We start from the raw sequence: 115,343 nt of genomic DNA on the forward strand, positions 1-115,343 counted from the left end.
TGTAATGACGGTCGGTTCCAGCCGATCAGGAAGGTTATTTAATATTTTCTCAGGCGTTAAAGGGAAGGCGGCCGATGGAAACATATAAAATAATTCATCTTCATTTTGTGGAAAAGAACAGATCGTCGGAAGATCGGGCGATTGCAAGGGTCGGTGCGTATACATATTAAATTCTCCATTTCAAAAATATTTAAATAGGCTTCAATTGTTATGTATGCTCTTTGTAAAAGGCCAGATGAAATGACATTTTTGATAAGCTTTTTAATTATATATGCTTTCGGACTGTCGGTTCAATGAAAAAGCAGTATCCTTTCATGACCGATTTTCGTAAATCGCGGAATGAATTTTAAAAGTTGGGAATAGTAAGGCTTGTGGCAAAACAAAATCAAAAATAAACAAGGACGGTGTCTACTGCATGAAATGGGACTGGAGCATTTCCTCTCGCAGGAATTTGGGAAAAACGATTGGGGCATTGCTTCTGGCTGTTGCCCTGATGATGAGCATGCCGAGCACAAGCATGGCTTTTGGAAAAGGTGATCATGGGCCGGATGTGTACGTCGTTCAAGGGATGCTAAAATCAATGGGTAGCTATGCTGGCCCAATTAACGGGAAATTCGACAGTTTAACGGTAAAGGGAGTTAAGTATTTTCAGAAAATGCATGGGCTTCCGGTTACTGGTGCAGTCGACAGCCGGACATTCCAGTCCATTACTTATGCATACAGCCAAGTAAAGTATCCTTCGGGTGCGAAGGCAAAGAGCCGAGCGAAAGGCAACTTCCGCATTAAGGGTCAAGGCGGAGGCCAAGGGATCGGCGGCGGAGCCGGTCAAGGCGGAGGCCAAGGAATCGGCGGCGGAGCCGGTCAAGGCGGAGGTAAAGGGATCGGCGGCGGAGCCGGTCAAGGCGGAGGTAAAGGAATTGGCGGAGGAGCCGGTCAAGGCGGAGGCCAAGGGATCGGCGGAGGAGCCGGTCAAGGCGGAGGCCAAGGAATTGGCGGAGGAGCCGGTCAAGGCGGAGGCCAAGGAAACGGCGGAGGAGCCGGTCAAGGCGGAGGCCAAGGAATTGGCGGAGGAGCCGGTCAAGGCGGAGGCCAAGGGATTGGCGGAGGAGCCGGTCAAGGCGGAGGCCAAGGAATTGGCGGAGGAGCCGGTCAAGGCGGAGGCCAAGGGATTGGCGGAGGAGCCGGTCAAGGCGGAGGTAAAGGGATCGGCGGCGGGGCCGGTCAAGGCGAGGAGCAAGGAAACGGCGGCGGACAAGCTCCTACTACGAAGCCGGCTCCAATTGTTACGCCAGCGCCAACTATTGCTCCAGCGCCGGCAACACCAGCGCCAACGACAGTTCCAGCGCCAGCAACGCCAGCGCCAACTGTAGCACCAAAACCAAAATCATATTACTAAAGAAAGTGGAATGAGCGTATCATCCCGATACAAAAAAACGAGCCATAGAAGTGATTCTATGGGCTCGTTTTTTGTATGATTATTTTTGCAAGCTGATCATGAAAGGCAACTATTTTGCTTTCAAAAACTTATCAATAAATTGAATCGCTTTATCTGTGTTCTCGCTATTTACACGGACGCCAACGATATAGTTTTTTGGCGTAATCACGGAAAGATTTTTCACCAGTGGGCTGTTGCTGATATCGATGCCGTATACATGCTCGACTGGTTCATCCTCCGTCGTTTTTTTGACGAGCTCACTCTCGGTAACCGAGGATTTCAGCACGCCGCTTACTGCATCATCAATGTTTTGAAGGACGCCCTGCGGACTGATCCAGTTGAAGGTGGCCGAGTCAAGAATATAAATATCCGGCTTCTCCGTTGCCAGAACAACCATCGCTTTTTGCTGGGAGGCCATATCGACTGCATCTTTAGCATCAAGCGGCACATAGGTCAAATTCACTTTAAACCGTTTCCACTCGGGGAACTTGTCCAGCAGCGATTGCTCGAGAACAGCCATGTCCTGCTTATTGTCCTCTGTAAAAAATTCGCCAAAATACATGACGGACAAATCCACCGGCGGCAGGCTGGCAAGGTAGCGCTGTTCCTCGCGATGGTCCATATAAGCGATAACGCCGTAGATAATAAGAGCAATCGCCACAATTCCACCGAAAACATGGAATTTATAGTAGCGCCAAAAATGGTCGGTTTTCTCGGCGGCAGACGCCATATTTTTAAACTTCCCATACTCTTTCTCATTGAACGCTTGCTTAAACTTCTGATCCTCTGCTTCAAGTATCCGTTTGTAAGCGGCAGTCACTTGGCTGAATTCCTCTTCCGCCGTCTCCCCATTGCTTGTAGTCTGCGTCCGTGAGCGGGATTGGCGAAGCAAGAGGCTATAGCGTTTCTCAACCTCTTCTTTTGAAGCGTTTTCGGGAAGGCCCAGCTTCGCGTAGGCTTGTTTTACATCTTCCATGGGGTCACCTCGACTATTATTTAAAAATATCTGTATAAATCCTACCCTCTAGTATACGGATTTAAGCGGACAAATGCCAATTTTCGCGCTTGTCCGCAGACGGGAGAGCGAATGCTAGCCGAAAAGGCGCGGGCATTGAACAGACTGCGAATTCAGTGATCATATGGTATGATAGGAAAAAGCTAGCTTCAAAACTAGCGTCTTGGGTGCGGCCAAACGCCGTCATGCTTGAAGGAAATAAGCTGCTGCCTTGCGCTTGGAAGCAAATGTCCAAGGAATGGGCTTGCACAAATCAGTCAATACCATAGATTAAGAGCATTGTTGTAATGGGGGATGGGCCATGCTTACAAATAAAACAATCATACTAGGAATCACGGGTGGTATCGCAGCCTATAAAGCGGCTACGCTTTGCAGCCGGCTGGTGCAGGCAGGAGCTAAGGTGCACGTTATTATGACCGAATCAGCAGCTCGTTTCATTACGCCGCTGACGCTCCAGACGCTTTCGCGCAACCCGGTGCATATCGACACCTTTGACGAGAGGGACCCGGCGGTCGTATCCCATATTCATTTGGCCGATCATGCCGATCTTATTGTTGTTGCTCCAGCCACTGCCAATGTAATTGGCAAAATGGCAAATGGGCTTGCCGATGATATGCTCAGCACGACCCTTCTGGCGGCAACGAGCCCCGTGCTTGTCGCTCCAGCTATGAACGTGCATATGTATGAGCATCCGGCGGTGGCGCAAAATTTACAGACATTAGCAGATCGCGGCGTCATGTTCGTCGACCCGGGCGAGGGGCAGCTTGCCTGTGGTTATGTGGCGAAAGGGAGGCTGGCCGAGCCGGAGGAAATTGTCCATGCGGTGGAAGAGTGGTTCAGTCGCAGCCGCAAGCTTGCTGGCAAGCATGTTCTTGTTACTGCAGGCGGAACGGTGGAGCGGCTTGATCCCGTGCGGTATTTGACCAATGATTCCTCGGGCAAAATGGGCTTTGCCATAGCGGAGGCTGCGCTGCTGATGGGCGCGGAGGTGACCGTTGTCGCTGGACGGACGACTGTAGAGCCGCCTGGGGGGGCAAAGCTGGTGCGCGTTGAATCCGCTCAGCAAATGCTGGATGCGGTCACCGCGCATTTTGAAACGGCTGACATTGTTGTTAAAGCGGCGGCTGTTGCCGATTATCGCCCAGCCCAGCAGCAGGAGCAGAAGCTGAAAAAGACGGGCGAGAAGCTCACGCTTGAGCTTGCGCGCACGACGGATATTTTGCAGCTGCTTGGCGAGCGCAAGACGCATCAATTGCTCGTTGGTTTCGCTGCCGAAACCCAGCAGATCGCGCACTATGCGATGGATAAGCTGGCGCGCAAACACTGCGATCTCATCGTAGCCAATGATGTGAGCGCGGAAGGGGCAGGCTTCAACGGCGATACGAATGTTGTACAGCTATTTGGCAAGGAAGGGCTGATAGAGGCGCTTCCTTTATTGACCAAGCGCGAGACGGCAAAGCGAATTTTGGAAGTCGCGGTGCAGCGGCTTTCACAGCTCCCTATCAAAAGGAGCCTTGGCGAATGATTGCCAGAGTGATAGTGGACGTGCCGAGCCGTCAGACGGATCGGCCATTCGATTATGAGGTGCCTGCGGAAATGTCCAGCTGGATTGGTGTTGGAAGCCGGGTTGGCGTACCCTTCGGCGGCCGCGTGCTGCAAGGCTTCGTTGTGGAGCTGGCGGAAGAGGCGGAAGTGGACAGTCGGCGCCTAAAGGCGGTTGCCGAGCTGCTTGATCCGCTGCCGCCGCTGCTTCCCGACTTGATTGGGCTAGCTAAATGGATGAGCGACAAATATTGCTGCTCCTGGACAGCTGCGCTGCAAGCGATGATTCCCGCTGCGCTTAAAGGCAAGGCCGAGCGTTATGTGTCGTTGAACGATTCGCTCGGTGAGGAGCTGGAGCAGCTGGCAAGGCGCTTGCCGCAGGAGCTGCTGGATATGGTTTCGAGGCAGCGGCAGACGAAGCTTGAAGCACTGAAGGAGCGGTTTCCGCAATACGCGCCGGATATTAAGACGGCGCTTGAAGAAGGCGTACTGCTTGAGCAGACAGCGATTCGTGACCGTCTGGCCATTCGCAAGGTGCTGACGGTGTTTCCGCCAGCGGATAAGGCAGCGGCGGTGAAGGCGCTGGCTTTGTGGCCGGCAAAGGCGGGCAAGCAGCGGGACTTGCTTGCCTTCATGCTGGAGCGGGATGAGCCAATTGCGCTGCAAGCGCTGCTCGCGGAAGCGGGCGGATCGCCAGCAAGCGTGCGAGCGGTCGCAGACAAAGGCTTGCTGGAGCTGAGGGAAGTTGAGCAGCAGCGCGACCCTTATGCAAGCCGCGAGTTTGAGCGGACGGTTCCGCTGCCGCTCACCGAGGGGCAGCAAAGCGTATACACCCGCATAGCTGATGCGGTTACGCGCGGCGAGCCGCAGGTGCTGCTGCTGCATGGCGTAACGGGCAGCGGCAAAACCGAGGTCTATTTGCAGGCGATTCAGCATTGTCTAAAGCAAGGAAAGCAGGCGATTGTGCTTGTCCCGGAAATTGCGCTTACCCCGCAAATGGTCGAGCGGTTTAAAGGGCGCTTCGGCGATGCGGTAGCGGTGCTGCACAGCCGCTTGTCTAATGGGGAGCGCTATGATGAATGGCGCAAAATTAGAAGCCGCAAAGTACAGGTAGCCATCGGCGCTCGGTCGGCGATTTTTGCCCCTTTTGAACGCATCGGACTCGTCATTATTGATGAGGAGCATGAATCCTCCTACAAGCAGGAGGAAAGCCCGAAATACCATGCCAGAGATGTATCTGTACAGCGCGCAAGGCAGCATGGCGCGGCTGTCGTACTAGGCTCAGCGACGCCATCGCTTGAATCATATGCGGCGGCGAGCAGGCGACCGGCAGAAGGGCGCGAATCGTCGCTGCTGCCGATGCCAGACCGCGTAGGGGGCAGGCCGCTGCCGCCCGTGACGGTTATTGATATGCGCGCGGAGCTTGCGGCCGGCAATCGCTCGATGTTCAGCCGCAAGCTGCATGAAGGGCTCGTGCAGCGGCTGGAGCGCGGCGAGCAGACGGTGCTGCTGCTTAATCGACGCGGCTATTCTACCTTCGTCATGTGCCGCTCCTGCGGCTACACGGCGCTTTGTCCGCACTGCGATATTTCGCTGACGCATCATCAGAAGTCGCGGCTGCTGCGCTGCCATTATTGCGGACATGCGGAGCCAGCGCCGCAAACCTGTCCGTCCTGCGAAAGCGAGCATATCCGCTTTTTTGGTACGGGGACCCAGCGTGTAGAAGAGGAGCTTGCGAAGCTGTTTCCCGGCATTCGGGTCATTCGAATGGATGTGGACACGACGACGGAGAAAAACGCGCATGAGAAGCTGCTGAAGCGCTTCGGCGACCGTGAGGCGGATGTGCTGCTGGGCACGCAGATGGTAGCGAAGGGGCTTGATTTTCCATACGTTACGCTAGTTGGCGTTATTGCAGCGGATACGTCGCTTAATTTGCCGGATTTTCGCTCAGCGGAACGGACGTTTCAGCTGCTTACGCAGGTGGCAGGCCGTGCTGGCCGCCATCAGCTGCCAGGGGAGGTCGTTGTTCAGACGTATGCACCCGAGCATTATGCGATTACAACCGCGCAAAAGCATGACTACATCCGGTTTGTCGAAGAGGAGCTCAAGCATCGCGGCGTTATGGGCTATCCGCCTTATTGCCGATTGGTGCTGGTCACGATGTCGCATGAGCAGCTTGCGCTGCTGTCCTCAGTGTCAGAGCAGTTTGTGGAGCGGCTGCGCGAGCTGGCGGCCGATGAAGGCGTATTAGGGCCGCTTGGAGCGGGTTTGCCGCGTGCGCTAGAGGTGCTTGGTCCAGTCGCATCACCCATATCGAGAATGAAAGATCGCTACCGTTTTCAATGTGTGATAAAATATCGGGGGAACATTGATGTGCCTGCGCTTCTGCGCGGTGCGCTTGCGCCATTCATTGCAGGCTCCCCTCAGAAGCTTGTGCAGTTTAGCATTGATGTAGATCCGCAAGTCATATTATAGATTTCGTTGTAAAGGAAGGGAACGGCAATGGCCATTCGTATTATTGTAAAAGATCCTGATCCCGTTTTGAGGGAGCCAGCTATGGAAGTTACTAAATTTAATTCCAACTTGAAACGGCTGCTTAAAGATATGGCGGAAACGATGTACGACGCTGATGGCGTCGGTCTAGCGGCTCCGCAGGTCGGCATTTCCAAGCGTGTTATCGTGGTGGATATTGGAGATGAAAATGGACTGATCGAAATGGTCAACCCGGTCATCGTGGAAGAAGAAGGAGAGCAGCTTGGACCTGAGGGCTGCCTGAGTATTCCGAATCTAAACGGAGATGTGATGCGTTCAGACCGCATCGTCGTAAAAGGTCAAAATTCCGATGGCGAGACGTTTACGGTTGAAGCGCAGGGCTTCCTTTCGCGGGCGTTCCAGCACGAGGTTGATCATTTGAACGGCATTTTGTTCACGGATCTCGCCGAGAGCGTGTACGATATTTCCGAAAGACAGAAAAAAGGCGGCGAATAAGGCCATGCGTATTGTATTTATGGGGACGCCGGAGTTCGCCGTCCCTTCTTTGCAGTTGTTAATTAATAACGGCTATGAGGTCGTGGCGGTTGTCACGCAGCCGGATCGTCCAAAGGGGCGTAAGCGGACGCTTACGCCTCCGCCTGTGAAAGAAGCGGCGCTGGCTTTAGGCTTGCCGGTTTTGCAGCCTGAGCGCATGCGCAGCAGCGAAGCGGTAGAGGCGCTGGCGCAGTATCGCCCTGATTTAATTGTGACCGCAGCTTATGGGCAAATATTGCCGAAGGCTGTACTGGAGCTGCCGCGTCTAGGCTGTATCAACGTTCATGGCTCGCTGCTGCCTCGCTATCGCGGGGGGGCGCCGATTCAACGTGCGATCATCAATGGCGAGACGGTAACAGGCGTAACGATTATGTATATGGCTGAAGGACTGGACACAGGCGACATGATCAGCAAGGTGGAGGTCGCCATTACGGATGAGGATACATCGGGCTCGCTGTTTGAGAAGCTGAGCGCCGCTGGAGCGGAGCTGCTGGAGCAGACGCTCCCAGCCATTATTTCAGGCGCTGCGGCAAGGGTGGAGCAGCAGCATGAGCTGGCAACTTACGCGCCGAATTTGTCGCGTGAGGATGAACGGATTGATTGGGCGAAATCTGCCCGCCAAATCTATAATCAAGTGCGCGGCCTGTCGCCGATGGCCGGTGCGTTCACCTATTTGAACGGCGAGCTGTTCAAGGTATGGGCTTGCGCCAAGCCAGCAGAACCGTCCAGCACGGATCGTGCTGCCGCAGCTTTGCCGGGAACGGTGCGCGAAGCAAGTGGAGCGGGCATCGCCGTACAGACAGGTGCTGGCGTAATCGTGCTTACGCAAATTCAGCCAGCAGGCAAAAAAGCGATGTCAGCGGCTGATTGGCTGAAAGGCTCACGACTGGCTGAAGGCACTGTCTTCGGCGAAGCAAACGAGATAAGCGGTGAAGACCAATGAGTGAGCAAAAGCAAGTTAAGCCTGCGCAGCCAGCAGTAAAGTCTGAACGGTCACAGCAGAAAAATGCATCGGCGCCTTCATCGAAGGCTTTCGCGCAAGGACGTCGTCCGCAGGCTGGCGGCCAATCAGGCCCTAAATCACGCTCTGCTGGAGCTGCTGGAGGACAAGCCGCTGGCGGAAGCAAGCGAGCAGCGGGTGCGGGGCAGTCGGGAGCGCGCCAGGGCGGTTCCACGCGTGCGCCGCGCACGCCAAGGGAGCTGGCGCTGGATATTTTGGTAAGCGTTGCTGGGGCCGGTGCCTACAGCAATCTCAAGCTCAACCAGTCGCTTCAGGATGCTAATCTTTCTCGTGCGGATGCTGGTCTCGCTACAGAGCTGGTATACGGGACGATTCAGCATCAGCGCATACTCGATTATTGGCTTGCGAGATTCGTGGCGAAGGGCTTTAATAAGCTGCAGCCGTGGGTGCATCAACTGCTGCGTATGAGTGCTTACCAGCTGCTGTATTTGGATCGGATTCCGGTTCATGCCGCAGTTAACGAAGCGGTTTCCATTGCGAAGAAGCGGGGCCATCAAGGCATTTCCGGCATGGTCAATGGGGTGCTGCGCAGTATGGATCGCAGCCGCGCAGAGCTTGTGCCATCTGCTATTAAAGCAGGTTCAACGGCGGAAAAGCTCGCGATTTTGCATTCCTATCCCGACTGGCTCGTTAAGCGCTGGCTGCTTGCTTACGGCGAGCAAACGACGGAAGCTATTTGTGCGGCTGGCAATGATTCCCCGCATGGAAGCGTACGGGTCAATGCTGTCCGCGGAACAAGGGCTGAAGCGCTTGAGCAGCTTGCCGAGCTTGGGCTTGATGCTGAAGCATCGCCGCTTGCTTCTGCAGGCATTACAACCCGCCGCGGCGGCAGCTTGGTGGATACGGATGGCTTCCGCGAGGGGCTATGGACGATGCAGGATGAAAGCTCTATGCTCGTAGCCGAGGTCGTTGCACCAGCAGCCGGCATGCAGGTGCTGGATTGCTGCGCTGCTCCGGGCGGCAAAACGACGCATCTGGCTGAGCTTATGGGCAATAAAGGTAAAGTGTGGGCTAATGATTTGCACCCGCATAAGCGTCAGCTTATTATTGATCAGTCTTCACGGCTCGGTTTGACGAACGTGGAAGCCATAACAAGCGATGCCGCGCAGCTGTCCGAGCGATTTGCCAGCGGTTCGATGGATGCTGTGCTGCTGGATGCGCCTTGCTCAGGCTTTGGCGTCATTCGGCGCAAGCCTGAGATCAAATGGACGAAGACGGCTGCTGATGTAGCCGCTATAGCGGACATTCAGCGCGAGCTGCTTGAAGCGGTGAGCGGTCTCGTTAAGCCGGGCGGTGTGCTCGTCTACAGCACATGCACCATTGAACGATCCGAAAATGAGGAGCAGGTGGAGCATTTTCTACAGGCGCATCCTGAATTTGAGCTTGACGGCAATTGGCCGGAATCGGTTATCCATGCTTTGCAGGAGGCAGGGGCGATTGACGAGGGGTTTAAAGGCTATGCGCAGCTTCTGCCGCAGCACTATGGCAGCGACGGTTTCTTCATTGCTCGCATGCTGAGGCGCGCCTAATCGTTGCTTGTGGTTCATGATGGACGTTTGTGGTAAAATAAATCATCAGCGGCGCAGGTAGAGAGCTTTTGCCGCGCTATTATACAGTCAGGTGTGATAAATTAATGAAACCTTTTATTTACGACTATACGCTCGAACAGCTGCAAGATTGGATGAAGGAGAATGGCGAGCCGGCATTTCGCGCAGGCCAGCTGTACGATTGGCTGTACGTTAAGCGTGTTACCAGCTTTGAAGAGATGAGCAACTTGTCCAAGTCGCTCAGAACGAAGCTGTTTGACCAATTTCAATTTGTGACGCTTACTGAAATAACGAAGTTCGAGTCCAAGGACGGCACCGTCAAGTTTTTGTTTGGACTGCATGACAATCATGCAATCGAAACCGTCATTATGCGCCATAATTATGGCAACAGCATTTGCGTGACCACGCAGGTGGGCTGCCGGATCGGGTGTACCTTCTGTGCATCGACGCTGGGCGGCTTGAAGCGGAATTTGACCGCAGGTGAAATTATTGCTCAAGTCGTAGTAGCACAGCAAATGCTGGACGTTACGAATGAGCGCGTATCAAGCATCGTTATTATGGGCTCTGGAGAGCCGTTCGAGAACTATGACGCGACGATGATGTTTTTGCGCACGATGATTCACGAGAAAGGTCTGAACATCGGCCAGCGCCACATTACGGTTTCGACCAGTGGAATTGTGCCAAGCATGTACAAGTTTGCCGATGAGAATACGCAGATCAATCTGGCGCTTTCCATTCATGCGCCGAATGATGCGCTGCGCTCTAAGCTAATGCCGGTTAACCGCCGCTTCCCATTCGAGGAAGTAATGGAGGCTTGCCGCTATTATTTAGCGAAGACAGGCCGCCGTATTACATTTGAGTATGCGTTGATCGGCGGGGTTAATGACCGTCCCGAGCACGCGCAGGAGCTGGCGGATGTGCTCCAAGGACTGCTGTGCCATGTCAATTTGATTCCGGTCAACCATGTGCCGGAGCGAAATTATGTGCGTACGCCACGGGAGGATATATTTGAGTTCCAGCGTATACTGGAGAAAAACAAAATAAATGCAACGATTCGCAGGGAGCAAGGGCATGACATTGCCGCCGCTTGCGGTCAGCTTCGTGCGAAGCACATGGAGTCTACGACGAGGTGATAACGGTTGATTACGGCAAACCTGAGCGATATCGGAAAAGTTCGTCAAGTCAATGAAGATCATTCATGGGTAGGACAGCTAGATAATGGCATCACGTTTGCTATAGTCGCTGACGGGATGGGCGGCCATCAGGCGGGCGATGTAGCGAGCCGGCTGGCAGTGAATACATTCCGTGAAATGCTGGAGCCCATTGCGGCGAGAGCTGACTTTTCCATTGAGGAAGGCAAGGCATTTTTGCGCAAAGCCATTGTAGATGCGAATGATGTCGTTTATGACATGGCATCGCGCAATGAGCAATATTATAATATGGGAACTACGATAGTTGCTGCCATGTTTCAAGGGCGGGAAGCCGTCATCGGGCATATTGGCGACAGTCGCGCTTATGTCATGTCCAAAAGCTGCATCGTGCAGTTGACGGAGGATCATACGCTTGTCAATGAGCTGCTGAAATCAGGGCAGATCAGCGAGAAGGAGGCGGCTGTCCATCCACGGCGGAATGTGCTTACCCGGGCGGTTGGCACTGATGCGTCTGTTGAGGTTGATATACAGACGATTTCCTACTCGGCCGATGATTACATTCTGCTTTGCAGCGATGGGCTGACGAACATGGTCAGCGATGATCAAATTATGTATACCGTAACGAAGGGTGGAGCGAGCCTGAAAGATAAAGCGGAGCATCTCATCCATTTGGCGCTGCGCGCTGGCGGGGACGATAATGTGACCGTCGTGCTGCTGCAAGTAAATACCAGCGCAGATCGAGAGGAGTGTGCAACTGATGATAGGGCATAATTTAGGCGGTCGCTATGAAATTCTGACTCGCATCGGCGGAGGCGGCATGGCGCTTGTCTATAAAGCCCATGACGTCCTGTTGAACCGCAATGTAGCGGTTAAAGTGCTGCGCCAGCAGTTTGTGCATGATGAAGAGTTTATTCGCAGATTTCGCCGTGAGGCGCAATCGGCAGCTGCGTTATCCCATCCCAATGTCGTTAGCATCTATGATGTAGGACAAGAGGAAGATACGCATTATATCGTTATGGAGTATATCGAAGGCAGCAATCTTAATGAGATTATCGTGGAGCGTGCCCCGCTGCAGGCGGATGAATCGGTTCGCATTGCCATTCAAATTTGCGATGCGCTTGGTCATGCCCATCAGAATCATATTATTCATCGCGATATTAAACCACATAATATTTTGATCGGTAAAAACGGCAGGGTCAAGGTAACTGATTTCGGTATTGCCCGTGCGGTTACTTCTTCTACCATTACCCAGACAGGCTCGGTGCTGGGCTCTGTTCATTATTTTTCTCCTGAGCATGCGAAAGGGGTAAGTACAGGCGAGAAATCCGACCTTTATTCGCTAGGCATTGTACTCTATCAGATGCTTACCGGCAATTTGCCTTTTTTGGGAGAAAGCCCGATTAGCGTCGCTTTGAAGCATTTGCAGGAAACGTTTGAGGAGCCGCGCGCCCTAAACCCTCATATACCGCAAAGTGTGGAAAATGTTATTTTACGGGCGATGCGCAAAAATCCGGGGGAACGTTACCATTCGGCTCAGGAAATGCTGAACGATTTGGAAACGTGCCTGTCGCCAAATCGGAGGAATGAGGAGAAGGTTTCATTTGCGCATGTGAATGATCTGGATGAGACACGCGTTATGCCAGCCATTCGCGGCAGTGATCTCCGTCCCATTCGCCAGAGCGAGTCAAGCTATGAGAAGGCGGAGGTTTCTTCGGATCAGGCGAGCCGGCAAGGAGAGAGAGAAGTACTGAATAAGAAAGCAAAAGGCTGGAAGCGACCGACGATAATTGTGGCAAGCACGCTGGTTGTTCTGGCATTCATAATATGGGGTTTCGTAACTTTGCTTGATCGGCTGGATGTAGAGGAAGTGAATGTGCCGTACGTTGTCGGTCTCGACTTGGAGCAGGCGACGGCAAAGCTTGAAGAGTTTGGGCTGAAGGTGCAGGAGCCGACGATACGGGAATTCCGCGATGATATACCGTTTAATCAGGTATTTGAGCAGACGAAGAAAAATATGCGTGTCAAGCAGGGCTCGTTTATACAGCTATCTGTAAGTGATGGACCGATGCTAAAGCAGCTTGGCGATTACCGGGGCAAGACGCTGCAGGCGGTTAAGGATGAGCTTTCTGCGCTTGGCATTAATCCGGATACGCAAATTGATGTTGAAGAAGTATTCAGCGAGCAGGAAGTGGATACGGTCGTTACACAACAGCCGGAGCCGGGAACCGATTTTGATCCGAATACGGTGAAATTCCAGTTTATGGTCAGCAAAGGCATGGAAACGATTAAAATGCCGAATTTGATTGGCAAAACAGTAGCTGAGGCTAAGGATATAGTGAAAGCGAATGGGCTAACGCTTTCCGATGATGATATTTTGTATGAGCCAAGCTATGTACAGGCTAAGGGTCTTGTGCTGAATCAAGCCCAATACAAGCCGAATGACCCTGTTCCGAAAGGCGCCAGCATTTCCATTAGAGTCAGCTCAGGTCCTTCTGCGGAAGCGAAGGAGCATCAGTTCAATGTTGTCATTTCGCCAGCGAAGGCTGGGAAAACGAGCGAAATTCGCATCGTTTACACCGACGCTAGAGGGCAGAATATTGAATGGGGCAGAAACCAAATTCAAGATACCCAGACATTCCCCGTAACCGTCGTCTTGGCACCGAACACCGAGGCCATGATTACGATTTATAGGGATAGTCAGTTTGTTGATACGAAATCCGTCACTTATGATCAACTGGCGCAAAGCAGCAGTTCATCTACTGTCACGGTGCCTGGGGAGGATGAGCAGGTGACAGCGCCTGCTACAGAAGAGCCGGCTGTATCGGAATCGCCGACTCCTGAACCGACATTGGAGCCGGATCAATCGGAGGTTGACCACAGCGATGACCAAGGAAGCGAGCAGGGAGAAGCAAAAGGAAAAGGAAAAGATAAGGAAAGAGTTGCAAGTGAAGAGCAACAGCCGTAATCAAGCCTCTCTTGAGCTTCAAGGACGCATTGTGAAGGCGCTAAGTGGCTATTATTATGTACTGCCGAATGAGTCTGAATCGCAGGATGCAACGGTACAATGCCGCGGGCGCGGCGTTTTGAAAAATAAAGGAATTACTCCCTTAGTCGGCGACGAGGTTGTATATAGTCTTACAGATAATGGCGAGGGCACGGTGGAGCGGGTTTTGCCGCGCTCCTCCGAGCTCATTCGCCCGCCGGTAGCCAATATTGATGTAGCGATGCTGGTTTTTTCCGTAACGGAGCCAACGCTCAATTTGACGCTGCTGGATAAGTTTCTTGTGCATATCGAGCATGCGGAGATCGAAGCGGTGCTGTGCCTTAGCAAGCAGGATTTGGAGCATGATGGCGAGGAGACAGAAGCCGCTGCTGAGGCCGCAGCTTCTGTCAATCGTATTTACTCTGCTATTGGCTACGAGATTTATGGGACAAGCTCCCGACAGGGGAAAGGCATCGAGGAGCTTCAGCAGCGGCTGCAAGGGCATTTGGCTGTTTTTGCTGGTCAATCGGGCGTAGGTAAATCTTCGCTTCTTAATGCGATTGTGCCTGGATTGAAGCTTGAGACGAATGCGATCAGCAATCGTCTTGGACGGGGCAAGCACACGACGAGACATGTGGAGCTGATTGATATTGGCGGAGGAGGTTATGTCGCCGATACACCTGGCTTTAGCCAGCTCGATTTCACAGAGCTTGGCATTGAAGATTTAGGCTACTGTTTTCGAGAAATCCGGGCATTGTCTCCGGACTGCAAATTCCGTGGCTGCACGCATGTCCAGGAGCCGGGCTGCGCGGTTCTTTCTGCTTTGGAAGAAGGCAAAATAGCGCCAAGCCGTTATGAAAATTACTTGCAGTTTTTAAATGAAATGAAAGATAAAAAACGGAGGTACTAACCAACCCATGACTATAATTGCACCCTCTATTTTATCGGCTGACTTCAGCCGGCTCGGAGAAGAAATTTCAGGTATTGAGCAGGCAGGAGCGGACTGGATTCATGTAGATGTTATGGATGGGCAGTTCGTACCGAACTTAACCTTTGGTCCTCCTGTCATCGCGGCTGTAAGGCCAGCAACAAAGCTGCCTTTCGATGTGCATCTGATGATTGAGCGTCCGGAGTTGTCAATCGCGAGTTACGCAGCTGCTGGTGCTGATCGAATTACGGTACATGCAGAAGCCTGCGTGCATTTGCACCGTACGCTTTATCAAATTAAGGAGCTAGGACTTCCAGCGGGCGTAGCCATTAACCCAGGAACTCCGGTGTCTGTGCTGGAATCCGTGCTAGCCGATGTGGACCTCATATTGGTTATGACGGTAAATCCGGGCTTTGGCGGGCAGAAGTTTATCCCTTATTCGCTGAACAAGCTGCGTCAAATCCGCAGCATGCTAGCGGAGCGCGAGCTGCAGCATGTTCATGTGCAGGTGGATGGCGGCATTAATGAAGAGACGGCTAAGCTTGTGACGGAGGCAGGCGCGAATGTGCTCGTAGCTGGCAATGCGGTATTTGCCCAGGCAGATCGCGCGGCGGCTATATCGGTTTTACGCTAGGCTGCATATCTTAAATTGTTAAATTAAGTTTGCACTTGGGAGGCTGCAATGGAAGAATACGAGACATCTCGCGGGAAGACATGGCTGTGGGTGATCCTATTTGCGCTCGGCATAGGCCTGCTGCTGGCGGCTTTCTCCATTTTAACTGGAATGATCAAATATGTGTTTTCTTTGCTTGCTTTGTATTTGATTTTTCAGTTTTTCAAAAGGGTTGAGAGACTATGGGCACGAATAACGGTAATTGTACTGGGCCTGGTATTTTATTTCTTGGCCGTATTGGTTTATACGGCAATCCAGTTCATCAATGAGAATCCGCCACCATTGGCGTGAGCATTATGCTTGAGAGGTTTTCCGTACTCGCTCAAATGGAATAGGACAAAGGCTTAGCGCATAGGATGGTTACATGAACGCAGGTTCGTGTAGCCATTTTTTTGAAATATAGGGAAGTATATCGCAGCACGATCCTTTCTCTATATTTCTCGGAATGAAACGCGCCGCGCCGCCAGAGGATGGCTTATGGCCGTTTCACCTTGAAATATAGGAACGTATATGATGTTTCTATCCGTTCTCTATATTTCTCAGAATGAAACGCGCCACGCCGCCAGAGGATGGCTTATGGCCGTTTCACCTTGAAATATAGGAACGTATATGATGTTTCTATCCGTTCTCTATATTTCTCGGAATGAAACGCGCCGCGCCGCCAGAAGATGGCGACAGCCGTTTCACCTTGCGTGAAACATAGCATGTGTATGCGGGAAGAAAAAGCATGTAAGTCACCATTTCGATGAGCGTGTCTGAGGAGGGATGGGCATGAAATTTTACACGATCAAGCTGCCGAAATTTTTGGGCGGGTTCGTAAAGGCGATTTTGAATACCTTCCAAAAAAGTTAGTTCCTTTGCAGCCGCCTTCGAATGATCGTGGTTTATGTGAACAATAAAAAGCACCTGAGCCCAGGTGCTTTTTGTCTACCATACAGCATAAAGCTGCAGGAGATGAATTATACGCGAGTTACTTTGCCGGATTTCAGAGCGCGCGCGCTGACATAAACGCGTTTCGGTTTACCGTCAACTAGAATGCGAACTTTCTGAACGTTTACTCCCCAAGAACGACGGTTTTTGTTGTTAGCGTGGGAAACGTTATTGCCTGTACCAGGGCTTTTGCCTGTTAGAAAACATTTGCGGGACATGAGTACACCTCCTTCAAGTAGTGCTGAGCTAAAAGCGCATTGTTAGCATAAGCTGTCAGTTATTGCATAAGCAAAACCGCATCGTAGCCATAAGCTCCCAGTTCTGCGTGAGCAAAACCGCTTCATTGGCTTGAAAAAGCGTTGAAGAAGCCTGCACATAAACATACTTTGATATCGTATCATAGTTGCGAAGTCTGAGCAACTAAAACTGATGTTTTTTATGGCGATTTGCCTGAGGTTGGCACCGTCTGCCCTTCTATAACGTAACAGTTTATAGTACAATAATAATGAGTTAAAGATTTTTGTTGAAGCTTCAGCAGCAATTGACAAAAGAAGCAATCTAGACAATAAAGGAGTGAATTTCCATGCCACTTACGCTCAGCACTGAGCTTGGCCGAATTTTCATAACAGAGGAATGCATTGCCGTTATGGCAGGCTCCGCCGCAATGGATTGTTATGGCCTTGTCGGGATGGCTTCTCGCAAACAATTAAAGGATGGCATTGCCGAGCTCCTGGGCAGAGAGAATTTGGCGCGCGGCGTTGAAATTCGCAGAGAACAAGATAAACTTTATATTGATTTGTATATTATTGTGAGCTACGGTACGAAAATTTCAGAGGTAGCGCATAATATTCAGACGAAGGTGAAATATGTGATGAGCGATGTTATTGGTCTCAATGTGGACCAGGTCCATATATTTGTGCAGGATGTAAGGGTATCTACATAGCAGGAAGGGGAATTTTCATTGAGTAAGGGCTTCATTAACGGTTCCGATTTTACCGCCATGGCCGTGCTGGGCGCAGATTTGTTAAATCAAAATGTCGATAAGGTAAATGCGTTGAATGTTTTCCCTGTGCCTGATGGCGATACGGGAACGAATATGAATTTGACGATTGCCTCAGGCATTCGTGAGCTGCGCAGCAAGCCGTCCGATCATTTAGGCAAAACGACGGAAGTGCTGTCTAAAGGACTTCTGATGGGGGCTAGAGGCAACTCAGGCGTTATTTTGTCACAGCTGTTTCGTGGTTTTTCGAAGGGACTTGCAAACGTTGAGCAAGCTGGCCCTCAGCAGATTGCAGCGGCGTTGCAGCACGGTGTAGATCTTGCTTATAAGGCTGTTGTGAAGCCGGTGGAAGGAACGATTTTGACGGTAGCCAAGGAAGCAGCGAAGCATGCGGTTGCTTATGCACGCCGTACGAATGATGTTACGGAGCTTATGAAAGAGGTTTACGATAAAGCGAATGAAACACTTCAGCGTACACCGGATATGCTTCCTGTGCTTAAGCAGGTTGGCGTTGTAGATTCTGGCGGACAAGGGCTGGTGCTTATTTATGAAGGGTTTGTTCGTTATTTAGTTGAGGGTGAAGGTGCATATGAAAGCTATTCCCTATTATCTGAAGCAGCGCCGCCCGAAGAAGTAAGTGTTCCGACGGCACAGCCAGCTTCAGCTCCACGCAAGGCAACGAATTTTGCTGCACAATCCCATCTGGAGACAGCAGATATTGAGTTTTTCTATGACATGGAGTTTTTTATTAATCGCAAGCCTGAGGGCAAAGCTGCTCCGTTTTTTGATGAATACGCTTTCAAGAGGGCGCTTGGCAAAGATGGGGACTCGATACTCGTCATTGCTGAGGACGATATCATTAAAGTTCATGTGCATTCCCGCAGGCCGGGGGATGTGCTGAATTTGGCACTCCCTTACGGTGAGCTGACGAACCTGCATATTCTGAATATGCGTGATCAGCATCGTGAGCTTCTGGAGGAAGAAGCAGCGATTCCGTCCTACGCGGTGCTGCCTGATTATGCGCTGTCGGGAAGCATTTCCTCGCCAGAGCTGCTGGCGGGAACTTCGGGAGCGGCTGTACCGCCTGGACAAGTTCATGAGCTGGCGCCCTTTGGCATCATTGCTGTAGCTCTCGGCGAAGGCATTTCGAATATTTTTCTGGATAATGAAGTGGATATTGTGCTGTCCGGCGGGCAAACGATGAATCCGAGCACCGAAGATTTCGTTAAGGCTATTGAATCGCTTGTGGCGGAGCATATTTACTTGCTGCCGAATAACGGCAATATTATTCTTGCTGCTGAGCAGGCTGCTGAGCTTAGTGAACGCAACGTTACCGTTATTCCGACGAAGACGATTCCACAAGGGCTTGCGGCAGTGCTGGCTTTCAAAGAGGATGAGAGCGCTTCGCGCAATACGGATTGGATGAAAAATGCGGCGGAGCAGGTTGTATCCGGCCAAGTAACGCATGCGGTTCGCGACACGACAATTGATGGTGTAAGCATTCGCGAGGGCGATTTTATCGGTATTAAAGAGAAGGCCATCGTCGCAGCGCATGAGGATCTGGCAGAGACTTGCCGCCTCCTTATTACTGAGCTTATGAGCGGCGGCGGCGAGCTGATTACGATGCTTACTGGAGCAGAGGCGAAGGCGGAGGATACGGAAGCGCTGGAAGCATGGGTGGCAGAGGCTTATCCCGATGCGGAGCTGGAAATTCAAGAGGGCGGACAGCCGCTTTATCCTTATTTATTCGCTGTGGAGTAATGACAGGTCAATAATCATTCAACAGCTGTTGATTCGGTACGAAAGGGGGCGCGAACATGAGGAACATTCATATTATAACCGACAGCACTTCGGATGTACCGGCCGAAAGATGTGCAGAGCTGGGCATTCAGGTTATACCGCTGAAGGTGCTGTTTGGTGAAGAAACCTATTTGGATGGCGTGACGATTGGGAAGGAGCAGTTTTATGAAAAGCTGATTGCCTCGCCTGTTCTTCCGACAACCTCGCAGCCGTCTCCAGCGGAGTTTCTTGAAGTATATGAACGGATTTTACAGGAGGATCCGGAAGCTATTATTATATCGATTCATTTGGCGTCCGTACTCAGTGGCACTTATCAGTCGGGTGTCATTGCGAAATCTATGCTTGATGAGCAGGCGGATGTGACGGTCATTGATTCCAAGTCGGCTTCGTATGGCTTTGGGGTTCAGGTAGTGACAGCAGCCCGAATGGCGCGCGAGGGGGCCTCTAAAGAGGCGATTTTGGCAGAGGTGGCTCGCCTTCAAAAGGAGCTAAGCCTTTATTTCCTCGTTGGCTCGCTGGAGTTTCTCCAGAAGGGCGGCCGAATCGGCAAGGCGGCAGCGCTGTTCGGATCGATTTTGAACATTAAGCCGATACTTTCCCTTGATTCGGAAGGTACGGTTCAGTCTGTGGACAAGGTGCGCGGTATGAAAAAAGCGATGCTGCGCATGATGGAATTGCTCGACAAGGATTTTGGCAATGAACGCGTTGGGATAGCGATTGGCTGGACGCATGGCGAGGAGACGGCGCAGGAGCTTGCGGCGCTGCTCAAAAACAAGCCGAATGTCGCGTTTATTGAATTTATAACGATTGGTGCTACGATTGGCACTCATGTGGGGCCTAATACATCGGCTGTATTTATGTATAAAGTGTGAGGAATGATTAAGATGACGCTGGAGCAATATTCCGTCCGGCAAATTAAAGGCGTGAGCGCTCCGAAGGAGCAAGAGCTTCACGCCTTTGGCGTTCATACCGTTGCTGATTTGCTGGACTATTTTCCATTTCGTTATGAGGATTACCGCGTTCGCGCGCTAGCAGATGTCAAGGACGGAGACAAAGCTACCGTGCAAGGGGTTGTGCGGGGCATGCCAGTGCTGCAGCGTTACGGGAAAAATAAATCGCGGCTCACTTGTAAAATTGAGATCGACTTTTTGCTCGTTACGGCGGTATGGTTTAACCGCCATTTTCTAAGGGATCAGCTGACGCCTGGGCGCACCATTATTTTGACAGGCAAGTGGGAGCAGCATCGTCAGCAGATGACCGTCTCGGAATCTGAGTTTCCGGAAGGGGCCGGCTCTGCCAAATCGGGGACGCTGCAGCCGGTGTATTCCGTAGGTGGGGCCATTACGCAGCCATGGATGCGCAAAACAATCAAGCAGGCTTTGCAGCAATATGGCCCGATGATCGAGGAGGTGCTGCCATTTGAGCTTATGGAGCGGCACCGGCTCATTGCTCGCCGTGATGCGGTGCTGCATATTCACGAGCCGGGAGATATAAGGGACGGCCTGGAAGCGCGGCGGCGGATGGTGTATGAGGAGCTGTTCCTGTTTCAGCTGAAATTGCAGGCTTACCGAATGCTTAGCCGAAAGCGGGGTGACGGTATCGCCCATATCATTGAGGCGGAGACGATTCGTCAGTTCGCGTCTACGCTGCCGTTCGAGCTGACGGATGGGCAGAAGAAGGTCGTAAATGAACTATTAGTTGACATGCGCCAGCCTGCAAGCATGAATCGGCTGCTGCAAGGCGATGTCGGCTCGGGTAAAACGGTCGTTGCCGCCATTGCGCTCTATGGTACCGTAAAATCCGGGCATCAAGGCGCATTAATGGTTCCGACGGAAATACTGGCAGAGCAGCATATGCGTTCCTTGACGAAGCTGTTCGAGGGCATGGACATTGAGGTTGGACTGCTGACGGGGAGCATGACGGAGCGCCGTCGCCGCGATGTATTTGCGGGGCTTCAGATGGGGCTGATTGACATTGTCGTTGGGACACATGCGCTCATTCAGGACACGGTCTTTTTCCGCAGCCTTGGCCTCGTAGTAGTGGACGAGCAGCATCGCTTTGGCGTTAATCAGCGCAGCGTTTTGCGGCGCAAAGGAATGAATCCCGATGTGCTGACGATGACGGCGACGCCGATTCCGCGCACGCTGGCCATTACCGCTTTTGGGGATATGGATGTATCGACAATTCGTGAGCGTCCGCATGGGCGCAAGCCGATCAAAACGTATTGGGTCAAGCATAGCATGATGGACCGGGTGCTTGGCTTTATTCGCCGCGAGGTAGGAGAGGGCAGACAGGCTTATATGATATGCCCGCTCATCGAGGAATCGGAGAAGCTGGATGTGCAAAATGCCATAGACCAGTATATACAGGTGCAGCAAGCCTTTCCCGATCTGAAGATCGGTCTGCTGCATGGGCGCCTGAGCGCGGCAGAGAAAGAGCAGGTTATGAGCTCCTTCGGTGCAGGCGAGCTGCATGTACTCGTAGCTACGACCGTTGTTGAGGTAGGCGTCGATGTTCCGAATGCGACGCTGATGATCGTTATGGATGCGGAGCGGTTCGGCTTGTCACAGCTGCATCAGCTGCGGGGGCGGGTTGGACGCGGCTCCTATCAATCCTATTGCGTGCTAGTCGCTGATCCCAAATCGGAGACAGGGCGCGAGCGCATGAAGGTTATGACGGAAACAGATGACGGCTTTGAGGTGGCGCGCCGTGACCTCGAAATTCGGGGGCCGGGCGATTTTTTTGGTACGAAGCAGAGCGGTCTGCCAGAATTTCGTGTCGCGGACATGGCAGCGGACTTCGAAGTGCTGGAAATGGCGCGGGACGACGCGGCTGAGCTGTGTGCCCGCGACGATTTTTGGGACAATCCGGCTTATGCAAAAATACAGGCAAAGCTGAATCGTGATCAACTTTTTCAAGGAGAACAGCTCGATTAGGAAATATCCGGGAACCTTTGGCATATAGTTAAACGTGAAAACGGTATGCCAACATGGAGGTGTCTGGAACATTGAGCTACCAAAAGTACGGTATTCGCCCGCAACTGGTCGAACGTATTAAAGGCAAGCTGAAAAATCCGCTCATGAAGGATCGCGTGCGCTTGCTGCTCGCTAACGTAACTAAATTCGACCTGCAGGATCGCGTCAAAGTCAGAAAGCTGGTGAAATCGACCGCCAGTATTTTGCAGGAGCCGCTAACGGATACGCAGGAGGAGCAGATCGTCGCTTTCGTTCTCGCCCAGAAGATTGACCCGAACAATACGTTTCACTTGCTCAAGCTTTGGGGCATGTTTCGCTGACCGTTTACGGTCAGCTTTTTTTATGTATTATATTTCCCATATTTCTGTTTTTTGAATAGGCTAGTTCTATCAGCGGCGAGCGGCTATAGGACATACGCCAATCACATTGCAATAGTAATCAGCAGCTCACATTTGGGATAATTTAGAAGTTTGGATGATTATCGTTTGTTAGTCTGGATAATCACTAGATTGGCTCTTTAGCGTTTTGCGGTGACAGTCGTTGAGTTGAATTAGCCTTCGCCCCTAGAATGGAATCATGTACATAAATTGCAAGAGAAAGGGGCTATCAGATGGTTAATAGATTGTGGAACGTATGCAGGAAATGGACAGCGCTGACACTTGCGGGTGTTATGCTGCTCGCAGCTGTACCGTTTTCGGCGGCGGCTATTGATAGGAAGGAATGGGAGGAAGCAGTCTCTCTTGGAGCGTTGTCGGAGCCACAGAGTTCCAGCGTCAGCGAAGAGGGAGAGATTAAGAGCTGGGCGCAAAAGGATTTCTCGTTGCAGATTGGCAATGTCATTGTAAAGGTTACGGGTGCGCTTTCGGCCGAATCCGCTTCATCTCTTACCATTCCAACGGGCCTCGTTCATTACGCCAAAAGTGAAAGCGCTTCAATAAGTCTGGATCTGAGCGGCAACGAGCTAGATGACTCAGACGTGACCAATCTGAGTACAGCTGTTGTATCCAAGCTTGCCATCGTGCCGGGCACGAACGAGCTTGTTGCCACATTTGTAGATCAGACCACTTATCCGGCTGAATACCGTGTCCATGTGGAGGATCAGAGCGTGCTTGAAACACCGTCTAGCTCGAGCGACTACCTGGTTGGTAGCGACTATGCCAGAGCGCTGGGCAGCCCGCCTGATGTGAAAGTGCAGCCGGACATGCCCGCTGAAATCGACCCGGACAATACGTTGACGGTTGTGCCTCAAGGACAGCGGCTTATTGTCGGGCATACGAACGGCAATGCGAATATCGGCTCCTTGAGCGGCATCAGCTATTACGTCTTCGACGCTAGAGAGGATGCAGCTACAATTGAAGCGGATATTCAGATTAAGTCAGTCGGCAATTCAAGCAATAAAGGCGTATTCTTCGGTATGTTCGATAGCGGGAATAGCATCTCGCGAATCGCAACGATTGGAGTGAGGGGAAACAAAACCCTCCGTAATGTGTACAGCAAGAGCGGAAGCCCTAATACACCAAGCGCGGGAAGCATGGACCTTGCTTATCAAATTGGCGATACGATTCGCATGGTCAATCAGAAGCGGGCTGGCGGCTGGTATTCGGAGGCTACTCTTAACAAGCAAACATACAGCGCTTTAATTGAGTATAGGAATATTGCGCTGGATGGCGGAGCAGCAGCAAATCTGAAATACGGCTTCGCCTTCTCCAATGTCGAGGTGGTTATTCGAAATCTTATGTTTAAGGATGAGCAAGGGAATGTGCTGTATGACCAGAACGATGCTTATGCAGCCATCGGTGAAGCACCGACGGCAACGGGGATTGCACAGCCCGTGCTGTCTGAGGATAGAACAAAAATTTCCTTATCCTGGAATGGCGATACGCCAAGTGCGGATGATGATGCAGCCTACGTCGTCGAAATGTCAACCGACGGCGGAGCAACCTATAAGATGATTGCTGACCAGTTGAAGGACAAGTTCTACACAGCAGTTGTAGAGGGTAGCGGGCACTATCAGTTCAAAGTGTACGGCATAGCAGGCGCTATCCGAACAGAACCGGTCATATCCGCTACAATTGCCATAGTCGAGCCGCTGGAGGCTCCCGTTGCTGCAATCGAGAGCGGAGATGGAAAGCTTATGCTTCATTGGAACACCGTGCATGAGGCCACCACATACGCCATCTACCGCAGATCGTCCGATCAGAGCGAATATGTTTTGCTGGCTAAGGATTTAATGGAAACCATCTATACAGATACAGATGTCGTTAATGAAACACCCTATTATTACTACGTTGTGGCGAGCTCGGCGAGCAATTCCAGCAATGGTTCGGTACCGGTATTATCCGTACCTTCTGCCGGACATAAGGGGGAATATGTGTATGAAGACGCAGCAGCTGAACTATTCATCACGAAAAAATCGTACGACACCGTATTTGCAAACAAAGCAACGCTAGAGGGTGTCGTCGACCGCAGCGGAACACTGCGGCTGCTTGTCAATGGCGCCGAGCAGGAGCAGGTTCATCTGAAACCGCAGGAAGCGTTCGGCTTTCGCGCTCTGCTGAATGAGGGACGTAACGATGTTTCCCTTCTCTTCACGGATCAGAGCGGGAATACGACCAGATCGTCCTTCAACTTTGTGTATTTGACTCATTACGATGCGATTGTCGATGCCGCCCATCAGGGCCCGCAAGGTGCGCTGTCGGGGAGCCAGCCTGGTGTCAAGCTCTACAGCACGGTGCAAGCAGCCGTTGATGCTGTGCCTGCCGGTAATACGGAACGCATCGTCATTCTAATTAAGGAAGGCAGCTACGACGAGCACCTTAGAATTGCTGCGCCGAACATCAGCCTGATCGGCGAGGATCGGGATCAGGTCAATATCAACTTTTATGATTCCGTTCTGTCGCCGGAAGGTGGCAGCACGGCAGAGCGAAATGCGGTATATGTACTGGAAAGCGCTGCGAACTTCTCCGCAGAAAATTTGACCTTTGAGAATACGTACCCCTACTTGGGAGATGGCTCCAAGTCCAACGAATCAGCCGATGCGCTGCGGGTAGATGCGGATCAGAGCACCTTTGTCCATGTGAAGCTGCTCGGCTATCAGGATACGCTATATGCCAGCAAAAATCGTCAATATTATTACAAGAGCTACATTCTTGGCAATGTAGACTTTATTTATGGAGATGCGCAGGCGTTGTTCAATGATTCGGATATTGTGTTCCGTTACCATGCCGCGAAGAACAGCGGCTACGTAACCGCTCCTAGAACGGCTGCTGACAAGTCCTACGGTTATATTTTCAACAATAGCCGGATCATGGCTGAGGAAGGAGCGTCCGGCACGAAATATTTGCTCGCGCGGCCTTGGGGACCGGATGGAGCCGCGACGTTCATTAATATGTATATGAGCGGGATCGTGAACAAGCAAGCACCCTATACCGATATGAGCGGCAACTTGGCGGTGAAGGCCCGCTTTAATGAATACTACACCTATGGGGATGGCTTCGCGATTCATAGCGGACGGCCACAAATTTCAAAGACTCAGGCAGAAAATATGCTCACGCCATCCTTTCTTGGGTGGAACCCTTATGAGACCGTTACTGCAAGAGCACAAGGCGACTACATTGGGAATATGACAACCGTTACAGAGGAGAAGTTCACCGAATCTACCTATGTGTTTGACAAAGCTAATCCTAACTCCACCAACGACACCGGACTTGGCCGCTATGCTCTGGAGGGCTATGCGGCGTCAAGACAGGTAACGGGCGGCGGATTGCTGCTGGAGACATCAGAGAACTATCATAAGGCTGCAACAGCCGAGCAATTGCTAAGTGCGCTTGCCAAAGCGAAGAACACAGGCAAGGCAACCGTTATTGAACTGCTCGGTGATATTGCGCTTGGCTCCGAGGAAATCGGGGATGAGATTGCGAAATACGGCCGACTTATTCAGCCGGCCCAGCATCAGCCGCTGATGCATCCTACACTGATAAAGTCTGGAATTTCTACGCTCCGGCTTGAGGGCATGAGCGGTCTCACGATTTTTTCTCAGAACGGAGCAAAGCTGACACACGTAAAGATAGAAATCAACGGCTCAAGCAATATCATTATTCGGAATCTCGTGTTCGACGAGCTGTGGGAGTGGGACGAACAGACGGGCGGCGATTATGACCGCAATGATTGGGATTACATTACCATTCAGGAGGGCAGTACAGGCATCTGGATTGATCACAGCACCTTCTATAAAGCATATGACGGCATTGTTGACATAAAAAAAGCCGTAGACACCGACACATCCGATGTGACGATTTCGTGGAGCCGGTTTCTACCCGAAAGCGAAGGCTCGTTCTTTAATGATATGATGGCACTGCTGGAGGCGAGTCCAGAGCAATATCCTTATTATAACAAGCTGCTGACCGAGTACGACATGACCAAGGCGCAAGCGCGGTCTTTTGCAGCGGCACAGAAGAAAACTCACCTAATCGGCGCCTCAGATACAGAAGCCAATCAGAGGAATTTAAGAATTACGCTGGCCAACAACTATTATTTGAACTCCATGGATCGGATGCCGCGGCTCCGTGCAGGCTCCGGTCATGTATACAACACAATTATGGATGCTTCCGCGCTGCTGACGCTTCGACAGTCACTTACGAACGAACTAGCACAACCAAAGGTCGTCAGCAATGGTGCAATCTCGACTGTAGGCGCTTCTGTTCTCATTGAGAATTCCGATATTCGCGGCATTGTCAAAGCGCTGCTAAGCGGCAACGGCTCGAGCCCCGCCGGTCATATAGGCGCTCTCAACACGCTATATACCATGAATGGGGTTCCAGCAAGCTTGACGATAACCGATGAGTCCCAGGCTGGACTTACGCTGGATGCGACTGCATTCAAGAGTAAGCTTCCTTATCGCTATCAGCTGTATGACGCAGGAAAACTGAACGGACTGGTGCTCCCGTATGCAGGCGCTGGCAGGCTGAAGATGCTGCCGTTGCAATGGGCGAAAACCTCCTACAATGATTCCTCTGATCCTACCCAGCCGACTGCGCCATCTGGCGGCGGCCAAAACGGGAACAACCCAGGAAGCGGCAGCGGTGGTACATCCGGCGGCACGAGCACTAGTGCGAGCAGCAGCGGCGTGCAAGCGTCCATCGCTCAAATTAAAGCCTCTTTCGAGAAGCTGAGTGACGAAGAACAGCAGAAGGTAGTCACCTCTGTAGAGGAGTTTCTGCCGTATACCTGGTCCTCCGAGCAAGGCTTGACGGTTGCGCTGCTTGCCTTGTTAACGAATCAGGTGTTCACGAACGAGGAGCTGGCCGTCATTGCCGCGAATCCAGTGGAAGCGCTGAAGGCGCTAGGCATCCAAATTGAAGGCCGTTATCGCGTGCTCGAGCTCCCAACCGCATCGAGCGCCAGCTTTAAAGACGTTAATGATCGACATTGGGCGCTCGACTCCATCCGTGAGGCGACTAGGCTTGGCTTGGCAAGCGGCATGCCAAATGGCACGTTTGCTCCGAATCAGTCGCTCCGAACAGCGGATGCTTTCACCTTCCTGGACCGCGTGCTTATGAGAAGCGGTCTGGTCGCTAGCTCGCTGCCAAGAAGTACGGTTGAGCGGTACGTAACCGACAAATCGCACTGGTCCTTCTACGCTAAGGCCTCAATCGGCGCAAAGCTCAGCGAGCAGACGCTGAGGGCTGTCAGCAGTCTGGGGGAGGAGCCGATCACCAGAGAGCTGCTTGCGCAGGTGCTCTACGAAGCGACCGGAGGCCGTCTTGATCCTGTCAGAGATGCGCAGACATTTGCCGACATTGCTAGCTCGCCATATCGGGAGGGCATTGAATATTCCGTGAGGGCGGGACTGCTTAACGGCGTCTCTGCATCGACAATGGAGCCTGACCGGGCGCTGACAAGGGCTGAGATGATTGCGATTATAGTCAGACTAAGCGAGCGGCTGTCATAACCCTTAAGTAGGGATATACCCTTCACGTTAATTTCAAAGGTACAGCCACTCAATAAAATGTACCCTATAAGATGGACACTTTTAAAAAGGTCATCTTGTAGGGTCTTTTTTTGTGCAAAATCAAAATACACATAATGATCGGGTAAAAATAATACAATGCTTACCAGCCGACACGGCTGCATCGGTGGAGTCGCTCGCGGATACTGCTGTTCTTTTCCGGAAATACTTTCTTTTTAGCATAATTGCAGCTCTTGGAATAGGAAGTTAGTGGTTAAGGATGGAGGAGTGCTCATGGGAGGTGCAGAAGGAAAGCTTGGGAGCAGGTTTAGAGCGTGGCTTCTGCGCTGCATCCAGCTGCCAGCAGATGCTTGGCAGTATGCGGTTGGCAAGTGGCATAGCTTTGGCGAGTCGCAAAAAATGGCTGCAAAAGCGCGCCCGCTTATTATGCAGCCTGCAATCGTCTCTAAACTTGCAGCCTCATGGACGCAGCTGGAACTGGAGCTTGAGCAGAAGCAGGAGGGTGGCAGCTCCAATGCTAATGCAAATGGCCATTTTGACGACACCGAGAGCGCTGCTGCGGCTGCGGACGCAGCCGATCATATGCTGCTTGCCGCGATTCGGGCAGATGCTGTTCGTCTGAACCGCAACAATGTGACGAGAACGGAAGCATATTTGGCGATGTATAAACGTTGCCCGGAGTTGCACTGGGCGCTGCTTGCCCATTTGGTTTCACGCAATGGCGGTTGGAATATGACCGATTTGCAGGGGGAGTGGCTGCCGTACTTACTTGGCCGATCAGCGCGTGAGGCTGTATTCCGCTTTTTGGAGCGGGCGAATGCGCTCATCTTTCAGGACGCTTATCCGCAGCTGCTGCTGTACGAGGCAAGCTGCAAAGCGGGGCGTCCGTTGTTTCATTTGCTGCCGCAGCTAGGTGTGTCCCGCTTTATGGTCCCGGTTTGGCAAATGTTTTGGGAGAGCGGCGACTCTGCCGTTTTGACGGTTGCCCTTATTGTAAATGAGCAAAATTACATTGAAAAGCGAATTGTGCAGCATCCTTTTTTCCGCAAGGAGGTGCTGGATACATTTTTTTTCGGCTTGCAGTCATTATTGCAGCTTAATGCGGTTCTGTTTTGCTATCGGCCCGGTGGTGAGGAGATGAAGCTTGCGGGGCTAATTTTGGAAAGCTTCGACAATCTGAAGGAACGAATCGAGTTTGGCAAACGGCTGTATACGCTGCTTTTTGCTGTGCCGGAGGTGCATAGCGGCGCCTTTGCTTTCGCGCAGGCTACCCGTCACACGGGTTCACGTGCGGATTATGCCTCTCATTTGTTTGCGGCAATCAGGCGTGACCCGCCAAAGAGGCCTTACAAGGAGCGGCTAGCGGGGAGACGGCTTGCACCTGATGCAGCGCCTTTATTCAGCCCGGAGCTAAGCAGCGTCTGGCCCGATCGGGCGGTTGAGGCGCCGGAGCCTGGCGATTGGTTCCGGCAGGCAGCACAGGTGCTTCCCTATTTTCAAAAGCTGCCGCTGCCGCATTCTTTTGAAATGACCAATGAATACAGCCTGCTGCTGAACAAAATTGAACTAGCTGTGCTGGCTTCTCAGCAGTGGAAGCCTTAGCGGGGCTTAATTTGCCTTTCCAGCGCCTGCCATAGCTGCTACAAGACCGTCCACATAACGTACGATTCGGAGGCTTATCTCGGCGCGCATATAGTCCCGGGTGATGATGAAATGATCTTCATATTCCCGGCAAATATAGCGGTAACGGGCCTCTTGATGGTTTTTCTCCTCTTCAAAAACGCGGATATTTTTCTCCGTCAATGCTCTCTTTAATTGGGTTAGGTCATGCTCGACATTTCTAGCCAGCAATTGGGCAGCTTTAGCATAGAGCAGTCTTAGCGTTTCGAAGGATTGCTCTGCCTCATGAGCTTTTTTGACGATGATTGCGTGCATGATCGGCAGCAATACATAATCCTTCATCATATGAATTTCTTCTGATGTTGGACGAGCAGGCGGAATAGCCGTATTTCGAAATCTGTTCTGAAAAGCCTCCTTATGCTGTGGGAGCATCATTCGGCTAGATTCCCAGAGTCCGTTTTTCTCCAATTTTTTGCTCATTTGTAATGCCCTCCGATTTTTAAGGATCTATCCGCTGCTTGCCCGGCGGCAGTTAGGGATGAAGCTCTGACAATGGCAGTGCTCCCATAGCGATTTTTGATGCTGTCTGTCACTTTCTCCAGCGCTCTAAGCTTGATCTGATCATCAAAGAGGGTGAGCTGATAGCTTTGATCGTCCATGAGCTGGCTGATGGTCACACCGACCCGGCGCACAGGCATACCATCCCAAAATTTATAAAAGAGCTGCTTCACCGCTTCAAAAACCGTTTTTGTATGGTTTGTGGGATCGAGCAGCTTCATTTGGCGCGAAAATCCGGTGGGCGCTTCGTAGGGACTGCACATGCAGTTGACCGTGACGACATGGCCCATATATTTTTTGCGACGGCAATCGCGGCAAACCTCCTCCGTCAGCTCTAATAAAACGGTATCTACCTCCCAAGGCTCGATATAATCTCTGGGCAGCGTCATCATATGGCCAACCGATTTTGGCGGGGTATTGAAGGTTTCCGGTGTTACCGGGCTATCGTCGATGCCGTTGGCCGTTCGCCACAGCACCTCGGCCTGAATATCGGATTGCTTGCCAAAGCGAAAGCGCAGCCGATCCCTCAGACGCGGAAGCGGCGTTCTGGCAATATCGCCTATTGTATGCATGCCAAGACGAGTGAAATGGGTGGTCATGCGTGAGCCGACTCCAAACATTTTATGAACCGGCTGCGGCCACAGCAAAGCTTCGACTTCTGTTTTAGGGAGGGTGAAGATGCCGTCCTTATTCTTTTTTGCCCAGATGTCCGTCGCCATTTTAGCGAGCATTTTATTGGAGCTTATGCCGATTCTTATCCACACCCCTGTCTGCTGGAGAACCTTCTGCTGAAGAGCTTTAGCTATCGTAACAGGGTCTCCGAAAAGCGGGAGGCTTGCCGTAATGTCCAGAAACTGCTCATCTATGCTGAAAACTTCAACGAGATTCGTAAACTCCTCATAAATGCCCGTAATCATCATAGAGGCGTCGATATAATGCTGCATGCGGGGGCGCAGGACGACGAGCTCCGGACATTTATTTAAAGCGATTCCGAGCCGTTCGGCTGTCGTTATGCCGTATTGCTTGGCGATGGGGCAAGCCGCTAAAATAATGCCTGAGCGGCGCTCAACAGAGCCAGCCACAACAACGGGTTTATTTTTACACTCCGGATGGCTGGCTTTCTCAATACTTGCGTAAAAACTTTGACAATCCGCGAGCAATATAACCCTTTCAGCTGCTTCCTTCATTCCAATCGCCTCCGCATATTCATCAGCATGGTCATTAGCTCAGCCTTCACTAAGCTTCTCAGCATGGTGAAATGATGGGTATAACCGCGAACCTTATATTCAACATGGACCCCGCGCGCATTCATTTCGGTATTCAGCGCTTTAATATTTCGCTCTCTCATTTTTTTCTTAATGCTTTGCAATTCAAGATAGATGCTTTGTTCGATTTCATTGAGATAAAAAAGGATATGATTGTAAATCATTTTGTTCCGATACATTTTTAATTCGTTGATGTCTCTAGCTAGCATTTCGAGAAGGATTGGCAGCAGGGTATGCTTTTTAATGATGATTAAATCCTCTTCCGTTTCGATAATTGAATGGACACTCATAGCTACACCACCATGACGCGAACGTGTATTCGTATTACGTATTATATACCGAATGTACGTTCTCTATGCAAGGTTTTGCAGACAGGTAATTTCGACCAGCTTGAATTTCTGCGGGAAGGGAGAGGGGCTAACGTTCTGAGGGGTGGTTATAATAATGAGGCTTGTCCAATAAGTCAGAAGATGCGATGATAAATAAATCATATGCTTACATAAGGGGTTAGAGCAAAATGAAACAGGCATCTTTGCTGCAAGACAAAAAACAACGCAAATTGCTGTTCAGCGCCGGGCTCAGTTGGATGTTCGATGCCATGGACGTCGGCATGCTGTCCTTTATCGTGGCTGCGCTAAGCGTAGAGTGGGGGCTTGGCACCGAGCAAATCGGACAGCTGACTGCGATTAATTCCATCGGCATGGCGGTGGGAGCGGCAGCGGCGGGGGCGCTGGCGGACCGCTACGGTCGCCGGACCATTTTGCTGTGGACGCTGCTCATCTTCTCGGCGGCGAGCGGCTTGTCGGCGTTGGCGGGCACCTTTACTGTGCTATGTATTTTGCGGTTCGCAGGCGGCTTCGGACTTGGCGGCGAGCTGCCCGTCGCTTCGACACTCGTATCCGAGTCGGTTCCCGTTAAGGATCGAGGGAGAGCGATTGTGCTTCTGGAAAGCTTCTGGGCAGGCGGCTGGATTGTCGCCGCGCTCGTCTCGTATTTTGTTATTCCGGCTTATGGCTGGCGAGCAGCATTTATTATTGGAGCGGTTCCGGCGCTGTACGCGCTGTATTTGCGAAGAGCGATTGAGGATTCACCGCGCTATGTGGCGCAAAAGGGGAAGGTTTTGCCGCTGCGCCAGCGGCTGGCGGCGATATGGTCACCGAAGCATCGCCGCTCGACGATTATGCTGTGGCTGCTGTGGCTGACGGTCGTCTTCTCGTATTACGGCATGTTTCTGTGGCTGCCGACCGTGATGGTGCTGAAGGGCTTCGGGCTGGTCAAAAGCTTTCAATATGTGCTGCTCATTACACTGGCGCAGCTTCCGGGCTATTTTACAGCAGCCTATTTCATCGAGAAGCTGGGGCGTAAATTTGTGCTGGTCACCTATTTGCTGCTGACGGCGGCAAGCGCCATCTGGTTTGGCAGCGCGACGACACAAGGCATGCTGCTGGCTGCCGGAGCTTGTCTTTCCTTCTTCAACCTTGGTGCGTGGGGAGCCATGTACGCTTACACGCCGGAGCAATATCCGACGGCGGTGCGGGCAACGGGAGCAGGCTTTGCCGCTTCCTTCGGCCGGATCGGGGGCATCATCGGCCCTTATATGGTGGGGATGCTTGTGGCAGGAGGAACGTCGATACAAACGGTGTTCATCATTTTCTTTGCAGCGATCGTATGCGGTGCGCTGGCCGTTGCCTTTCTAGGTAAAGAAACCAAAGGAATTGATCCTGACCTTTGAGCAGGAGAGCTTGCCAGAATAGGATGAACGAGGCGAGAAAGAGCAGGAAGCACGTCGCTTTCTAAATGAAAAAAAGCCCCTCTCCCGAGGAATAGCAGCTTCGGCAAGCCGAACGCTGCTTGATCAAGGAAGGGGGTTCTTTTTTTTGAATAAATCCTGCAAAATACAGATTTTAGCACAAGTAGCTGCAAATGCTACCTAAGCGGCGCAAAATGCTTCACTTGCTCCAATATAGCTTCGATTTCCTGCACAACATCTGCCGAAAGCTCCAACTCCACAGCTTTGACGTTTTCGACGATTTGCTGCGGACGGCTCGCGCCAATTAGCGCGGAGCTGATGCCGGGCAAGCGCAGTACCCAGGCCAGCGCCAGCTGGGAAATCGAGACGCCAAGCTGGCTAGCCAATCCATCGAGCTGGTCTACGCAGTCAAGGACATCGTCCCGCAAATAGCTTTTCAGCACATGGTTGATCGAATCATTGGCAGCACGGCTATCTGTAGGCAATTGCTGGCCTTTTCTGTACTTTCCGGTCAGAATGCCTTGCGCCAGCGGGGAAAAGACGATCTGGCCAATGCCTTCCCGCTCGCTGACAGGGATGACTTCCTGCTCGATATATCGCTCAAACATATTGTAGATCGGCTGGTTGGAAATGAGCGGACGCAGGTTTAGCCGCTTTGCAATGCCGGTCGCATCGGCGATTTGAGCGGCGCTCCATTCGCTGACAGCGGAATACAAAATTTTGCCCTGTGCGGTCAAATCGTCCAGCGCCCGCAGCGTCTCTTCCAGCGGGGCATTCTGATCATAGCGATGGCAAAAATAAATATCAATATAGTCCGTGCCGAGACGCTTCAAGCTGGCGTCACATTGCTCCATAATATGCTTGCGCGATAAGCCGCCGTCATTGGGGCCGTCACCCATATTGAAAAAGACCTTCGTCGAAAGCACGTAGCTTGAGCGCTCGAAAGGCCGCAGGGCAGCGCCTAGTGCCCGCTCACCCTCGCCGCGGTTATAGGCATTGGAAGTATCGAAGAAATTGATGCCGCTTTCAAAGGCTTGCTGAATGCAAGCGTCAGCCGCCTTCTGCTCGGTAGCTGTACCATAAGTGAGCCAGCTTCCAAGACCGATTTCGCTTACTTTAATGCCGCTTGAACCAACGCGTCTGTATTTCATACTCTGATTCCTCCGTTTTCATTGAAAAAGTAAATGCCAGGCTCTGGCCGCAGCCGCTATTGCTCCAGTGATTTTTGCGTGAAGATAGCCATATACGTCACCTCGTCCGATACAGGGCAGAGGAGATGCTCCTCCAGCGAATTGAAATAAAGCGTATCCCCCGGATGCAGCGAATATTCAGTCGCACCAACCTTATAGGTCATCTCGCCGCTGATCATATAAATAAACTCCTCCCCCTCATGGGAGAAGCCGTGCGGCTTGACCTCGCCTTTGCGGGCTGTAATCAAATAAGGCTGGACCAGCTTGTCTCTGCGCTCGCTGGCAAACGCGTAGAAGGAATACCCTCTGTCTGTCCGTAGCCAGCTGTCTTTATCGCTGTACTGCAGGCTAGAATTGAATACGGTCGCATTGGCGCTCTGCTCCTCAATCAGGTCGGACACCCGGACGCCTAAAGCTCCGGCAATTTTCATCAGTGTCGCCACCGGAGGAGCGGATAGATCGTTTTCAATTTTGGACAGGAGACTCTTCGTAAAGCCGCACTGTTTTGCGATTTCTTCCTGCGTCCGCTTCTGTTCCATGCGGATCAGCCGGATTCTTTTGCCGAGGCTCATCAGTCACACACCTTTATTTGTCATACTTGCCCTCTATCGTATCATAAATAGACTAAGTTGAAAATGGTTCAATAAAGTTGTTGATAATTCAACTTAGTTGAATTAAAATAAACCTGCAATCACCTTGAGCTAAGTGCTGGAAGTGAACAGGCGACGAGCAATGGAAGCGCCAGAGCATGGAAGGCTGCACGAAACAAGGAGGGACAGTATGGTTAAAGCGGCGGATTTGAATGAGGAGCAGCATGTGCTGGATATGGGCTGGGGCAAAATAGCATGGCTATATGGCCATGAAATCGACCCGGAGGGCCAAATGACATTTGGGCAGGTTTACATTAACGCAGGCGAGGAAAATGGCCGCCATCGGCATCCGAACTGCGAGGAAATTATTTTTGTGCTGTCGGGCGAATGCGATCATTCGCTAGGGGATGAAATGCATCATCTGAAGCCAGGCATGGCGCTGCGCATTCCGCAAAATGTGCCGCATCATGCCAAGGTTACGAGCTGGGAGCCGTGCCGGATGATCATTGCATATTCGGCAGTCGATCGGCAGACGGTGGGCGAATAGAGTCGCCGTGCGAGCGCCTGTTGACCTAGTAGGAGCAGCATGGAACAGCTCAGCTTGTTCAAGCAGAACGTGCGATACAGAACGTACAAGGCAGAAGAGCGCATGGTGCAGAAAGTATGATACAGAACGTACAAGGCAGAAGAGCGCATGGTGCAGAAAGTATGATGCAGAACGTACAAGGCACAACGTAAAATGCAGGATGCAGGGAGGATGAGAAGGTGGCAATCCGGTATGCTTTTTCCCGGCCAACAGCGGGGACAGCGGAAGAGGAAGCGCTCATACATGGCTATCAGGCGGCAGGCTATGAGGGCTTGCAGCTCAAATGGAATCAATATATGCCCTATGTGCAGGAGGCGGAGCGGTTTATGGAACGCTGGGGACAGCGGCCGGGCCTCGCATCGGCACTTATTACGGGAGGCACGCTGCTTAGCGATGACAGCAAGAATGAGCTGCGCCGCATTTTTCGGTTTGGGCAGCAGGTGGGCACGGAGCTGATCGTCTACTGTCACAGCGTTCCGAGGGCGGGGCTGGAGGAGGAAGCAATCGCCAGCTTTGCGCGGCTGTTCGCGGAGCTGGGCAAGGAGGCGCAAGCTAGCGGACTTCAGCTGTCGCTGCATCATCATTACGATCAGCCGGTCATGCACCGGGCGGATTTTGATGTTTTTTTCAACGAGCTGCGGCCCGAGGATGGGGTTGGGCTAACGATCGACACGGCGCATCTCGTGAAGTCGGGCATTTCCGATGTGGCGGAGGTCATTCGCAGCTTTGCGCCCTTTATCAATAATTTTCATATGAAGGATTTTGCGGCTGGCGAATATCGGATTTTGGGAGAGGGCTCCATTGATTTTCAGCCGATTATGACAGAGGTGCAGCGAATAGGCTATACGGGCTGGATGTCGGCGGATGAGGAAAGCGGCGGGGAAATTGCAGCGGGCATGCAGCAATGCTTGCAGTTCATGAAATCAGGTGTCGGGAGAGTGGCGGAATGAAAAAATATAAAATTGGCTTTGTCGGTGCAGGAGCAGTCACGCGGCTGCATTTGAGAGGTTACGCTAATCATCGGGATCGCGTGGAGGTCGTTGCGATTTGCGATCCAAGCGAAGCGGCTGTTCAAGAGCGCGCCGAGGAGTTCGGCATTCCAGGGAGATATACGAAGCTTACGGAAATGCTGGCGCATAGCGGGCTGGATGCCGCAGTAGTCTGTACCCCCTCGACGATACGCGGAAGCATTATGCAGCCGCTGCTGGAAGCGGGCATTCCGGTATTTTTGGAAAAGCCTTTCGCTGACACGTTTGCCGAGGCGCAGCAAATAGCAGAGCTCGCTAAGCGGCAGAACGTTCCGGTATGCATCAATCAAAATTTCCGCAAGCATCATAAATTTGATTTTATTCGCGATTTGGTCAAAGCAGGCGTAATTGGCAAGCTGGAGGCCATTCAGTTTGACTCCTTGTTCTATCGGCAGGATGCAGGCTGGCGGATTCATACGGAGCGTCACGCTTTGTCCGTCATGGCGATTCATTGGTTTGACGGCATGCGCCGAGTGGCGGATGCGAAGGCGACCTCCATTTATTGCAGCGCCTACTCCTCGGAGGCGGTCGATTGCTTAGGCGAGACGGATGCGACGGTGCTAATGACATTTGAGAACGGCGTGCGCGCCCATTTTACCCAAAGCTTCTCCAGTCCGTTTCCTAAAAATGATCTTGTCGTGCTTGGCAGCGAAGGCGTGCTCAGCACTTCGTCTGATACAATCGGGCTGTATCGCCGCGACCCGAGTGGTGAGCCGAACTGGAATCCGCAGCCGGTGCAGACATGGGAGCATGCGCTGCCAATTGAGGAGGCGATATTTGATGGCCTCAATCAGCTGCTTGTCTGGTTGGAGACAGGTGTAGAAGCTGAAAATAGCGCATATGACAATTTGCATACGGTTTCATTGCTGGCCGGGGCGTACGAGTCGGCAGGGGCTAATCAGGTTATTGCTTTTCAGGACGGACTGCTAGGGTAGGGCAGGTAGAGCAGATCGAGTCTGCAACTGCAAACACGGTATGAAAAAGCTGCAAAAACCATATGTGAAGGACTAGGTGGCTGCTTAAGGCTTCGGGCGCTTAATCATGTCGCTAGTTGAACGGGAATAAATAAGGCGCAGGGCTTTCGCAGCAGCGAAAACCTTGCGCCTTATTGTGCATAATAAGCTCTGCGAGCGTTGGTTTGGAGAATTATCCATTATGGCGGACACCAAATCCGCTATTTCCTCAAGCAAGCCATTGAAGTGATGCCTCGCGGACACAGAAGCACCTATTGCTTCTCGAATCACTGTTTTGCCGAGATATTGAGACCGATAAGGGATTTCCTGTCCGCTTACCTTTTTAAATCACAAAAAAAGCTGAAATAGCGGAACCTCTGTCCTCCAAAAGCAGGCCCAAAAATAGGTCCAAAAAAGAGGATCTAAAAAGATTCTAAAAAGAGATCCAAAAGAGATCCAAAAGAGATCCAAAAGAGATCCAAAAGAGATCCAAAAGAGATCCAAAAGAGATCCAAAAGAGATCCAAAAGAGATCCAAAAGCAGATCCAAAAGAGATTCAAGCAGGCTCCAAGAAAGGCACCATTATGATCTTATTCGTGCTGACAGGCGACCGCTGTTAAGCGCATTTTCGCGCCGCGCCGTTACAGCTGAAAATGTTGCTGGCGGTAATCGAGCGGGCTCATGCCGGTCCAGCGCTTGAATTGCCTGCTGAAATGCGACAGCTGGGAATAGCCCAGCCGCAAGCCAATTTCCTTCAGCGAAAGCTCAGGCTGGCGAATGAGCACCTTAGCCTCCTGCAGCTTGAGCTCAGATAAAAACTGCCGTGGCGAAAGGCCGTACACTTTGCGAAACACCTCAAGCCCATAGCCCGAGCTAATACCTAGCGAGCGCATAATGTCCTCAATGGAAAAAGAGCTCTCCGCCACAGGCTCGCCGGGAAGCTTATGCGGGTCAAAATTCCCCTTGATCGCCTCGGCAATCGCTTTGGCATATTGAACGGATGCTGGCGGCATAGCTGCCAGCTCCTCCTCCTCCGGCAAACAGATCGTGCTGACTAACAGTCCGAACAGCTCAAACAAATCTGCTTGCAGCCGAAAGCGATCCGCTGTCGTGTAGCCGCCTCCCCGTCTAAGCATTGCAATCCATTGCTTCAAAATAGGCAGCAGGCGCTCAGAATCAGCGCTTCCCGCAGGAAACAGCAGGCGGCCATTCCGAATCATTTCTTGGCGAAAGGCCGGATCATCCACATTAAAGTGGGCGCAAAAATAAGCCATGCCCGCCTCCGAAACGCAGCGGCTCTTATGCTTAAAGCCGGGTGGAATAAGCAGAAAGTCGCCGGCGCTCAACTGATATAGGCTTTCGCCAATGCACGTTTCCTGCGCACCCTCCTGAATAAAAATCATTTCAAAGCCAATATGGGATTCCAGCGGCATCTGCCAATGCTTGTCCACGCGCTGCTCATGCGCTCCGAAAAACTTAATGTTCCAGTCAATAGCAGGCAGGAAGCGCACATTTTGAAGCCACGGTGAAAGTGTCACTTCGTTATCCATAAGGCAAACCACCTTTGATTTGGGTAAATTTCACGTTGTTTGAACAATCGGCGATTTATTCTATTTAATTTATACTAAGAGGGCAAGCTAATGCAACAACCAAAAGTGATGAAACGATAGGGGTTGTCGATATGGGACAAACGGCAAAATGGTTTTCAAGCACACAAACAGCGAGCTGGACGGAGAAAAGCACGGAATCACGCGCCTTTTCACCTGCTCTAGCTAACTTGGCGATAACTGAAAGCGTATACCAAACGGTGGAGGGCTTTGGCGGCTGCTTTAATGAGCTGGGCTTCACTGCACTGAGCCACTTATCGGAGGAAGAACGTGCTGCGGTCATGCACGAGCTGTTCCATCCCGAAGGCGAGCAGCGCTTTAGCATTTGCCGCCTGCCTATCGGCGCAAGCGACTATGCGCTGGAGTGGTACAGCTTGAATGAAACGGACGGGGACGTGGCGATGGAGCATTTTTCCATTGAACGCGACCGCAAGTACTTGATTCCTTATATAAAAGAAGCGCTGGCGCTAAATCCTGACCTGAAGCTGTTCGCTTCGCCATGGAGTCCGCCGACGTGGATGAAGACGCCGAGGGCTTATAATTACGGAACGCTGCGCTGGGAGAAGGATATTCTGGAAGCCTATGCGCTGTATTTCGTCAAATTCGTTCAGGCTTACCAAGAGGAAGGCATTACGATCCATCAGATTCATGTGCAAAATGAAGTCGTTGCCGATCAGAAGTTTCCATCCTGCGTATGGACGGGTGAGCAGCTTAGAGAGTTTATCCGCGATTATTTGGGACCTGCCTTTGAACAGCATGGGCTGGATACGGAAATTTGGCTCGGAACGATTAATGCGCCCGATCCATGGCTGGAGCTGATGAAAGGGACGACGAACGATTATGATGCTTATGCAGGTCTCGTGCTAAGCGATCCGGAAGCTTATAAGTACATTAAAGGAGTCGGCTACCAATGGGCAGGCAAATATGCGATTGCCCGGACGTCACAGAGCTATCCAGAGCTGCGTTATATGCAGACGGAAAATGAATGCGGAGATGGCAAAAACACATGGGCGTACGCCAAATATGTGTTCCATCTATATCAGCATTATTTCAGCAACGGCGTGAACAGCTACATTTATTGGAATATGGCGCTGGAGCCGAAAGGACGCAGCACATGGGGCTGGGAGCAAAATGCGATGATCACCGTTGAACCGGATACGAAGCAGGCGAAAAACAATCCCGAATATTACGTGATGAAGCATTTCAGCCATTTTGTGGCGCCAGGCTCGCAGCGCATCGGGCTGCAAGGTCCATGGAGCGGCCATGCTATAGCCTTCAAGCGTGAAGACGGCTCGAAAGTCATTGTCATCACGAATCCTTACACGGATACAAGAGAGCTGAAGCTGTCGGATGGCAAAGCGGAGTATATTTTTGAGCTGGAGCCGGAATCATTCCATACGATTGTGCTGTCTTAGTATATAATATAAAAACAATGAACAAACGCCTTTGCGCTCAAGCATGGCGTTTGTTTTGTCGTTATTAACATGATATAGGGCAGGGGTGGAGGGGCCATGAGGCTGTTGTCAAAAATATATCGTGCGATGCTGCATCCGTTCCGGCGCAGCATACGCAATAAGCTAATTTTAATTATGGTTGTTGTATCGGCGCTGCCCATTGTAGCCGTTACTGCGCTCGCCGTGGATAATAACCGCAAATCAATGGAGGCCGAGCTGGTTGCGACGAATGCGTCTAATATGAAATGGACGAGCATTTATCTCGGCGAACAATTTTCGCAAATGAACAGTCTATTATATTCGGTTCTCATTAACCCGAACCTGAGTGATTATATCGCAAGCGAGGAGGATTCCGGCTTGTCCAGCCAGTTTTCGGCGCAGCGCAACATTGAGGATGCGATGGCCTCGCTTTTTTATTCGGGCAATCATTATATTTCCGGCATTGAGCTTTATTTGAAAAGAAGCGGGAAGCTGTTTACGATGAATGCGTACCAGAACCAAATTAAAACGCTGGAAAGCATACCTGATTCCTACAATGAGCTGTTTAATCAGCAAAAGGATTTTATGATTAAAAACAGCCCGGAAGGCGATCGTTTTCAGCTGATACGCAGCATCAATCGGTTCGAAAACCGCGAAATTCTCGGCGGTATAACGCTGGAGGTGCGCTGGGCGATTCTCGACCAGACGCTGTCGCTGCTTAATCCGGCCAAGGACCAAACTGTGCTTATTGCCGGCCCGGACGGAGAAATTTTGTACCGAATGGGCAGCGAGTCCCTTTCGCCCGAGCAGGCTGCGGAAATCGTGAAGGGCGGTACAGAGCCCGGCTATGAGCGCAAAGCGGATGAATATGTATTTTACAATACGATTGATCCGATGAAGCTGAAGCTGATCAAAATTATTCCAATGAGCGCGATTAACCAAAGCGCACAAGCGACGATGCATTATGGAATATGGATTGGAGCGATAACGGTTGCGGCGGCTATTATTATTGCCGTGCTGCTTGCTTGGCGCACAGCAAGGCCGATTGTGCTGCTTGCTCGTTCGATGCAAGGGCTTAGCCTCATCAAACAGGGAGATAAGCCGCCGAGTGGGCGCATGGATGAAATTGGCCTGCTAGAGACGAAATTTTATAATATGTCGCATCGCATTAGAGAGCATATAAAGAGCGAATACAGCATGAATTTGGAAAAAAAGACAGCGGAGCTCAAGGCGCTGCAAGCGCAAATTAATCCGCATTTTTTACAAAATACGCTGCAAATGATCGGCAGCATGCTGTTTTCCAAAAAGCCCGCTGAAAGCTACGAAACGATTCGCTCGCTCAGCGAAATGTTCCGTTATGTTATTCGCGAGCCGGATGCTCTGGCTACGCTGAAGCAGGAGCTAGAGCATATGAATAATTACATGGTCATTCAGCAGCAGCGTTTTCAATCACGGCTTCAATATAGCTTAGAGGTGGACGAGCAGCTGCTGCACAGCCGTATTCCGAAGCTGACCCTGCAGCCCATTGTGGAAAATGCGTTTATGCACGGACTTGATTCGCAGCCTGGTGGCTGGGAGCTGAGTGTGAAGGCAGCTCAGTCCGTATCCTCAGACGTCATTATTACAATTAAGGATAATGGAGCAGGGATAAGCGCCGAGCGGCTGAGGGAAGTTCGCCAAAGACTCAGCTACGGGGATGGAGAGGTTTGGACTCGCGGAGAGCGAATTGGGCTGGGCAATGTAGCCTCAAGGCTGCAAATGCATTTTGGCAAAGCGTACGGACTGACGATAGATAGTGAGGCGGGGGCCGGCACGCTTATAACGATTCGTATACCTAGTGACACGCAAGGGGAGAAAATACATGATTAAAGTTATGTTAGTTGACGATGAAAGCTGGGGCCGGGATATTGTAAGGACGTTCGGCCGTTGGGAGGAGCATGGCATGGAGATCGTGGCCGAAGCGGAGGATGGGGAAGAGGCGCTGCGGCTTGCGGAGCAGCAAATGCCGCAGGTCATTATTACCGATATGAGAATGCCGGGCATGGATGGCGTCAAGCTGCTGAATGAGCTGCATGAACGTTTGCCCCATATTCAAATTGTCGTCATCAGCGGCTATGATGACTTCAAATATATGCAGCACGCGATTCGCTGCCAAGCGGTAGATTATTTGCTCAAGCCGATTGATCCGAAGGAGCTTAACGCGGTACTTTCAAAATGTGCAGCGGGGCTCGCAGCCGCGGAAGAGCGCCGGCGCTTGCTAACGCTGGATCTCGAATGGCTATTGTCGCTGACAAAGCTTAAGCAGCGGCTGCGAGCAAGGTTCAACGAACTGGACCGCGAAGGTCTGCTGGAGCTGTTCGGAGAGCTGGCAAGCGATATGGACAGCAGTGTCGCTGGCAAGCCCCAACTGCTGGAGCGTGTCGTCCAAGAGCTGCTGCTGCTGCTTAAAGAGCTGCTGCTGACTAATTCATTGGAGGCCGATGCGATGGATGGTGCAAGAGACGGGGCGGAGCTCACCTCAGGCGCGAAGGCAGCCGCTTTTCTGGCTGCCCGTTATGAGGAGGCGCTGGAGCAGCTGATTCAGCAGCGAAAATTCAAAAAACGGCTTAATTTGGACGAGGTTAGGCAGTATATGGAGGCGCGGTTTGCCGAGCCGATTTCACTGGAGCAGGTAGCTCGCGCTTTTTTCGTTAGCAAGGAATATTTGAGTAAAACCTTTAAACAGGAATACGGCAGCAATATGACCGATTATATGTTGCAGCTTCGCATGGAGAAGGCGCGCGAGTGGCTGCTTGATGAGAAATTGCCGATTAAAACCGTTGCAGAAATGGCAGGCTATGAGGATGTAACGTATTTTTACCGCGTATTTAAAAAGCATTTCGGTGTTGCTCCAGGAGAAATGCGGCGTGGCAGCGAGATTTAATGAGGGCATATTGGACAGGTTAGACAAGCCGGGCACGTTGGACAAATGGGATCACATTCAAATTGGTTTAAAAATGTCCAAGCGAACAGTCTAATTCTGTCCAATTAAACGCTTTCATAATTCAGATACAATGAAAGCGTAAACAAACAAGCTTACGGGAGGTCATTACAGATGAAAAAGAAGCTTTGGAAATCAGCGCTAAGCGCAGCACTCATTACAACACTGCTTGCGGGCTGCGGCTCGAACAGCGGTACAGCAACCGATAATGGCGGAGAGACAACAGGCGAGGGCGGCGCGAAAACAGTCAAGCTCAAAATGTTTATCGCTCAACCAAGGCTTAAAGAAAGCTACGATAAATACATCGCGCAATTTGTAGCGAAGGAAAAAGCTGAGAAAAACATTGATGTCCAAATACAGCTTGAAATGCCGACAGCCGACACGGCTCCGCAAATTTTGAAAACAAGACTGGCATCCAATGACGCCCCGGACGTTTTCGCTGTACATGCGATTAATGAAATTCCTTCCTTTTACAAAGCGGGCTACTTAGAAGATTTGTCTGGTCAGCCTTTTGTCGATAAGCTGCTTGACAGCGTGAAGCCTTCCGTTACAACAACAGATGGCAAAATCGTTGCCGTACCAATGGAGACGCTATCATGGGGCTACATTTACAACAAAAAGATTTTCAAGGACCTCGGCCTGACGCCGCCAACGACTTTGACAGAAATGAAAGCGGTTGTCGCGAAGCTGAAGGAAAATAATATCGCGCCATTCCTGCTGTCCTACAAGGAATCGTGGATTCCACAGCTGTTCCTGCCGCTGGCAGTAGGTGCTCTCTCGAACACGACAAATAAAGACTTTATCGAAAAAATGAACAAGGATGAAGGCTCCTTCAGCGATATGAAGTCGATGTTCGAGGTTATTGATCTGGTTAACCAGAACGGTACGGATAAAGCGATGGAATTGGGCGGCGATGATGGCTCCGCAGCTTTTGCAACAGGCAAAGCGGCAATGTGGGTGCAAGGTCCATGGTTTGCAGAAACGATTCTTAAAGCAAATCCAGAGATGGAATTTGGCGTAGCTCCACTGCCGATTAATGATGATCCTAATGCAACGATGATTAACCTGAGTACATCGACCTCGCTCGTCGTATCGAAAAACAGTGCGAACAAGGAAGTGGCACTGGACTTCGTCAACTACGTGCTCGATGACAAAGACTCCAACGCCTTTTTTGAAGAGCTTAAATTTAACCCGGTTGCCAAAAATCACACGTTCACCACTTACCCTTGGGTAGAGGATGCGATGACTTACGTTAAAGAGGGTAAATCGTATTTGGATCCTTCCGTTCCACAAGCCGTTAAGGACGAGTCAGGCAAAGCGCTGCAATCGTATTACGCGGGACAGCTGTCGCAGGACGGCGTTATAGCGGCACTCGACAAGGCATGGAAATCGTTTAACAAAGTGAATAAATAAAGAAAACGAATAGAAAGAAGGAAGGCGGCAGGGCGGATAAGGCGCGAGGACGCGTCTATCACCCTGCCCTGTCTTCCCATCATCATCTTAGGAGAGGTGAGCAACCGTGCCAATGAAGGGTGTTTTAAAAAGATATGTTTCGCTGCTGGCCTTCGTCGCGCCTGCATTTATTTTGTACGCAATTTTTCTGCTAATCCCGACTATTGGCGGTATGTATTACAGCTTTACAGACTGGAATGGACTGAACACCAATTATCAATTTATCGGTCTCGAAAATTTTGTGGAGGCGCTGAAGGACGACCCGGATTTTGTCCACTCGCTGCTGTTCACATTAAAATATGTGCTTTACATGCTTGTGCTGCAAAATGCAATTGCGCTGCTGCTTGCTGTTCTTATTGAATCGCGGAGCAAAAGCAAAGGATTTTTCCGCACCATATTTTTCATGCCGAACATGATCAGTATTATTATTAGCGCCTTTATGTGGACCTTTGTGTTTACTCAAGTGCTGCCGCAGCTGGCGGAAAAAACAATGCTTACCTTTCTGGATCAGTCCTGGATTGGCGATCCGAAGTTTTCCTTCTATGCGATTTTGGTTATCTCACTGTGGAACGGCGTCGGCTACATGATGATTATTTATTTGGCGGGTCTGCAAGGGGTGCCGCAAAGCTTGATGGAGGCGGCCATCATTGATGGAGCGAATCCATTGCAACGCTTTATGAAGGTTACGCTTCCGATGATTACACATGCGATTACGATTTGCTTCTTCTTGACGCTCAACGGTGCCTTTAAGGTGTTCGAGGTCGTCTATGGCTTTACGGGCGGTGGTCCTGGCCGGTCGACGCAGGTTATTACGATGAATATTTATGAAGAGGCGTTTTCCAATAACTTCCGCTATGGCTATGCCAGTGCGAAATCGGTCATTTTATTCATTATCGTCTTGATTTTCACCCTCATCCAAATTGCAGTTATGAAAAGAAAAGAGGTGGAGGCATGAGAAACAGAAGCGCGAGCTCCTTCCTTATTACGCTGCTGCTTACGATCGGCGCCGCCATTTCCTTTTTCCCTATCTACATGGCGATCTCCAATTCGTTTAAGACACAGGGCGAAATGTTCCAGTCTTTCGTGGCGCTTCCGTCAGCACCTACATTTGATAATTACGTACAGGCCTTTAGCAAAATCAATATGCTTAACAGTACATTAAACTCGGTTATCGTATCGGTGCTGGGTATTGGCGGTATCGTATTCTGCGCAGCATTGGCAGGCTATAAGCTGTCACGTACGCCAGGCAAGGCGAGCGCAGCGATCTTTTTCCTATTTGTCGCTTCGATGCTCGTGCCGTTTCACTCGATTATGATTCCGCTTACCCGCATGGCGAATAGCTTGTCTGTGCAGGGCAGTACCTATGGCTTGGCGCTCATTTACATTGGACTAGGCGTCAATATGGCCGTTTTTCTCTACCATGGCTTCGTAAAGTCGATTCCGCGCGAGCTGGAGGAAGCGGCGCATATGGACGGCTGCGGTGAGTTCCAGACATTTTTCCGAATTATTTTTCCGCTGCTGCTGCCGATTACGGTAACGATTGCCATTCTCGATTTCCTATGGATTTGGAATGACTTCCTGCTGCCGATGCTGATGCTGACGGATTCGGATCATTATACGCTTATCTTGTCGACGAACACCCTGTTTGGCGAATACAACAAGGAATGGACGCTTATCCTCGCCTCGCTTGTGTTGACGGCGATTCCTGTTATTATTATTTACGCCTTCTTCCAGCGCTTTATTATGGAAGGCATTACAGAAGGAGCAGTGAAGGGCTAATGGATAAATTATTATATGGCGTTGCTTATTACGATGAATATATGCCTTATGACAGACTGCATGAAGATATTCGCATGATGAAGGAAGCGGGCATTAACGTAGTCCGCATTGCGGAATCGACTTGGAGCACGCATGAGCCGCAAAATGGCGTATTTGATTTTAGCTCAGTAGACCGCGTGCTGGATGCGATGCATGAGGCGGGTATCCATGTTATCGTCGGAACGCCAACGTATGCCATTCCGACGTGGATGGTCAAGGAGCATCCAAGTGTGCTTGCGGAAACGGCAGCAGGACCGGGGAAATACGGCGCGCGTCAAATTATGGACATTACGCATCCGGTCTACTTGTTCCATGCTGAGCGCATCATTCGCAAGCTGATTGAGCGCGTCAGCAAGCATCCGGCGGTTATTGGCTATCAGACAGATAATGAGACGAAGCATTATGGCACAGCTGGGCCTAATGTGCAGCTGCGCTTCGTCAAATACATGCGTGATACTTATAAAACATTAGAGCGCGTAAATGACATGTTCGGCCTCGATTATTGGAGCAACCGCATTAACAGCTGGGAGGACTTTCCGTCTGTTGTCGGCACGATTAACGGCAGCTTAGGAGCGGAGTTCGCCAAATTTCAACGCGGGCTGGTCAATGAATTTCTGGCTTGGCAGGTCGCTCTTGTCAATGAATACAAGCAGCCGGGGCAATTCGTCACGCAAAACTTCGATTTTGAATGGCGCGGTTATTCCTTTGGCGTGCAGCCTTCGGTCAACCATTTCGAAGCGGCGGTGCCATTCGATATTGCCGGCGTAGACATCTATCATCCGTCACAGGATGAGCTGACGGGCATTGAAATTTCCTTCGGCGGCGATATGACGCGTTCCCTGAAGGGCAGCAATTACTTGGTGCTGGAAACGCAGGCACAGGCATTCCCGCATTGGACGCCATATCCAGGGCAACTGCGGCTGCAAGCGTTCAGCCATGTGGCATCGGGAGCAGATATGGTTGCCTATTGGCACTGGCACTCGATCCATAATTCCTTTGAGACGTATTGGAAAGGACTGCTCAGCCACGATTTTCTGCCTAATCCAGTCTATAACGAGGCTGGAACGATCGGACGGGATTTTGCCCGCCTGAGCGATGAGCTGGTGCATTTGCGCAAGCAAAACAACGTCGCCGTTATGGTGAGCAATGAAGCGCTGACGGCGATGGAATGGTTCAAGCTGCCGGACGGCAAATTGTACAATGATGTTGTGCGCTGGCTGTACGACGAGCTGTACAAAATGAACATCGGCTGCGATTTCATTACGCCAGCTTGCGAGAAGCTGGATGATTACAAAGTAGTGGTTGTTCCGGCTTTGTATGCGGTACCGGATGCGACCCTTGAGCGGCTGAATGCTTTTGTGGAGCAGGGCGGACATGCCGTTTATTCGTTCAAAAGCGGCTTTGCCGACGAACGGATTAAAGTGCGCACCTCGCAGCAGCCAGGTATTATTGGTAAAGCTTGCGGTGTTGGCTACAGCTTATTTATTGATCCGAAAAATGTCGGGCTGAAGGGTGCAGCGCTTACGGCAGCGCCAGGAAGCGTTACGAGCTGGATGGAGCTGCTGACGCCGCTCACAGGCGACGTCGAGGTGCTGGCACATTACGACCATCCGCAGTGGGGCGAATATGCGGCGATTACCCGCAACCGCTATGGCAAAGGTACGGCAACGTACATCGGCTGCCTGACGGATGGAGCCTCGGCGCATGAGGTGCTGAAGGGCACCGTTCAAGAGGCAGGGCTATGGGGCGATGATCAGCAGGTCAGCTTCCCGATTATTGTGAAGCATGGGGTGAACGAGCAGGGGGCGCAGCTTCGCTACTATTTCAACTACTCGGCTGAGCCGGTAGCCTTCGTATATCCGCATGACGCAGGGCAAGAGCTGTTAGAGGGTCGTTCGGTCAGCAGCGGCGAGCAGGTAACGCTTGCGCCGTGGGGCGTGCAAATTATTAAAGCAGGCTAGACGCAAAAAAGTTAGGCTTATATTTCTCGAACTGAAACGCGCCGCTCCTCCAGAGGACGGCGCGTTTTTCTTTGGCATGTGCGAAAAGCGTCATGCCTTGTTATCGTTCGGTTGCTTTTTGTAAAAAATGGTGTTTTGCCCGATGCCGACATTCCTCTCCCATTCATAAGATAGTGGAATAGGATAGCCATTATCCAAATATGAGAGAATGCGGAGGGAGCCATGAATAAGGTCGCCTTCATTACAGGTGTGACAGGACAAGACGGCATGTATTTAACCGAACTGCTGCTGGCGAAAGGATACATCGTTCACGGTTTGCGGAGGCGCAGCTCGCTGGCGAACACGGGGCGAATCGACCGAATTGTGGAGGAAGCGAATCGCGAAGGGCAGCGACTCCATTTGCACTATGGCGATTTGACGGATTCAACGAATTTGGTGAGGCTGGTGCAGGACATTCAGCCGGATGAGATTTATAATTTGGCGGCGATGAGCCATGTACATGTCAGCTTTGAAATGCCGGAATATACGGCGAATGCCGATGGTATCGGTACTTTGCGCCTGCTCGAAGCTATAAGGCTGCTTGGACTGACCGATAAAACGAAAATTTATCAAGCGTCGACCTCCGAGCTGTACGGTCTGGTGCAGGCGGTTCCGCAAAGCGAGACGACCCCGTTTTATCCGCGCAGCCCTTATGCAGTTGCCAAGCTGTATGGCTATTGGATTACAGTCAATTACCGGGAGGCTTACGGCATTTATGCCTGTAACGGCATCTTGTTCAACCACGAAAGCCCGGTACGTGGAGAAACGTTTGTCACACGAAAAATAACCCGTGCCGTCGCGCGCATTGCCTCTGGCCTTCAGCAGACGCTTTCGCTAGGCAACTTGTCTGCCAAGCGCGACTGGGGGCATGCGCGAGATTATGTAGAAGCGATGTGGCGCATTCTCCAGCAAAACGAGCCAGAGGATTATGTCATAGCCACTGGGCAGACAACAGAAGTGCGCGAGTTTGTACGGCTCGCCTTCGCCGAGGCAGGCATCGAGGTTGCTTTTACCGGCGAAGGTGCGGATGAGCTGGGCCATGTGGTCAACTGCAACCGTCCTGAATACCAGCTTCCAGTTGGGCAATTGGTCGTCCAGGTTAATCCGCGGTATTACCGCCCGACCGAGGTGGAGCTATTGCTTGGCGACCCGGGAAAAGCGCAGGCGAAGCTTGGCTGGACCCCAGCCAGCAGCCTTGCTGATCTCGTCAAGGATATGGTCGCCGCCGATCTGGAGGAGACGAAGCGCGTCGCGGATTTGCGCAAGCTGGGCTATGACGTGAGCTTGGATTTGGAATAAAAGCATAAATCGTAAAGCAAGCGGATAGGTGAAAGAGCGCCTGTCCGCTTTTTTATGTGAATGACTATCATTTTAAGAGCTAGAAATGATGGATTTTCAAGTACACTGGCTCTGGACAGGGGGATTGGCGGTTTAACAGAACAAATATAGAGAATCGCTGGATAAAAGATGCTTTTGTTGTACTAAGAGAAAAGTTGATTAATGTAATACAGCCACCCTAATTTATGATGGGAAAACGGGTAAGTATGACTATGTGATGAATAAAGGTATACAATTGAGTGGAGCCAAAAATAACGAGATGTTATAAGGAGATTGGAAAATGAATATAGATAAATTTATAAATATATCAATGAGAGGCAGGGTGGCATATGGAATAAGTTGTTTAGAGAACGCACTTTTATCTTTTAAATATGATCTTAATGACTGGAAAATCGTTTTGAACTATTTATGGGAGTTTACTAGCATACAATACTTAGATGATTGGAATGATGCTGCAGTCGAATTAATTCCTGAAAATCTGCTGGAATTTAGGATGTATGAAGAACATGAGTTTGAGCGATTAAGTAAACAGGAGTTTGTATATTTGTACAATTTGTATCAGGATATTGATGTTTCGATTGATAAGTTAATTCGTAGTATCTATGAACTTGGTGTCAGCCATGTATATACTGAAATTGAAGGCTATGGTGAAAGTAGTCTGAAATCATTGGAAAGACTTGTGAATGTTATGTTTATTAATAATTTTCCATTACCAAGTATTGAACCATTTTTAAAATATTCTATAAAAGAAAATAGAGGGTGGGGTAATAAATTCGAGGGTCTGTCAAGATAGTGGAAATTAATCATGTGATAGGCAATACCGGCTAGCCGCACCCTCTAGTCTATCAACCTCAATAAGCTTCCGAGCCCCACCCAAAGTGTGGAGCCGGAAGCTTATTGTCTTGGAGCAGAATAGATGAAGGTTGAAGAGGGCTAGTAATCAGCCGCCTTACAACAGGCTTTTCCGCAGGCAATCGCAAATGTAGGCGATATCCTGCTCAGTTAAGCCTCCGTAGGTCGGCACATTCAGTCCTTGCGCTGCAATGCGGTTTGCGACGGGAAACTCCTCGCTGCGCTGCATGCCTTGATACGGAGGGAGCACATGCATCGGATAAAAGAACGGACGCGTTTCGATGCCGCGCTCTTTCAGGCGCTCCATGAAGGCGCCGCGCTGCTCTTCGTTGTAGCCGTTTAGCAGGATGCTGAACATCCAGTAAACGTTTTTGGCCCATGGCTGCTCGGCAGGCAGCGTAAAGGCGCTGTTCCCTTCCAGCTGCTTGCGGTAAAGCGAGGCGACGCGTATCCGTTCGCCTACATGCCAGTCGATGTTTTCCATTTGTGCGCAGCCAACCGCCGCCTGCAAGTTCGTCAGGCGATAGTTGTAGCCAATGACGGGAAACCAATATTTGCGGGCGGGATCGATGCCCTGTCCGCGCAGAAGCTGCATTTTGCGGGCAAGCTGCTCGTCATTAGTCGTAATGATGCCGCCTTCGCCGGTCGTAATAATTTTATTGCCGAATAGGCTGAACGTTCCCGTATGGCCTAGCGAGCCGGTGCGCTTACCCTTGTATTTTGCACCGGGTGCTTCCGCAGCGTCCTCCAGTACAAACAAGCCATGCCGCTCTGCAACCTCGGATATAGCGTCCATATTGGCAGGATGCCCGTACAGATGGACGGGAATAATGCCCTTCGTCCGTGGCGTAATCAGCCCCTCCAGCAGCTCAGGGTTCATGTTCCACGTATCCGGCTCGCTGTCAACGAAGATGGGAGTGGCTCCGCAATACGTGACGGCATTTGCCGTGGCGATAAAGGTCAGCGTCGGGACGATGACCTCATCTCCCGGGCCTACCCCGTGAGCCAGCAGTGCCAAATGCAGAGCAGTTGTTCCATTGCTGCACGACACGGCATATTTTGTTCCGCAAAAGTCCGCGAAGGCTTCCTCAAACGAATGAATATATTTGCCTGTCGAGGAAATCCAGGTGGAATCCAGGCAATCCATGACGTATTTTTTCTCATTTCCATTAAAAATAGGAACGGCAACCGGATAAAATTTGTCGCCCAACATTATGCCTCCTCCGTGTTACGTTCGCTCTTGGTTCAAATGACGCTTCACTGTGGCGGGAACGCCAGCAGCAAGCGTTTGGTCCGGAATATTCCGAATGACGGCGGCGCCAGCGCCAATCATGCAGCCTGCTCCAATGCGAATGCCGTCGATGACGACAGTGCCTGTTCCGAGAAAAGAACCGTCGCCGACCGTTACACCGCCGGACAGCGTGGAGCCAGGCGCCAGATGGCAAGCCTCGCCAATGATGCAATCATGGTCAACCGACGCAGCCGTGTTAATGATGGTGAGGGAGCCAATTTTAGCATCCGGCTGGATGATGCCTCCCGGCATAACAGCAATGCCACAGCCGAGACTAGCGCTGGGAGCAATATATGCTAATGGGCTTATGGCATTAATCAGCTCGAAGCCAAGGCTTTGCACATGGCGGGCGAGCCGCAGCCGCGCTGCATTATCGCCGATAGCGATAAAGGCATGGCGTACCCCCTGCTCCAGCAGCAGAGGAAGCATGGTGTCGTCTCCAAGCACGGGGACATTCAAAACCTGCCCGCCTGGCTCGCGGCCGATGCAGCCAATGACCTTGTATGCCTGGCTGGTACGAAGAATATCAACGACAACTTTGGCATGTCCGCCAGCTCCAACAACAACGGTGCGATAAGGATTCGCAGAAACAGCATTCATGCCGTATAGGCTCCTTCAACAATAAAATGAGGGGGTGATGCAGCTACTCTCATCATATTCAAATGGCAGAAAATTGCTTCACTTGCAGCCGGGCAGTCGTCCATTTATTCAAATATAGTTGAAATCCCTAGCAGGCGAGGGCATGTGCCGTTGCTTTTTGTGAGCGGGACAATACGCTATGGAGAAGGCAGAGCGATTGGAGGCGTGATATGAAACGCAAAAGAGCTCGTAAACAAGGAACAGCGAAGCGCGGCTCGCATAGCCGCATATCGCGAAGAAAACGCGGCAATCGAGCGCGAGTCGGAAAAGTAGCAAGGACAAGAAGACGCAATGGCAGACGGGGCGGCAGGAAGCTGCGCGGCTCGAAAAGAAGCCGGAACAGGCAGAGGACAACTGAGCAGGCTCAGCTTGTAATGGAGCCTCCAGCACCGATCGAGCCGCCTCCAGCACCAATAGATACGGACCAGTTAAAAGCAAATAATGCGGCGTTTCGTCAGGGGCTGCCCGCAGGCGCTCCAATTGTAGAGCTGCTGCGCCGGGTATTCCGGTTGGGGGATGAGGATTTTTTATGGGAGCTGTATCGTCAGGTGCTCCAGCGCGAGCCCGATCACGGCGGCTTTAACGGACATCGCAGTCATCTGGCCCATGGCACCCCACGGGCGGTTATTGCGGCGGCTCTAATCCAAAGTCCAGAGGCGGAGGCTATTTTCTCCAGAGTGCCATCCGGGGAAGCGAATACGACAGCCCATCTCATTCAGCATTTGTTTCCCGCTGCGGATTTGGATTTTATTCACGGCATCCACGTACAAATTATGAATCGTGCGCCGGATAGCAATAAGGTAGGACGATATACGACAGCTCTGAAGCAAGGACTGCTGCGGCGCGCATGGATAGCGAGCCTTGTCATGTCGGAGGAGTTTGGACTGCTCATTGGGGCGCCGTATTTACCTCCGCTTGCGGCGAGTGCGGCCCGTATAAACAGCCGGCAAATCGGCATGTTCCTTTGCTTTGGGATGCAAATTGCAATGGATGGCGAAGGCATCGGACGTTTCATCGTCCGTTTGTCGGAAGGCTTGCTAGCGCTGGAGCATGATTTTACCCTCCATGTGGCGATGACGGAAGCGAATTTTGCCGAGGCTGCGGCTGTGTATGCCCCGCTTCGGGCGGCTTATGGCGATCGCTTGAAGCTGCACCGTACGGACAGTATGGATACGGTGAACCGCAGCGTGCCAGCGGACATATGGATTGTGCCATATGTGGGGATGGCGCTCGCGCAATATTTGGAAAAACCGTATATCGTATGTCTGCATGATCTCGTTTATTTGCATTTGCCTGAGCTGTACAGCGCGTATACCCAGCATTATCAATATATCCATTCTGTAGCGCAAAAGGTGACGGAAAAAGCGGCGAAGGTCGTCTTCGCTTCGGAATTTACCCGCAATCATGAGGGACTGGAGTTTCTCAAGCTCGCTGTACACAAAACGGCTGTCGTGCGCTTTGCAGCGCCGCATGAGGAATATGCGGCGTTTCAAACGCATAGCGAGGAGAAATTCCGCAGCGCCTATAAGCTGGATGGTCCATATTTGACCTTCCCGTCGGTTGTAAGGCTGCACAAAAATCATGAGGGCCTTATTAAAGCCTTTGCGCTGTTCAAGCAGACGGAGGCAGGAAGAGCATCTGGCATAAAGCTTGTTTTTACAGATGATCTTGGGAACCGCCCGCGGCAGCAGGAAATTTTGGCATCGCTGAACGAAATTGCCGATCCTATTATTCGCAGCTCAATCGTGTTTATGGGGCGCATAGCCTCAGTAGATTTGCCTTCCCTATACCGCTATGCCGCAGGCACAATCGTTCCAACGCTCTTCGAGGGCAGCTGCCCATTTCCTATACTGGAGTCGCTGCTGATGAATACGCCGGTCGCCTTCGGAAGGCTGGAGGTGGTGCAGGAGGTAATCAGCGACATGAGCTGCTTCGCCACGTTCCATCCGCATAACATTCAGGAGATGGCGGACGCCATAGCACGGCTGTCACAGGAGGGAGAAGAGGTTGTCCCACGTCAGCAGGCCGCACTTAGCGGCGCGTTGAACAGGAGATGGCTGGATGTTGCAGGAGATTATGCCAACGTCATTGAAGAGGTGCAAGCAGCTGCCGATTAGGGCAGCTGCTTGCCGTAATACCGCCAATACGTATCGCGAAAAACGTTCAAATAACGCTTTGCGACATCATCCCAGCTTTCCGCTGGATCATGAATGCCCGCTATGGCGGAGCTTTTATATTCATCATAATTCGCAGTCAAATCTTCAAGCGCTTGAACGATGGAATCGGGGCTGCTCGGGTTAAACCAGGCGATCTTGGCACTATGCCTCGCCAAATGCTCGCGCATGACCGGAATGTCCGAACAGAGCACTGGAGTACCGAGGCGAAGCGCTTCTTCGACCGGGTAGCTCCCGCCACCTTCCGAAAGGCTGGGCATAATGAGCGCCCAGGCATTTTTAATGAGCGCGGGAATATCCTCGTCTCCTACAAAGCCGAGCGGGTAAAGATCACGATTGACGACAAGGCCTGTTCGACGAATGGTGGAGATAAGCGTTGGTATCCAGCTGTGCTGCGGCGTGCAATCCGGAAAAGGCTGCCGCAGCGTCTCAGTTAAATAGCCGGTGAGCACTAGCGGGCATTTGGTGCGCCCCTTCCATTGGGACAAGGCCTCAAGCAGATTGTTATGGTTTTTATGCGGCGACGTATTAGACGGATAAATGATGTATTTGGACGGAATGCGGGCAGCGGTGGCAGGAGAGACCTGGCTTGCATAATGTGCGGCAATCGGTGTAATGGCATGAGGCACGACAGTCGCGGATTGATGGCGAGGGCCGAAAAGTGCAATGAGGCGATTTTTCACATGCTGCGAAGAAACGACGACGGATGTGACGTGATCCAGCCATTTTTTCGATAAAGTCCAGTGACCCTTAAGCTGCTCGCCATTGGTAAAAGGCGGGACATAATCGAACATCGTCGTATCGTGAAAGGTGCAGACGGTTGGACGGTCAAGGGCGTGGTAGGGGTGGGTGTGCGGCCAGTAGTAATAGACGATGTCGATGCCAGCAAGCAAATAGGAATTTTGGTCGGAATCAATGCTGTGCTGGGTGGATACCATCTCAACCTTGCCTAATGCTTTCAGTTCCTTGGCGTTGCGAATAAGGGAATCGGGCGATAGGACAAGCCTGATCTGCTCCACATCCGGCTGCCTGGCCATAGCCGAAATCAAATTATGGAGCAGCCTCATCCCACCGCCGATGGAAAAATGGACAGACCATACAAGAATCCGCATTGTTACAAACCTCCTGCAAAGGGCGAGGCTGTCTCCTGCCTAACAGCAAGAATGCCAGCCGTTGCTCCGTGAATGATGAAAAATGTTGCGCTTGCGAATTCAATATATGTGGGCGCGAGGGGAGTTATTCGCAGCATTGACGCAGGATTTGTGGGCAGCGGGCTAAAGGCCCGCTAGCTTAAGCACATGTTCAAGCTTATTTATATTAACGACAATATTATCCGTTCCGACGAAGGGCCTTGGCGGCTGCTCCACCTCGCATACGATTTCATAATAGTCTACGCCGGCATGTGCGCACAGCTTCCAGAAATAGGGGTCGACGAAGGTGGAGGGAGCAAGCTCCAAAAGAGCCGCGCCCGGCTCACAGAAGGCAATGTTGATGCTGCCGCTCCCGAAGGGGGCGACGATATGCTGCGCTGACGAGAAAATCGCGATTTTCTCTGCGGTAGAGAGCGGAGTAAGCACGATTTCCCTGAAGCCCTTGCCTTTCAGAAAACGGAGAACCTCTTCCTCGTTGACGACAAAGCGAGCCTGGGCATCCTTGCGGGTAATATAGAGGCGCTCGAAGCCTTTTTTGGCTTTTACGCGCCGGTCAGCTTTAAGTCGCTTGGCCATGAAATGCGATGCCCACGGCGGACATTTGCCGACCATCAGCGGCACCGCCGGCACGATCAGGCGGTCGGCGAGCAGATGAAAGTTTGCATCCTCGACCTGGATACACTTATGGAGCGGAATGCCTAGCATGGCAAGCGATTCATAGTGAAAAGGGTGAAACAGCTTGCCGATGACGTATTTGTCTATCGGAATGCCGCTTTTCTCCAGCAAATGGAGCCTTGGCAGCAGATCGAAAAACCAATGTCCGAAAATGTTTTGCGTACACGCCTTAATATGCGGCATGTTCCAGCCCCAAATGAGCGTGGCGACCGTTCCCTTAAAGTGCTGCGGCTCCGGCAGCTGCGTGAAATCAATGAGCGGGCAGTCGAGCTCGACATCGCGCAGCCGCTTATTGTCTGGCGTAACGACATATGCGTTGCTCGTCACCAGCCGTCCGCCAGGAATGGCCGCTACAAAAGCTTCATCAAAGGCAGAGGACGTCACCCAGCGTGGCTGATCAATACCTTTGCCGGCGGGGAGCGTCAATGTTTCAGCCGGATAAATGACCTGATAATAATAGGAAAGCAGATCGGGAGGGACAGCTGCTTGCTGCGCCCAATCTCGCGTTTTCTCATAAAATTGCTGAGGGATAGTGTAGATAGGGATCGCCTCCTTCAATCCGAATCATGAAGCGCACCTGGCGCGAAGTATCGTTTTGCGCGCTGCATAATGCTTGAAATTGCTAAATGTACCTCCGTTGTTATGCGTAATGAGCGGCAAGCTCCTGCTGCCGCCCAATGATTGGCTGAAAGCGGGCTGGGCAGCCTTTAGGGAACAGAACACCCAAACCATTGGAATGCTCGAAATGCAGATGAGGCATCGCCGAAAGCTCCGCCCAGAGCCGATAAACGCCAAAATCCGCAAGCCGAACCACGGTGTCATGAAATAAAATAATGCCACCCTCCGCAAGTTTGGGAAGCCAAGTCGTATAGTCATGCCGAACAGCCTCGTACACATGGTAGCCGTCAATATGCAGCAGTTGAATCGAACCGTCGGGAAAGGCAGAGAGCGCTTGGTCAAAGGTGCCGCGCAGCGGTGTTCCGATACCGGGAAATTCACGGGCGCTTACAGCATTGACCGCAGCGTACATCGAATCATCCAGCATGCCATAAGCGCCGGTATGGGCATCGCCCATCCAAGTATCCACCGCATAACATGCGCTTTTCAACTGTGCATCCTTAATCGCTTGGCAAAAGCTGAAATAGGATGTGCCGTACAGCGTTCCCAGCTCTACAATCAGGCTGGGACGGGCAAAACGAACAAGATCATAAGCAAATTTTCGATGCCCGGACCAGGCTCCGCCTGCTATAAAGCTTGCGGGAAGCTCAGGTGCTGCATCTGCAATAAATTTCGGGTTGTGAAATGTCCAGTCCATAACATCCTCCTGCCTTGCAAAATAGAAGCATAACTACCCTATCCTATGTGGAGCTTGCCAGATAGGATAGGGCAGTTGCGCTAAGTAAAAGCGCACATTTCTCCTTCTCATGGACGTACAGCCGCCGTTGCGTCGGCTTTATCCCTACATACAATGACAGCATAAATGAATATATACGAATGGATGCGAGGTGGAATAGGTTGAGAAGCCGCAGTAGAAAAAGCGGTCGTGCGGGGAGAAGAAGCCCGCGCAGCTCACAAGGCGGCATTCGCCGCCGCACAGCCCGGAGTCTTGCGTCCCGCGGGCGCAGACCTCGCAGAAGCCAGGCGAGGCGTGGAGGGACGCTGCAGCCTGCCATTATCCGAGGGCAGTGTGCAAAAGCGCGCAATGGCGGGCTTGCAGCGGGCTTAACGGCGAGGCAGGGGCCTCAGCAAGCCGATGAGCTGCAGCAGTTGCAGCGGCTGTGGCAGAGCTACGGTCTGGCCGCGGGCGGGACAGCTTCCAAATCAGCATATTTAGCCTGTATGAAGGCCTTCATAGAAGGATATTTTGCCGCTACGGGAACACCGGCGCCGAATTGGGTGCTGCTGCCGACGCACAAGACAGTTGCGGCAGTGGTGATGGCGATGAATGAAGAGGAGTCTATGGCTTCCATGCTTCAGCAATTGGAGAGGCTTCCTTTACATGAAATCGTCGTCGTGGTGAACGGCTCAACGGACACGACCGCCAGCAAAGTTCGGGAGAGCGGCAAAGCCGTGCTCATTCATTACGCTGGAGCACTCGGGCATGATGTGGGACGGGCGGTAGGCGCAAGAACAACGATCTCGGATATTGTACTGTTCGTCGATGCGGATATTCCCATTGCTGCTGAGCAGTTGCTGCCTTTTATTGAGGCTGTCGCTGGCGGGACGGATATGGTGCTCAATAATTTATCTTCCTATATGGGGAGTTTTTCAGGAAGAGATGAAGTGATGATGATGAAGGAGTTTGTGAACCGCTCGATGAACCGGCCCGATCTTACCGTTAATTCCTTGACAGCCGTTCCGCATGCGCTCTCGCGTAAAGCGATTGAGGCTATTGGAGCAGCCCAGCTGGCGGTTCCGCCAAAGGCGCAGGCGATTGCGCTCCAATCTGGCCTTAAGGTAGGTACAGCGAGCATGGTGGATGTCATTAGGCATAATCGGGTGCGGCCGGGAAATATAGGCATGGGCAATCATGTGGCGAGGCTCATCGTAGGCGACCATCTGGAAGCACTGGAGTGGATGATGAGAGCGGGAAATGCCCGCCTGCAATATACAGACGGAGTAAGGGATCGCAAAAGTGCTGGCCGAGGAGGGGAATAGATGCTGACCAGTATTATTATTCCGACCTACAACCGTTTGCCGCTGTTGCAGGAAGCGATCTATTCCATTCGCAGCAGTACACCCGAACAGTATGAACTAATCATCGTTGATAATGGCTCAACAGATGGAACGATTGAATATTTGCGTGAGCAGCAAATCACATTCATCGGCCTGCCGAGCAATCAAGGCTTTCCCGCCGCCTGCAATTGGGGGCTGCGGCTGGCTCGCGGTGACCAATTGCTGCTGCTGAACAATGATGTGCTGGTGGCACCTGGTTGGCTGGGCAAGCTGCGGCAGGCTTTAGGCAGCAGCAAGCAGATTGGCATCGCAGGGCCGATGTCCAACTTTGTAAGCGGCAAGCAGCAAATCGAAATGCGCGGCAATTATGTGGAAATGGCGGAGCAGCTTGCCGCAGAGTACGCAGGCGATTATGAGGAGGTCAGCCGATTGGTTGGTTTTTGCCTGTTATTTTCGCGGGAGCTGATGGATCAAATTGGTCTGCTGGATGAGCGTTTCTCGCCAGGACATTATGAGGATGATGACTATTGCTACCGTGCGCGGCAAGCAGGGTACCGACTGCTGATGGCTAAGGATACATTCGTCTTTCATCATGGCAGCGCGAGCTTCAAGCAGGAGGGGCAGGAGGCTGTAGAGCGTTTGCTCGCCCGCAACCGAATGCTGTTCACAGACAAATGGGGCGTGGACCCGCAGCAGTTTATTTAAAAGCTAGAGAAAGGAGACGGTAACGTGATCCTTTCTCTAGCTTTAGCAACAATGCAGGAGGTGCTCAGCATGAAAACGGCGAGAAGACGCAAAACGGCCAGCCTTCCGATTAAGCGGCGGAAGAGACGTGCCGTTTCAAAGAGGAAAAATCGCTCCGCAAAGTCCGCAAAGTCCGTCAAGCCGCAGGCGGCTAAGGGACCGTATGTGGAGGGTTATCAAACCGGTCATGAAGAAGGATACAACAAAGGTTACGAAGATGGAACGAAGCAGGCAGAGGGACAAAGGGCAGACCATTCGCACAGCTGGGAGTCGGCCGAGAGGGCAGGCTACGAGAAAGGGCTGAAAATCGGGCGCTACGAAGGCGGCGACGCCATCATTGATGAGCAATTGCCGGAAGCTCATGTCCTTCCAGATACTTCCGTAGCGCAGGTTATTGCATCAGGCATCGCTGCGCTAGGAGATCGCATCGTCCACCTTTTGACCGCGCAGCAGGTGGCTGAGCGATTGATGGAGGCGCTGGAGCAGCGCAAGCCGCTATCTGTCGTACGGCTTGGCGATGGCGAGCTGTTGACGCTGGCACAGGAAAGTGTGCTGCCAATTGAACAGGTTCGCCACGAGGGCGGTTTTTTAGAGTATGCCGGAGTAAAGGTGCCGGACATTGCCGCCCGCGACCGCTTGCTGGCAGCGGTAAAGCGGGCCGACATTGTCGGCATACCAAAGCTGCGGCAGCCGAACTACCAACGGCTGGCTACGGCTGTTTTTCAAACGTATGGCATTGATTTTCGCAGTAAGGTGCTGACAGATTCGCTCGTCAATTACCGTTTGTATCAGGACGGACATTTGCCTCGCCTAATGAGAGGCCGCAGAGTGCTAATTATTGGGAATTTGGCGCAACCGCTCGCTAAGGTGCTTGCTGAGAGCGGCGTAGCGGTCGTAGGAGCTGTAGCTCACGTTCAGGGGATCCATGATGTGGACCGGGTGATGGGGGAAATTAGACAGCATGATTTTGAACTTGCATTAGTATCAGCGGGTATTGCGGCTGTTATCCTTGCGGATGCGATTGCAGTAGAAATGGGCAAGGCTGCGCTTGATTTTGGCCATATGGCTAATTCAATTGTCAAAGGGGAGGCTCCGATTCAGGCTTAAGTTGAGGGGAGTCCATTTTATGTAGCCGTCCCGTAAGGGACGGTTGTTTGCTCTGGTGGACGCAGCTGCTTAGGAAGGAATAGTACCAATCGTAGCAGTAAGCGACGAGTAAGTGATGTCAGCAGTAGTACCTACTGCAATGACAACGCCCGAAACGGTAACTTGCAGCTCGTACGTGTGGTTGCCAGCAGCCAGGCCGCCGTTGAAGTAAGTGATCGGAATCACTCTTTCCAAAGAGAACAATCCAAGCAGTGTAATCGCAAGCAAGTCGGAGCTTAGTACTGTAGCAACAACGACGCCATCTTGAAGCAGGTCGACTGTAATTGTTGGGTTGAGTGCTACAACCAGAAGGGAAGTGAAGTTAATTGATACATTGACGGTACCTTCAATAATCACCTGGTTGGAAGTAGCTGTTACCGGAACAATCAGAGTTGCAGCAGTGACAGCGGTAGCAGCAGCCGGGATAGAAGTCGGAACAGCACCTTGGATACCTACAACAGAAGAACCCGGGCCAGCAGGGCCAGTTAAACCCGTGGGACCAGTAGCACCCGTAGGTCCTGTAGGTCCTGTTGGTCCAGTGGGGCCAGTAGCCCCAGTCAGGCCAGTTAAACCTGTTAATCCAGTTTCACCCATAATTGATTCATCTCCTTTCAATCGTATACCACATCATATGTTGGTAGATAGAGATAGCAACGGTATTTGTCCAAGGATAATCGTATATTTTCTAAATTGATAGATTATACCGCGAAACAAAGCATACACCTCCGCTACTCTCCTTCAACTGCAATACAGGCGGCGATATATGCCCGATTTACAGCATGTGCAGGCAATTCGTCCACTATGAAAGCTCTAGCAAAGCATACGATGTTGAAGAGACGATACTATATTTTTGGAGCCAGCTATGGTAGGAAGGAGCTGCATATTGGCTACACGCACATGTATAATAGAAAGCCATTTTTTTTGGGGTGAATCGGAATGAAGGCGGTCATAATGGCGGGAGGAAAAGGGACGCGCTTCTGGCCGAGAAGCACGACGGCAAAGCCGAAGCAGTTCCTTTCCTTAACGTCCGGCGAAGCAACTATGCTGCAGGAAACCTACAGCCGTTTTCGCAGCTGCTTGCCGGAGGAGGATGTATATGTAGTAGTAAGCCGCAACTATTTGCCGCTTGTTCGGGAACAACTGCCTAAGCTTAGCGAGGAGCAGCTCATTATTGAGCCTGAGCAGCGGGATACGGCGCCTTGCATCGCGCTGACGGCGAGTTTTTTTCAGAAACGGGGCTTAAATGATGTGATTGTAACGGCTCCCTCGGATCAGTATATTCCAGATGCTGCCGAGCTGATGGAGGCGCTGCGGGCAGCAGAGCAAGCGGCACGCGATGAAGGCGTTGTAGTAACGATGGGAATTGTGCCGACAAGGGCAGAGACGGGATACGGCTATATTGAAGCGGGTGAGCATGAGGATGGCAAATATGGACCAGTCATTAAGACGGTAAAAGCTTTTATCGAGAAGCCGACGCTCTCGCGGGCGGAGGAGCTGATTGCGATACCGAATATGTACTGGAACAGCGGTATTTTTATATGGAAGCCGTCAACTATTGCAGGCTACATGCAGCTATACCAGCCGGATATGTGGCGTGTTTTTGAGCTTGATGGGGAGCAGTTGGAACATGCGTATATGCAGCTGCCAAAGCTTTCTATTGATTATGCACTGATTGAAAAGCTGGAACGCTTGTACACGCTGCCCATTGCTTTTACATGGGACGATGTTGGCGTGTGGACCTCGCTTGAACGAATATTTGGGCAGGACAGCGAGGGCAATATTTTGCTGGGCAGCGTCTATCCGACGGCAACGACCAACAGTATTGTTTATACGGAGAGGCAGCGGGTGCTTGTCATTGGCATTGATAATCTAATTGTCGTATCCACAGACGAGGGACTATTGATTTGTCATAAAACACAGGAGCAGGCGGTTAAGCAAGCGATAGCCGCGATGGATGCTGATCGGGAGGGAGGCAAGCCGTGAAAGCATTGATTACAGGCATAACCGGCTTTGCCGGAAGCCATTTGGCAGAGCATTTGCTGGCGCATCAAATGGAAGTGTCAGGCACCGTTAGGAAAACTAGCAGTATGAAGCATATCGCTCATTTGCTGCCGGCTGTCAAGCTATACGAATGCGAGCTGACTAATGAAGCCGATGTGGAAAAAATGATAGCGGACGTTAAGCCGGACATGATTTTTCATCTAGCAGCGCAAAGCTTCGTGCCAAAGTCATGGGAATCGCCGCTGGCGACGATTTACAACAATATTGCCGGGCAAATTCATTTGCTGGAAGCGGTGCGAAAAGCAGGCCTTAACTGCAAGCTGCTGCTCGCCTGCTCCAGCGAGGAATATGGCCAGGTAGAAAAGCAGGATATTCCGATTAAGGAAACGACGCCGCTGCGGCCGCTTAGTCCTTACGCCGTCAGCAAAATTACGCAAAATTATTTGGGCTACCAATATTATCGCAGCTATGGCATGCATATTGTATGCATGCGTACTTTCAACCATACAGGACCGAGGCGCGGCGAGCAGTTTGTAACCTCCAATTTTGCAAAGCAGATCGTTGAAATCGAGCGGGGATTGAAGCCGCCCGTTCTCTATGTAGGCAATTTGGAGGCGAAGCGTGACTTTACCGATGTGCGCGATGTGGTGCGAGCCTACCGCTTGGCCATTGAAAAATGCGAGCCTGGGGAAGTGTATAATATTGCTTCGGGAAACTCCCGGGCGATTAGGGAGATGTTGCAGACGCTGGTTGGACTTAGCAGCAGCACCATTTCGATTCAGGAGGATCCAGCCAGGCTGCGGCCTGCGGATGTACCGGAGCTGATAGGCGATTTCTCTAAATTTCATCATCGCACAGGCTGGCGTCCGGAAATTCCCTTTGAGCAGACGATGCAGGATTTGCTAAGCTATTGGCGGGCGGAGCTAAGTTAGGCTGCGCGCAGGATGATCCAAGCCTGCTGCATAGCGCACGCGCCAGGAGAGCTTTTTCGTTCATACCCTCTAGACGGAAAATCGGACGATAGCTTAATCATTGTCTGATAGAGGTTCAGAGGGTATTATTACGCTGCGCTACATTTTTGTGAAGTAGGCTTAGAGAGAGAACGGCTGGAAATAGCAAACTGCCCCAGCATTCACGCCAGAGGCAGTCCGTGTTTCGTTTAATTTGCCAATTATTTATAGAAGCGAAAGCTCGGTCAGGCGTGCCCGAATCATGCTGCCAACCGCTTGTGGTGAATAGAAAGTGTGAATCGTATGCTGCCCTTGCGCTGCAATGGCTTGGCGCCACTCCGGCTCTTGAATAAGCCTTTGCATATAAAAGGCGGCATGATGCACACTCGGTTCGGCCCAAGTTTGATACCCCTGATACGGCCCCCAATCGGTGCCGACCTGCACCAACTCGTAATTAACGGGGCAGGAATTGGTCTCGTTCATAAAGTCGGTATTGCCGGACCAGTTCGTGCCAATGACTGGTTTCCCCAAATACATCGCTTCTGCGAGTCCCAGTCCGAAGCCTTCTGAGCGATGCAGCGAGACGAAACAATCTGTGACACCAAGCAGCGAGTTGACTTCCACGCGGGATAAAATACGATCAATAATATAAATATTGCTATACTCGGCAGCGAGCTGACGCAGAGCCTCCATATCTTCCGGCCGGAAATTCGTGTTGTTGATCTTGAGGACGAGCCCGACGTTTGGATCATTTTTTGGAAAAGCGAGCCGGAACGCCTCTATGACAGCTTGTGGATTTTTACGATTTGTATAGCTTTGCACATCGTACATCATCGTGAACAGGAAGCGGTCCGCTGGAAGCCCAAGCGATTCTCTCGTCACCTCCGGGGAAATCTCAACCTCTATGCCGTGAGGAATGACGACGACAGGAACGGGAGATTTCTGGACAATCGAATCAAGCACAAAGCGGCTGGATACCCATACCTCCTGCACCAGCTTGAACGCTGGAACAAACTCCTCGGGAAAATCAGGCAGCTCCCAGTGCCAATAGCCAATATTGTAGCGGTTATGGAATAGGCTATGTCCAAAATGCTCCTTAGCCGGAGCCATATAATCCGCATTCATATGAAACAGGTTGGTGTTATAGGAGCGTTCCTCCGTTTTCTTATGCTCCCAGCTCATATCTGACATCCGGGTAGCGACCTGAAGCGGGAAGTTTAAAATGCCGAAAGGAATTTCGGCTCGTTCAATCGCTCTCGCCGCGAGTCTTGCCGATTCGCCAATGCCCATTTCCGCATGAATAAAACCGACAAGATTTATGCCCTGTGCAGTCCAAGGCTGCGAATCATATACCTCTTTGGCAGCAGAATGCTCTCCTGCTAGGCGGGTCTGTTTGGCGTGCTGCGATAGGTTAGAGGACAAGCGATTTTTTGTTTTTCGAGGGCTGCCGTTGCGTTTCCGTCTGCGTTCGGCCCGCCGTTTAGCGCGCGGTTTAACCGCTTTGCGTTTACGGCGTTTGGCCAGCAGCGTTTTATTGGAAGAGCTGTGCTTCTTGCGTTTGGCGGACGTTTGATGTCGCTTGCGCTTAAGTGATTTGGCCACTTGTTTCCTTCCTTTCTCGTCATTTGCTTGTGGAGAAATCGTTAGCGGATACGCGCTTGACTATATTGTATTCACGATGGACGTTAGATTCATGGACAATGACCTAATGGGTAGTAAAAGCGGCGTATGACTAGAAGCAGGGGGCAATAGAAGCAAGCTGCCGATAGAGGATGCTTTGCATCCCGCAAGGAACGCGGGACAGTGTGCGTAGGCCGTGCCGCAATAGAGGCCTGCTGCATAAGAAATAATAGAGGGACAACTTGACGATTAAACCACTTGCGAAAAAGAAGGGGGAGGGAGCGATGGTGGCTATGACAAGACAGCAATTTATTGCAGCATTGGCGCCTGCCGTCCTACAAGTACGGCGCGAGGGCTCACCGATGCTGCCATCTGTACGGCTGGCGCAATATATTTTGGAAACCGGAGGTGTCATTCATTCCTGGTACAATTTAGGGGGCATTAAAGTAGGAGGAGCATCTCCGAATGCCTACTGGCAGGGGCAAGCCGTCGTTAAAGGGACATGGGAGCATGTCGATGGCCGAAATATAAATACGAGCGCGGCCTTTCGCGCATACAGCAGCGTATATCACTTTATGAAGGATCAGGATCTGCTGTTTATGAAAACGCGATATGATCGGGTACGGCTTGCGAAGACGCCGGAGGAGCAGGCGCAAATGCTGCTGGCCTGCGGCTATGCAACCGATTCGGCTTATGCGGCCAAGTTGATTGCCATCATAAACAGCAATGGGCTGCGGCAATATGATGATCAGGCTGCGGCGGCTGTAAAGACGACGGTATTTCAGGGAGCGAGGACGGTGCCGATTTTGCAAAATGGGATGGTCGAGGTAATTGGTTACGAGCGCGGCGGCACCGTATGGGTGCCGGCGAGAGCGCTTGGCAGTCGCCTCGGCGGAAAAATTGGCTGGACGGGTGCAAAAGTAACGGTGAATGGTCAGGAGCTGGAGTCGCTGCTGGATGAAGGAACGGGGTATGTAACGATGCGTGCGCTGGCTGCTTCCTTGAATAAAAAAATAGAATGGGAGCAAAGCACACGCACCGTGACAATTATATAAGGGGGCAGCTACTTTTTGCGCTGGGAGGCTGCCCAGAAAGCAAGCACAATCAGCGGAATCATAATAAACCACGGAATGTGTATAGCTCTGCCAGCAACAAAAGCGAAAATAAACAACAGCACGAAGCCGATAATAATGTAGAGACAGCCTCTTCCGAAAGTATTCATTAAATCTGCGCACCTCCTACCTTAAGGAACTCATCCCTTATCATACGAAGCAATTTGTAGCAGGTTGCATGAAAATAGGAGCTGCGCGAATTTAAGTGTTACAGCCAGGTTGTTTTCTCCGTATAAGGCTTGCGAGCAGTAGCAGGCACCTCGCCTTGCGGATAGCCGATAAAGAGGGTGCCAATTATTTTTTTGCCCTCTGGGGCTCCAATAAACGCAAACATCCGCTCGTCATGAACGAGGCCGATGCCGCGGGTCCGCCATACAAGCCCAAGCCCCAGCGTTTCGGCGGTCAGCCACATCGAGTGAATGGCGCAGGCTGCGGCATATTCATTGTCTTTGGAGGAGGCTTCGTCTCCTTCAACGATATCGGCCGTTACGACGATGGCAAGCGGCGTCGTTTCCAGCACTTTAAGGGATTCTTTTACTAAATGCGGCTTGGTAGGGAAGCGCTCCTCCAGATAGGTGCGCGCCAATTGCTCATAACGCTGCTTCGCTTCACCGCGAACGACATAAAAATGCCAAGGCTCCCGCAGGCGGTCGTTAGGAGCGAGCGTTGCAGCTTCCAGCAAAGCGGCAATTTTCTCCTCCTCTACCTCCTGCGGCAAATAATTGCGCACTGCGCGTCTCTGTTTCAAAGCATCAAGCAAGGTTAGGGTAGTCATTAGTATCTCTCTCCTTCTATATGGTGCTACAGCATCTTCTTCGTATAGCAGGCTGATCCGTTCTCTATAACTATACAGCGGAACAAGCGATGTGGAAAGGCTGAAGCGGCTCTCGCTGCAAGATCAGCCCTGCATATCATTCATTTTTCCATCTGCTAAGTTAGGATATAATAAGGATAGAGTTACATAAGAAGGGGCTGAGCATAATGGGAAAAGCATTTGAAAAATTATTACCGGAGCATGAGGCGTTTATCGGGCGGCAGCATATGTTTTTTGTAGGATCGGCTCCGCTGACGGCGGAGGGCCATGTAAATATATCTCCGAAAGGCTACGATACTTTTCGCATATTGTCGAGCCAGGAGGTCGCTTATCTTGATTTGACGGGGAGCGGCAATGAAACGAGTGCGCATGTGCTGGAAAATGGAAGGCTGACGATTATGTTTGTAGCGATGGAGGGAAAGCCCGTTATTATGCGGCTATTCGGCACAGGAAACGTTGTACTGCCAGGAACCGAGCGCTGGAATGAGCTGATTGGAAGGTTCGAGCTGCTGCCAGGGGCTAGGCAAATAATTGTGCTAAATATTCATAAGGTGACGACAGCGTGCGGCTTCAGCATCCCGTTTTTTGACTATCAGGGCGAGCGGGAACAGCTGAAGGATTGGGCGGAGCATATAGGGGATCAGAAGCTTGTAGCCTATCAAAATGAGAAAAACAGCTACAGCCTCGATCGGCTGCCTACCCCGCTTGGCATTCAGAGGCAGACAGCCGAATCGTAAGCGGCAAGCTGCCTGCTTTTTCATTCCATTATTGATGACTTATTCATTCATATAAAGATTGTAACGGGAAAAAAGCTTCCAAATCAGCTCTCTGCGGCTGGATACTTCTGTTTTGGCAAAAATAGCTTTGAGATGGTCCTGCACCGTATACGAGGAAATATGCAGAGAGCTGGCCAGCTCCTTCGTGGAAAGGCCGCGCCATAACCGTTCAACCAGCTGCTTCTCGCGCGAGGTCAGCCCATAAGCTTCAGCAATGATTGGCAAAATATCGCCGGGCTTCGCAAGCTCGAACCAAACTGCAAGCTGAACCGAGTGATCAGCAGCATGAAGCTTGCTTGCCCGCAGCGATAAGTAGGGGCCATCAGGAATGCGTATACATACTTTTGCCGCGTTCTGCAGCTCCTTGTCCGCGGCACTTGCGGCCAACGCACGCGAGCATACAGCGCGGACCGGTCTAGGCAGAGTTTGAGCATCTATGTACTCCCACTCGCGGAGCTCAGACAGCCAGCTGTTTGCAGCGTCATTGCTTGCTAGTGGCAGCAGTTGCTCGGACAAAATCAGAATGCCGGGGTCGTCTTGAAAGGCGGTGTCGGCACTGTCTGGGATTAGCAGACTGGCCTTCTTCAAGGTGCGGGCCATGCTTGGCACTAGGGAGGCTATATACAAACGCTCCTCCTCTTGAAAAAACGGCTCATCCTTCATCCGAAATAAGGTTAAATACCCCCAGCAAGCCCCATCCACCGTTAGTGCTGCGCGCAGCTCATCTCCAAATCCGGCAGGCTGCAATACATTCATATATTTGAAGCTTCTGCTTAAATCGCCCTCGGTTGCACCGCTTAGTGTGGCAACAGGAACCGCAAGCTTGGCAAGCTCCTCATACGAGTTAAAATCTTCCCTTAAATATTCATATTCAAACAATAGATGATGAATGGCCTCTACGCCTTCCTCTGTAACTGCGCCAGTAGACAGCATCGTTTGCGGATCAACGAGTGTACAGCATGCGCCTGTAAAAGGCAGCGTCCGTCGCAGCTCTGCAAGCAGCCTTTCTCTGTATTCACTGGAGCGGAGGTTAGCTCCTTCTAATTTGGCGAGCTGCTTCCGTACAATTTCTCTTTGCTTGTTCATTCCAGCTCTCCTGATTACCCACATTTATGGGATAGTGATTTAATGGCGACCCGATATAATTGAGAATAATTACTGATTACAGTTTACAAAATACCCGCTGAAATGAAAAGAGCGGGCCATATGCAGGGTGAAGGGAGAGCTGTAAAGATGAATGAGAAGCAGCCGCAACAGAAGGCGATGAGCTGGAATGATCCCCAAGTAGAGGGATATGGACGAACGATAGCTTTGAAAATACCAGGCTATTTCATGCTGTATGATATGACGGAGCGCTTAATGAACGCAATGCTTGGCCCTGAAAGGGAAAAGGACATATTAGTCGTTGGCGCAGGCGGCGGGCAGGAGCTTGTGACGCTCGGCGGTGCGCATCCAGCGTGGCGCTTTACCGGGGTTGACCCGTCTGTACGTATGCTGGCGATAGCAGAGCAGCGCATTCGGTTGGAGCGCTTGGAGGCGGGAGTAACGCTGCATGAGGGAACGGCAGATGAGCTGCCGAAGGACAAGCTGTACGATGCAGCGACCTCCCTGCTGGTATTGCATTTTATAAAGGGGCTGGATCAGAAAAGGGAGCTGCTGCGCAGTATAGCTGAGCGTTTGAAGCCGGGCGCACCATTGTTTATTGCTGCAATAAGCTGTGATCGCGAGGAAGAAGCCTTTGCCGTTCAAATGAACGCATGGCAAAGTCATATGCTGGATAATGGCATTCCGCTAGAGGATTGGGAGCGGTTTGCCGCTTCCCTTGGCGCCGAATCAGACCCTGCGCCGCCAGAGCAGGTGGAAGAGCTGCTTCGAGAGGCGGGATTTAGCCATATATCGAAATTTTTTGGCTCCTACCTTATAACAGGATGGTTTGCGGTTAAAGCGAGCGAGGAGCACAACCTAGAAGAAAAGAGGCCGGACAAATGAAACAAGACATCGTTGTTATAGGCGGCTACGGCCATGTGGGCGGAGATATAAGCAAGCAGCTTGGAGCCAAGTTTCCAGGTAAGGTGTATGCGGCGGGTAGAAGTCTGGAGCGGGCGAAGCAATTCGCTATGCAGACGGGTGGCCAGGTGAAGCCAATGGCCTTTGATTTAAACAACTGGAAGCAGGATATCGCATTTGAACGAGTGAAGCTCGTTGTCATGTGTATGGATCAGACGGACGATGCCTTTGTACAGGCTTGTCTGAGGAGTGGCACGCATTATGTGGATATTTCGGCGTATGGCCCGTTCCTGACTAGTGTGGAGCGGCATGGCGAGGCAGCGGCACAAGCAAAGGCGACAGCGGTGCTGAGCGTCGGACTGGCGCCAGGTGTAACGAATTTACTTGCTCGCAAGGCACAGCAGGAGCTCGATCAGTTGGACAGCGTAGATATTGCAATTATGCTTGGGCTCGGTGATCAGCATGGCAAGGCGGCAATAGAGTGGACGGTAGACAGCATTGGCAGTGCTTTTTCGATTGTTGAAAATGGCGGTGTCGCGCAGACGGTCAGCTTTAGCGGCGGCAAACGCACCGATTTTGGCAAGGAGCTGGGCAGTCGCATGGCTTACCGATTCCCGTTCTCTGATCAGCAATCGCTGCCAAGAACGTTGAACGTGCCGACTGTATCGACAAGGCTTTGTTTCGATTCAGGTGCGGTGACCCGCTTGGTCGCATGGATACGCGCAACAGGGCTATTTCGACTGCTGCGGATCAAATGGATTCGCTCTGCTGCGGTAAGCAGCTTTGGGATGATGCGATTTGGCTCAGACGGCTATGCGGTTAAAGTAGATGGCTGGGGGATGAAGCATGGCGCGAAGAAGCATGTTCAATATTTGGTGGACGGTTCCCATGAGGCGGCGGCGACCGCTAAAGTGGCGACCGCAGTTGCCGCCGCTGTGTATGAAGGTGGTCTGCCAGGCGGCGTATTCCATACGGAGCAGCTATTTGAACTGGTGAAGAGCGGCAAAGAAGGAAGCATTGCCCTGCAAGCCGCTGCGGGCATTATGAAACGACCGCAGGTCATTGAAGGCTTGAGATATGACAGCTGGGAGTAAGGGTTGGTCGTTATCACGGTCATGAAAATGAGTTCAAGCCCAAACGGCGGGTCATATCGGCTTGTTGACCGCTGGCAGAGGCGGCTGGCTTTGCTTGCTTCTTGCTTTTAGCAGCCGTTGTCGAGAAGGGCGTGTAACCGCAAGCATGCATTTTGCCGATTTTATAGCCTTTGGCGAGCGCAAGCTCGGTAGGACTTAGCTGCTGCTCCTGCTCAAGCAATCTTGCTAAAATTAATGCTGCCGCTCTTGCATCGTCAAGCGCATCATGGTGATTTAACGGAATTTGATAATGGCTGGCTAACACGTTCAAACGATAGGAAAGCATGTCCGGCAGCAATTTTTTGCTAAGCTGATAGGTGCAATAATAATGGAAGGCCGGATAAGGCAGGGCCGCATCATCTAAGCAATAACGCAGGACGCTCATATCGAAGGAAGCATTATGGGCGACTACCTGCTTATTTTTTAATAATGGCTCTACCGTGGGCCATAGCTCGGAAAAAGTAGGGCTGCCTTCCACCATAGCCGGCGTGATGCCGTGAATTTCGATGTTCATCCGGTCAAAATGCTGCTGCGGATTAATGAGCCAAACCTGCTCAAAAGCGATTTTGCCGCCCTGCACCTCGACGATGCCGACCGCGCAGGCGCTGGAGCGATTGGAGTTGGCGGTTTCAAAGTCAATCGCCACAAAGTCCATGGTGCATCCCCTTTAAATTGATGTAAGTTTTTTGATTCTTACTATGAATTATACAGGATGTCCGCAGCCTTTTGTCCGTCTTGCTACCTTTTTCTTGTCGTGAAGGTATAAACATCCGCAAAACGGACAAAATAAAATTATCGGCGTCGCAAGATGTCGTAGACAACCGCGGAGAAGACTTACGTTCCCCATAAGCTCTTCGTCCGGTTTCTCCTCTCCCATGAATCGAGCGTCCCGAAAGGGGCGCTCGATTTTTTTGTGTTTTATTTTACAGAAGCATCCTGCGCAATAAACCATACACCTGTTTCCTGTGAGGATTTAACGGTATATAAAATGCCATTGCGCTCGGCAGACTTATTTAAGTTATACAAATCAACATTGCTGTCCATCATACCTAGCTCCTCGAAAATATCTCCGCTCTCATTGGTTTCCAAATCAGGATTAGTTGCTCCAATTAAAGCTCCGAATGACAAAATCAAATTAGCTCCCGATTGAGCAGTTCCATCACCAGAACCCATAATAAGAAGCTCCTTAATAGCTCCTGTTTCTTTATTTACAAACCCATTGAGGTAGATGGAGTCAGTAAGCTGATGCTGAAAGCCGGAACCTTCTATTTTCAAAGACTTAACGGTAAACTTTGCGCCTAGTGTCTCGGATGCTTTATTGAAGGCTTTACGGAAGCTCTCTACATCTTGAGCCACGACACCCTCAGCCTTTGCCTTATCGGTCTTAGAGGTTTCTTCCTTCTTAGAGTCGGTTGCATTGCTCGCTGTTTCAGATGCGGCTTTGGTTTCATTTTTGAAACTTTCTGTGTTTGTAGCAGCTGGAGTAGTGCTTCTATCTTTATTCAAATTACTTACACTTCCTACGATTAGAACGATAATTAACCAGAACCACCATTTTGTATAAAGCGGTTTTCTTTGCTGCATTTTAATTGCCCCCTAAGATATATTTATACTTTTACAGCTATTCCGACTTGGACGATGCCTTTTCTAGTTGACTTTCATTGCTTTTTACCGAGGCGCTGCCTGCGGCAGCCTCATCGCGCAGCTGACCATTTACAAGCCCGGCAAGCAGGATGATGGTGATTACCCAAAACAACCATTTTTTATAAAACGGCTGACACTTCATTGTTCATGCTCCTATCGTTTATTCATGTGTGAAATGATACAAATTTAACTATTTAACTGGAAGGCGACTTCCAGCTTTTTCGATCCGGTGTGGGCTTCACCTGTACTCGTTAATGCCATTTTACCGGTAGCGAGCGTAGCGTGCGAATTATCGTTCTGGACAACCTCTACAAACACCGAATTGACGATCTGCGATTTAGTAAGTGCGATTGAGCAGGCATGCTGCACAAGCTTTTTAAGCTCTTGTTGATTGGCAGTCAGCGTACTGAGCGTAACATGCCAAATGCCAGAGTCATCCATATGCTCATCCGTTATTTCGTAAACAGGCAGCTGCCCTTCTAGTGAAGGAGAAAAAGATGTCAGTTGCTCCGCGCTCGTTGTTATTGAAGGGGGAGATGGCACCTCATCCGCTATTTGCAGATCTTTATTCCCTGTATAAATGATTCCAACCAAACTGCCTGCCAAGGCTACGACTATGATAAACCGGGTCTGATTGAATAACAGCTTTCTTCGTTTCAATTGTAACGACTCCCATACTAAATATTTTTACTTGCAATTGCGCGCAAACACCTTCAAAAGCGGCTATCATCGCTAGCTGCGGTTGATAGGAATCGTTGTTTCGAAATCAATATACTACAAAAGTGAGATTTTGGCGATATGTGGAAGGGCGAATAGATAGACTAGCCGAAAATGCCATATAACCCCTTAGTATAATGTGAATATTTTTATTTAAACAGTCTGTTTTTTTATGGAATTAAGCAATAAAATGAGCTTATAAAACAGCGGGAGATGGTCACGTGAAGGGTTTATTCATTAATTTTACAAAAAGTTTGCTAGTATTAAGCTTTCTGGTATCGTTTTTTGTTTTCGAAAAGAGTGCGTTTGCGGCGGTTCCAACGGATAATGGCTTGCTAAACTGCGTAATTTTAAGCAGAGGTGCCAATAATACTGACAATAGCGTACCTATTAGCAAACTGGATATGAATGATAATGTCGAAACAGGCACCTCGTATAATGAAATTGGTCATGATGATAAAAATAGAGACTTCGATACGGTATGGTATCAATTTACAGAGCCGAAGCAAATTGATTCCTACTATTTGAAAACTCAAAATAACCTTGGTACTTTGATTATGAAGTTGACGGATGTTAATAATGTTGTGTACGAAATTAATAGTTTGAACCGAAACGGCGTGCTTACTACCTTTTCAACTCCTTATCTAAATATCAAAAAAGTAGAACTTATCAACACTAACGTTTCAACGTCAAGTGTAGCTCATGTTTATGAATGGGATCTATTCGGATCACCTGTAGCCAGCCAAAGCATCCAAGCCGTTGCGGGTACAGATGGCATTCAGCTAACTTGGGAGAATGTGACGAACGGAGTTACTTACAAGGTAAACAGAGCAACTACTAGTGGTGGAGCCTATACAACGATTGCATCGGGTATTTCGGGTACTTCCTATTTTGATGCGAGCGTTGTGAAAAATACGACTTATTACTATCAAATTGTAGCGGTAAGAAATAATGTGGATTGCTCCTGCTCCTTTGAGGCTTCCGCACAAAAGCTGCAAAACAACCGTGCTATTCTTGTGATTACGATGACTAATGGCCTTGAGAAAGAATATGATCTGACCATGGCAGAAGTAAATGCCTTCATTGATTGGTATGATGCGAAGGATGCTGGAGTAGGCAAAGAAAAATACTCCTTCAATAAAACATGGAATAAAGGACCGTTCCTTAGCCGGACAGATTACGTTATTTTTGATAAAATCTTATTTTTCGATGTAAGTGAATATGAGGATACGACCGTTTAAGAGGGGGCAACCCCTCTTTTTTTAATTTACGGGCGATCATCTAGAACGTTTTGCTGTGACTGTAACTCCTCTTTAATATCTCATGGCAATTATGGTACGATAGGCGAGGATAGCGAATAAAGGGGGCATTTGGCAGTGAGAGTCATTGCGGGCGCAGCCAAGGGACGACCGCTGAAGGCGGTGCCTGGCAACAATACAAGACCGACGACCGATAAGGTGAAGGAAGCGATTTTCAGCATGATTGGGCCTTTTTTTGACGGGGGCGTTGCGCTGGATTTGTTTGCTGGAACTGGAGGGCTTGGCATAGAGGCTTGGAGCAGAGGGGCCGAGCGGACGATTTTTATCGATCAGGAGAAAAATAGCATCGACATCATCCGCCACAATACGCAGGCGGCCGGCATGGGGCAGGAAGCGGAAATTTACCGCAACGATGCGGAGCGGGCACTGAAATTGCTGGAAAAGCGCGGAATCGCGTTCTCGCTTGTGTTTCTGGACCCGCCATACCGAATGATAACGGCGGACAAGCTTATGAATTACATGGCTGACCACAGCATGCTTGAGGATGGGGCAACGATTGTCGTTGAGCATGATGCAGCCCATAGCTATGAGGAGCAGTGGAACGGCTTTTTTCAACTGAAAAAAAATAAATACGGCGACACGGCGGTAACCATTTATCGCTACGAGCCAAATGTTGCCCACAATGGAGGACTTAACGATGCAGACGAATGACCAGATTCGCGTAGCCGTATACCCTGGAAGCTTTGACCCTGTTACCTTCGGGCATTTGGATATTATCCGTCGTTCGGCGAAGCAGTTCGATCATTTAATAGTAGCGGTATTGAATAATACGAGCAAAAATCCGCTTTTCAGCCTGGAGGAGCGCAAGGAAATGGTTGCCGAGCTGACAGCGGACCTGACGAATGTATCGGTTGAAAGCTTCCGTGATTTGCTCGTTCGTTTCATGAAGACCCGCAACGCCAACGTGATTGTACGGGGTATTCGCTCCGTAACAGACTTTGAGTATGAGCTGACATTAGCATCGACGAACCGGCTGCTTGACGAGGAAATTGATACGATTTTTATGATGACCGACCCGAAGTACTCTTATCTCAGCTCCAGTATTGTGAAAGAGATCGCGCAGTTTCAAGGTGCGGTGTCTGAGCTCGTTCCGCCCGCGGTGGAGAAGCGCCTGACTGAGAAGTACAAGTCGAAGCAGCAGATGTAATTCGCACAGCAAAGCTATTTCTGTAGCTGAAACTGAGCATTATTTGGGTATGTCAGCCTTTCTTCTTGCCAGCATATACAGCGCTGCGAGCAGAAACAGGAGCAGGAGCAGCGCTGATGAAGCCAATGTGTAGGGCCACAGATTAGGGAAATGCTGCGTTTGAAAATAGCCCGAAACCGGCCTATTCATCCACGCCCCGTTTGATGAAAACACTGGCAGTACACTAGCGGCTTGCCGCAAAAAGTCAAAAGGGGCGCTGGCAAGCAGCAGTTGCCCCGGCTTCCACAATAACACCACGAACCAAGCGGCGTGAGCAGCATGAAGCAGCTTGGCGCCAGCGAGCGGAAGCAGCTTAAGCTCCGTCCCGCTTGTAGAATAGCCGGCTTGCAGCAGGCCGCTGATGCCGCTCCAGGCGAGTATCGCGGCGGTGATAGCGGCGCTCAGCACAGGGGTAAGGCTAGGGGCTTCCAGCACGGCAGCTGTGTAGGTGCCGATATGGCTTTCGAGCAGAGCGGGCAGGAAGAGTGCTTCCCACCAGCTTCCTGAGCTGATAGAAAGCCAAAGCGGCAGCATAAGCCGGGCGATGACAGCGGTGAAAATAATCAGGCCGCCAATCAGCATCAGCTTCTGCACGCCGCCGGATACGGCTTCGCCGAGCGCCCGCCCGAAGCTGCGGCCGTCGCTTTCCCGCGCGGCGGTGATCGCCTTGGCCGCCCGCTCAATTAAGCGGCCTTCCTGCACCTGGGCGGCGCGGGACGGCAAAGCCTCGGATCTGCTGGTGAGCAGCAGCAGCCAGGCTGTCCAAAGTGCAGCCAGCCAGACGGCTGCTGCGATCAACAGCCCCAGCTCCGGCCGATGCATAAAGCCTGCGCCGAGAACGACTAGCATGAAGATGGGATTCGGCATATGTGAAAAGGCGAGCAGCCGCTGGCCCTCTTGGAGCGTAACCTGCCCATGCCTGCGAAGCATGGCTGTCGTTTCGGCACCGGCGGGGAAGCCGGATAGCCAGCCGAATAGCAGGGGAAGCGCTGCCTCTCCGGGAAGCCGGAATAAACGGCGCATGAGCGGCTGGAGCAGCACGCCGATTCCATGTACGAGACCAAAGGCGGTAATTAGCTCGAACAGGACAAGAAAAGGCAGCAGTCCGGGAAAAACAATATTCCACCATAGGGTCAATGCTTGAAGGGAAGCTTGAAAGGCTGCTTCTGACTGGTAAATAACAGCTCCGACCAGCAGAATGGACGCTAGCGCTGCGAGCAAGGTTTTAGCCACTGGACGATCAACTCCATTTCAGGTCATCGTAGGAAATCGCATCATTTTGATAAGTGCACATAAACACAAATTTTCAGCTGCGCGTATGAAAGTACGGGCTATTTGCAGTGCCTGCACGCCCAAGTGCTTTGCAATTTGAACGCTGCATGAGCGCGCCGAGAAAATGGCAAATGGCAGCTAGTATAGCGGCTTGTACGATATGTATGCAGCCCCTATGCCTGTTAGAACAGGAGATAAAGAAGATGGATGAGGAATGAAGATGGATGGGGAATGAAAGGGGCGCGATTTGTCCTTGAAATCGTCAGGGGTAAGGCAGTTAGGCTTTATTATGATAGCGACCGCTTTATTCATGTATATGCTGTTGTACGCACCAACACCCTATGTCGTGTACGAGCCTGGGCTTGCTGCTCCTACGAAGCCGATGGTTCGTATGGGTGAGGGAGCGGATGAGGTAAGGGTGAAGCCTTCAGCAAGCCCAGCGCCCGCTTCGAAGCCGGAAGAAGGTGCTTTTCTAATGACAGCTGTCAGGCTATCGGATGCGAATTGGTGGGAAACCTTGTCTTCCGCATGGGATAACGATATAGCGACTTACAGCCGTTCTTCGATTTTACGCGGCTACACGGAGCAGGAATATGCGGAGCGAATGACCGTCGTCATGCAAGGGTCGCAAAATCAAGCGATTGAAGCTGCGTATCGCTTCGCTCATCTGCCCTATCAATCGGTAGTTGACAGCATTGCGGTGTCGGATGTGTTGCAGGGCAGTGATGACAGCGGTTGGCAGCCTGGAGATGCTCTCGTCTCGTTAAAAGGCGGCAAGCCATTCGCGGATGCCGAGCAAATCGTCAGCGAGCTTAGTGCCCATAAGCCAGGCGATAAGGTAGTATTTACGGTAAAGCGGGCAGGAGCAGAGCAAGACATTGCAATTACAATGGGTGCCTATGAGGCCCCTCTAACCTTAAATACGCTCCCTGCCGCGCTTGGCGGTGTTAAGCTTGCTGAGCTTCGCAGCCTGCAGCCGGACGATGCCCGCTTTAAGCTGCGAATTGATGCAGGAGCCATTGGCGGCCCGTCGGCCGGGCTGATGTTTGCGCTGCAATCGCTTGATTTGCTGCTCGGCGAGCAGGACTTGACAGGTGGAGCAATTATTGCTGGAACAGGTACAATCGCAGCCGATGGGACGGTTGGGGAAATTGGGGGCATTGCATTCAAGGTCATTGCGGCAAGCCGCGAGGGGGCAGAGCTGTTTCTCGCCCCGTCCGCCAATTACAAAGAGGCTGCGGACAAGGCGAAGGATATCGGCACGAGCATGAAGATCGTCAGCGTAAATAGTCTTAGCGAGGCTAAGCAGGTAATCGAGCAGCATGTCAGTGGAAATTAAACCGTTTGAATTAGAGCATGATCGGTTTGGCATAATAGTCGCGAAATAAGGCGCCCTGCTGCTGTCCTCCAGCATGAGCGAGCATATAGGCAGCAGTAGCTTGCGTATCAAGCTCTAAATAACGGTAGGGCTGATCAGCGGCCGATGCGCTTAACAGGACAGGCAGCGTCGCGGCTGTGCGCATTTTTCGCAGCAGTCCTTTGCCTTTCTCGCTAAAGCCAAGCACGCGAATATATTGCAAGCCGCTGCGAAGCTTGTCTGGTGTGAAATCCGACTTGGCATGTCCAAGTAAAATAGAGAGCAGAGACCGTTGAAGCTTCGTTCGGGTATAGCGTTTCGTTTTGAGCTCTGCAAGCAGGTGCTCCACCTGAAGCTGCTTCAGCCTTGGCAGCGTTTTGCGAATACGATGCTCTAGCCCCTCGGTTATTTCATGCAGCTCGGCCAGCTGCTGCGCTGAACGGGTGACGATGCCGTGCAGAAGAGGAGAAGCGAAGCTGTCCCAGCTTACGGGGCTTCGCCCTGCATCCCATTCGCGCGCCAATACGTCATAGGTTGTGTCCGGCACGAACGGCTTAATGCCTGCAAGCTGCTTCTCCAGCAAAAGCTGTTTGCGAATGGCGGTAGCACTTGCAATGGCACTGTCTGTTACGTCCTCCTGGTTGTATGCCGCTTTCTCGCGGCGAATGGTGAAAGGCTCCATGCGCCCGCCGAGACGCGCAAGGGCAATCAAATAATGCAGCCCCAGCGTATGATTGGGCATGGCAAAAGGAAACGCGGCAGCCTCTGGCTTTCCTATGCTACCCAAATAAGCGGCTACCGCGCTGCTGTAGGCGCTTGGGTAGCTTACCCCCGTAGCGAGCAACTCTTTCAGCTGCGAGGCGAAAGCGGGCGGCTCCTGCGCGATGACGGAGGCGGCTTCCATAAGCGGAGCCAAATCGCCGCTTTCCGTGCCGAAGCAGAAGCTATCGACGACGCCCGTTGCCTCCAGCAGCGCAACGGCGCCGTAGGAGAACCATTCCGCTGCCTGTGTTGCGTAGGCTACTGGCAGTTCAATGACGAGATCGCAGCCCCCGCGCAGCGCAGCTTCCGTACGGCTCCATTTGTCCATTACGGCCGGCTCGCCGCGCTGGAGGAAATGCCCGCTCATTACAGCGACAACGGCATCAGACCCGCTTGCCAGCAGCGATTGCTCCAGATGATAGCGATGACCATTGTGAAATGGATTATATTCAACGATTAATCCTACCGTGCGCATATAACCGTGCTCCTCAATTGTAAAATGGTTGCATTACAAGCGTAAACGGCTTAAGCTATCCTTGGCGGCAAAGCTGACGTTACGCTGGTGGAATATAAGCCTGCTATAAGTGTAAAACTTATCATTGCTTATATTTCAAGAATAACATAGCTATGATTAAGATAAAATCGGCGCAAGCATTTTCAATCGTTGAAGCCAAAAAAAGCTAATCCTCTGTGAAAATGTTGACAAAACCCTTATAAAATAGCTATAATAAATTTTGTTTGTTTGAGGTGATAATATGCAGTTTCATGTAGAAGAAACGATGTCCAAGAGGTTAAAGCATACAATCAATGAAGCTATTGATGTTGCCCCTCTATTTGAAGGACGGGCTGATGTGATCAACACAGGTCCGCTCCATGTCGCGCTTGAGGTAGAAGGAAACGCAGGATCCATTTTGGTTGATGGTCAAATGACGATCGATTGGGAGCTTGCTTGCTCCAGATGCCTAGAAGCCGTTAAGGAGCATACAGTCATTCCTTTCTCCGAGCAGTTCGAGCCTGCGCCGAAACGTGGCAAAGACGAGGTTGAGCAGGAAGAGGAAGACGACGACAACGACTTCATTGCGGTATCCGGTGAAAGATTGAATTTGCAGCCTTATGTGGAAGAGGCGCTTCAACTGTTTATGCCGTTTGCCCCGCTTTGCAAGAGCGATTGTAAAGGACTTTGTCACACATGCGGACAAAACTTAAATGAACAGACATGCGGTTGCAACAATGAGAAGCTTGACTATCGTTTTGCAGCGCTACAGGATTTGTTCAAGGATCAATAGTGTTTCGCTTCGCGAATATTGTGAAGGAGGTGTTAAACATGGCAGTACCTCAAAGAAGAACGTCCAAAACTCGCCGCGACAAACGTCGCACTCACTTTAAGTTGGCTGTACCAGGTATGGTAAAATGCGAGCAATGCGGAGAGCTGAAATTGGCTCACCACGTATGCAAAGTGTGCGGATACTACAAAACGAAAGAAATTATTGCTCAATAATTTCCGGGATCTCACAATGGCACTTCATCGCTTGGTGAGGTGCTGTTTTTTTGCACACGTTTAGCTCCTTGTAGCAGCGTTTTCGGTTTACTTCGCGGGACGAAGCCTCCTATCATTAGGCGGAAGTAACCGTGTAGGCATGATTCGCTGCTTACAGAGGCTTTTTTTATAGAGAAGTTTAGTACCAGGTGATAATAGCAGACGTTGGCCGATTGGACCGACGTTTTTATAAAATATATGATTGGTCAAAAAGCATTTTTGCGCCTGCTTACACGCCAGTCCAAGGTGGTGCCGACGATCGAACGAATGCCAAAACGGCAGCGGCATCAGCTGCTTGCCAAACTTATGGAGGAAAATCCGTTCATGACAGACCGGGAGCTTACACGGCATTTGAAGGTAAGCATTCAAACGATCCGCCTGGATCGGATGGAACTTGGTATTCCCGAACTGCGCGAGCGGCTGAAGCTGATGGCGGAGCGTTCGTACGATACGGTACGGTCATTGCCGCTTCATGAAGTTATAGGTGATATTGTTGATCTTCAGTTGAATAAAAGCGGAATATCCATCTTTGAAATACGTGAGGAGCACGTTTTCTCACGAACCGGCATTGCCCGGGGCCATCATGTTTTTGCCCAAGCCAATTCGCTGGCTGTTGCCATTATCGACAATCCCATCGCTTTAACGGTAACGGCGGACATTCGATTTATTCGCCCGGTAAAATTAGATGAAAAATGCATAGCGAAAGCCTATGTGAGGTCGATTTCCGGCGAACGCTCCAAAGCGAAGGTTGAAATTTTTACGTATGTTGGCGAGGAAATGGTTTTTCAAGGGAATTTTGTGATTTTCCGATCCGCAGGGGAGGCGGAGAATGAAGGAGGGGACGAACATGCGGATAGCCATTGATGCTATGGGCGGAGATAATGCGCCTGGCCTCATTGTGAAGGGCGTACTTGAAGCCGCGCATGAGTGGCCGGATACGGAGCTCGTACTGGTAGGCGATACGGCCATCATCGAGCAACTGATGGGCGGCAATAAGCCAGCCAACATCAGTCTGTGTCATGCCGATGAGGTCATCGGTCCAGATGATGAGCCGGTAAAGGCTGTTAGACGTAAAAAAGGAGCCTCCATGGTCGTTGCGGGCCAACTGGTCCGTGAAAAACGTGCAGACGCCATGCTGTCTGCTGGGAATACGGGAGCATTGATGACGACAGGGCTGCTCGTTGTCGGCCGTCTGGATGGCATTGAGCGCCCGGCGCTCGCGCCCATGCTCCCGACGATGGACGATGTCGGCATGCTGGCGCTTGATTTGGGTGCCAATATGGATGCGAAGCCGGAGCATTTATTGCAATACGCTATTATGGGGAGCATTTATCGCTCCAAAGTACATGGAATGGAAAAGCCGCGTATCGGGCTGCTCAATGTTGGGACGGAAGCTCGCAAAGGCAATGAGCTGACTAAGGCGGCGTACGATTTGCTTGAGCATTCTCCGATTCATTTTATCGGGAATGTTGAAGCGAGAGATGTGCTGAGCCGCAGCTGTGATGTTCTTATTTGCGACGGCTTTGCCGGTAATATTATGCTGAAAGCGATGGAGGGCACGGCAGGCTCCCTGTTTGGCTTCATCAAAAGCGCATTTGGCGAAACGCTGCTTACCAAGCTGGCCGGAGCGATTATGCTGCCGAAGCTGCGCAAGCTCAAAAACAAAATGGACTATAAAGAACATGGTAGCGCACCGCTGCTCGGTTTGAACGGACTCGTCATGAAATGCCATGGCTCTTCCGACGAGGTAGCTGTCAAAAGCGCGATTCGCCAGGCGCGAATTGCCATTCAAGGCAAGCTGACCGAATCGATTGCAGCGGAAATAAGCGGGAAGTGAGTGTGTTGTGGTGAATTTGCATCCTGTAGGCATTATTGGTACAGGCAAGTATGTGCCTGAACGTATTATAACGAATCAACAGCTGGAACAAATGGTAGAAACGAACGATGAGTGGATTGTTACCCGCACCGGAATTAGCGAGCGCCGGATGGCTGCTCCTGAGGAAGCAACATCAGACCTCGCTTATGAAGCTTCCAAGGCTGCCATTGCAGCTGCAGGACTTACGGTAGAGGATATTGATCTCATTATCGTGGCGACAATAACGCCAGACATGGCATTTCCATCGACCTCCTGTCTGCTTCAAGAGAAGCTGGGAGCCAAGCAGGCGGCAGCATTCGATCTTTCCGCGGCTTGCTCAGGCTTTATTTATGGCCTTGCAACAGCGACGAGCATGATTTCTTCCGGCTTGTATAAGCATGTGCTTGTTGTTGGCGCGGAGACGCTTTCGCGTATTACGGACTACACAGACCGCAATACATGCATTTTGTTTGGTGACGGTGCCGGAGCGGTTGTGCTTGGCGAGGTAGCGGAAGGCAGAGGCTTTAAGTCTTTTCAGCTAGGAGCAGATGGCGGCGGCGGCGAGCTGCTGAAAGTAAGCGGCGGCGGCTCCCGCATGCCAGCTACGGAGGAAAGTGTCGCATCGCGGCAGCATTTTATCCATATGGCTGGAAATGATGTGTTCAAGTTTGCAGTGCGCATTATGGGCAGTGCAGCAGAGGAAGCGCTTCGCAAAGCGGATATGTCGAAGGATCAAATTGATTTGCTTATCCCGCATCAAGCGAATATCCGAATCATTCAATCGGCGCTTAACCGTTTGAATTTGCCTGAAGAGAAATGCATGATTAACTTGAACAACTATGGCAATATGTCCGCAGCATCTATTCCGGTGGCGCTGGCAGAGGCGGTTGAACAAAACCGGGTAAAAGAAGGAGACGCTCTCGTATTCGTCGGCTTTGGCGGCGGACTGACTTGGGGAGCCTCTGTATTGATTTGGTAACGGAGGGATTGCAGGATGGGTAAGACTGCTTTTGTTTTTCCAGGACAAGGTGCTCAGGCTGTAGGGATGGGTAAGGATGCTTATGAAGCATTTGCGGATTCGCGTCTGATTTTTGAACAGGCGGATGAAGCGCTTGGCTTTAAGCTGAGCGAAATTATTTTCGAAGGACCGGAGGTCGCGCTAAAGCAGACGGCGAATACGCAGCCTGCCCTGCTTACGGTTAGCGTAGCGCTGCTGCAAGCGTTAGAAGGCCGGGGCTTGAAGGCGGACTATGTAGCAGGCCACAGCCTTGGGGAATACAGCGCGCTAGTTGCCTCAGGCGTATTGTCCTTTGAGGATGCTGTTCGTACGGTACGTGCTCGCGGTCTTTTTATGGAGCAGGCGGTTCCGGGCGGACATGGGGCGATGGCGGCTGTGCTTGGCGCCGAGCGCGAGGCGCTTGCCGAGCTTTGCCGCACAGTTACGGAAGAAGGCCATATTGTGGAGCTTGCGAACGTGAACTGCCCAGGGCAGATCGTCGTTTCAGGTTCGGCGGCAGGCGTTGCGGCCATTGTTGAACGCGGCAAGGAAGCTGGCTTCAAGCGGGTTCTTCCGCTAGAGGTAAGCGGCCCCTTCCATTCCTCGCTTATGAAGCCTGCTGCTGAGCAGCTTGCTGGCGTACTCTCAGGCATAAGCATGAACGATGCAGCTGTGCCGGTTGTAGCTAACGTTACAGCTAGTGCAGTTACGGATGCGTCGGCGCTTCGCGCCTTGCTTGTCGAGCAAGTCTACTCGCCAGTATTGTGGGAAGACAGCGTTCGTTATTTAATCGCTGAAGGTGTAGATACATTCGTGGAAATCGGTTCAGGCACAGTGCTTGCTGGCTTGATCAAAAAAATCGATAAATCCGTCAAGGTGATTTCGCTTAACAGCATCGCAGCTATAGACGCTTTGCAAGCAGCCGAATAGGGGGAGGTTTTATCATGTTCGCGAATTTGGAAGGCAAGAAGGCGCTTGTAACGGGCGCTTCCCGTGGGATTGGCAGAGCGATTGCGATCGCGCTGGCAGAAGCAGGGGCAGATGTTGCTATTAACTATTCCGGCAGCGAGGCGGCAGCCGCTGAGACAGCTCAAGCTATAGAGGCGCTTGGACGCCGTGCTATTGTGCTGCAGGCTAATGTAGGCAAGGCAGCTGAATTCGATGCTATGGTCAAGGATGTGCTGGAGCAGTTCGGTGCTATTGATATTTTGGTGAATAATGCCGGAATTACAAGAGACAACCTCATAATGCGTATGAAGGAAGAGGAGTTTGACCAAGTTATTGAGACGAACTTAAAGGGCGTATTCAATGGCATCAAAGCAGTTACTCGTTCTATGATGAAGCAGCGTTCAGGCCGTATTATTAATATTTCTTCCGTCGTCGGGGTGCTTGGCAATGCTGGACAAGCTAACTATGTTGCTGCTAAGGCAGGCGTTATTGGCTTAACAAAGGCCAGCGCGAAGGAGCTCGCTTCGCGTGGCATTACGGTCAATTGCGTCGCGCCAGGCTTCATTCAGACTGAAATGACAGACAAGCTTCCGGAAGAAATGAAGGAATCGCTTGCTGGTCAAATTCCGCTTGCGCGCCTTGGCAGCTCAGAAGATATTGCAGCAGCTGTACGTTTTCTGGCGTCTGATGCAGCAGGCTATATGACGGGTCAAACCGTTCATGTAGATGGCGGCATGTACATGTAAATATGGGGCCGCAAGAGCTTTGCCGGGAATTAAAACGGTTACGTATGGCATTTTAGTTTTAATTCTCGTATAATACCAAGGAGGAGGTGAACCGGATGTCCGAAGTAATAGATCGCGTAAAACGTATCGTTGTAGACCGCCTAGGTGTAGACGAAGCGGAAGTAACGCTTGAAGCTTCATTTAAAGATGACCTCGGCGCTGACTCGCTCGATGTCGTGGAATTGGTCATGGAGCTTGAAGACGAGTTCGATATGGAGATCTCTGATGAAGATGCAGAGAAAATCACAACAGTAGGAGAAGTTGTTAAGTACATACAATCTCTTAACTAAGGAAGCCTGGGTCCCGTTGTCACAAACGGGACTTCTCTCCATCTAGGGCATGTGATTATTTTGAGAAGATGAATTGAGCGTAAGAGCTATTTATATATAAAAGACAGAGCAGCAGGGTGTTATCTATATTGCAGTTCATAGAGGTGAATCGAATTGAAGCAAAGAGTTGTCGTTACAGGTATGGGAGTTATGACTTCCCTCGGATATGAGCTGGAGGAGTTTTGGGGCAATTTGCTCGCAGGCAAGTCCGGTGTGTCCGTTGTGGAAGCGTTCGATTTTTCGGAATACCCAACGTATATTGCCGCAGAAATCAAAAACTTCAATCCAGAGGATTTCGGATTGGACAAGAAGGAAGCGCGCCGTATGGATCGCTTTGTGCAGTTCGCTGCTGTAGCCAGCCAATTGGCAGTTAAGGATGCGGATTTGAAAATCGGTGAAAATGCTGATGAGGAACGCGTTGGCGTTATGATTGGTTCCGGTATTGGCGGTCTTGGCACTTGGGAAGATCAGCATAATATTTTGCTGGAGAAGGGCCCGAAGCGCGTCAGCCCGTTTTTTATCCCGATGATGATCGCGAATATGGCATCTGGCCAAGTATCCATGCTTACAGGCGCGAAGGGCCCGAACAGCACAGCGGTTACCGCTTGTGCGACAGGTACGCATTCCATTGGCGATTCGTATAAAATGATTATGCGCGGCGACGCTGATGTCATGCTGTGCGGTGGTGCTGAGGCGACTATCCGTCCAACGGGTATGGCCGGCTTCTGCTCCATGCGTGCGATGTCCGTTCGCAATGATGAGCCGAGTAAGGCAAGCCGTCCTTTCGATACAGACCGAGATGGTTTCGTTATGGGTGAGGGCGCAGGCGTGCTCGTATTGGAATCTCTCGAGCATGCTCAAAAACGCGGAGCACGGATTTACGCTGAAATTATTGGTTATGGCATGAGCGGCGACGCGCATCATATGACAGAGCCAGATCCAGACGGCGCAGCGCGCTGTATGGTGAAAGCGCTCAAAGATGCTGGAATTGCGCCTGAAGAGGTTGATTACATTAATGCTCACGGCACTTCAACGCCGGTAGGCGACCGTTCAGAAACGAAAGCGATTAAGAAGGCATTTGGCGATCACGCTTATAAAGTGGCAGTTAGCTCAACGAAGTCGATGACGGGACATCTGCTTGGCGCAGCCGGCGGAGTGGAAGCGGTTATTTTAGGCTTGACGCTGCAAAACGGTATCATTGCACCAACGATTAACTTAGACAACCAAGATCCGGAATGCGATTTGGATTATGTGCCGAATGAGCCGCGCAAAGCGGATGTTCGTATCGCAATGTCCAACTCCTTCGGTTTTGGCGGTCATAATGCGACGATCGTGATGAAAGTTTATGAAGCATGATTCCTTAAGCGAGCTGCAGTCGCGTCTGGGGCTACGCTTCAAACAACATAGGCTGCTGAAGCAAGCTTTCACGCATACGTCGTATGTCAATGAGCATAAGCATGGCACGATCGAGCATAATGAGCGTTTGGAATTTTTGGGCGATGCGGTATTGCAGCTGCTCGTCTCGGAGTTTCTGTTTCGCTCCTATCCACGCCGGCCGGAGGGCGAGCTTACGCGTATGCGCGCCTCGGTCGTATGTGAACCGTCACTTGCCCTTTTTGCCGAGCGGCTTGCTCTTGGCGCCTACGTCCTGCTGGGACGGGGTGAGGAGCAGTTAGGGGGCAGACAAAGGCCGGCGCTGCTGGCGGATTTGTTTGAAGCGTTTGTCGGTGCGATTTTTCTCGATGCAGGTATGGACCGGGCCCGTGCATTTCTCGAAGAGCATGTGTTTCCACACATCGAATCGAACGATTATGGCCTGCTTGTGAAGGATTTCAAATCCAAGCTGCAAGAGCGCGCTCAGCATCATGGACTCGGTACAGTAGAATACCGAATTACTGAGGAGCGCGGACCGGCACATGATCGCGAGTTTGTCGTGGAAGTGATTTTGGGTGATGCCAGATGCGGCAGCGGCAGTGGTCGGACGAAGAAGGAAGCGGAGCAGCGCGCAGCGGAAGAAGCGTGGCACTCCCTTTCCGCTCAGCCGTAAATAGGAAGCTATAGGAAGAGGCTACTGGGATATTAATAAATCCCGGCGGCCTCTTTTTTAAATATGACTATGTGTACGTTGATATTAACCCTTTTAGATGGTCTTCGTTATGCTCCAACCAGTTATCCCGCTCCATTAGTTGATTCGCAATGTAGGAAAAGGCGTTAGAAATGTCCTTTCCTGCCCAGAATTGTCCAATATATATGTGTAGAACCGCAATATGGTACAAACGGGTTAACGTACGTAGTTGGCTCAATTCCTCAGATGACAAGGTTCGAAATGATACATACCCTTCAATAAACGCTGCCGCCATTTCAAGGGAGCCGCCAGACATTTGGAGCACATGGTTGAGGCTAATTACAAATTCCAAAAAGGAGATATCAAGCGAGAGGAAATCAAAGTCCAAGACTCCCGTAATGCAGCGGTCTACGGATAATAAATTGAATACTAATAAGTCGTGATGTACCATTTGCAAGGGTAAGGATAATAAAGCTTCACGATTTGATTCAACTGAAAGCAGTGCTTCGTTATAATAATGTTTTTGCTCGTTTGTAACGGGAAAAGGCGGTTGTTTCCAGAAAGCAGCTATCATTTCTGCCGTCGCAAGAGGATGCAGCTGATACAAGCTAGTAAACGGAGTTCCATTATATTTAAAATTCTTTGGTTGTTCATATGCTTTCAGCCTTGCACTAACTTCACCGACGACGCTGCCAACTAAGTAAGCATCATCAGGTATTTGAATCGGCGGAGCGGTTCCTTGAATAAAGGTTACGAGTGCGCCTAATGACCCGTCTGATAACGTCACAGACAAGTCTCCATTTCGCGTGGGCAGAAACGAAGGGATATTAAAGGGAAGAGCTGAGCGCAATAGAAATGCTGTCACTTCCATTTCTAAGTGCAAGCTTTCTGAGGTCTTCGTATACAGGTCATAATGACGTGCTACGTATTTTTGGTCGTTTACTATTACAAAACAGGTTGTATTAGTTAACCCAAAGGGCACGGGTTCAGTTTGTACAATATTTAGAGGGAAATAATGCTCGATAATTGATTGCAGCGCTGGTGTCATTAAAGCGACTCCTCCTCTTTGTTGGTTATGTTCTAATCGCTTGTCTAGGCTAACTATAAGTCATTTTTCTATGTGCTAGGTTCGTTTTCATGTCGGGAAAAATGTGAAGCTACCGATCAATTACTTTTATTCGACGTTGTATTTTCATATCCCTTGCTATCAAGGCAGCGAGCAAAGAATAAGGCAGGCAGAATGCTGATTCATTTAACCAGTTTTTTTGTACGGAGATGTCCATGCCCAAAAACGCCTGAAATAATAGCTTCAGAGAGCATAAAGTGAGATTATCCGGCGTCTGTATTTTGTGGTACAATAGCGGGTGAGGTGAAAGACAATTTATGTTCCTTAAGCGTATTGAACTAGCAGGTTTTAAATCGTTTGCCGATAAGACGGAGATGGAATTCGTTACAGGGATTACGGCAGTCGTCGGTCCCAATGGCAGCGGCAAAAGCAATATTTCCGACGGCATCCGCTGGGTGCTGGGCGAGCAAAGCGCCAAAAGTCTTCGCGGCGGCAAAATGGAAGATATTATTTTTGCCGGAAGCGACGCGCGTAAAGCAGTCAATTATGGTGAAGTGTCGCTGACGCTTGACAATACGGATGGAGCACTGCCGCTGGAATACAATGAAGTGACAGTAACCCGCCGTGTCCATCGCAGCGGTGACAGTGAATATATGATTAACAAGCAATCGTGTCGGCTCAAGGATATTACCGAGCTGTTTATGGATACGGGAATCGGCAAGGAAGCTTATTCGATTATCGGACAAGGCCGAATCGAGGAAATATTAAGTACAAGGTCTGAGGACCGCCGTGGTATTTTTGAAGAGGCCTCCGGCATCGTTAAATATAAATCGCGCAAGCGGGAGGCGCAGAAGAAGCTGGATGAGACCGAGCAGAACCTGCTGCGCATTCACGATTTGGTTACTGAGCTTGAGGATCAGGTAGGGCCGCTCAAGGAGCAATCGGAGAAAGCGATTCATTATAAAGCGCTGCGAGAGCAGCTGCGCACGAAAGAAATTTCCATGTACGTTCATAACATTGATACGGTCCATAAATCGTGGTCGGAGGCAAATGCTAAGCTTGAGGTGCTCAAGCAAAGCGAGCTTGAGTTGTCAACGGTTGTGAGCAAGCATGATGCGCATTTGGAGAAGGATCGCCTTGCGCTGCGCACAATCGAGGAGAAGCTTGACCGTCTTCATGAAGCGATGCTGCAATACAGCGAGGATTATGAGAAATGTGAAGGCTACGGCGAGGTTTTGAAGGAGCGCAAACGCAATCTGGAGCATAACAAGGCGCAGCTTGTGGAATCCGCCGCGTCTCAGGATGCCCGCATTGGCACGCTGATGCAGGAGGAAGCCGAATTCCGCAGCCGTGCAGCTGGTCTGGAGCTGCAGCTTGCCGATTTGAAAGCAAGGCTGATGGAGGAGGAAGCCCGACTTATTGGCGTCGCAGGCGGAGCCGCGCCGGATGCAGAGGAGACATTAAAGGGCGAACTGCTTGATGTGCTTAGTGCGATGGCGGAGCTGCGCAATGAAATTCGTTATGCCCAGCAGCAGAAGGAGGCTGTCGGTCGGCGGATGGAGCGCCTTGGCGAGGATGAGCTGAAGTGGAAAGAGCAGAAGCGGAAAAGCGGGGCTAGACGCGCGCAACTGGAAGCACAGCTGGAAGCGATTTTAAAAGATATCAATGGTGCTCGCAACAAATACATAGATGAGGCTGAAAAAGCGAAGCAGACTGGCCAGTATGTGGATGAAGCGGCCGCAGCTATTCGCAAATGGGAGCAAAAAATCGATGCCAGCATTTCTCGTCGCGATACGATGAAGGAAATGCAGGATGCACTTGACGGCTTTATGCACGGCGTTCGGGAAGTGCTCAAAGCATCGCGCCGCACATCCGGCGGCATTAGCGGCGTTCATGGCGCGGTAGCCGAGCTAGTGCGCGTGCCAGAGCGGATCGAGGTTGCCGTTGAAACGGCACTTGGCGGGGCGCTTCAGCATGTGGTCATGGAGGATGAGAAGACAGCACGTGCAGCGATTGCGTTCTTGAAGCAGCGTCAGTTGGGCCGAGCTACCTTCCTGCCTTTGGATGTCATTCGCGCTAGGCAAGTGCCGGAGCATGACAAACGTCTGGCAGAAAATACCGAAGGCTTTGTTGGAGTTGCTGCTGATCTTGTCTCATGCGAACCGCAATATAAGTCTATTATTCAAAATTTGCTCGGCAATGTATTGCTTGCAGAGAACTTGGAGCAGGCAAACCGCATTGCCTCAAAATGCCAATATCGCTATCGGGTTGTAACGCTAGAGGGCGATGTTGTAAATGCCGGGGGTTCGATGACAGGCGGAAGCTTGCAGAAGAAAGGCGCAAGCTTGCTTGGACGGCAGCGGCAAATTGAAGGACTTGATCAGGAAATTACGGCAGCCGAGGCCACAATGAAGCAGCTGCGCGACAAGCTCAGCGATCTTCGCAAGGAGCAGTCGATCCGATCGCAAAATATGGAGGAGCTGCGTTCTCGTTCGGAGCAATCGCGTATTGACGAGCAGCAGGTGCGTGCCGAGCTTCAACAGATGCTGTCGGAGGAAAAGCTGCTTAATGAGCAGGAGCAGCTGTATTCGGCTGATCGCAGCAGCCATTTGGCGGAGCAGCAAACGATGCAGGCAACAGCTGAGGAGGCGCAGGCGAAGCTGGAGAAGCTGGTAGCCGATGAAGCGAGGCTCCAGGAGGCAATCAAGCTTGCTGAGGAGCGCCGTAAAGCGAGCGAAACAGCGAAGGAAGCGCTGCAAGGGCAGCTGACGGATTTGAAGATCAGCTTAGCCAAGACAGATCAAGAGAAGCAGTCGTTTGAAGACCAAGCCGCCCGTGTCCGAGCTGATATTGTTAGAGCGAAGCAGGAGCTTGGAAATGTTCGCTCGCTGCTTGCACAGCAGGAAGAGGAGATTGCTCGCCATGCGGAAGAAAGCGTTCAGCAGGTGGAGCAGCTAAATCATTTGAAGCTTAAGAAGCAGGAATGCTCGGAGCAGACGGATTTGCAGCGCTCGGCGAGAGCGGATCGGATTCGCGAGCTGGAGCAGGGTGAAAGCGAGACGAAGGAGCAGCGTACGCAGCTTCGCCAAATCGAGGAGCAGCTTCGCCAAAATGAAATCGCCGCGAATCGCCTTGATGTGGAGCTTGACAATTTGCTGCGCAAGCTTAGTGAGGAATACGAGCTTAGCATTGAGCTGGCGAGGGAGCAGTACCCTGTGCCTGAGGATGTCATCGGCACACAAAATTTGGTTCGTGATTTGAAGCGCCAAATTACGATGCTTGGCGATGTGAATCTTGGCGCTATTGACGAGTATGAGCGCGTCAAGGAGCGTTATGAGTTTTTATCGGAGCAGAAGGATGATCTGGTGGAAGCGAAAACGACGCTTTATCAAGTTATTCGCGAAATGGACGAGGAGATGTCGAAACGGTTCAAATCGACATTTGAGCTGATCAGAGGCCACTTCAGCGTCGTGTTTGCCAAGCTGTTCGGAGGCGGACGAGCAGATCTTGTGCTGGTTGAGCCGGATCGCGTGCTTGATACAGGCATAGACATCGTTGCTCAGCCGCCTGGCAAGAAGCTGCAAAACCTGCAGCTGCTCTCTGGCGGCGAGCGTGCGCTTACGGCAATTGCGCTACTGTTTGCTATTTTGCAGGTGAAGCCCGTGCCTTTCTGTGTATTGGATGAGGTAGAAGCAGCGCTTGATGAGGCTAACGTATCCAGATTTGCCCAATATTTGCGTGAGTTTTCCGAGCTGACGCAGTTTATCGTCGTTACCCACCGCAAAGGCACAATGGAGGAAGCGGACGTGCTGTATGGCGTAACGATGGAGGAAGGCGGCGTATCGAAGCTTGTATCGGTGCGTCTGGAGGAGGAAGCGGAGCAGGCTACCGCGTAGCTTGCGGCTTTTACAATGAGGAAAGAACATAGGATAGCTACGAAGACGGAGGAGTAATCGCGATGAGTTTTTTCAAAAGATTGAAGGAAAGCATCGCTTCCAAAACGGAAGCGGTCACTACGATATTTAAAGAAGGGTTGTCCAAAACCCGTACAGCCTTTGTTGAAAAGGTAGAAGAGCTAATTACGCGCCGGAAAAAGATTGACGAGGAGTTTTACGAGGAGCTTGAGGAAATTTTAATCGGTGCCGATGTAGGCGTCAATACCGTGATGAAGCTGATTGACGAGCTGCGCGCGGAAGTGAAAAAACGCAAAATCGAAGATGCGGCTGATTTGCATCCGGTATTGTCAGAAAAGCTTGTTGAGTTGCTCAAAGGTGATGACAATGAGAAAACGGCGCTTCGCATGTCGAGCAGCGGTATTACAGTTATTTTGTTCGTTGGCGTCAATGGCGTTGGTAAAACGACGACAATCGGCAAGCTGGCTCATAAGTATAAAAGTGAAGGTAAAAGCGTTCTGCTGGCAGCGGGCGATACGTTTCGCGCCGGAGCCATTGAGCAGCTTGAGGTGTGGGGTCAGCGCGTAGGCGTTGATGTCATTAAGCAGCAGTCCGGCTCCGATCCGGCGGCGGTTATGTTCGATGCGGTGCAGGCGGCGAAGCAGCGCGGCGTAGATGTTTTGCTCTGTGACACCGCTGGAAGGCTGCAAAATAAGTCCAATCTGATGGAAGAGCTCAATAAAATTTTCCGCGTCATTCAGCGTGAAATACCGGATGCGCCTCATGAGGTGCTGCTCGTGCTCGATGCAACGACGGGCCAAAATGCACTCAGCCAAGCGAAGCTGTTCGGCGAGAAAAGCGGTGTAACCGGCCTCGTATTAACGAAGCTTGATGGTACGGCTAAAGGCGGTATCGTCATCGCTATTCGCAATGAGCTGAATTTGCCTGTCAAGCTGGTTGGCTTGGGCGAGAAGATGACGGATTTGCAGCAGTTTGATTCGGAGCAGTTTGTTCACGCATTGTTTGCTGGTCTAATAAAAGATCAGGAAGAGTCGGAAGAGGCGGAAACGCAGCAATAATTCAGTTTTTTGAACATATAAAAGGAGCATAAGCTTTACCCCATATACTCCTCTTATATTTCTCCGACAAAGCTTTACGCACGTCCTAGAAGGACGACGAAGTCGTTATTGCTTGGCCTGAAAGGCATGTATTTCGAACTGACAAGGTTGAAAGCTTGACAGTGCCTGCTTCAATCGTGTAAGATAAGAGACGTTGCTTAGGTGTAAAGGATTTACCCTTGACGGGAAGGAGCAAAGGTCATGAATGTTAGTGAACCAGACGCCCTTGCGAAGACGACCCGAATTAATTTATTGTTTGACTTTTATGAGCCCTTGCTCACTGAGAAGCAGAGGACTTCACTTAAATATTATTTTCACGACGATTTTTCGCTTGGTGAAATTGCAGCGGAATCCGGCATTAGCAGGCAGGCGGTTTATGAGCATGTGAAGCGCGCGGTGCAGGTGCTTGAAAGCTATGAAGGCAAGCTTCGCTTGCTGGAGAAGCATGAAGCGTTGCAGCAGCTTGCTGAGCAGCTTGGAAATAGCGTAACGGAGCTTTCCCTTGGAACTGATGCCAAGCAGGGAATACTAGATATAATTGAGCAATTAATAACGACGAACAACAGGTAATGAAATAACGGAGGTGATGGATCATGGCGGCATTTGAAAGCTTGTCAAGCCGATTGCAAAACGTTTTTAGTAAGCTGAAGGGCAAAGGCAAAGTGTCCGATGCTGATGTGAACGAGGCGATGCGTGAAGTGCGTCTTGCGCTGCTGGAGGCAGACGTTAACTTTAAAGTCGTCAAAGATTTTATCGCCAAAGTAAAGGAACAGGCTATTGGTCAGGAAGTGGAGAAAAGCTTTACTCCGGGCATGGTCATTATTAACATCGTTAATAAAGAATTGACCGAGCTGATGGGCGGTACGCAAAGCAAGCTGGCGAAAGCGAATAAACCGCCAACGGTTATTATGATGGTTGGTTTGCAGGGCGCAGGTAAAACAACGACGTCCGGCAAGCTTGCCAAGCTTCTCCAGAAGAGCAACCATAAGCCTTTGCTTGTAGCCGGCGATATTTATCGTCCAGCTGCGATCAAGCAGCTGCAAGTGCTCGGCGAGCAAATCAATGCACCGGTGTTTTCGCTTGGCGATCAAGCTTCCCCGGTAGAAATTGCGAAGCAAGGCTTACAGCATGCTAAAGAAAATCATAATGACTATGTCATCATTGATACAGCGGGCCGACTTCATATTGATGAAACGCTGATGGACGAGCTGAAACAAATTCATCAACTGGTTAAGCCTGATGAAGTGCTGCTCGTTGTTGACGCCATGACAGGTCAAGATGCGGTCAATGTAGCTCAAAGCTTCCATGAGCAGCTTGAGTTGACAGGTGTCGTATTGACTAAGCTTGATGGCGATACCCGCGGTGGTGCGGCATTGTCCGTCAAAGCTGTAACGGGCCAGCCAATCAAGTTTGCCGCTATGGGTGAGAAGATTGATTCGCTTGAGCCGTTCTATCCAGATCGGATGGCATCGCGTATTCTTGGTATGGGTGATATGCTTTCGCTTATTGAGAAAGCACAGATGAACATTGATGCAGATAAAGCTGCCGAGATGGAGCGCAAAATGCGTACGGCCGAGTTTACATTTGATGATTTTCTGGAGCAAATGGCGCAGGTGCGGAATTTGGGGCCGATTGATCAGTTGATGGATATGCTTCCAGGGATGGGCAAGGTCAAAGGACTTAAAGATATGAAAATTGATGAGAAGCAAATCGGCCGTGTTGAGGCGATCGTGCGCTCGATGACGAAGGAAGAAAAGTTAAAGCCGGAAATTCTTAACCACAGCCGCCGGAAACGGGTTGCTGCCGGAAGCGGAACATCGGTTGCTGAAGTCAATCGACTGATTAAGCAGTTTGATGACATGCGCAAAATGATGAAGCAGTTTTCGTCTATGATGGGGCCTAAAGGCCTTAAGGGCGGCAAGAAAGGTCTGAAAGGCATGCTGGGCAAAGGTATGAAGTTTCCGTTTTAATTTAAAGTAGGTTTATTAATTGAAGGAGGTGAATTTCACATGGCAGTACGTATTCGTTTGAAACGTATGGGTGCTCACAAAGCCCCTTTTTATCGCGTAGTTGTTTCTAACTCCCGTTCGCCGCGCGACGGTCGCTTTATCGAGGAGATCGGTACTTATAACCCGGTTGCACAACCGGCTCAAGTATCCATCAACGAAGAAAAAGCTTTGAAATGGCTGCAAAACGGAGCGCAAGCTTCGGATACAGCTCGCGACTTGCTTTCCAAAGCAGGCGTTCTGAAAAAGTTCCATGAGCTTAAGCAACAGAAATAACTGTTGAACAGCGGAGGGCCTTTATAAATGAAAGAATTGATTCTTGTCATAGCAAAGGCGTTAGTGGATCATCCGGAAGACGTTAGCGTGAAAGAAAGAGACGATGACCGCGGCATCGTATATGAGCTGTCGGTTCATGCGGAGGATGTCGGTAAAATTATCGGCAAGCAAGGTCGCATTGCGAAAGCGATGCGTACAGTTGTGACCTCCGCAGCTGTCAAATCAGAGAAGCGGGTTATCGTGGACATCATATCGTAATACGTATTCGGAGAGGGTTAGGGTTAATTATCCTAACCCTTTTTCAAAATCTAAGAAAGTATACGTTTCATACTTATACTTTCTTAGATTTCCCGGAATGAAACATAAAACAGAATGATATTCGTAATGGATATTTTCGTGTTTTACGCAAAACGGCTGCTGCCGCCTTTTTTCGGGTCGGCGTCAGCCGTTTATGCGTGTATCATGAGGATTTTGCATAAATGGCCTTGAGTGGCACATATATAGCTACAGCAGCGTTCTGCGTTTCATTGATTTATGCAAAATCCTGATTATAAAAAAGAAAACTATATATGTGGAATGAAGGCAAATGATGAGGGAAGGGAGAAACGAAAGAGAAAGGTTGGAACTGGAGAGAGCTACAGCTTTCCGAAGGAAAGCCTCTTCGAAAGCATCAGCCTTTGTTTTCTGATTTCAACCTCAATAGAACCCCCCATATTAATTAATCGTTCAGCTTATATAGCAAAGAAAGGATACATGAATAATGAGCGGCAAATGGTTTACAGTTGGAAAAATCGTTAATACGCATGGTTTGCGCGGCGAGCTCAAGGTGCTTTCCCAGACCGATTTTGGAGATTTGCGTTTTGCAGTCGGCAATAAGCTCGCTATGATTCATGAAGAGCATGGCAGCAAGCTGGAGGTAGAAATTGCAGGTTCCCGTGAGCATAAAGGAAATTATATTATTAAGCTTAAGGGATATAATGACATTAATGAAGTGGAGAAGTATAAGGGATGGCTGCTAAAGGTAGCAGAGGAGCAGCTTGGTAAACTGGACGAAGGGGAATATTATTTCCACGAAATTATCGGCTGCCGCGTGGTAACAGACGAGGGCGAGGAACTGGGCATCATTTCGGAAATTTTGCGACCAGGAGCCAATGATGTATGGGTCGTCGACCGTCCTAAAGGTAAAGGAAGCCAAGTGCTTATTCCCGTTATTGATGATGTGTTGCTTAACGTAGACATTGCTGCGAAGCTAGTAACCGTTCATCTTATGGAAGGGTTGATTTAGCGTGAGAGTAGATGTGCTTACGCTCTTCCCTGAAATGTTCGATGGCGTATTTGGCGCAAGCATTCTTGGCAAGGCACGGGAAAAAGGCATTGTATCGCTGAATGCTATTAATTTTCGAGCTTACTCTGGCAATAAGCATAATACGGTAGACGATTATCCGTATGGCGGTGGAGGAGGCATGGTGCTGAAAGCAGAGCCTGTATTTTCGGCTGTTGAGCACTTGATGGAGCAGGCCGGAACAGGGGCTCGTCCGCGTGTTGTGTTAATGTGCCCACAGGGGGAAACCTTCACCCAGCAGAAGGCAGAGGAGTTTTCGAAGGAAGAGCATCTCATTATGATTTGCGGCCATTACGAGGGCTATGACGAGCGTATACGCGAGCATTTGGTAACGGATGAGCTTTCGATTGGCGACTATGTGCTGACTGGCGGGGAGCTTCCTGCGATGGTTGTCATCGACAGTGTAGCACGCCTGCTTCCCGGTGTGCTTGGCAATGAAACATCAGCAGTAACGGATTCATACAGCACAGGCTTGCTGGAGCATCCGCACTATACAAGACCTGCTGTATTTCGCGATATGGAGGTGCCGGAGGTGCTGATTTCCGGACACCACAGTCGCATCGAGACATGGCGCCGCGAGCAATCGCTGCTTCGTACACGGGATAGACGTCCTGACCTGCTAGAGAAGGCTGAATTGACCGCCAAGGAGCGTAAATGGCTTGCTTCGTTGGACAAACAGCAGTCTTAAGCGATAATGTTGGCAAGCCCGGAAAAAGATGTTGAAATCTAGGTTTAAATATGGTATGATTTCAAATGTTGTTCGTATTAATCGGACGGTCCGCTAATGGTCATGACCCAATTTCAGATGGGAAGTTGGAGAGCTATTAAGAACGTCTATGGTGGAAGGAGTGAATCCAAGATGAATCTCGTACAAGCGATTACGCAAGAGCAGCTTCGCAAAGACCTTCCTAACTTTCGTCCCGGTGACACGTTGAAAGTATACGTTAAAGTTATCGAGGGATCCCGCGAGCGGATCCAGCTATTCGAAGGCGTTGTAATCAAACGTCGTGGCGGCGGTATTAGCGAAACTTTTACAGTACGTAAAATTTCCTACGGTGTTGGCGTCGAAAGAACTTACCCGTTGAACTCGCCTAAAATCGATCGTATCGATGTGGCACGTCGTGGTAAAGTACGTCGCGCTAAACTGTACTACCTACGTAACCTTCGTGGTAAAGCAGCTAGAATTAAAGAAATTCGTTAAGTCGAATAAACAAGAGGGGGCTTGGTTAAACAAGCTCCCTTTCGTTATTGTTACAGCTTGTCAGAAAGTATGAATTCGAAGATGGAAAGAAGGCGTTTTTATGGACCAGCAATCACGTAATGATGAAAATGAAGTTGAAATCACATCAGATAGCGCCGTAACGGCTACTCCATCTGCTGAGTCTGACAAAGCAGCGCCTAGCCAAAAGGCTAAAGCGATGAAAGAAACGGTAGAATGGATCAAAGCACTTGCTATAGCGGTCGTGCTGGTCGTCCTTATTCGGAGTTTTCTGTTTGCACCGTTCATGGTTGAAGGCGAGTCGATGCTTCCAAACTTTGAAACCGGTGAGCGTCTCATTGTGAATAAAATATTGTACAAATTCCGTGAGCCTGACAGAGGCGAGGTCGTTGTGTTCCATGTTCCGCAGCAGGGCAGAGACTTTATTAAACGCGTCATTGGACTGCCAGGAGATACCATTAGAGTTCAAGGCGATGACGTCTTCATTAATGATGTGAAATTGGAAGAGACATATATTGCGGATGCCATCAAGCAGGCTCATGCAAATGGTCAGCTTTATAATAATGAATCAGATTTTCCTAATGAGCGAATAACGGAAGCGATTGTTCCGGAGGATACGATTTTCGCAATGGGCGACAATCGCAGCAACAGCCAGGACAGCCGTGCCCTTGGTTATATTTCCGATAAAGAGCTTGTAGGACGGGCAGAAGTTATTTTCTGGCCGCTCAACAAGATTAGCTTTATTAAGCATTAAATGGCATTCAAATGAGGTGAGAAATTGACGATTCAATGGTTCCCCGGTCACATGACACGAGCGAAACGACAAATACAGGACAAGCTCAAGCTGATTGATGTAACGATTGAGCTGCTTGATGCGCGTATTCCAATGTCCAGCCGTAACCCAATTGTCGATGAAATTTTGGGCAGCAAGCCGCGGCTGATCGTGCTCAACAAGTCTGACCTAGCAGATGCTAAGGTGACTGAGCAATGGATTACGTATTTTAAGGGAGAAGGCCATGAATGTATCGCGGTCGATTCTTCAACAGGAACGCGGGTAAACGAGGTTCCAGTGAAAGCAAGAGAGCTGTTGCAGGAAAAAATCGACCGCCAAATCGCAAAGGGAATAAATCCAAGAGCGGTGCGCGGGCTCATTGTCGGCATTCCGAACGTAGGGAAATCGACGCTGATCAACCGTCTGGCAGGTCGCAATATTGCGCTTACTGGCGACCGTCCAGGCGTGACAAAAGGCCAACAGTGGATAAAAGCAGGCAAGGATATGGAACTGCTCGATACGCCTGGTATTTTGTGGCCAAAGTTTGAGGACGAGTTGGTTGGCTATCGCCTCGCGATGACAGGCGCGATTCGCGAGCAGGTATTGAATATTGAAGATATTGCATTTTTTGCTTTGAAAGAATTGGTTGATCGTTATTGGGAAAATGTGAAAGAGCGCTTTGATATTACGATGGAGCAGCCGGATACGAATGAGTCTGATGAAATCGTCAAGGTGATGGAGGAAATCGGACGCAAGCGGGGTTGTCTGCAAAGCGGAGCGCGTGTTGACCTAGAGAAGGTTTCGGGCATTATTTTGCGGGAGCTGCGTGCAGGCAAGTTCGGCCATATTTCGCTTGAAGCACCGTGGAAGCAAAATAGCTAGATTTTTGATTGTATGATTGTTCTTGGTATGCCTGAGGATTTGAAGCGGAGGATCGGCGGATATGCTGGAGTATGAACGTAAGCTGTGGAGTGAAGGCTACAAGGCGATTGCAGGTGTTGATGAGGTCGGCCGAGGCTGCCTGTTCGGCGATGTCGTCGCTGCTGCTGTCATTTTGCCGCCTGATCTGGTCATTGAAGGGGTAAATGATTCGAAGAAGCTCTCGGAGAAAAAGCGCGATCAGCTCTATGAAATCATTATTGAGAAGTGTATTGCATGGTCGGTTACCTGTGTGGACGCAGCTGAAATCGACCGCATAAATATTAAGCAGGCGGCTAGGCTTGCGATGAAGCTTTCCATCGAATCTTTGGCGATAGAGCCCGATTATTTGCTCATCGACGCGGAGAAGGTGGACGTGCCAAAGCCGCAGCTTGCGATCATCAAGGGAGATGCCAACAGCCAGACGATTGCCGCTGCATCTATTTTGGCGAAAGTGACGCGTGATCGTTTATGTGTAGATGATTGGGAGCAGCAGTATCCAGAATACGGCATAGCGGTACATAAAGGCTATCCAACCAAGCTGCATCGCGAGCGTCTGCTAGAGTATGGCGCGAGTCCGCTTCATCGCAAAACCTTTCTTGGAAAAATATTTGCGGAGCAGCAGCAATTATTTTAAATGAGCAAATCGAGATATGGATGACAGCATAAAACGGTCTGGCGCTTGCTTGATCTGTTGAGACAAGTGTAAACAGCTAATATTATAAAGAAAGACGGCGTGCTGCTGGTGCAGTGCATGTGCCGTCTTTTTTTTGTATAAACAGGGTTATTTAGGATGGCGTGAGTGGGCAGCGGAAAAGCTGATTCATCATAGGAGGGCTAAAAGCCGATAAAGGTAATAAAGCATGTTTAGTTAGAGAAGCCGGATGGAGCCTGACAGGCTTAAGCTGAATTTCATCGTAAAACGGGAGCGATGGCAATGAATATTGGACAAATGATGAGAAGCATGCTGGGCGATGCGTCGGGAACGGATATACGCTCGGCAGAGCTTAAGCCGGGACAAACGGTACGCGCCTTGGTGTTGCAGGTATCGGACAACAATGAAGCGATCGTGCAAATTAATGGTGTGCAGGTAAGGGCAAAGCTGGAGGTGCCGCTGGCTGCCGGGCAAGCAGCGATGCTTCAGGTCGGAGCGCAGGCGGAAGGCGGCCTTATTATGCTGAAGCAAATAGATGCCGCGCTTGCCGAGCTGCCGGAGCAGTCCATCAAGGATTTGCTTAAGCAGTTTGCTTTGCCTGACCAGAAATGGGCCGCACAAATCATAAAGAACTTGAATCAGGAAGGCATCCCGCTGAATAAGGATGCCGCACAGGTGTTTCAGCAAGCGGGGGCAGCTATGCCCGGCGGTGCGGATACGGAGCAATGGATGCAGGCGGCTGCCTCGGCATTCAAGCGCGGTTTGCCTGTGACGGCTGCCACGATTAGTGCGTTACAGCAGGTAATGTTTGGTCCAGCGGCACATGAGCTGCTGGACCAGCTGAGCCAGCTGGTGACGTCTGCGACTGCAGCCGGCGGAAAGGAGGCCGCCAGCGGGCAGGCGCAGGCGGGCGGGAAGGAGGCCCAGCTGGCACAGCAGCTGGGCAAGCTGCAAGCGCTGCTCGGCGAAGGCGCAGAGCTGCTGCGAGGGCTTGGCGACGGCGAGAAGCCGGGAGCCGCCGCTGGCGAAGCCGGGCGCGCGAATGCGCTGCAGCCGCGCGGAGCAGAAGCGGGAGCCGCCGCAGCGAGAGCGGCGGAGACCGCAGGCAGTGGGCAGCCCGCGAAGGCGAGCGGAGCTGAAGCGGCTGTGGCAGCGAGCAAAGGCGATGCTGCTGCTGGAAGCAGTGCCGCCGCTCTGACAGGAGCAGGAGCGGCAGGCAAGGCAGAGGTCAGCCCGGCCAACTGGCTTGGTCAGATGATGAAATGGCTCGGTGTCGATCACGAGCAGCAGCTTGGTAAGCAGCTGCTTGGCATTCAGACACAGCCAGCAGCAGGCTCTGGTGAGCAAGAGGCCGCACAACCAGAGGCGGGCGCTGCCAATCAGGCCCGTAGCAGCTCAGAACAGGCACTGCGCGGGGATAACGCAGCTGGGCGCAATGGAAGCGCGGCTCAGCTGCAAGAGCGTTCTGGGACAGCTGAGGGTCCTCTGGCAGGCGCCCAAGCGCAGCAGCAGGCAGCTGCAGCAGCAGCGAGCGACAAGCTGCCAGAAGGTGGCAAGCTGGGCACTGACTTGCTGAAGGCTGATTTTTCGGCGAATGCGTCGCAAGGGCATAAAGCAGAGCCGCTGCTTGCTCTTGCTCAAGAGAACAAGCAGAGCGTGCAAGAATCGCTGAAAAGCGTGCTGCTTGCAATATCTAATTCTGATGACGCGCCTGCTGCTCTAAAAGAGACGGCACAGCAATTGGTGCAGCATATTACAGGCCAGCAGCTGCTGATGTCGCCTGAACGTAATGGTGCTCTTTTTAGCCATCTCACCGTATTCGTTCCGTTTAAGGGTGATGACGGCAATCAGACTACATCGGTTCATATTCAAACGCGGCGTGGCCGCAAGGGCGAGCTGGATGCGGAAAATTGCCGCCTAGTATTTGATTTATCCATGAAAACGCTTGGAGATACGGTAGTCGATGTACAAGTCGTGGATAAAATCGTAAGCTTGACGCTGTGGAACAATCATCCTGCAATGGAAGGCCTTGCTCAGTCATCTCGAACGGAAGTAGCGGAAAGTCTGAATCAGGCGGGCTATCAGCTGTTGTCGCTTCGGACCTCGCCGATTGTGGAGAATGAAGAAAGAGCAGCTGAGGGAGCAGCAGAAGGACATATTACGGCTCCGAGGACGTTTCTTTCAGGGCGTTATAAAGGGGTTGACCTGAAAGCATGAGCTCCGAAGAAAACAACAATAATAAATCTGAACCGATTCGGCGGGCGGTTGCGCTCAAATATGAGCCAGGCGTCGGTACAGCTCCTGTCGTCGTTGCGAAGGGCAAAGGCTATTTAGCAGAGCAGCTGATCGAAAAAGCGAAGGAAAACGGTGTACCGTTGCAGGAGGATGCTTCGCTTGTGGAGGTTTTGTCCAAGCTGGACATTGATCAAACGATTCCTCCTGAGCTTTACACGCTGGTAGCGGAAATACTCAGCTTTGTTTATCGTTCGGATCGTAAGGCGAGGGATTTGAATGACTGATAGCAAGGCAGGCGACTCTGATTTTTCAAGCAGCAAACGGGCTGACAAACGGAAGTGGACCGGAAAGCTAGGGGAGGCTGCCGCAGAAGCCTATTTGCTGACTGCTGGTTATACGTTTGTGGAGCGCAACTGGCGCTGCCGTTCGGGAGAGCTGGATCTCATTATGCACGGTGAAGACAAGCTGGTAATTGTCGAGGTGCGAACACGCCGATCTGGCGGGCGTTTCGGAATAGCAGCAGAGTCCGTAGACTGGCGCAAGCAAAAGCAAGTAAGAGAGACAGCACAGGTTTATTTAAAGCTGACGGGGCAACTGGAGCAGAGCATTCGTTTTGATGTTATCGCTATTACGTTGGAGCACGACGATGCCATTCATGAACTGAAGCATATAATAGCAGCTTTTTAGCTGTGTATAGCGGCATGAGGAACATTGATGAAAAGTGCGTGTCCATCTCCGTGTGTGTCCCCTTGAATAGATGGGGGAAATACTCATTCAAAAATAAGAAGGGGCAACACTGCACAATGGGCGGTGTTGCTCCTTTTTTCAATTCATAGCTTGCATAGCTTACGGTATTGAATGGCTTCTGCGATATGCTGAACCTCGACATACGGGCTGCCCTCAACATCAGCTACCGTTCGCGATAGTCGCATAATTCGGTCATGGGCGCGCATGCTAATAGGGAGTGTCTGGAGAGCGTGCCCAAGCAGCTCCGCAGCATCCTGTCGAATTAGCATGGCACGGTGCAGGGCTGAGCCGGACAAGCCTGCATTCGTATTAATTTTTAGCTCTGACAAACGCTCCTTCTGATACGCTCGCGCAGCTACAACCTGCTGGCGCATCTCTTCGGAAGAAAGGTTCTTTGAATGGCTATTTGTTAGAGAACGACCAAGATCAATGGGCTGGGGAACCTCAAGCTGAATATCAATGCGGTCGAGAAGCGGACCGGACAGCTTGGATTTATAACGGGCAATTACAGCGTCTGTGCATATACAGCGCTTATCTATCGTTTCATGGCCTGAAAATCCACACGGGCACGGATTAAAGGAAACAGCTAAAATGAGCCGTGCTGGAAAATGAAAGACGGCGCTAGAACGAGCGATTGTCACAATTCCATCTTCTAACGGCTGTCTTAGCACCTCAAGTGTTTGCCGGGAAAATTCAGGGAGCTCGTCTAAATACAGCACGCCATGGTGGGCGAGCGTCACTTCGCCGGGCTTTGGCACAGAGCCGCCGCCTACAAGTCCGCCTGTGGAAATCGTATGATGCGGGGCGCGAAAAGGGGCAGCCGCAATAAGGCCCTGATTGTCAGTAGAAAGCTTTCCGGCCGCGCTGTAAATTTTGGTCACTTCAATTGCCTCCTGCTCCGAAAGAGGCGGGAGAATGCTTGGAAGCCTGCGAATCATCATCGTTTTTCCGGTACCTGGCGGGCCTGAAAACAGCACATTATGCCGTCCTGCAGCAGCAATAATAAGCGCACGTTTAGCTAGCTGCTGACCGATAACATCGCTGTAGTCACCGCAATCTGGCGAAAGCAGAGGTTTATTTTCAGTGAGCAGCCCTATATAACCCTTGCTGCCACTGCATGGTTCAGCAGTGTAGCGAATGGCCTCCAGTCCCTCGCTGCCTGATGGACGCAAATCCATTAAATGCGTGATTCCAAACAGCTCCATACCGGCTATCCAGGCAGCCTCTGGAGCATTTGCGATTGGAAGCAGCACACGACGGATGCCTGATTTTTTAGCCTGTTCGATCATCGCAAGCACGCCCGTTACCGGCCTAATAGAGCCGTTAAGCGACAGCTCGCCGAGCATCATCGTGTGATGAAAGTGAGCCGCATTTAGTTGTCCGCTAGCCGCCAAAATGCCGGCGGCTATGGCAAGGTCAAACGCGGTGCCTTCCTTACGTAAAACGGCAGGGGCGAGGTTGACGGTTATACGCTCCATCGGGAAGGTAAATCCGCTATTTTTAATCGCAGCCCTTACCCGCTCTACAGATTCCCGCACGGCAGGATCAGGCAGCCCAACTACCGCAATTTGCGGCAGTCCGCTTGCAATATCAACCTCGACTGCAATTTCTTTGCCTTCGACGCCATAAACAGTTGCGCTCTGCATTAAGCTGAACATAACAAAAAGCACCTCCAAATAGTGGGATGAAGGTGCTTCCTTACGTCCTGTATGTTTCGTGTATGATTTTAAATGAAATGCAGCAATAAATGTTCTTATGGAGTAGTACAAGCCTGCTTGGTGCAAACTAATCATAATGGGCGTTGTCCATTTTTGTCAAATGTTGAATGAACGGGTGGTGAAGGGGATCAAAAAGCAGTAAAATAGCGGATTTTGACGTTTAATCTCAAATTGAGATTGAATTCATATCAAAAAAGCCGAAGTCTTCTTGCACGAATATAAGGTAACAACAGAGGAAAAATGCTATGATAATAGATGTTTGTGTACATACGACTGATTTTGGTCTATGAAATGGAGGATTTCAACAATGAATATCCATGAGTATCAAGGCAAAGCGTTATTGAAACAGTATGGTGTAGTTGTGCCTGAGGGCAAAGTTGCGTTCACCGTTGATGAAGCGGTTGCAGCAGCAGAAGAGCTTGGTACGAAAGTTGTTGTTGTAAAAGCACAAATCCATGCGGGCGGCCGCGGTAAAGCTGGCGGTGTTAAAGTCGCAAAAAGCTTGGATGAAGTTCGCGCATATGCAGGAGAAATCCTTGGAAAAGTGCTCGTTACGCATCAAACAGGTCCAGAAGGCAAAGAGGTTAAGCGTCTTCTTATTGAGCAAGGCTGCGACATCAAGAAAGAATATTATATCGGCGCTGTTCTTGACCGTGGCACAGGCCGCGTCGTCATTATGGCATCAGAGGAAGGCGGCACTGAGATTGAAGAGGTGGCCGAGCATTCCCCTGAGAAAATTTTCAAGGAAATCGTTGATCCAGCTGTAGGCTTGCAGGTATTCCAAGCACGTAAGCTTGCTTATGCAATCAACATTCCAACTCCGCTTGTTAACAAGGCTGTAAAATTCATGATCTCCTTGTACAACGCTTTCGTTGAGAAAGATTGTTCTATTGCTGAGATCAATCCGCTTGTCGTAACTGGCGATGGTGAAGTAATGGCACTGGATGCGAAGCTGAATTTTGACTCCAATGCCCTATACCGTCATAAGGATATTGTCGCATTGCGCGATCTGGAAGAGGAAGATGCGAAAGAAATCGAAGCTTCCAAATTCGATCTGAGCTATATTGCCCTTGATGGCAACATCGGCTGCATGGTTAATGGCGCAGGCCTTGCTATGGCGACCATGGACATTATCAAATATTATGGCGGCGACCCTGCGAACTTCCTGGACGTAGGCGGCGGTGCAACGAAAGAAAAAGTAACAGAAGCGTTCAAAATCATTTTGTCCGATGAAAATGTTAAAGGTATTTTCGTTAATATTTTTGGCGGCATTATGCGTTGTGACGTTATTGCGGATGGCGTTATCTCGGCAGCTAAGGAAGTTGGCCTGGATCGTCCGCTTGTCGTAAGACTGGAAGGCACGAATGTTGATTTGGGTAAAAAAATGCTGAACGAGTCGGGACTGAACATCGTAGCAGCGGACTCTATGTCAGACGGCGCACAGAAAATTGTCGCTCTCGTGAAATAAATACGCGTATGAATTCATGGACGGGGATGTGAGATTCGATGAGCATTTTGGTAAACAAAGATACTAAAGTTATTACGCAAGGGATTACAGGCGCAACGGGCTTGTTCCATGCGAAAGGCGCACTCGATTACGGTACGCAAATGGTAGGCGGAGTAACGCCGGGCAAAGGCGGAACTAACGTTGATATCACTCTTGAAAACGGTTCAACGGTATCGCTTCCAGTGTTTAACACCGTTGAACAAGCGGTGAAAGCGACAGGCGCTACGGCTTCGGTTATTTATGTGCCGCCGGCATTTGCAGCTGATTCGATTCTTGAAGCGGTTGACGCTGGTCTTGATCTTGTTATTTGTATTACGGAAGGCATTCCGGTACTGGACATGGTCAAAGTTAAGCGTTATATGGAAGGCAGCAAGACGACGCTAATCGGCCCTAACTGTCCAGGTGTTATTACACCAGACGAATGTAAAATCGGAATTATGCCAGGCTACATTCATACGAAAGGCCATGTAGGCGTTGTTTCCCGCTCGGGAACATTGACTTACGAGGCGGTTCACCAACTGACGACTCGCGGCATTGGACAATCCTCTGCTGTTGGTATCGGCGGCGACCCAGTGAAAGGCTCCGAGTTTATCGACATTTTGAGCCGTTTCAATGACGACCCTGATACGTATGCGGTTATTATGATCGGTGAAATCGGCGGCACTGCGGAAGAAGAAGCGGCAGAATGGATTAAAGCCAACATGAAAAAGCCGGTTGTAGGCTTTATTGGCGGCGCAACAGCGCCTCCAGGCAAACGTATGGGCCACGCTGGCGCAATCATTTCCGGAGGCAAAGGAACAGCTGCTGAAAAAATCGCTACGCTTGAAGCATGCGGAATTAAAGTAGCACCAACCCCTTCGGATATGGGCTCCACACTCGTATCGGTGCTTGAAGAGCAAGGCCTGTTGGAAAAGTGTAAAACTGCTGCAAAATAATAAAGTTTTTAAAAAAGGTAAGCAACCTTTCAATTCCCGTTTGCGGGAGCTGGAAGGTTGCTTTTTTTTATGAAGATGAGAGGGCGACTTGCATTCTCCAGCCATGTAACGCACAATAGGAAGGAATGTAAGGGCGTGCCTCATTATAATGGAGGCCGATTTTTATGGACCGTAATTATGACGAATGCAGACAAATTATAATCATGCTTAGTGAAGTGCAAGGTATTGGCTGGCGCACAATTCAGAAGGCGGTAGCCAGCGGCGCGTGGCGAGAGAGCGGCGGTCAAGATGAATTTGCCTATGTTAAGGCAGGCTTCAGCTCCCAGCAGGCACGATCGGCTGCTAAGAGAATAGGGCAAGGACTTGTTGCTCCAGGCTCGTCCTATGAAAAGGCGGCTAATCTAGGAGCAGCAGTGATTACACCGCTTGATGAGGCCTATCCAAAATATTTGCTGCAAATTCCGCAGCCGCCGTGGGTGTTGTATGCGCTTGGCCGGATGGAGCTGTTGAAGCGTCCCATTGTAGCAGTCGTCGGAACGCGTAATCCTACCGCATATGGCCGCCATACGGCTTCTACGCTTGCTGAGCAGCTTTCGGTAGGCGGGATGACTATTGCGAGCGGTTTGGCACGCGGAATCGATAGCAAGGCGCATGAAGCGGCTCTGCGTGGAGCTGGAAGCACGATAGCTGTGCTTGCATGCGCCGTAGATTGTTGTTATCCTTCAGAGAATAGAACTTTGTACCGCCAAATAGCGGAAGAGGGGCTGTTGCTCTCGGAAACGCCAATCGGCACACCGCTGCATCCAGGCATGTTTCCGCTGCGCAACCGGATTATCGCAGGACTTTCCCTTGGCACACTCGTTATAGAGGGTGCGATTGGCAGCGGTTCTTTGATTACTGCTGCACAAGCGCTGGATATGAACCGTGATTTATTCGCTGTGCCAGGCCCGATTTCTTCTCCCAAAAGCGAAGGTCCCAATGCGCTCATTCGCCAAGGAGCAAAGCTGGTTAGCGCGGCGGAGCATATTTTCGAAGAATACGGATGGCTTGGCGATGAATGGCTTCAGCATTCGCGTTCTGCTGCCTCTTCACAGATTCAATCGGACAAGGAATTGTCCGCTGATGAACGAAAAATTATCGCACTGCTGCGAGAGCGGCCATTATCCATTAATGAATTACACCAGCTGATTGCGGTTCCTTTTGGACATTTAAGCGCTCTTCTGATAAATTTATGTATAAAACGTAGGATCGAGCAGCAGTCTGGATCGCTATATATAGCATTGTAACAAGCAGTAGAGAGGGGGGCGCCTAACGTGGCAGACTCATTAGTTATCGTCGAATCACCAGCCAAAGCGAAAACAATAGGCAAGTATTTAGGCAGCAAATATATTGTTAAGGCTTCCATGGGCCATATTCGCGATTTGCCAAAAAGTCAGATTGGCGTCGAAGTTGAAAATGATTTCAATCCAAAATATATAACGATTCGCGGCAAAGGCAGCGTATTGAAAGAGCTCAAAAGCGCCAGCAAAAAAGTGAAGCATGTTTATCTGGCGGCTGACCCGGATCGCGAAGGGGAGGCTATTGCTTGGCATTTGGCCCATTATTTAGAGCTTGATGCCTCGGATACTTGCCGCGTTGTATTTAATGAAATAACGAAGCAGGCGGTTAAGGATGCTTTTAAGACGCCGCGCAAAATCAATATGGATCTGGTAAATGCACAGCAAGCACGGCGTATTCTAGATCGTCTTGTCGGCTACAAAATCAGCCCGCTACTTTGGAAAAAAGTCAAAAAAGGCCTTTCCGCTGGCCGCGTACAGTCCGTATGCGTCAAGCTGATTATTGACCGTGAAAATGAGATCGACGAATTCGTGCCGGAAGAATATTGGTCGATTACTGCAAAGGTATCGCAAAATGGTGTTCCATTTGAGGCCAAATACCATTCCATCGGCGGCGAGAAGCGCGAGCTTGGCAACGAGCAGGAAATGCAAGCCGTGCTGGATGCGATGGATAGCGGCTCCGATTTTAAAGTAGCGGAAGTGAAGGAAAAGGAGCGCCTGCGCAATCCTGCACCTCCTTTCATTACAAGCTCCCTGCAGCAGGAAGCCGCCCGTAAGCTTGGTTTCAGGGCGTCTAAGACGATGTCGGTTGCCCAGCAGCTTTATGAAGGCGTAGAGCTAGGCAAGGAAGGCACAGTCGGTCTAATTACATATATGAGAACGGACTCCACTCGTATATCCCCGATTGCACAGGAAGAAGCGAAGGAATATATTACACAGCGCTATGGCGCTCCTTATATGCCAGAGCAGCTTCGCGTCTATACGAAAAAGAACAGCAATGCCCAAGATGCGCATGAGGCGATCAGACCAACGGCAGTTATGCGTGATCCAGATACGATGAAGCCGTTTCTCAGCCGCGATCAGTTCCGGTTGTACAAACTGGTATGGGAACGTTTCGTATCCAGCCAAATGTCCTCGGCCGTTCTCGATACGATGACCGTTGATATGTTATCTGGCGAAGTGAAGTTCCGCGCGAATGGATCGAAGGTCAAGTTTGCCGGATTCATGAAAGTATATGTGGAGGGCAACGATGATGGGGCAGAGGAAGAGCATAAGTTTCTCCCGCCAATCGAGCCAGGAGATATAATTCCAGCGGAAGCGATTGAACCTAAACAGCATTTCACCCAGCCGCCGCCGCGTTTTACAGAGGCAAGGCTCGTGAGAACGCTAGAGGAGCTCGGCATAGGGCGCCCAAGTACGTATGCGCCGACGCTGGAAACGATTCAGAAGCGCGGATATGTGGCGATAGAAGAAAAGAAATTTATGCCGACTGAGCTTGGCGACCTTGTTATTCAGCTGATGGAGGAGTTTTTCCCGGAAATTCTTAATGCTGAATTTACAGCTAACATGGAAGGGGATCTCGACCATGTGGAGGAAGGCTCACAGGATTGGGTCAAAGTGCTCACAACCTTCTACGAATCGTTCGAGAAGCGTCTGGAAGTAGCGGAAGAGGAAATGAAGGAAATTGAAATTCAAGACGAGGTTTCCGATGAAATTTGTGAAAAATGCGGTCGTCATTTGGTTTATAAAATGGGACGCTTCGGCAAATTCCTCGCATGCTCTGGCTTTCCGGATTGCCGCAATACGAAGCCGATCGTTAAGGATATCGGCGTGCCTTGCCCCAAATGTGAGGAAGGTAAAATTATTGAAAGACGCAGCAAAAAAGGCCGGATTTTCTATGGCTGTGATACGTATCCGGCTTGCGATTATGTTTCATGGGATAAGCCTTCAGGCAAGCCATGTCCGAAATGCGAAAGCATGCTGGTAGAAAAACGCAATCGCAACGGTGCAAAGCTGCAATGTCCTACATGTGATTATTCAGAAGAGCTGCAAGATGAAGAACAGGAAGAAGCATAGAGCAGCTCAAAACGCTGCGCACAGCTCCACATGTTAGTGGACCCGGTCCTCCCTTATAGGGAGGACAGCTGTGTTTTATCCGTCTTGTAGGCTTGTCCCGCAATTCCATAAAAAAATGATATTTATTTGCGCGAAGCGCGTATTATGATTTGGAGGTAAGTTCATTGTCATCATCATCCTATCCAAAAGTCACCGTTATCGGAGCTGGCCTGGCCGGCAGCGAGGCGGCTTGGCAAATCGCATCCCAAGGCGTTCCAGTTGTACTTTATGAAATGCGGCCTGAGACGAAAACGCCAGCCCATCATACGAATCAGTTTGCGGAGCTGGTATGCAGCAACAGCTTGCGTGCCAATGGCCTTGCAAATGCTGTAGGTGTGTTGAAAGAGGAAATGCGCCAGCTAGATTCACTCATTCTTGGCTGCGCTGATCGTCATGCGGTTCCGGCAGGCGGAGCGCTTGCAGTTGACCGGGATGGATTTTCCGGCGAAGTAACGCGCCTGCTGCACGAACATCCGCTCGTTGAAGTCCGCAATGAGGAAGTAACGGAAATTCCAACGGACGGAATCGTCATTATTGCGACGGGCCCGCTTACAGCCCCAGCCTTGTCCGCACAAGTACGCGAGCTGCTGGGTGAAGAATATTTCTATTTCTATGATGCTGCGGCGCCAATTGTGGAGAAGGATTCTATTGATATGAGCAAGGTTTATCTCGCGTCTCGCTATGATAAAGGAGAGGCAGCTTATTTGAACTGCCCGATGACGGAAGAGGAATTTGAAATTTTCCATGAAGCGCTCGTTAATGCCGAGAAAGCAGAAATTAAAGATTTCGAGAAGGAAGTTTATTTCGAAGGTTGTATGCCAATCGAGGTGATTGCGAGTCGCGGCAAGCAAACGGTGCTGTTTGGGCCGATGAAGCCGGTTGGACTTGTGAACCCGCATACAGGCAAGCTGCCTCATGCCGTCATTCAATTGCGTCAGGACAATGCTGCGGGTACACTTTATAACCTGGTTGGGTTTCAAACTCATTTGAAATGGGGAGAGCAGAAGCGGGTATTCTCGCTAATACCGGGTCTTGAAAATGCCGAGTTTGTGCGTTTCGGTGTTATGCACCGCAATACGTTTATAAATTCGCCACGGCTGCTAGAGCCGACCTATCAGCTTAAAAATCGTCCTACCTTATTTTTCGCGGGCCAGATGACGGGTGTTGAAGGGTATGTGGAATCGGCAGCTTCTGGTTTAATCGCTGGATTTAACGCTGCCCGGCTTGCACGCAATCTTGAGCCGCTTGTGCTTCCTGGGGACACTACGCTTGGCAGCATGGCGCAGTACATTACGACTGCGGATTTCAAGCATTTTCAGCCGATGAATGCAAATTTTGGTTTGTTTCCGCCGCTTGAAAAACGCATGAAGAGCAAGAAGGAAAAGAATGAAGCGATTGCAAACCGTGCGCTCGCTGGTATTGAGAAATTTAAGCAGGAGCATTTCACGCATTTGGTAAATAACTAATGATTGTGACATAGCTATTTTGAAGGTTTTGATCCGTACAGGCGTATTTGCATAGAGGAGGCGAAGAGATGGAAATGGAATTTCATGCAACGACGATTTGTGCAGTCCGTCACGAGGGGAAAGGCGCGATTGCTGGGGATGGCCAAGTCACGTTCGGCAACAGCATGGTGATGAAAAATAAAGCGAAAAAAGTACGCCGCTTGTATCGCGGGCAAGTCGTCGCAGGTTTTGCTGGCTCGGTTGCTGATGCCATTACGCTTTTTGAAAAGTTTGAGGCGAAGCTTGAAGAGCATCATGGCAATTTGCAGCGCTCAGCTGTAGAACTGGCGAAGGAATGGCGCTCGGATCGCGTGCTGCGCAAGCTGGAAGCCATGATGCTCGTTATGGATCAGACGGGGCTTTTGCTGATTTCAGGAAATGGCGAAATTATTGAGCCGGATGACGGCATCTTGGCCATTGGCTCGGGTGGCAGCTTTGCTTTGTCGGCGGCTAGAGCACTCAAGCGCCATGCTACTCATCTGGATGCGAAAGAAATGGCGCGTTCAGCTCTGGAAATTGCGGCAGATATTTGCGTTTATACGAATCACAATATTATTGTCGAAGAAATCGGCTCTTAAGCGGAGGAGATTAATATGGCAAATGCAGCGTTAACACCAAGAGAGATCGTAGCGGAGCTTGATAAGTATATTGTTGGTCAAAAGCCTGCAAAACGTTCGGTCGCAATCGCTTTGCGCAATCGTTATCGCAGAAGTCAGCTTGATGAAACGTTGCGTGACGAGGTTGTACCGAAAAACATTTTAATGATCGGACCTACAGGCGTTGGTAAAACCGAAATCGCCCGCAGATTGGCTAAGCTTGTAAAAGCGCCTTTCGTGAAGCTGGAGGCGACTAAATTCACCGAGGTAGGTTATGTTGGCCGTGACGTTGAGTCCATGGTGCGTGATTTGGTTGAGACAGCGATCCGCATGGTGAAAACGGAAAAAACCGAGCAGGTTAAAGATAAAGCGGAGAAGCTTGCAAACGAATTGCTGGTGACGCTGCTTGTTCCTTCGAAAGCAAAGGAAAAGACACAAAAAAATCCGTTTGAAATGTTGTTTGGAAATCAGCAAAATGACAATTTGCAAGCTGAAGAACCGGAGCATGATCAGACGATTGTGCAGAAACGCGCTCAGGTGCAGGCGGATCTTGCTGCTGGCAAGCTGGAAAATGAAATGGTCGAGGTTGAGGTTGAAGATGCAGCTCCGAATATGCTGGACATGCTAGCTGGTGGTCAAGGTCCCGAAGGCATGGGCATGAATATGCAGGAACTGTTCGGACAGCT

General features: G+C 50.8%; 106 protein-coding genes (2 of these 106 only partly in view). 79 read left to right on the top strand and 27 right to left on the bottom strand.

Annotated features, from left to right (window positions below):
- Window positions 1-165 carry the start of a GNAT family N-acetyltransferase gene (locus tag V5J77_RS11050; protein ID WP_338555815.1) on the bottom strand. The gene continues 306 nt to the left of window position 1, outside the view, so only the first 165 of its 471 coding nucleotides appear in the window; it begins with the start codon at window positions 163-165; its stop codon lies beyond the left edge, outside the window.
- Between the two features lie 250 nt (window positions 166-415).
- Between V5J77_RS11050 and V5J77_RS11055 the strand changes: the two genes are divergently transcribed.
- Window positions 416-1,396, top strand: coding sequence for a peptidoglycan-binding domain-containing protein (locus V5J77_RS11055; protein ID WP_338555816.1), 981 nt, complete (start codon window positions 416-418; stop codon window positions 1,394-1,396).
- Window positions 1,397-1,505: 109 nt separating this feature from the next.
- Here the strand turns inward: V5J77_RS11055 and V5J77_RS11060 are convergent, their stop codons facing one another.
- Entirely contained in the window at window positions 1,506-2,411 is a 906-nt protein-coding gene (locus V5J77_RS11060) for a J domain-containing protein (protein WP_338555817.1), read from the bottom strand.
- Between the two features lie 340 nt (window positions 2,412-2,751).
- Between V5J77_RS11060 and coaBC the strand changes: the two genes are divergently transcribed.
- The 12 genes from coaBC to spoVM all read left to right on the top strand — a co-directional run bounded on the left by coaBC (window position 2,752) and on the right by spoVM (window position 16,174).
- Window positions 2,752-3,975, top strand: a complete 1,224-nt coding sequence (gene coaBC / locus V5J77_RS11065; RefSeq protein ID WP_338555818.1) for a bifunctional phosphopantothenoylcysteine decarboxylase/phosphopantothenate--cysteine ligase CoaBC — start codon at window positions 2,752-2,754, stop codon at window positions 3,973-3,975.
- A complete protein-coding gene (priA, locus tag V5J77_RS11070; RefSeq protein ID WP_338555819.1) occupies window positions 3,972-6,467 on the top strand; it encodes a primosomal protein N' in 2,496 nt (831 codons plus the stop codon). The genes coaBC and priA overlap by 4 nt, the downstream gene beginning before the upstream one ends.
- Before the next feature lie 27 nt (window positions 6,468-6,494).
- Complete coding sequence (gene def / locus V5J77_RS11075; protein WP_338555820.1) at window positions 6,495-6,980, top strand: peptide deformylase; 486 nt, start codon at window positions 6,495-6,497, stop codon at window positions 6,978-6,980.
- 4 nt (window positions 6,981-6,984) lie between these two features.
- Entirely contained in the window at window positions 6,985-7,962 is a 978-nt protein-coding gene (fmt, locus tag V5J77_RS11080; protein ID WP_338555821.1) for a methionyl-tRNA formyltransferase, read from the top strand.
- Window positions 7,959-9,569, top strand: coding sequence for a 16S rRNA (cytosine(967)-C(5))-methyltransferase RsmB (gene rsmB, locus V5J77_RS11085; protein ID WP_338555822.1), 1,611 nt, complete (start codon window positions 7,959-7,961; stop codon window positions 9,567-9,569). The genes fmt and rsmB overlap by 4 nt, the downstream gene beginning before the upstream one ends.
- A 104-nt stretch (window positions 9,570-9,673) precedes the next feature.
- Window positions 9,674-10,720, top strand: coding sequence for a 23S rRNA (adenine(2503)-C(2))-methyltransferase RlmN (gene rlmN / locus V5J77_RS11090; RefSeq protein WP_338555823.1), 1,047 nt, complete (start codon window positions 9,674-9,676; stop codon window positions 10,718-10,720).
- 6 nt (window positions 10,721-10,726) lie between these two features.
- The gene (locus tag V5J77_RS11095; protein ID WP_338555824.1) at window positions 10,727-11,509 is read left to right on the top strand and encodes a Stp1/IreP family PP2C-type Ser/Thr phosphatase; all 783 of its coding nucleotides are present in this window, start codon (window positions 10,727-10,729) and stop codon (window positions 11,507-11,509) included.
- The gene (pknB, locus tag V5J77_RS11100) at window positions 11,496-13,703 is read left to right on the top strand and encodes a Stk1 family PASTA domain-containing Ser/Thr kinase (protein WP_338555825.1); all 2,208 of its coding nucleotides are present in this window, start codon (window positions 11,496-11,498) and stop codon (window positions 13,701-13,703) included. The genes V5J77_RS11095 and pknB overlap by 14 nt, the downstream gene beginning before the upstream one ends.
- Window positions 13,684-14,631 carry a ribosome small subunit-dependent GTPase A gene (rsgA, locus tag V5J77_RS11105; protein ID WP_338555826.1) on the top strand — a complete coding sequence of 316 codons (948 nt, stop codon included), beginning with the start codon at window positions 13,684-13,686 and terminating at the stop codon, window positions 14,629-14,631. Before pknB ends, rsgA begins: the two co-directional genes overlap by 20 nt.
- Window positions 14,632-14,638: 7 nt before the next feature.
- Window positions 14,639-15,283 (top strand): ribulose-phosphate 3-epimerase, encoded by a 645-nt coding sequence (rpe, locus tag V5J77_RS11110; protein ID WP_338555827.1) that lies wholly within the window; start codon window positions 14,639-14,641, stop codon window positions 15,281-15,283.
- Window positions 15,284-15,331: 48 nt separating this feature from the next.
- Complete coding sequence (locus tag V5J77_RS11115) at window positions 15,332-15,613, top strand: hypothetical protein (RefSeq protein WP_338555828.1); 282 nt, start codon at window positions 15,332-15,334, stop codon at window positions 15,611-15,613.
- Window positions 15,614-16,093: 480 nt separating this feature from the next.
- On the top strand, window positions 16,094-16,174 hold the full coding sequence (gene spoVM / locus V5J77_RS11120) for a stage V sporulation protein SpoVM (RefSeq protein WP_040711006.1): 81 nt from the start codon (window positions 16,094-16,096) through the stop codon (window positions 16,172-16,174).
- A 107-nt stretch (window positions 16,175-16,281) separates the two neighbouring features.
- On the opposite strand, the gene rpmB is transcribed toward spoVM, so the two are convergent.
- A complete protein-coding gene (gene rpmB, locus V5J77_RS11125) occupies window positions 16,282-16,470 on the bottom strand; it encodes a 50S ribosomal protein L28 (protein WP_046230617.1) in 189 nt (62 codons plus the stop codon).
- A gap of 365 nt (window positions 16,471-16,835) precedes the next feature.
- Here rpmB and V5J77_RS11130 point away from each other — a divergent pair, with 365 nt between their 5' ends.
- The 7 genes from V5J77_RS11130 to V5J77_RS11160 all read left to right on the top strand — a co-directional run bounded on the left by V5J77_RS11130 (window position 16,836) and on the right by V5J77_RS11160 (window position 29,597).
- Window positions 16,836-17,195, top strand: coding sequence for an Asp23/Gls24 family envelope stress response protein (locus V5J77_RS11130; protein ID WP_338555829.1), 360 nt, complete (start codon window positions 16,836-16,838; stop codon window positions 17,193-17,195).
- 57 nt (window positions 17,196-17,252) lie between these two features.
- Entirely contained in the window at window positions 17,253-19,013 is a 1,761-nt protein-coding gene (locus tag V5J77_RS11135) for a DAK2 domain-containing protein (RefSeq protein WP_338556711.1), read from the top strand.
- Window positions 19,014-19,069: 56 nt separating this feature from the next.
- Complete coding sequence (locus tag V5J77_RS11140) at window positions 19,070-19,924, top strand: DegV family protein (RefSeq protein WP_338555830.1); 855 nt, start codon at window positions 19,070-19,072, stop codon at window positions 19,922-19,924.
- A gap of 12 nt (window positions 19,925-19,936) precedes the next feature.
- A complete protein-coding gene (gene recG / locus V5J77_RS11145) occupies window positions 19,937-21,988 on the top strand; it encodes an ATP-dependent DNA helicase RecG (RefSeq protein WP_338556713.1) in 2,052 nt (683 codons plus the stop codon).
- A 71-nt stretch (window positions 21,989-22,059) separates the two neighbouring features.
- On the top strand, window positions 22,060-22,347 hold the full coding sequence (locus V5J77_RS11150; protein ID WP_338555831.1) for a stage VI sporulation protein F: 288 nt from the start codon (window positions 22,060-22,062) through the stop codon (window positions 22,345-22,347).
- 290 nt (window positions 22,348-22,637) lie between these two features.
- Window positions 22,638-27,977, top strand: a complete 5,340-nt coding sequence (locus tag V5J77_RS11155) for a pectinesterase family protein (protein WP_338555832.1) — start codon at window positions 22,638-22,640, stop codon at window positions 27,975-27,977.
- Window positions 27,978-28,268: 291 nt separating this feature from the next.
- Complete coding sequence (locus tag V5J77_RS11160) at window positions 28,269-29,597, top strand: DUF2515 domain-containing protein (RefSeq protein ID WP_338555833.1); 1,329 nt, start codon at window positions 28,269-28,271, stop codon at window positions 29,595-29,597.
- A gap of 6 nt (window positions 29,598-29,603) precedes the next feature.
- Here the strand turns inward: V5J77_RS11160 and V5J77_RS11165 are convergent, their stop codons facing one another.
- From V5J77_RS11165 to V5J77_RS11175, 3 genes are read right to left on the bottom strand one after another with little or no spacing between them, the layout of a single operon-like run.
- Window positions 29,604-30,095, bottom strand: a complete 492-nt coding sequence (locus tag V5J77_RS11165; RefSeq protein ID WP_338555834.1) for a hypothetical protein — start codon at window positions 30,093-30,095, stop codon at window positions 29,604-29,606.
- Complete coding sequence (locus V5J77_RS11170; RefSeq protein ID WP_338555835.1) at window positions 30,092-31,360, bottom strand: DNA polymerase IV; 1,269 nt, start codon at window positions 31,358-31,360, stop codon at window positions 30,092-30,094. The genes V5J77_RS11165 and V5J77_RS11170 overlap by 4 nt, the downstream gene beginning before the upstream one ends.
- On the bottom strand, window positions 31,357-31,728 hold the full coding sequence (locus V5J77_RS11175) for a hypothetical protein (RefSeq protein ID WP_338555836.1): 372 nt from the start codon (window positions 31,726-31,728) through the stop codon (window positions 31,357-31,359). Before V5J77_RS11175 ends, V5J77_RS11170 begins: the two co-directional genes overlap by 4 nt.
- A gap of 227 nt (window positions 31,729-31,955) precedes the next feature.
- Between V5J77_RS11175 and V5J77_RS11180 the strand changes: the two genes are divergently transcribed.
- A complete protein-coding gene (locus V5J77_RS11180; protein WP_338555837.1) occupies window positions 31,956-33,170 on the top strand; it encodes an MFS transporter in 1,215 nt (404 codons plus the stop codon).
- 194 nt (window positions 33,171-33,364) lie between these two features.
- Here V5J77_RS11180 and V5J77_RS11185 read toward each other — a convergent pair whose 3' ends face one another.
- Window positions 33,365-34,339, bottom strand: a complete 975-nt coding sequence (locus tag V5J77_RS11185; protein ID WP_338555838.1) for an aldo/keto reductase family protein — start codon at window positions 34,337-34,339, stop codon at window positions 33,365-33,367.
- A gap of 56 nt (window positions 34,340-34,395) precedes the next feature.
- Window positions 34,396-34,950 carry an XRE family transcriptional regulator gene (locus tag V5J77_RS11190; RefSeq protein WP_056038465.1) on the bottom strand — a complete coding sequence of 185 codons (555 nt, stop codon included), beginning with the start codon at window positions 34,948-34,950 and terminating at the stop codon, window positions 34,396-34,398.
- A 208-nt stretch (window positions 34,951-35,158) separates the two neighbouring features.
- Here V5J77_RS11190 and V5J77_RS11195 point away from each other — a divergent pair, with 208 nt between their 5' ends.
- The 3 genes from V5J77_RS11195 (at window position 35,159) to V5J77_RS11205 (ending at window position 37,517) form a co-directional block, all read left to right on the top strand.
- Window positions 35,159-35,515: a cupin domain-containing protein gene (locus V5J77_RS11195; RefSeq protein ID WP_338555839.1), complete on the top strand. Its 357-nt coding sequence runs from the start codon at window positions 35,159-35,161 to the stop codon at window positions 35,513-35,515.
- Between the two features lie 218 nt (window positions 35,516-35,733).
- Window positions 35,734-36,504, top strand: coding sequence for a sugar phosphate isomerase/epimerase (locus tag V5J77_RS11200; RefSeq protein ID WP_338555840.1), 771 nt, complete (start codon window positions 35,734-35,736; stop codon window positions 36,502-36,504).
- Entirely contained in the window at window positions 36,501-37,517 is a 1,017-nt protein-coding gene (locus V5J77_RS11205) for a Gfo/Idh/MocA family oxidoreductase (protein WP_338555841.1), read from the top strand. The genes V5J77_RS11200 and V5J77_RS11205 overlap by 4 nt, the downstream gene beginning before the upstream one ends.
- 659 nt (window positions 37,518-38,176) lie before the next feature.
- Here V5J77_RS11205 and V5J77_RS11210 read toward each other — a convergent pair.
- Entirely contained in the window at window positions 38,177-39,085 is a 909-nt protein-coding gene (locus tag V5J77_RS11210) for an AraC family transcriptional regulator (protein ID WP_338555842.1), read from the bottom strand.
- Window positions 39,086-39,216: 131 nt separating this feature from the next.
- Here V5J77_RS11210 and V5J77_RS11215 point away from each other — a divergent pair, with 131 nt between their 5' ends.
- The 9 genes from V5J77_RS11215 to V5J77_RS11255 all read left to right on the top strand — a co-directional run bounded on the left by V5J77_RS11215 (window position 39,217) and on the right by V5J77_RS11255 (window position 50,956).
- Window positions 39,217-40,557, top strand: a complete 1,341-nt coding sequence (locus V5J77_RS11215; RefSeq protein ID WP_338555843.1) for a glycoside hydrolase family 30 protein — start codon at window positions 39,217-39,219, stop codon at window positions 40,555-40,557.
- A 96-nt stretch (window positions 40,558-40,653) separates the two neighbouring features.
- Complete coding sequence (locus V5J77_RS11220) at window positions 40,654-42,444, top strand: sensor histidine kinase (RefSeq protein WP_338555844.1); 1,791 nt, start codon at window positions 40,654-40,656, stop codon at window positions 42,442-42,444.
- On the top strand, window positions 42,437-43,498 hold the full coding sequence (locus V5J77_RS11225; RefSeq protein ID WP_338555845.1) for a response regulator: 1,062 nt from the start codon (window positions 42,437-42,439) through the stop codon (window positions 43,496-43,498). The genes V5J77_RS11220 and V5J77_RS11225 overlap by 8 nt, the downstream gene beginning before the upstream one ends.
- Before the next feature lie 171 nt (window positions 43,499-43,669).
- Complete coding sequence (locus V5J77_RS11230; RefSeq protein WP_338555846.1) at window positions 43,670-44,968, top strand: extracellular solute-binding protein; 1,299 nt, start codon at window positions 43,670-43,672, stop codon at window positions 44,966-44,968.
- A 106-nt stretch (window positions 44,969-45,074) separates the two neighbouring features.
- Window positions 45,075-45,962, top strand: coding sequence for a sugar ABC transporter permease (locus V5J77_RS11235; RefSeq protein ID WP_338555847.1), 888 nt, complete (start codon window positions 45,075-45,077; stop codon window positions 45,960-45,962).
- A complete protein-coding gene (locus V5J77_RS11240; RefSeq protein WP_338555848.1) occupies window positions 45,959-46,786 on the top strand; it encodes a carbohydrate ABC transporter permease in 828 nt (275 codons plus the stop codon). Before V5J77_RS11235 ends, V5J77_RS11240 begins: the two co-directional genes overlap by 4 nt.
- On the top strand, window positions 46,786-48,786 hold the full coding sequence (locus V5J77_RS11245) for a beta-galactosidase (protein WP_338555849.1): 2,001 nt from the start codon (window positions 46,786-46,788) through the stop codon (window positions 48,784-48,786). Before V5J77_RS11240 ends, V5J77_RS11245 begins: the two co-directional genes overlap by 1 nt.
- Before the next feature lie 222 nt (window positions 48,787-49,008).
- Entirely contained in the window at window positions 49,009-50,124 is a 1,116-nt protein-coding gene (gene gmd, locus V5J77_RS11250) for a GDP-mannose 4,6-dehydratase (protein ID WP_338555850.1), read from the top strand.
- A gap of 319 nt (window positions 50,125-50,443) precedes the next feature.
- Window positions 50,444-50,956: a hypothetical protein gene (locus tag V5J77_RS11255; RefSeq protein WP_338555851.1), complete on the top strand. Its 513-nt coding sequence runs from the start codon at window positions 50,444-50,446 to the stop codon at window positions 50,954-50,956.
- Window positions 50,957-51,112: 156 nt separating this feature from the next.
- On the opposite strand, the gene V5J77_RS11260 is transcribed toward V5J77_RS11255, so the two are convergent.
- Both V5J77_RS11260 and V5J77_RS11265 read right to left on the bottom strand, forming a co-directional pair.
- Window positions 51,113-52,228 (bottom strand): DegT/DnrJ/EryC1/StrS family aminotransferase, encoded by a 1,116-nt coding sequence (locus V5J77_RS11260; RefSeq protein ID WP_338555852.1) that lies wholly within the window; start codon window positions 52,226-52,228, stop codon window positions 51,113-51,115.
- A gap of 15 nt (window positions 52,229-52,243) precedes the next feature.
- Window positions 52,244-52,906, bottom strand: a complete 663-nt coding sequence (locus V5J77_RS11265) for an acetyltransferase (RefSeq protein WP_338555853.1) — start codon at window positions 52,904-52,906, stop codon at window positions 52,244-52,246.
- 209 nt (window positions 52,907-53,115) lie between these two features.
- On the opposite strand from V5J77_RS11265, the gene V5J77_RS11270 reads away from it, so the two are divergent.
- Window positions 53,116-55,062 (top strand): DUF4214 domain-containing protein, encoded by a 1,947-nt coding sequence (locus V5J77_RS11270; protein WP_338555854.1) that lies wholly within the window; start codon window positions 53,116-53,118, stop codon window positions 55,060-55,062.
- Here the strand turns inward: V5J77_RS11270 and V5J77_RS11275 are convergent.
- From V5J77_RS11275 to V5J77_RS11285, 3 genes are all read right to left on the bottom strand, one after another.
- Window positions 55,059-56,231, bottom strand: a complete 1,173-nt coding sequence (locus V5J77_RS11275; RefSeq protein WP_338555855.1) for a glycosyltransferase family 1 protein — start codon at window positions 56,229-56,231, stop codon at window positions 55,059-55,061. The genes V5J77_RS11270 and V5J77_RS11275 overlap by 4 nt on opposite strands.
- 162 nt (window positions 56,232-56,393) lie before the next feature.
- The gene (locus V5J77_RS11280; RefSeq protein ID WP_338555856.1) at window positions 56,394-57,503 is read right to left on the bottom strand and encodes a glycosyltransferase family 61 protein; all 1,110 of its coding nucleotides are present in this window, start codon (window positions 57,501-57,503) and stop codon (window positions 56,394-56,396) included.
- A gap of 82 nt (window positions 57,504-57,585) precedes the next feature.
- A complete protein-coding gene (locus V5J77_RS11285) occupies window positions 57,586-58,260 on the bottom strand; it encodes a class I SAM-dependent methyltransferase (RefSeq protein ID WP_338555857.1) in 675 nt (224 codons plus the stop codon).
- Between the two features lie 200 nt (window positions 58,261-58,460).
- On the opposite strand from V5J77_RS11285, the gene V5J77_RS11290 reads away from it, so the two are divergent.
- From V5J77_RS11290 to V5J77_RS11300, 3 genes are all read left to right on the top strand, one after another.
- Window positions 58,461-59,603, top strand: coding sequence for a glycosyltransferase (locus tag V5J77_RS11290; RefSeq protein ID WP_338555858.1), 1,143 nt, complete (start codon window positions 58,461-58,463; stop codon window positions 59,601-59,603).
- The gene (locus V5J77_RS11295; protein WP_338555859.1) at window positions 59,604-60,326 is read left to right on the top strand and encodes a glycosyltransferase family 2 protein; all 723 of its coding nucleotides are present in this window, start codon (window positions 59,604-59,606) and stop codon (window positions 60,324-60,326) included.
- Window positions 60,327-60,395: 69 nt separating this feature from the next.
- Window positions 60,396-61,472: a GT-D fold domain-containing glycosyltransferase gene (locus V5J77_RS11300; protein WP_338555860.1), complete on the top strand. Its 1,077-nt coding sequence runs from the start codon at window positions 60,396-60,398 to the stop codon at window positions 61,470-61,472.
- Between the two features lie 69 nt (window positions 61,473-61,541).
- On the opposite strand, the gene V5J77_RS11305 is transcribed toward V5J77_RS11300, so the two are convergent.
- Entirely contained in the window at window positions 61,542-62,105 is a 564-nt protein-coding gene (locus V5J77_RS11305; protein WP_338555861.1) for a hypothetical protein, read from the bottom strand.
- Window positions 62,106-62,447: 342 nt separating this feature from the next.
- On the opposite strand from V5J77_RS11305, the gene V5J77_RS11310 reads away from it, so the two are divergent.
- Together V5J77_RS11310 and V5J77_RS11315 are read left to right on the top strand one after the other, a co-directional pair.
- The gene (locus V5J77_RS11310; RefSeq protein ID WP_338555862.1) at window positions 62,448-63,494 is read left to right on the top strand and encodes a sugar phosphate nucleotidyltransferase; all 1,047 of its coding nucleotides are present in this window, start codon (window positions 62,448-62,450) and stop codon (window positions 63,492-63,494) included.
- On the top strand, window positions 63,491-64,444 hold the full coding sequence (locus tag V5J77_RS11315; RefSeq protein ID WP_338555863.1) for a GDP-mannose 4,6-dehydratase: 954 nt from the start codon (window positions 63,491-63,493) through the stop codon (window positions 64,442-64,444). Before V5J77_RS11310 ends, V5J77_RS11315 begins: the two co-directional genes overlap by 4 nt.
- 243 nt (window positions 64,445-64,687) lie before the next feature.
- On the opposite strand, the gene V5J77_RS11320 is transcribed toward V5J77_RS11315, so the two are convergent.
- The gene (locus V5J77_RS11320) at window positions 64,688-66,064 is read right to left on the bottom strand and encodes a glycosyltransferase family 4 protein (protein ID WP_338555864.1); all 1,377 of its coding nucleotides are present in this window, start codon (window positions 66,062-66,064) and stop codon (window positions 64,688-64,690) included.
- Window positions 66,065-66,366: 302 nt separating this feature from the next.
- Between V5J77_RS11320 and V5J77_RS11325 the strand changes: the two genes are divergently transcribed.
- Window positions 66,367-67,137: a glucosaminidase domain-containing protein gene (locus tag V5J77_RS11325; RefSeq protein ID WP_338555865.1), complete on the top strand. Its 771-nt coding sequence runs from the start codon at window positions 66,367-66,369 to the stop codon at window positions 67,135-67,137.
- Between the two features lie 8 nt (window positions 67,138-67,145).
- On the opposite strand, the gene V5J77_RS11330 is transcribed toward V5J77_RS11325, so the two are convergent.
- Both V5J77_RS11330 and V5J77_RS11335 read right to left on the bottom strand, forming a co-directional pair.
- Window positions 67,146-67,304, bottom strand: coding sequence for a hypothetical protein (locus V5J77_RS11330; RefSeq protein ID WP_338555866.1), 159 nt, complete (start codon window positions 67,302-67,304; stop codon window positions 67,146-67,148).
- 98 nt (window positions 67,305-67,402) lie between these two features.
- Window positions 67,403-67,969 (bottom strand): nitroreductase, encoded by a 567-nt coding sequence (locus V5J77_RS11335; protein ID WP_338555867.1) that lies wholly within the window; start codon window positions 67,967-67,969, stop codon window positions 67,403-67,405.
- Window positions 67,970-68,175: 206 nt separating this feature from the next.
- Here V5J77_RS11335 and V5J77_RS11340 point away from each other — a divergent pair, with 206 nt between their 5' ends.
- The gene (locus V5J77_RS11340; RefSeq protein ID WP_338555868.1) at window positions 68,176-68,745 is read left to right on the top strand and encodes a pyridoxamine 5'-phosphate oxidase family protein; all 570 of its coding nucleotides are present in this window, start codon (window positions 68,176-68,178) and stop codon (window positions 68,743-68,745) included.
- A 39-nt stretch (window positions 68,746-68,784) separates the two neighbouring features.
- Here the strand turns inward: V5J77_RS11340 and V5J77_RS11345 are convergent, their stop codons facing one another.
- Window positions 68,785-69,870, bottom strand: coding sequence for a helix-turn-helix transcriptional regulator (locus V5J77_RS11345; protein WP_338555869.1), 1,086 nt, complete (start codon window positions 69,868-69,870; stop codon window positions 68,785-68,787).
- Between the two features lie 147 nt (window positions 69,871-70,017).
- Between V5J77_RS11345 and V5J77_RS11350 the strand changes: the two genes are divergently transcribed.
- Both V5J77_RS11350 and V5J77_RS11355 read left to right on the top strand, forming a co-directional pair.
- Window positions 70,018-70,773: a class I SAM-dependent methyltransferase gene (locus tag V5J77_RS11350; protein WP_338555870.1), complete on the top strand. Its 756-nt coding sequence runs from the start codon at window positions 70,018-70,020 to the stop codon at window positions 70,771-70,773.
- A complete protein-coding gene (locus V5J77_RS11355) occupies window positions 70,770-71,885 on the top strand; it encodes a saccharopine dehydrogenase NADP-binding domain-containing protein (protein ID WP_338555871.1) in 1,116 nt (371 codons plus the stop codon). The genes V5J77_RS11350 and V5J77_RS11355 overlap by 4 nt, the downstream gene beginning before the upstream one ends.
- A gap of 19 nt (window positions 71,886-71,904) precedes the next feature.
- On the opposite strand, the gene V5J77_RS11360 is transcribed toward V5J77_RS11355, so the two are convergent.
- From V5J77_RS11360 to V5J77_RS11375, 4 genes are all read right to left on the bottom strand, one after another.
- Window positions 71,905-72,579: a 3'-5' exonuclease gene (locus tag V5J77_RS11360; RefSeq protein ID WP_338555872.1), complete on the bottom strand. Its 675-nt coding sequence runs from the start codon at window positions 72,577-72,579 to the stop codon at window positions 71,905-71,907.
- Between the two features lie 263 nt (window positions 72,580-72,842).
- Window positions 72,843-73,508 (bottom strand): hypothetical protein, encoded by a 666-nt coding sequence (locus V5J77_RS11365; protein WP_338555873.1) that lies wholly within the window; start codon window positions 73,506-73,508, stop codon window positions 72,843-72,845.
- A gap of 37 nt (window positions 73,509-73,545) precedes the next feature.
- Window positions 73,546-73,710 carry a hypothetical protein gene (locus V5J77_RS11370; protein ID WP_338555874.1) on the bottom strand — a complete coding sequence of 55 codons (165 nt, stop codon included), beginning with the start codon at window positions 73,708-73,710 and terminating at the stop codon, window positions 73,546-73,548.
- Window positions 73,711-73,754: 44 nt separating this feature from the next.
- Window positions 73,755-74,228 carry a hypothetical protein gene (locus V5J77_RS11375; protein ID WP_338555875.1) on the bottom strand — a complete coding sequence of 158 codons (474 nt, stop codon included), beginning with the start codon at window positions 74,226-74,228 and terminating at the stop codon, window positions 73,755-73,757.
- 278 nt (window positions 74,229-74,506) lie between these two features.
- Between V5J77_RS11375 and V5J77_RS11380 the strand changes: the two genes are divergently transcribed.
- The 3 genes from V5J77_RS11380 (at window position 74,507) to coaD (ending at window position 76,751) form a co-directional block, all read left to right on the top strand.
- Window positions 74,507-75,526, top strand: a complete 1,020-nt coding sequence (locus tag V5J77_RS11380; RefSeq protein ID WP_338555876.1) for a hypothetical protein — start codon at window positions 74,507-74,509, stop codon at window positions 75,524-75,526.
- A gap of 135 nt (window positions 75,527-75,661) precedes the next feature.
- Window positions 75,662-76,255, top strand: a complete 594-nt coding sequence (gene rsmD / locus V5J77_RS11385; RefSeq protein ID WP_338555877.1) for a 16S rRNA (guanine(966)-N(2))-methyltransferase RsmD — start codon at window positions 75,662-75,664, stop codon at window positions 76,253-76,255.
- A complete protein-coding gene (gene coaD / locus V5J77_RS11390) occupies window positions 76,242-76,751 on the top strand; it encodes a pantetheine-phosphate adenylyltransferase (RefSeq protein ID WP_338555878.1) in 510 nt (169 codons plus the stop codon). Before rsmD ends, coaD begins: the two co-directional genes overlap by 14 nt.
- 39 nt (window positions 76,752-76,790) lie before the next feature.
- On the opposite strand, the gene V5J77_RS11395 is transcribed toward coaD, so the two are convergent.
- Window positions 76,791-78,023 carry a nucleoside recognition domain-containing protein gene (locus V5J77_RS11395; RefSeq protein WP_338555879.1) on the bottom strand — a complete coding sequence of 411 codons (1,233 nt, stop codon included), beginning with the start codon at window positions 78,021-78,023 and terminating at the stop codon, window positions 76,791-76,793.
- A gap of 292 nt (window positions 78,024-78,315) precedes the next feature.
- Between V5J77_RS11395 and V5J77_RS11400 the strand changes: the two genes are divergently transcribed.
- Window positions 78,316-79,401: a S16 family serine protease gene (locus V5J77_RS11400; RefSeq protein WP_338555880.1), complete on the top strand. Its 1,086-nt coding sequence runs from the start codon at window positions 78,316-78,318 to the stop codon at window positions 79,399-79,401.
- 10 nt (window positions 79,402-79,411) lie between these two features.
- Here the strand turns inward: V5J77_RS11400 and V5J77_RS11405 are convergent, their stop codons facing one another.
- Entirely contained in the window at window positions 79,412-80,656 is a 1,245-nt protein-coding gene (locus V5J77_RS11405) for a nucleotidyltransferase (RefSeq protein ID WP_338555881.1), read from the bottom strand.
- A 280-nt stretch (window positions 80,657-80,936) separates the two neighbouring features.
- Between V5J77_RS11405 and V5J77_RS11410 the strand changes: the two genes are divergently transcribed.
- From V5J77_RS11410 to rnc, 10 genes are all read left to right on the top strand, one after another.
- Entirely contained in the window at window positions 80,937-81,467 is a 531-nt protein-coding gene (locus tag V5J77_RS11410; protein ID WP_338555882.1) for a DUF177 domain-containing protein, read from the top strand.
- Between the two features lie 38 nt (window positions 81,468-81,505).
- Complete coding sequence (rpmF, locus tag V5J77_RS11415) at window positions 81,506-81,679, top strand: 50S ribosomal protein L32 (protein WP_042160385.1); 174 nt, start codon at window positions 81,506-81,508, stop codon at window positions 81,677-81,679.
- A gap of 306 nt (window positions 81,680-81,985) precedes the next feature.
- On the top strand, window positions 81,986-82,582 hold the full coding sequence (gene fapR / locus V5J77_RS11420; protein WP_338556715.1) for a transcription factor FapR: 597 nt from the start codon (window positions 81,986-81,988) through the stop codon (window positions 82,580-82,582).
- The gene (gene plsX / locus V5J77_RS11425) at window positions 82,566-83,555 is read left to right on the top strand and encodes a phosphate acyltransferase PlsX (protein WP_338555883.1); all 990 of its coding nucleotides are present in this window, start codon (window positions 82,566-82,568) and stop codon (window positions 83,553-83,555) included. Before fapR ends, plsX begins: the two co-directional genes overlap by 17 nt.
- A gap of 10 nt (window positions 83,556-83,565) precedes the next feature.
- Window positions 83,566-84,552: a beta-ketoacyl-ACP synthase III gene (locus tag V5J77_RS11430; RefSeq protein WP_338556717.1), complete on the top strand. Its 987-nt coding sequence runs from the start codon at window positions 83,566-83,568 to the stop codon at window positions 84,550-84,552.
- A gap of 15 nt (window positions 84,553-84,567) precedes the next feature.
- A complete protein-coding gene (gene fabD, locus V5J77_RS11435; RefSeq protein ID WP_338555884.1) occupies window positions 84,568-85,500 on the top strand; it encodes an ACP S-malonyltransferase in 933 nt (310 codons plus the stop codon).
- Window positions 85,501-85,514: 14 nt separating this feature from the next.
- The gene (gene fabG / locus V5J77_RS11440; RefSeq protein ID WP_338555885.1) at window positions 85,515-86,264 is read left to right on the top strand and encodes a 3-oxoacyl-[acyl-carrier-protein] reductase; all 750 of its coding nucleotides are present in this window, start codon (window positions 85,515-85,517) and stop codon (window positions 86,262-86,264) included.
- Window positions 86,265-86,359: 95 nt separating this feature from the next.
- The gene (acpP, locus tag V5J77_RS11445) at window positions 86,360-86,593 is read left to right on the top strand and encodes an acyl carrier protein (RefSeq protein WP_046230681.1); all 234 of its coding nucleotides are present in this window, start codon (window positions 86,360-86,362) and stop codon (window positions 86,591-86,593) included.
- A 153-nt stretch (window positions 86,594-86,746) separates the two neighbouring features.
- Window positions 86,747-87,988 carry a beta-ketoacyl-ACP synthase II gene (gene fabF / locus V5J77_RS11450; protein WP_338555886.1) on the top strand — a complete coding sequence of 414 codons (1,242 nt, stop codon included), beginning with the start codon at window positions 86,747-86,749 and terminating at the stop codon, window positions 87,986-87,988.
- The gene (gene rnc, locus V5J77_RS11455; RefSeq protein ID WP_338555887.1) at window positions 87,978-88,679 is read left to right on the top strand and encodes a ribonuclease III; all 702 of its coding nucleotides are present in this window, start codon (window positions 87,978-87,980) and stop codon (window positions 88,677-88,679) included. Before fabF ends, rnc begins: the two co-directional genes overlap by 11 nt.
- Before the next feature lie 67 nt (window positions 88,680-88,746).
- Here rnc and V5J77_RS11460 read toward each other — a convergent pair whose 3' ends face one another.
- Window positions 88,747-89,745: a phosphotransferase gene (locus V5J77_RS11460; protein WP_338555888.1), complete on the bottom strand. Its 999-nt coding sequence runs from the start codon at window positions 89,743-89,745 to the stop codon at window positions 88,747-88,749.
- Window positions 89,746-90,080: 335 nt separating this feature from the next.
- Here V5J77_RS11460 and smc point away from each other — a divergent pair, with 335 nt between their 5' ends.
- The 15 genes from smc to V5J77_RS11535 all read left to right on the top strand — a co-directional run bounded on the left by smc (window position 90,081) and on the right by V5J77_RS11535 (window position 104,884).
- Window positions 90,081-93,659 carry a chromosome segregation protein SMC gene (smc, locus tag V5J77_RS11465; protein ID WP_338555889.1) on the top strand — a complete coding sequence of 1,193 codons (3,579 nt, stop codon included), beginning with the start codon at window positions 90,081-90,083 and terminating at the stop codon, window positions 93,657-93,659.
- Between the two features lie 62 nt (window positions 93,660-93,721).
- Entirely contained in the window at window positions 93,722-94,735 is a 1,014-nt protein-coding gene (ftsY, locus tag V5J77_RS11470) for a signal recognition particle-docking protein FtsY (RefSeq protein WP_338555890.1), read from the top strand.
- Between the two features lie 240 nt (window positions 94,736-94,975).
- Entirely contained in the window at window positions 94,976-95,344 is a 369-nt protein-coding gene (ylxM, locus tag V5J77_RS11475) for a YlxM family DNA-binding protein (protein ID WP_046230686.1), read from the top strand.
- A gap of 23 nt (window positions 95,345-95,367) precedes the next feature.
- The gene (gene ffh, locus V5J77_RS11480; RefSeq protein ID WP_338555891.1) at window positions 95,368-96,744 is read left to right on the top strand and encodes a signal recognition particle protein; all 1,377 of its coding nucleotides are present in this window, start codon (window positions 95,368-95,370) and stop codon (window positions 96,742-96,744) included.
- Window positions 96,745-96,783: 39 nt separating this feature from the next.
- Window positions 96,784-97,056, top strand: a complete 273-nt coding sequence (gene rpsP, locus V5J77_RS11485) for a 30S ribosomal protein S16 (RefSeq protein WP_338555892.1) — start codon at window positions 96,784-96,786, stop codon at window positions 97,054-97,056.
- 27 nt (window positions 97,057-97,083) lie between these two features.
- A complete protein-coding gene (locus V5J77_RS11490) occupies window positions 97,084-97,314 on the top strand; it encodes a KH domain-containing protein (RefSeq protein WP_046230689.1) in 231 nt (76 codons plus the stop codon).
- A gap of 502 nt (window positions 97,315-97,816) precedes the next feature.
- A complete protein-coding gene (gene rimM, locus V5J77_RS11495) occupies window positions 97,817-98,341 on the top strand; it encodes a ribosome maturation factor RimM (protein ID WP_338555893.1) in 525 nt (174 codons plus the stop codon).
- A gap of 1 nt (window position 98,342) precedes the next feature.
- Window positions 98,343-99,086: a tRNA (guanosine(37)-N1)-methyltransferase TrmD gene (trmD, locus tag V5J77_RS11500; RefSeq protein ID WP_338555894.1), complete on the top strand. Its 744-nt coding sequence runs from the start codon at window positions 98,343-98,345 to the stop codon at window positions 99,084-99,086.
- 171 nt (window positions 99,087-99,257) lie between these two features.
- A complete protein-coding gene (gene rplS, locus V5J77_RS11505) occupies window positions 99,258-99,599 on the top strand; it encodes a 50S ribosomal protein L19 (RefSeq protein ID WP_056039073.1) in 342 nt (113 codons plus the stop codon).
- Window positions 99,600-99,816: 217 nt separating this feature from the next.
- On the top strand, window positions 99,817-100,371 hold the full coding sequence (gene lepB, locus V5J77_RS11510) for a signal peptidase I (protein ID WP_338556720.1): 555 nt from the start codon (window positions 99,817-99,819) through the stop codon (window positions 100,369-100,371).
- Between the two features lie 24 nt (window positions 100,372-100,395).
- Complete coding sequence (gene ylqF / locus V5J77_RS11515) at window positions 100,396-101,271, top strand: ribosome biogenesis GTPase YlqF (RefSeq protein ID WP_338555895.1); 876 nt, start codon at window positions 100,396-100,398, stop codon at window positions 101,269-101,271.
- Between the two features lie 61 nt (window positions 101,272-101,332).
- On the top strand, window positions 101,333-101,944 hold the full coding sequence (locus V5J77_RS11520) for a ribonuclease HII (protein WP_338555896.1): 612 nt from the start codon (window positions 101,333-101,335) through the stop codon (window positions 101,942-101,944).
- 300 nt (window positions 101,945-102,244) lie between these two features.
- On the top strand, window positions 102,245-104,179 hold the full coding sequence (locus V5J77_RS11525; RefSeq protein WP_338555897.1) for a hypothetical protein: 1,935 nt from the start codon (window positions 102,245-102,247) through the stop codon (window positions 104,177-104,179).
- Complete coding sequence (locus V5J77_RS11530; RefSeq protein ID WP_338555898.1) at window positions 104,176-104,481, top strand: EscU/YscU/HrcU family type III secretion system export apparatus switch protein; 306 nt, start codon at window positions 104,176-104,178, stop codon at window positions 104,479-104,481. Before V5J77_RS11525 ends, V5J77_RS11530 begins: the two co-directional genes overlap by 4 nt.
- On the top strand, window positions 104,474-104,884 hold the full coding sequence (locus tag V5J77_RS11535; protein ID WP_338555899.1) for a YraN family protein: 411 nt from the start codon (window positions 104,474-104,476) through the stop codon (window positions 104,882-104,884). Before V5J77_RS11530 ends, V5J77_RS11535 begins: the two co-directional genes overlap by 8 nt.
- 143 nt (window positions 104,885-105,027) lie before the next feature.
- On the opposite strand, the gene V5J77_RS11540 is transcribed toward V5J77_RS11535, so the two are convergent.
- Complete coding sequence (locus tag V5J77_RS11540) at window positions 105,028-106,602, bottom strand: YifB family Mg chelatase-like AAA ATPase (protein WP_338555900.1); 1,575 nt, start codon at window positions 106,600-106,602, stop codon at window positions 105,028-105,030.
- 367 nt (window positions 106,603-106,969) lie between these two features.
- Here V5J77_RS11540 and sucC point away from each other — a divergent pair, with 367 nt between their 5' ends.
- From sucC to hslU, 7 genes are all read left to right on the top strand, one after another.
- Window positions 106,970-108,130: an ADP-forming succinate--CoA ligase subunit beta gene (sucC, locus tag V5J77_RS11545; RefSeq protein WP_338555901.1), complete on the top strand. Its 1,161-nt coding sequence runs from the start codon at window positions 106,970-106,972 to the stop codon at window positions 108,128-108,130.
- Window positions 108,131-108,168: 38 nt separating this feature from the next.
- Window positions 108,169-109,104 (top strand): succinate--CoA ligase subunit alpha, encoded by a 936-nt coding sequence (gene sucD, locus V5J77_RS11550; protein ID WP_338555902.1) that lies wholly within the window; start codon window positions 108,169-108,171, stop codon window positions 109,102-109,104.
- Window positions 109,105-109,268: 164 nt separating this feature from the next.
- On the top strand, window positions 109,269-110,390 hold the full coding sequence (dprA, locus tag V5J77_RS11555) for a DNA-processing protein DprA (protein WP_338555904.1): 1,122 nt from the start codon (window positions 109,269-109,271) through the stop codon (window positions 110,388-110,390).
- A 27-nt stretch (window positions 110,391-110,417) separates the two neighbouring features.
- Window positions 110,418-112,517 carry a type I DNA topoisomerase gene (gene topA, locus V5J77_RS11560; protein ID WP_338555906.1) on the top strand — a complete coding sequence of 700 codons (2,100 nt, stop codon included), beginning with the start codon at window positions 110,418-110,420 and terminating at the stop codon, window positions 112,515-112,517.
- A 164-nt stretch (window positions 112,518-112,681) separates the two neighbouring features.
- The gene (trmFO, locus tag V5J77_RS11565; protein WP_338555908.1) at window positions 112,682-114,022 is read left to right on the top strand and encodes an FADH(2)-oxidizing methylenetetrahydrofolate--tRNA-(uracil(54)-C(5))-methyltransferase TrmFO; all 1,341 of its coding nucleotides are present in this window, start codon (window positions 112,682-112,684) and stop codon (window positions 114,020-114,022) included.
- Between the two features lie 68 nt (window positions 114,023-114,090).
- Window positions 114,091-114,639, top strand: coding sequence for an ATP-dependent protease subunit HslV (gene hslV, locus V5J77_RS11570; RefSeq protein ID WP_046230705.1), 549 nt, complete (start codon window positions 114,091-114,093; stop codon window positions 114,637-114,639).
- Window positions 114,640-114,654: 15 nt separating this feature from the next.
- A protein-coding gene (hslU, locus tag V5J77_RS11575) for an ATP-dependent protease ATPase subunit HslU (protein WP_338555910.1) crosses the window boundary here: on the top strand, window positions 114,655-115,343 show its beginning. 715 nt of this gene lie beyond the right edge of the window; only the first 689 of its 1,404 coding nucleotides appear in the window; its start codon is at window positions 114,655-114,657; its stop codon lies beyond the right edge, outside the window.

Source organism: Paenibacillus sp. KS-LC4 (assembly GCF_036894955.1).
In the GTDB taxonomy this organism is placed as follows: Bacteria; Bacillota; Bacilli; order Paenibacillales; family Paenibacillaceae; genus Pristimantibacillus.

Excerpts from the sequence above, each read along its gene's own strand:
- V5J77_RS11295 (WP_338555859.1), top strand. The coding sequence starts at position 59,604 with ATGCTGACCAGTATTATTATTCCGACCTACAACCGTTTGCCGCTGTTG.
- V5J77_RS11260 (WP_338555852.1), bottom strand. The coding sequence starts at position 52,228 with ATGTTGGGCGACAAATTTTATCCGGTTGCCGTTCCTATTTTTAATGGA.
- V5J77_RS11305 (WP_338555861.1), bottom strand. The coding sequence starts at position 62,105 with ATGGGTGAAACTGGATTAACAGGTTTAACTGGCCTGACTGGGGCTACT.
- V5J77_RS11265 (WP_338555853.1), bottom strand. The coding sequence starts at position 52,906 with ATGAATGCTGTTTCTGCGAATCCTTATCGCACCGTTGTTGTTGGAGCT.
- V5J77_RS11365 (WP_338555873.1), bottom strand. The coding sequence starts at position 73,508 with ATGCAGCAAAGAAAACCGCTTTATACAAAATGGTGGTTCTGGTTAATT.
- V5J77_RS11215 (WP_338555843.1), top strand. The coding sequence starts at position 39,217 with ATGGGACAAACGGCAAAATGGTTTTCAAGCACACAAACAGCGAGCTGG.
- V5J77_RS11270 (WP_338555854.1), top strand. The coding sequence starts at position 53,116 with ATGAAACGCAAAAGAGCTCGTAAACAAGGAACAGCGAAGCGCGGCTCG.
- lepB (WP_338556720.1), top strand. The coding sequence starts at position 99,817 with ATGAAAGAAACGGTAGAATGGATCAAAGCACTTGCTATAGCGGTCGTG.
- V5J77_RS11220 (WP_338555844.1), top strand. The coding sequence starts at position 40,654 with ATGAGGCTGTTGTCAAAAATATATCGTGCGATGCTGCATCCGTTCCGG.
- priA (WP_338555819.1), top strand. The coding sequence starts at position 3,972 with ATGATTGCCAGAGTGATAGTGGACGTGCCGAGCCGTCAGACGGATCGG.
- V5J77_RS11330 (WP_338555866.1), bottom strand. The coding sequence starts at position 67,304 with ATGAATACTTTCGGAAGAGGCTGTCTCTACATTATTATCGGCTTCGTG.
- V5J77_RS11240 (WP_338555848.1), top strand. The coding sequence starts at position 45,959 with ATGAGAAACAGAAGCGCGAGCTCCTTCCTTATTACGCTGCTGCTTACG.
- rpmF (WP_042160385.1), top strand. The coding sequence starts at position 81,506 with ATGGCAGTACCTCAAAGAAGAACGTCCAAAACTCGCCGCGACAAACGT.
- rimM (WP_338555893.1), top strand. The coding sequence starts at position 97,817 with ATGAGCGGCAAATGGTTTACAGTTGGAAAAATCGTTAATACGCATGGT.
- V5J77_RS11325 (WP_338555865.1), top strand. The coding sequence starts at position 66,367 with ATGGTGGCTATGACAAGACAGCAATTTATTGCAGCATTGGCGCCTGCC.
- sucC (WP_338555901.1), top strand. The coding sequence starts at position 106,970 with ATGAATATCCATGAGTATCAAGGCAAAGCGTTATTGAAACAGTATGGT.
- V5J77_RS11370 (WP_338555874.1), bottom strand. The coding sequence starts at position 73,710 with ATGAAGTGTCAGCCGTTTTATAAAAAATGGTTGTTTTGGGTAATCACC.
- V5J77_RS11285 (WP_338555857.1), bottom strand. The coding sequence starts at position 58,260 with ATGGACTGGACATTTCACAACCCGAAATTTATTGCAGATGCAGCACCT.
- V5J77_RS11460 (WP_338555888.1), bottom strand. The coding sequence starts at position 89,745 with ATGACACCAGCGCTGCAATCAATTATCGAGCATTATTTCCCTCTAAAT.
- V5J77_RS11360 (WP_338555872.1), bottom strand. The coding sequence starts at position 72,579 with ATGGACTTTGTGGCGATTGACTTTGAAACCGCCAACTCCAATCGCTCC.
- V5J77_RS11245 (WP_338555849.1), top strand. The coding sequence starts at position 46,786 with ATGGATAAATTATTATATGGCGTTGCTTATTACGATGAATATATGCCT.
- V5J77_RS11230 (WP_338555846.1), top strand. The coding sequence starts at position 43,670 with ATGAAAAAGAAGCTTTGGAAATCAGCGCTAAGCGCAGCACTCATTACA.
- fapR (WP_338556715.1), top strand. The coding sequence starts at position 81,986 with ATGCCAAAACGGCAGCGGCATCAGCTGCTTGCCAAACTTATGGAGGAA.
- fmt (WP_338555821.1), top strand. The coding sequence starts at position 6,985 with ATGCGTATTGTATTTATGGGGACGCCGGAGTTCGCCGTCCCTTCTTTG.
- V5J77_RS11350 (WP_338555870.1), top strand. The coding sequence starts at position 70,018 with ATGAATGAGAAGCAGCCGCAACAGAAGGCGATGAGCTGGAATGATCCC.
- V5J77_RS11210 (WP_338555842.1), bottom strand. The coding sequence starts at position 39,085 with ATGGATAACGAAGTGACACTTTCACCGTGGCTTCAAAATGTGCGCTTC.
- V5J77_RS11190 (WP_056038465.1), bottom strand. The coding sequence starts at position 34,950 with ATGAGCCTCGGCAAAAGAATCCGGCTGATCCGCATGGAACAGAAGCGG.
- V5J77_RS11170 (WP_338555835.1), bottom strand. The coding sequence starts at position 31,360 with ATGAAGGAAGCAGCTGAAAGGGTTATATTGCTCGCGGATTGTCAAAGT.
- fabD (WP_338555884.1), top strand. The coding sequence starts at position 84,568 with ATGGGTAAGACTGCTTTTGTTTTTCCAGGACAAGGTGCTCAGGCTGTA.
- V5J77_RS11535 (WP_338555899.1), top strand. The coding sequence starts at position 104,474 with ATGACTGATAGCAAGGCAGGCGACTCTGATTTTTCAAGCAGCAAACGG.
- V5J77_RS11225 (WP_338555845.1), top strand. The coding sequence starts at position 42,437 with ATGATTAAAGTTATGTTAGTTGACGATGAAAGCTGGGGCCGGGATATT.
- fabG (WP_338555885.1), top strand. The coding sequence starts at position 85,515 with ATGTTCGCGAATTTGGAAGGCAAGAAGGCGCTTGTAACGGGCGCTTCC.
- V5J77_RS11060 (WP_338555817.1), bottom strand. The coding sequence starts at position 2,411 with ATGGAAGATGTAAAACAAGCCTACGCGAAGCTGGGCCTTCCCGAAAAC.
- ffh (WP_338555891.1), top strand. The coding sequence starts at position 95,368 with ATGGCGGCATTTGAAAGCTTGTCAAGCCGATTGCAAAACGTTTTTAGT.
- V5J77_RS11135 (WP_338556711.1), top strand. The coding sequence starts at position 17,253 with ATGGCCGTGCTGGGCGCAGATTTGTTAAATCAAAATGTCGATAAGGTA.
- hslV (WP_046230705.1), top strand. The coding sequence starts at position 114,091 with ATGGAAATGGAATTTCATGCAACGACGATTTGTGCAGTCCGTCACGAG.
- rpsP (WP_338555892.1), top strand. The coding sequence starts at position 96,784 with ATGGCAGTACGTATTCGTTTGAAACGTATGGGTGCTCACAAAGCCCCT.
- V5J77_RS11355 (WP_338555871.1), top strand. The coding sequence starts at position 70,770 with ATGAAACAAGACATCGTTGTTATAGGCGGCTACGGCCATGTGGGCGGA.
- V5J77_RS11175 (WP_338555836.1), bottom strand. The coding sequence starts at position 31,728 with ATGAGTGTCCATTCAATTATCGAAACGGAAGAGGATTTAATCATCATT.
- V5J77_RS11410 (WP_338555882.1), top strand. The coding sequence starts at position 80,937 with ATGCAGTTTCATGTAGAAGAAACGATGTCCAAGAGGTTAAAGCATACA.
- V5J77_RS11185 (WP_338555838.1), bottom strand. The coding sequence starts at position 34,339 with ATGAAATACAGACGCGTTGGTTCAAGCGGCATTAAAGTAAGCGAAATC.
- coaBC (WP_338555818.1), top strand. The coding sequence starts at position 2,752 with ATGCTTACAAATAAAACAATCATACTAGGAATCACGGGTGGTATCGCA.
- rplS (WP_056039073.1), top strand. The coding sequence starts at position 99,258 with ATGAATCTCGTACAAGCGATTACGCAAGAGCAGCTTCGCAAAGACCTT.
- V5J77_RS11165 (WP_338555834.1), bottom strand. The coding sequence starts at position 30,095 with ATGAGCAAAAAATTGGAGAAAAACGGACTCTGGGAATCTAGCCGAATG.
- V5J77_RS11130 (WP_338555829.1), top strand. The coding sequence starts at position 16,836 with ATGCCACTTACGCTCAGCACTGAGCTTGGCCGAATTTTCATAACAGAG.
- V5J77_RS11525 (WP_338555897.1), top strand. The coding sequence starts at position 102,245 with ATGAATATTGGACAAATGATGAGAAGCATGCTGGGCGATGCGTCGGGA.
- V5J77_RS11345 (WP_338555869.1), bottom strand. The coding sequence starts at position 69,870 with ATGAACAAGCAAAGAGAAATTGTACGGAAGCAGCTCGCCAAATTAGAA.
- V5J77_RS11405 (WP_338555881.1), bottom strand. The coding sequence starts at position 80,656 with ATGCGCACGGTAGGATTAATCGTTGAATATAATCCATTTCACAATGGT.
- V5J77_RS11530 (WP_338555898.1), top strand. The coding sequence starts at position 104,176 with ATGAGCTCCGAAGAAAACAACAATAATAAATCTGAACCGATTCGGCGG.
- ftsY (WP_338555890.1), top strand. The coding sequence starts at position 93,722 with ATGAGTTTTTTCAAAAGATTGAAGGAAAGCATCGCTTCCAAAACGGAA.
- rsmB (WP_338555822.1), top strand. The coding sequence starts at position 7,959 with ATGAGTGAGCAAAAGCAAGTTAAGCCTGCGCAGCCAGCAGTAAAGTCT.
- V5J77_RS11275 (WP_338555855.1), bottom strand. The coding sequence starts at position 56,231 with ATGCGGATTCTTGTATGGTCTGTCCATTTTTCCATCGGCGGTGGGATG.
- V5J77_RS11205 (WP_338555841.1), top strand. The coding sequence starts at position 36,501 with ATGAAAAAATATAAAATTGGCTTTGTCGGTGCAGGAGCAGTCACGCGG.
- V5J77_RS11310 (WP_338555862.1), top strand. The coding sequence starts at position 62,448 with ATGAAGGCGGTCATAATGGCGGGAGGAAAAGGGACGCGCTTCTGGCCG.
- rnc (WP_338555887.1), top strand. The coding sequence starts at position 87,978 with ATGAAGCATGATTCCTTAAGCGAGCTGCAGTCGCGTCTGGGGCTACGC.
- V5J77_RS11195 (WP_338555839.1), top strand. The coding sequence starts at position 35,159 with ATGGTTAAAGCGGCGGATTTGAATGAGGAGCAGCATGTGCTGGATATG.
- V5J77_RS11140 (WP_338555830.1), top strand. The coding sequence starts at position 19,070 with ATGAGGAACATTCATATTATAACCGACAGCACTTCGGATGTACCGGCC.
- V5J77_RS11115 (WP_338555828.1), top strand. The coding sequence starts at position 15,332 with ATGGAAGAATACGAGACATCTCGCGGGAAGACATGGCTGTGGGTGATC.
- rlmN (WP_338555823.1), top strand. The coding sequence starts at position 9,674 with ATGAAACCTTTTATTTACGACTATACGCTCGAACAGCTGCAAGATTGG.
- gmd (WP_338555850.1), top strand. The coding sequence starts at position 49,009 with ATGAATAAGGTCGCCTTCATTACAGGTGTGACAGGACAAGACGGCATG.
- V5J77_RS11255 (WP_338555851.1), top strand. The coding sequence starts at position 50,444 with ATGAATATAGATAAATTTATAAATATATCAATGAGAGGCAGGGTGGCA.
- acpP (WP_046230681.1), top strand. The coding sequence starts at position 86,360 with ATGTCCGAAGTAATAGATCGCGTAAAACGTATCGTTGTAGACCGCCTA.
- rpe (WP_338555827.1), top strand. The coding sequence starts at position 14,639 with ATGACTATAATTGCACCCTCTATTTTATCGGCTGACTTCAGCCGGCTC.
- plsX (WP_338555883.1), top strand. The coding sequence starts at position 82,566 with ATGCGGATAGCCATTGATGCTATGGGCGGAGATAATGCGCCTGGCCTC.
- V5J77_RS11490 (WP_046230689.1), top strand. The coding sequence starts at position 97,084 with ATGAAAGAATTGATTCTTGTCATAGCAAAGGCGTTAGTGGATCATCCG.
- V5J77_RS11340 (WP_338555868.1), top strand. The coding sequence starts at position 68,176 with ATGGGAAAAGCATTTGAAAAATTATTACCGGAGCATGAGGCGTTTATC.
- sucD (WP_338555902.1), top strand. The coding sequence starts at position 108,169 with ATGAGCATTTTGGTAAACAAAGATACTAAAGTTATTACGCAAGGGATT.
- spoVM (WP_040711006.1), top strand. The coding sequence starts at position 16,094 with ATGAAATTTTACACGATCAAGCTGCCGAAATTTTTGGGCGGGTTCGTA.
- pknB (WP_338555825.1), top strand. The coding sequence starts at position 11,496 with ATGATAGGGCATAATTTAGGCGGTCGCTATGAAATTCTGACTCGCATC.
- V5J77_RS11540 (WP_338555900.1), bottom strand. The coding sequence starts at position 106,602 with ATGTTCAGCTTAATGCAGAGCGCAACTGTTTATGGCGTCGAAGGCAAA.
- ylxM (WP_046230686.1), top strand. The coding sequence starts at position 94,976 with ATGAATGTTAGTGAACCAGACGCCCTTGCGAAGACGACCCGAATTAAT.
- dprA (WP_338555904.1), top strand. The coding sequence starts at position 109,269 with ATGGACCGTAATTATGACGAATGCAGACAAATTATAATCATGCTTAGT.
- recG (WP_338556713.1), top strand. The coding sequence starts at position 19,937 with ATGACGCTGGAGCAATATTCCGTCCGGCAAATTAAAGGCGTGAGCGCT.
- V5J77_RS11155 (WP_338555832.1), top strand. The coding sequence starts at position 22,638 with ATGGTTAATAGATTGTGGAACGTATGCAGGAAATGGACAGCGCTGACA.
- def (WP_338555820.1), top strand. The coding sequence starts at position 6,495 with ATGGCCATTCGTATTATTGTAAAAGATCCTGATCCCGTTTTGAGGGAG.
- V5J77_RS11520 (WP_338555896.1), top strand. The coding sequence starts at position 101,333 with ATGCTGGAGTATGAACGTAAGCTGTGGAGTGAAGGCTACAAGGCGATT.
- V5J77_RS11160 (WP_338555833.1), top strand. The coding sequence starts at position 28,269 with ATGGGAGGTGCAGAAGGAAAGCTTGGGAGCAGGTTTAGAGCGTGGCTT.
- V5J77_RS11055 (WP_338555816.1), top strand. The coding sequence starts at position 416 with ATGAAATGGGACTGGAGCATTTCCTCTCGCAGGAATTTGGGAAAAACG.
- V5J77_RS11300 (WP_338555860.1), top strand. The coding sequence starts at position 60,396 with ATGAAAACGGCGAGAAGACGCAAAACGGCCAGCCTTCCGATTAAGCGG.
- coaD (WP_338555878.1), top strand. The coding sequence starts at position 76,242 with ATGCAGACGAATGACCAGATTCGCGTAGCCGTATACCCTGGAAGCTTT.
- rpmB (WP_046230617.1), bottom strand. The coding sequence starts at position 16,470 with ATGTCCCGCAAATGTTTTCTAACAGGCAAAAGCCCTGGTACAGGCAAT.
- V5J77_RS11180 (WP_338555837.1), top strand. The coding sequence starts at position 31,956 with ATGAAACAGGCATCTTTGCTGCAAGACAAAAAACAACGCAAATTGCTG.
- smc (WP_338555889.1), top strand. The coding sequence starts at position 90,081 with ATGTTCCTTAAGCGTATTGAACTAGCAGGTTTTAAATCGTTTGCCGAT.
- V5J77_RS11335 (WP_338555867.1), bottom strand. The coding sequence starts at position 67,969 with ATGACTACCCTAACCTTGCTTGATGCTTTGAAACAGAGACGCGCAGTG.